We start from the raw sequence: 115,343 nt of genomic DNA, 5'->3' as shown, positions 1-115,343 counted from the left end.
AGGCGGTCATGAAGAATTTCTACCTCGCGCTGTGGACTATGACAAACATGGAAAGTCACGCTGGTGTCGTTTAGTTCAAGCCGTCGTTTATTGTCGCTACGCGAATACTCTTCAAGCGTAACGCCCGCCACGGCATGACTTTCAAGTTCCAGAATATCCGATTGAATATTATGCAAAAGATTGTCAGGTGTTATATCGACAAACGCATCCAGCTCCTGACTATTTTCCAGTTCTGAAAGCAGATAAATGTAATCGCGCCCCAGTTTGCCCCACGAGGCCAGCATCGGGTTGCCCACATCCTGTTCACCATCGCTGTTAAACACCCCTTCGGCTTTCTGACTATCGCGAAACAGCGGCAGATGGCGTTCTTCAAAGCTGTGCCGACGCTGACGCGCCATCAGCTTCGCCAGCCAGGCGGGATCTTTTATATCTCCCCAGTAGTAGCGACAAGGGTTGGTAAACAGCAGATGAATATCAATGTGCTTGCCCAGCGCCTGCAATGCCTGCAAATAAACCGGCGGCAGCGCTGAAATGCCGCAAATAAAGACGCGAGAAGGCAGTCCCTGCGGGCACTCGGACGCACTTTCCAGAGTCTGAATAAATCGTTGGTATAAATTGGCGCGATGCCAGCGCGGCTGGCCCAATTCCTCGGTGTGTTCCACCAGCGCTTTCCACAACGGCGCCTGCCAGGCCTGAGATTCGCCGAGTCCCTCAACCAGTCGCCCGGCTTCCCACTGGGTCAACCACTCAGGTCGATAGACTAAATACTGGTCGAAGAGGTCAGCCGCGCGCGAGGAAAGCTGAAACAGCTTACGTTTATCGGTGTCGTCCGTCAGATAGTGGCGCAGCAATGCGAAGTCATCGCCATCCAGCAATTGCGGCAACAGCGTCATCAACTTCCAGCTCATGCTCTGTTTGCTGAACGCGCTCTCTTTCGGGATATCCGGCAGCACGCGCACAAACATATCCCAGATAAAACTCGCGGGCAGCGGAAAATCGATGTTGGCGGCAATACTAAACTTCTGTGCAAGGGTCATTTGTAGCCACTGCGCCATACCGGTACTTTGAACCAGGATCATCTCAGGTTCAAAGGGGTCGTCCAGCCGCTCGCGCTCAACGATAAATTCCATTAACGCTTCCAGCACATCCAGACGATTGGAGTGGTAGACCCTTAACATAGCGACTCCTGACTACTGACGATTCGGGCAATGCAGACGCGTCATCTGACCCTGCCTGCCCAAGGGTGAAGAAATTTTAACGTTGATGCTGACACATCCCGCGCTCATTGTCTGCATTCGGTTAACCTGCCAGTTCAAAGGCGATGAAAACTGATACAGCTGGGTTTGCAGCCAGGCGTGACGCCAGAGTTGCTGATACTGGTTTCTGATGATAAAGCTGTTCATCAGCGCCCGCTGGTATCCTGACAGCGCGGTCACAATCATGATCATCAGCACCATTGCCAGCATCACTTCCGGCAGGCTAAAGCCACGCTGTCTGTTCAGGGAATCTGACATAGTGCCTGCTCCTTTAGCGGACAAAAATCGCTCCAGCCGTGCGCCGAGTATTCGATATTGCCATCAATAATCGCCCCCTGCCGCCATAACGATACCCCTTCATAATGGACTATAAGCAGCACGAAATTATTAGTAAGCAGTCGCAGACAAACCGCGGCATCCTGCGTGGTATAACGCCGACACTGTGCGGCGAGTTGTAAGCGCCAGGGCTGCATACGCCCCCATTCCATCGCGGATTGCACCACCGCCTGGCGCTGCAGAGCCTGACTTTGCGTGACCACTCGCGAAGCAAAACGGGACTCCTGCCTGCTAACGCCTTGCAGCAGAAGGCTACCGAGCACTAATAGCAACAAGACCATCGCTAAAGATGAAACGCCCCGCTCACGGTTCACAGGTTGAATCCTGTCACGCTGTAGACTGCTTCAATAACCTTTTGTGGTTCGACATTGTTCACTCCGCGCAAACGCAGCGTAAGGAGCGGGGAATATCCGCTGATATTCAGACGTTCGACCTGAAATGCCTCAATCTGTATCGTGGCTGGATCGGTCATTTTCTCCCACCCTTTTCCATTGCAGTCCGTTGCTCCCCGCAGGGTCTCCAGTACCTTGTCCTGTAAACGAAATCCAATCGTATCGGCCTCTTTCGCGGGACTGCTCTCCCAAATGCCGTTGCTATTGGCATCCCAGCGCGCAATGACACAGTCACCCTTAGCCGATATCACCAGCCCTTCTCCGACACAGTTTCCGCGGCAATACCCTGCCCGCTGAAGATGCTTCGCCACGGTGTATACCCGCTGCCATATTTCATCTTCCAGCGCTAACTGGCGCGTGTTGCGCAGGATCTCTCGCTGCAGCGCGGGTAAAAATCGCGCTGAGCTAAGCAATAAAACGCTGCTAATCGCCATAGCAATCAGCACCTCCAGGAGTGAAAAGCCCCGTTCATTTACTGACATAACCTGGCCTCATCTTTCTCGCAAAGCCTGATTCGCCCCCAGCCAGACACCACCACGCGCCATTCCCCTGTCGTATTTTTCAGGCGAATATGTCCAGCCCATGCCGTATTGCGCAGACCAAAAAAGGCCAGTGAAGGCGTTATCTCTGCCATTTCGACATCGTCCCAGGGCGGTGTAAAAACCAAGGGCGAAACGGGTAGACACGTGGTTTGCACAGCAGCAGAGCTGACAAAACACCAGGATGTGCCATCCCGAATCACGCTGATGACGTGATCGCGGTTACGCCAGTTAGCATCTTCACGCAGTTGCAGCAGGTAATCTCGCACCTGAATGGCGGTTTGCCATAGCCGCTGTTGCTGCTGCCAGCGCTGCCAACCATACAGCCCCGAGGCGCCAAGCGCCGCGACGATCAGCATCGCAATCAGGGTTTCGAGAAGCGTGTAGCCGTGTTGTTTTTTCATGTCGCCAGTATGGCGTGAGGAAAATGAATAACGAGCGGGAAATTCGGTTTCTACGGCGAGCTACGAGGAATATTTGTCGCGTTGCAGGTCGTTGCAATATTTCAGGAACCCACGCCGAAGAACGCGATTTGAGACAAAAAAAACCGACGCACACGGGCGTCGGTTGTGACAGCATGAGGCCGGTTAGATAGCCACTGGCGCTTTAATACCAGGATGCGGATCGTAGCCTTCAATTTCGAAATCTTCGAAGCGATAGTCAAAGATAGATTCAGGCTTACGTTTGATGACCAGCTTCGGCAGCGCGCGCGGTTCGCGGCTAAGCTGCAGATGCGTTTGATCCATATGATTGCTGTACAGGTGCGTGTCGCCACCGGTCCAGACAAAATCACCCACTTCCAGATCGCACTGCTGCGCCATCATGTGTACCAGCAAGGCGTAGCTGGCAATGTTAAACGGCAAACCGAGGAACACATCGCACGAACGCTGATACAGCTGGCAGGAGAGCTTGCCATCCGCCACGTAAAACTGGAAGAACGCGTGGCACGGCGCCAGCGCCATTTTATCCAGCTCACCGACGTTCCATGCAGAAACGATAATTCGGCGAGAGTCCGGGTCATTTTTGAGCTGGTTTAACACCGTGGTGATCTGGTCAATATGGCGACCATCTGGCGTAGGCCACGCACGCCACTGTTTGCCATAAACCGGCCCCAGATTACCGTTTTCATCCGCCCATTCGTCCCAGATTGAGACGTTGTTTTCATGCAGGTAGGCAACGTTGGTGTCGCCCTGCAAAAACCACAGCAGTTCATGAATGATCGAGCGTAAATGGCAGCGTTTAGTCGTAACCAGCGGGAACCCTTCCTGCAGATTAAAACGCATCTGATGACCAAAAATGGAAAGCGTTCCGGTTCCGGTACGGTCGTTTTTCTGTGTGCCTTCATCCAGCACTTTTTGCATCAGTTCTAAATACTGTTTCATGGTTCCTCAGGAAACGTGTTGCTGTGGGCTGCGGCGGTACGCCCAAACCATCATAATAATGCCTGCGACAATCATCGGGATTGATAGGATCTGTCCCATGCTAATGTACTGTACCCAGGTGCCGGTAAACTGTGCATCCGGCTGGCGGAAGAATTCAACGATAATACGAAACGCGCCATAACCAATCAGGAACAGACCGGATACCGAGCCCATCGGGCGCGGTTTACGAATGTAAAGATTAAGAATGATAAACAGCACAACGCCTTCCAGAGCCATCTCATAAAGCTGTGAGGCGTGGCGCGGCAGCGAGCCGTAGGTATCAAAAATTGACTGCCATTGCGGGTTAGTTTGCAGCAGTAAAATATCTTCGGTACGGGAGCCCGGGAACAGCATGGTGTACTTGAAGTTCGGATCAACGCGTCCCCACAGCTCACCGTTGATAAAGTTGCCCAGACGCCCTGCGCCCAGACCAAACGGAATCAGCGGGGCAATGAAATCAGAAACCTGGAAGAACGAACGCTTGGTGCGTTTGGCGAAGATAATCATCACCAGGATCACACCAATCAGCCCACCGTGGAAGGACATCCCGCCGTCCCAAACGCGGAACAGATACAGCGGGTTATCGAGGAATAACGGGAAGTTATAGAACAGTACGTAACCAATACGCCCTCCAAGGAAAACCCCGAGGAAGCCCGCATACAGTAGATTTTCTACTTCATTTTTGGTCCAGCCACTGCCCGGACGATTAGCACGGCGCGTCGCCAGCCACATCGCAAAAATAAACCCCACCAAATACATTAAGCCGTACCAGTGAAGCGCGACGGGTCCGATTGAGAAAATGACCGGATCGAAATCCGGAAAATGCAGATAGCTACTGGTCATCTGTCACCACAAGTTCTTGTTATTTCGCTGAAGTCAGACAGCAATTGATAAGCGCGCCTGCATAATGCAGGCGCTCCAAAGGTGCGAATGATAGCACATGGGGATCGCAGCGGATGCCGATTACAGTTAAAAGATATGTATACCTACTGTTACCAGCCCCCGATTCACAATCCCCCGCGAATCAGTCCCCCCATGCCACGGCGTTCCATAAAAGCCGCCACCTGATGGCGTACTTCTGTCGCCATCTGCGCTTCCAGGCTGCGTTGCGCCAGCGTTTGCGCCTCATCAAAATCGATATGGCGCAGCAGATATTTAACGCGAGCCACGGAACGACCGTTCATCGACAAATGGCGAAAACCCAGGCCGATCAGAATGGCCACGCACATCGGGTCGCCCGCCATTTCACCGCACAATCGCAAATCGATACCGCTTCTTTCGGCTTCCTGCGCAATCATCGCCAGCACACGTAACATACCCGGATGCAGGCTGTCATAAATGCTGGCCACCCGCGTATTGTTACGATCGACAGCCAGAATGTACTGGGTGAGATCGTTGGTTCCGACCGAGATAAAGTCTATCCGGTTTATCAGGTGCGGCAGCATAAACACCATCGACGGAACTTCCAGCATGATGCCAATGCGCGGTTTTGGGATCGCGTAGCCGATCATCTCTTCCACTTCGCGTCCGGCGCGTTCAATCAAACGTCGCGCTTCGTCCACTTCATCAATGCTGGTGACCATCGGCAGCAAAATGCTCAGGTTGCCGGTTGCCGCGTTGGCACGCAGCATGGCCCGAACCTGGATCAAAAAGATCTCCGGCTGATCGAGCGTTATGCGAATGCCACGCCAGCCAAGGCACGGGTTCTCTTCACTGATCGGCATGTAGGGCAGTTGTTTATCGGCGCCGACATCCAGCGTACGTAGGGTCACCGGCTTGTCGTTAAACATTTGCAGCATGCCCTGATACTGCGCAACCTGTTCTTCTTCCGAAGGAAAACCGCTTTGCAGCATGAACGGGATTTCGGTGCGATACAGGCCAATGCCGTCGATCCGGCTCCCCAGCTTCTCTTCATGCTCCGGGCTGAGGCCCGCATTGAGCATCACCTTCACACGCTCGCCGCTTTTCAACTGTGCTGGCTGGTTGACGTCATCTTCCGCCAGGCGGCTCAGCTCAATTTCTTCACTGATAAGACGCTGGTATTCCTGGATCAATACCGGTTCTGGATCGACCAGCAGTTCACCGCGATAACCGTCCACTACCAGCGTACGGCGGTGTAACACCGATGGCTGGATATCGGCCCCCATGACGGTAGGGATACCCAGCGCACGAACCATAATAGCCGCATGAGAGTTGGCCGCGCCGTCCCGGACAACCACACCGACTAAGCGGTCCTGAGGAAGTTCCGCCAGCGTGGTGGCGGAAAGCTCATCCGCCACCAGCACAAAGCGCTCCGGCCAGGTATTCGGCCCCTGGATCGAGTCGTCAAGATGGAACAGTAGACGCTGGCCCAGCGCGCGTAAATCTCCGGCCCGCTCTTTGAGGTAGTTATCACTCAGCGCGGCAAACTGTTCGGCAAACTTTTCAATGATCGTTTTAACGGCCCACTCGGCCACCGAACCATTATCCACTTCCGCAAACAGCTCACGGCGCAGACGAGTATCGGAAAGCAAGTGTGAATAGAGATCAAAAATCGCCGCCGTTTCTTTTTGCGCCCCAGCGGTAAAGCGTTTGCTGTAGCGGCGGAATTCATTCGCCGCCTCTTCCAGCGCACCGGTGAGTCGCTCGCGCTCAAGCACCGGATCCAGCGTTGAAGCCTGATAGACCTGCTCCATCAGCGGCAGCGTCGCATCCTGCCAGCCTTCGGCTATTGCCACACCAGGGGCGGCGGGCAATGCGCGGATGCGCGTTTGCCGGTATTGGCCGAACAGCGCGTTAAGCTGCGACTGCGAAAGAATCGCCGCCATTTGCGTAGCGAGCGTGACGAGGAAAGACTCTTCACTTTCATCGTACTGGCGCAATTCGCGCTGCTGGACCACCAGCACACCTAACAGCTGACGGCGCTGAATAATCGGTACGCCTAAGAACGCACGAAAGCGCTCTTCTTTTACCGAAGGGATGTATTTAAAGCTGGGATGTTTTTGCGCATCGGCGAGGTTGATAGGTTCCGCCAGCCTGCCAACCAGGCCAACGATACCTTCATCAAACGCGAGTGCGACAGTACGACCACGCGGTTTCTTCAGTCCCCGGGTCGCCATGAGGTAATAACAACGTCGATCGTGATCGGCCAAGTAAACCGAACAGACCTCTGTATCCATCGCAAGACAGATGTCGGTAACCAGAATATTCAGCGCTTCATTCAGACGCGGAGCACTGGCCACCTTTTCGACTATTTCGCGCAGGCGGGTGAGCATAATTTGCGTAGCTTAACCTCTTTTACGTCTGTACGCAGGTGCGCTTTGCGGCTTAGGAGTGCTCTCCTGAAGCGCCATGACAACACTTGCGAATTCTTTCATCACCCTGCGATAGACATCGCGTTTAAATGACACCACCTGTCGAACCGGATACCAGTAACTCACCCAGCGCCAGCCGTCGAACTCAGGTGTACTGCTGGTTTGCATATTGATTTCAGCATCGCTGCTAACCAATTGCAGAAGAAACCATTTTTGTTTCTGGCCGATACAAACCGGCTTCGTGTCCCAACGCACCAAACGTTTCGGTAACTTGTAACGCAACCAGTTACGAGTAGAAGCAAGGATCCGTACATCTTTACGACTGAGACCCACTTCTTCAAAGAGTTCCCGGTACATCGCCTGCTCTGCTGTCTCTCCTGCATTTATCCCACCTTGCGGGAATTGCCAGGAGTGCTGACCAAATCGCCGGGCCCACATGACCTGCCCCTGGCGGTTACAAATTACTATCCCTACATTCGGGCGGTAGCCATCGTCATCAATCACCGGACTACCTCAATATAAACCTTATATACAAACGATTGTTTCACACTCCAGAGAGGCGGTAAACCACTCTGTTAAGGGCGCGATACTCTAATAACAATTGAATAACTCACAGCTAAGGGCGGAGTTATAAACAGAAGAAGGGCAAGCAAGGCGATTTTATTCACCTTTTCTGTGGATATAGTTGTGAAGAAGTACGGAATTACTATGGGAAAACCCAGAACAGTCCGAATAAGACATTCGTCACATATCAAAAATAGTCTTCTATATTCATAAAGTTAAAACCGTTCAGCGCAAATAAACCCATAGAAACGTGACGTATATCACGCACACGATCTTCAGGCTGATGAAAGATCGACCAGCGTTGGTTTTATCCACAGATTATGCCAATAAGTTAGGCACAATTTGTGTGAAAATTCGATTTTCGTCGCACGTCAAGGCTGTAAATTGAAACAGTAGTGGGGGTTTTTCACAGTTATCCCATCTTTCTGTGGATAACATGGTGTAAGATCCTGTTCATTGTCAGTGACCAGAATTGGAAAACCCGCTTCGCTGTTGCGCAACTCTGCGTATGTGAATCTAAAAACCAATATAAATCATAGAATTGAATAAAGCATGTGGAAAAAGATAAACTCTGTCCACACGGTATAAAATCTTTGCTCATTTTTTCACCTAAGGGTTAACCCGATGTCAGAACTCCATCCGCTGCTTTCTCCCCCTGAATCTGAAGCCCAGTTGTTGAGCCAGGCACAGCTGCTTTCGGGCTACGCGCTGGGAGAGTTGGCGGCAATGGCGGGACTCGTCGCCCCCAAGGATCTCAAGCGCGATAAAGGCTGGATTGGCGTGCTACTGGAAATCTGGCTCGGCGCCAGTGCGGGCAGCAAACCGGAGCAGGATTTTGCGGCGCTGGGCGTGGAGCTGAAAACAATCCCAGTGGATAGCCTTGGCAGACCGCTGGAAACCACCTTTGTGTGCGTGGCACCGTTAACCGGCAATACCGGCGTTACCTGGGAAACCAGCCATGTGCGGCACAAACTTAAACGCGTTCTGTGGATCCCGGTAGAAGGCGAACGCAGCATCCCGCTGGCTGAGCGCCGCGTCGGCTCTCCCCTGCTGTGGAGCCCGAATGAAGAAGAAGACCGGCAATTGCGTCTGGACTGGGAAGAGTTGATGGACATGATAGTGTTAGGCCACGTCGAACGCATCACTGCCCGCCATGGGGAAGTGCTACAGCTGCGTCCTAAAGCCGCCAACGCCCGAGCGCTTACCGAGGCCATTGGCGCCCATGGCGAACCCATCCTGACCCTACCACGCGGTTTTTACTTGAAAAAGAACTTCACGCGCGCATTGCTTGAGCGACATTTCTTGTTCCAGGCGCAATAGGCACCGTCCGGTCTTTCACCCGCCGCGTTACGGGCCTATAATTACCGCTTCTTTTTTTTGGCAGGACTTTGTTCGATGTTATTTGCATGGATAACCGATCCTAACGCCTGGCTTGCGCTCGGTACGCTGACGCTGCTGGAGATCGTTCTTGGGATCGACAATATTATTTTCCTCTCTCTGGTTGTAGCCAAACTCCCGACAGCGCAACGCAATCATGCCCGACGTATTGGGCTTGCGGCGGCGATGATCATGCGTCTGGCACTGCTGGCCTCTATCGCCTGGGTAACGCGTCTGACAAACCCGCTATTCGAAGTGTTTGGCGAGGCAATATCAGCGCGCGACCTGATCCTTCTACTGGGGGGATTGTTCCTGATCTGGAAAGCCAGTAAGGAGATCCACGAATCCATTGAAGGTGAGGAAGAGGGGCTGAAAACCCGCGTTTCCTCTTTTCTGGGCGCGATTGTGCAGATCATGTTGTTAGACATTATCTTCAGCCTGGATTCCGTGATTACTGCGGTAGGCTTGTCCGATCATCTGTTTATCATGATGGCGGCAGTGGTGATTGCCGTGGGTGTGATGATGTTTGCTGCACGCCCGATTGGCGATTTTGTCGATCGCCATCCTTCGGTAAAAATGCTGGCGCTCTCGTTCCTGATTCTGGTCGGTTTCACGCTAATTCTGGAAAGTTTCGACGTCCACGTTCCGAAAGGATATATCTATTTCGCCATGTTCTTCTCTATTGCGGTAGAGACCCTGAACCTGTGGCGTAATAAAAAAAATCCGCTCTGATGAAATCCATCGCTCCCCGCACGGGGAGCGAATGCGCGCCACACCTACCTCTTCTCACAGTTTAAGATTTTACTGCTTTCGCCATGCACAACTTCGCGTTATTACTAAACTATTGTCAGATGCAGGCCATGTGAGGATAAGCAGATGAAAAAATGGGCAGTTTTGATTTCCACCGTAGGACTGGCTTTTGCCGTTTCCGGATGCAGCAGTGATTATGTAATGGCGACAAAAGATGGTCGAATGATCCTGACCGATGGAAAACCAGAAATTGACGATGATACCGGTCTGGTGAGCTATCACGACCAGCAAGGCAATGCGATGCAGATTAATCGCGATGATGTGTCTCAAATCATTGAACGCTGATGGTTGAGGTCAGCAGCGCGCTGGCCTTAACAATTTTACTTCCCTTTTTCTCTTCCCTCAGCCATTTTTATAATCCTTATGTCGTGATTATAAAAAGGAAACGGCTATGCAATATCACCGTATACCCCACAGCTCGCTTGAAGTCAGTACACTGGGGCTGGGCACAATGACGTTTGGTGAACAAAACAGCGAAGCCGACGCACATGCACAGCTCGATTATGCCGTAGAACAAGGCATAAATTTGATCGACGTTGCCGAGATGTATCCGGTACCGCCGCGTCCTGAAACCCAGGGTCTCACCGAAACCTACGTAGGTAACTGGCTCGCCAAACACGGCAGCCGTGAAAAGCTAATCGTTGCTTCTAAGGTCAGTGGACCTTCACGTAACAACGACAGCGGTATTCGACCGAATCAGGCGCTGGACCGTAAAAATATCCGTGAAGCGCTGCACGACAGCCTGAAAAGACTGCAAACCGATTACCTGGATCTGTATCAGGTTCACTGGCCGCAGCGCCCGACCAACTGCTTTGGTAAGTTAGGCTACAGCTGGACGGACTCTGCGCCGGTCGTTTCGCTGCTGGATACGCTGGACGCGCTGGCAGAGTTTCAGCGCGCGGGGAAAATTCGCTACATCGGCGTGTCCAATGAAACCGCGTTTGGCGTGATGCGCTACCTGCACCTGGCGGACAAACACGATCTGCCGCGCATCGCCACCATCCAGAACCCCTACAGCCTGCTGAATCGCAGCTTTGAGGTTGGACTAGCGGAAGTGAGCCAGTATGAAGGCGTTGAACTGCTGGCCTACTCTTGCCTTGGCTTCGGTACATTAACCGGTAAATACCTGAACGGCGCGAAGCCTGCCGGTGCACGCAATACGCTGTTTAGCCGTTTCACACGTTACAGCGGCGAGCAAACGCAAAAAGCCGTTGCGGCCTATGTGGATATCGCGAAACGCCATAATCTGGATCCTGCGCAAATGGCGTTGGCATTCGTGCGTCGTCAGCCGTTTGTCGCCAGCACCCTGCTGGGAGCCACGACGATGGAGCAGCTAAAAACCAACGTTGAAAGCCTGCATCTGGAGTTGAGCGAAGAAGTACTGGCAGAGATTGAAGCGGTGCATCAGGTGTATACCTATCCTGCACCGTGACGGTTAGTGCCTGATGGCGCTACGCTTATCAGACCTACAAATTGCTGCTCTCTGTAGGCCGGATAAGGCGACGCTGCCATCCGGCACATTCATTGTTCACTCATCTCGTACCAGGCTGGCGGCGCTGCCAAATCCACAGCGCCGCAATCGCCAGCGCAAACAGCGCGCCGAATCCAATACCAATCGCTACCGCCGGGATCCCCACCAGCACTGCCAGTGAGTAAATCCCAAGCATCAGCAGCATCGCGCTGTTTTCGCCCAGGTTTTGCACCGCGATCGCATTACCCGCACCGACGCTTTTCTTGCCCCGCTCCTGCAGCAACGCATTCAGCGGTACCACAAAGAAGCCACCTGACACGCCGATAAGCATCAGCAACGCGTAAGCCGGAAGCAGCGCATGCTGAAGTGAGAAAATCAGCACCACGACGCCAATCAGGATCCCCGCAGGCATACAGCGCGACACGGTTTCCAGCGTCACCAGCTTCGCTGCCGCCCCCGCGCCTACGACAATCCCAATCGCTACCATAGCATTGAGGTAGGTCGGCGTAGCGTTATCGGTGATGCCGAGCGCCACCGGAACCCACAGCACCAGCAGAAAACGCAGCGTGACGCCCGCGCCCCAAAAAAGGCTGGTTCCGACCAACGAAAAACGTGTTTCACCGTTGCGCCACAGCGAAGAAGCGGCGCAGAAGAAACTGCGCGTCATTTTCCCCAGATGCCAGGATTGGCCAGGACGAGCCGCGGCCAGTTTCGGGATGTACAGGTTAGCCACCACGGCGCCAGCATAGGCCAGCGCACAGGCAGAAAGCGCAGCAATCACATGCCAGTCGGCCAGAACGCCACCGGCGACAGAACCGAGCAAAATCGCGGCGATAGTGGAGGCTTCCATCAGGCCGTTGGCTTTCACCAGTTTGTCACCGGTGGTCAATTCACCGAGAATGCCATACTTGGCCGGTGAGTACGCGGCCGCGCCAATCCCCACCAGCGTATACCCGAGAAACGGATTAATGCCGAAGCAAATACTCGCCGCGCCCAGCAGTTTCAGGGCGTTCGCGAACATCATCACTCTGCCTTTGGCAAAGCTATCCGCCACCTGTCCAACAAATGGCGCAAACAGGATGTAAGCGCCCACAAACACCATTTGCAGGATTGGCTGGCTCCAGTCCGGATAAAATTGTTCCTTCAGCAGCGCCAGCGTGGCGAACAGCAGCGCGTTATCGCCAAACGCCGACAGAAACTGCGCGGCGATGACGGACATCATCCCTTTGGACCAGATTGAAGTGTTAGTGTGCGCTGACTCAATCATGTTGTTTTTCCGGCTCATCGACCCAACTTTTCAGCGTAACAAAATCCGGCTTACCGCTGCCGAGTAATGGGAGTTGCTTCAGGTGGCGAATATCACGCGGTACGGCAAGTTCAGGCACGCCATGCGCTCGCGCATACTGCTGTAGTTTTTCACGTGTGAGTTCGCTGTCGGTAGTGAACAGCACCAGCGCCTCACCTTTGCTGGCATCGCTCTTGATCGCCGTGGCGTGCATTTTGTCTGCAGATACCGCCAATGCCAGTTGCTCAACCATTTCCAGCGAGACCATCTCTCCGGCAATTTTAGCAAAACGCTTGGCGCGCCCCTGGATCTGTACAAAGCCGTTTTCATCAAAGCGGACGATGTCTCCGGTGTCATACCAGCCGCGCTCAATCTCACCCTGCGCATTTTCTGCCGTCGGCACTTCCAGCACGCCAGGTTTTTCGACGCGCAAATAGCCGCTCATAATATTCGGGCCTTTCAGTTGTAAACGCCCACCGTCCTCAATACCCGGAACAGCCAGCAGTCGGGCATCCATGCCAGGCAAGATGCGCCCTACCGTTCCTGATTTTGCCGCCATCGGCACATTGATCGACACAACCGGCGCACATTCCGTCACGCCATAGCCTTCAAGGACACGCAGGCCAAATTTCTCCTGCCATAGCTGCTTTGTGCTGTCTTGCAGTTTTTCTGCGCCTGCCACCACATAGCGCAGGCGGTGGAAATCGTACGGATGCGCGAAACGCGCATAGTTACCGAGGAACGTTGAAGTACCAAACAACACGGTGCAGTTCCGGTCGTATACCAGCTCCGGCACAATGCGGTAATGAAGCGGGCTGGGATAAAGAAACACTTCCGCACCGGTCAGTAGCGGCGTGAATAATCCCACCGTCAGGCCAAAGGAGTGGAACAGCGGCAGTGCCGACATAAAGCGGTCATCGGCGGTGAAATCGGCAATTGTTTTAATCTGCTCAACGTTCGCCAGAATACTCTTGTGGCTGTGGACCACGCCTTTCGGATGGCCTTCCGAACCAGACGTAAAGAGGATCACAGCAGCCTCTTCCGGCTGCTGTTTCACCTGCGCCAGATGCGGTGCCAGCAGATGTGAGAAAATCCACAGCTTATCGCTCAACGTCACATCGGCTTTTAAATCTTCCAGATAAACCCAGCGTACCTGGGTGAGCTGTTCCGGTAGATGCCAGAGTTTGCCTTTATCGAGAAACTGTCGGGAAGTGAAGATCGTTTTGATTTCAGACGCAGTAATGGCGCTGGTTAACCCTTTCACGCCCGCCGTGTAGTTCATCATGGCCGGAATGCGTCGACGCGCAATGGCTCCAAAAATGACCGCCGCGCTGATCCCCGCATTTGGCAGCATCAGGCCGATTTTTTCACCTTCGGCGCTGTATTTTTCCAGAATACGGGCCACAAAGAGCGTCTTAGTCAGCAGCTTGCGGTAGCTGTCCGGCGTAAAGTTAACATCTTCAATGCAGTTTTTGCCCGCGCCAAAACGGTATTTTGCCGCCAGCAGCGACTCGTATAGCGTTTCACGCGGGCGTACCGCCATGCGAGCTTCCATCATAATTTGATGTAGCATTTCACCGGCGATTTTGCGGCGATCGCGAGCTCGCGGGGCTTCCGGCATTGGCATTTGAGTCGGCGGTAGAATGTGCAGTTGGATACGCGGGAAGAATCGCTGTTTAACCAGACCTTTCAGGCGGCTGAAGTGGGAAAGCTCTGCCCCCTCAATGCGGACAGGAACGACCGTCGCTCCCGACTTGGCGGCGACAAACCCGGCACCGTCATATATTTTCATCAACGAACCGGTGGTCGAAATGCGTCCTTCGGGAAAAATCACCACCGGACGGCCCTGCTCGACCAGACGGACCAGATGCTTAATCGACATCGGTTTGGTTGGGTCTAACGGCACAAAGTCAATCAGCGGGGTTAGCCAGCGCATATACCATTGCTGGCTGATCGAGGTGTAAACGGCGAAGACGGGACGAATCGGTAAAAATAGCGCCAGTAGGATGCCGTCTATAAATGAGACATGGTTGGGAGTGATTAGAACGCGTTCTCCCTGTAGCGCGCTGACATTGCCCGTGACGCGAACGCGGAAAAGCACGCGAAACAGATTACGAAAAAAGCCAAATAGCATCTCAACTCCCTGTGCCATTAATTATAGAAACATTAATGGTGGGAGAGTATACGAGTTGGGGAATGGGCGCGACAGGTAAACAGGTAAATACAGTCCGAAAAAAAACCTGCGCATCCGCGCAGGTCGGTGCAAGAGACAGGTACGAAGTGCGTACCGAATAATCTCACCAATCAATACCTCTGGGATCTTGATTGTGGTCGTCAGCAGCCAGATACGCCAGTACGAAAACGCAAAGGAATGAACCCAAATGCAACGAGTTGTGTAAATTATCGGTTACTGTTACAGATAGGCTGAAGGCAAAAAAAAACCTGCGCATCTGCGCAGGCTGGTGTAATTCTAGTGATCAACCCTAAAGTTGATTTCACCTATCAATACCTCTGGGATCCCAACTTTAGCAATCCGCTCAGTTCTCCCACCAGCGAACAATCGCAACAGCACATCGCAAAGTGTAAGCAAAAATTAGCATTTTCTATTTTCTGTCTTATCTTCGCTCGCGCGCGCTCACATTTGCGAGGTCCTGACGGGCAATCTGCTTGAACAGCCAGCCATTTTCCGTAACACTGACGGAATGTAAGCGTTTACCCACAACAGGTACTATCATGGCGACCATAAAGGATGTAGCCCGACTAGCTGGTGTATCAGTCGCCACCGTTTCTCGAGTGATCAATGATTCCCCCAAAGCCAGCGAAGCATCGCGTCTGGCCGTAACGAGTGCAATGGAATCACTCAGCTACCACCCCAATGCGAATGCGCGTGCACTGGCGCAACAATCCACAGAAACCATCGGACTGGTCGTTGGTGATGTGTCCGATCCATTCTTCGGGGCAATGGTTAAAGCTGTCGAGCAGGTGGCCTATAACACCGGGAATTTTTTGCTGATTGGCAACGGCTACCATAATGAACAGAAGGAACGTCAGGCGATTGAACAGCTCATTCGCCACCGCTGCGCGGCCCTTGTTGTCCATGCCAAAATCATCCCGGATGCGGATTTGGCTTCATTAATGAAGCAAATCCCCGGCATGGTATTGATTAACCGAATTCTGCCGGGATTCGAACAACGCTGCGTTGCCCTCGATGACCGTTTCGGCGCATGGCTCGCTACCCGACACCTTATTCAACAGGGCCATACGCGCATTGGCTACCTGTGTTCCAATCACAGTATTTCTGATGCGGAAGATCGTCTGCAAGGCTATTACGACGCGCTGGCGGAGAGCAATATACCGGTAAGCGATCGACTGGTGACGTTCGGCGAACCGGATGAAAGCGGCGGTGAACAGGCCATGACCGAGTTACTTGGTCGTGGCAAAAACTTCACTGCGGTAGCCTGCTACAACGACTCAATGGCGGCTGGCGCCATGGGCGTATTGAATGATAACGGCATTGATGTGCCGGGAGAAATCTCGCTGATTGGCTTTGATGATGTGCTGATTTCCCGCTATGTGCGCCCACGTCTGACCACGGTACGCTATCCCATCGTGACGATGGCAACCCAGGCCGCTGAACTGGCGCTCGCGTTGGCGGAGAAGCGACCCGCACCTGAAATTACCCACGTCTTTAACCCAACTCTGGTGCGTCGCCATTCCGTTTCGGCGCTGACAGAGCCGGGGAACTCATCGTCAAACGATTAACCAGGATTGCGTCATGACTACGATGTTGGACGTTTCACGACACGCAGGCGTCTCAAAAGCGACCGTTTCGCGCGTACTAAATGGAACGGGTCAGGTAAAAGAGAGCACGCGCCAGAAAGTGTTCAAGGCCATGCAGGCACTCGATTATCGGCCCAACTTTTTAGCGCGCTCTTTAGCGAATCGCACCAGCAACAGCATTGGCCTGGTGGTTTCCACATTTGATGGATTCTACTTTGGCCGCCTGCTGCAACAGGCCTCGCGCCAGACGGAGTCTCACGGCAAGCAGTTGATCGTCACCGATGGTCACGACACGCCGGAGCGTGAGCAGGAAGCCGTGCAAATGCTGGCCGACAGGCAGTGCGACGCCATTATTCTCTATACCCGCTATATGAGTGAAACGGCGATTATGTCGCTGATGAACAGCATTGCGATGCCCTTGCTGGTCATCAACCGTGATGTCAGTCAGGCCCGCGATCGCGCGATTTTCTTTGAGCAGGAAGACGCGGCGTATCAGGCGGTCAATTATCTGATCTCGCAGGGGCACAGCGATATTGCTTGTATCACCGTGCCAGGCCATACGCCTACCGGTAAATCCCGCCTGATGGGGTATCGTAAGGCTCTGGAAAAAAACGGTATTCCCTGGGATCCTGATAAGGTTAAATACGGCGACTCCACGATGACGCGAGGCTATGAAGCCTGTCGAGAACTGCTGGAGGAAGGGGTGAAATTCAGCGCCCTGTTCGCCTGTAACGATGACATGGCATTAGGTGCATCAAAAGCGTTACATCAGGCCGGACTGAGGATCCCGACGGACGTCTCGCTGTTTGGTTTTGATGATGCGCCCAGCGCCAAATGGCTGGAACCGGGGTTATCTACCGTTTATCTGCCGATTGATACCATGATAACCACGGCAATTGACCAGGCTATACGTCTGGCCAACGGTGAGAGCGTGGAGCCGATCCCTCCGTTTACCGGCAAACTGGTATTACGTGACTCAGTAACGCTCGGACCGTACTTTAAGTAATATGAAAAAGAGCCAGATGGCGACGCAAGCACCTTATCCGGCCAGCTTTACTCAGATTAATTCCAGCGCTAACAGCTCATCAATGGTCTGGCGACGACGAATCAGTCGCGCCACGCCGTTATCAAACAAGACCTCCGGCAGCAGCGGGCGGCTATTGTAGTTTGACGACATTGACGCTCCGTACGCCCCGGTATCATGCAAAACCAGATAATCACCCGGCGCCACCGCAGGCAACAGACGGGTTTCCACATTTCCGCCTTCCTGCTGGGTAAACACGTCGCCTGATTCGCACAGCGGTCCGGCCACCACGGTCTCTCGTTGAGGAGTTTGTTGCAGAGAACGACCATCCCCCGCCAGCGCGGAGATATGGTGATAGCTACCGTACATGGCCGGGCGCATCAGATCGTTGAAGCCCGCATCGATCAGCACAAAGTGACGGCTGCCCATCTCTTTTACGCTGCGCACCTGCGCCACTAACACGCCGGCTTCCGCGACCAGGAAACGCCCTGGTTCGATCTCCAGTTTGACGGCATGACCCAGATGACGCGCAATACTATCGCGCGCGGCGTTCCACAATCCAAAATAGTGATCGGTGTCGATCGCCTCTTCACCTTCGCGATACGGGATTGATAAACCGCCGCCTGCGGAGATCGCTTCCAGATCCTGACCAAATTCCACCACCTGACGCACCATCGCGCCGCACACCTGCTCCAGATGCGCGTAGTCCACGCCAGAGCCGATATGCATATGAATACCCACCAACTTCAGCTTATAGCGCTGAATTACCTCCAGCGCCGCCGGAAGATCGCTGTACCAGATGCCGTGCTTGCTGTTCTCTCCCCCGGTATTGGTTTTCTGACTGTGTCCATGCCCAAAGCCAGGGTTTACGCGGAGCCAGACGCGATGGCCCGGCGAGAGCTGGCCCAGTTGTTCCAGCATATCGACCGACCCGGCATTTACCGGAATGCTCAATTCATGCACCCGGGCGAGCGTCGCTTCATCAATCATATCGGCGGTAAAGACAATCTCATCTTTGCCCGGTACAAAACCTGCCGCCAGCGCGCGTTCAATTTCGCCAAGCGAGACGGAATCGACCTTCACGCCCTGCTCGCGCATCAGGCGCAAAATATGAATATTCGAACATGCCTTCTGGGCAAAACGCACCACGTCAAACTGACTCAGTTTGGCAATCTGCGCGCGAATAATCTGCGCATCATAGACCCACACCGGGCAGCCGAATTCGGCAGGCAGGCGCAACAGGTTGTCGGCGGTCAGGTCAGTGTCTGTGTTGTTGAGTGGGCGTGGCATGGCGTGCTCCGGTATTGGCTTTTTTATGATTACGCCACAGCTCAAAAAGAATAAAAAATATCGTTTTATCGTGAGTCTATGCAAAAATGATATGGATTAGCTCATTCGAGGATTGCTTATGCCCGCGGTTAACCTGCGTCACATTGAAATTTTTCACGCCATCATGACCGCAGGCAATCTGACGGAAGCCGCGCGCATGTTACATACCTCGCAGCCCACCGTCAGTCGGGAACTGGCCCGATTCGAAAAAGTCCTGGGATTAACGCTGTTTGAACGCACGCGTGGCCGACTGCATCCAACCGTGCAAGGCTTACGTCTGTTTGAAGAGGTACAACGTTCGTGGTACGGCCTGGACAGAATTGTGAGCGCCGCCGAAAGCCTGCGCGAATTTCGTCAAGGTGAATTGTCGATTGTTTGCCTGCCGGTATTTTCGCAGTCCTTTTTACCGCCGCTGCTGCAGCCATTTCTTGCGCGCTATCCGCAGGTCAACATTCAGATCGTGCCGCAGGAGTCACCACTGTTGGAAGAGTGGCTGTCGGCGCAGCGCCACGATCTGGGGTTAACGGAAACGCTGCATACGCCAGCCGGAACGAAACGCACCGAATTGCTGGCGCTGGATGAAGTGTGTGTACTGCCGCAGGGGCATCCGCTGACCGAGAAAGCGGTATTAACGCCGCAGGATTTTCAGGGAGAGAACTATATCAGCCTGTCGCGGACCGACAGTTACCGTCAGCTACTGGACACCCTGTTTAACGAACATCAGGTGAAGCGCCGCATGGTGATTGAAACCCACAGCGCCGCTTCAATTTGTGCAATGGTGCGGGCGGGCGTGGGGATCTCGGTGGTAAACCCACTGACCGCGCTGGATTATGCCAGCAGCGGAGTGGTTATCCGCCGCTTCAGCATTTCGGTACCCTTTACGGTCAGCCTGATCCACCCACTTCATCGCCCTGCCTCGGCGCTGGTCGATGCTTTTACGGCGCATCTGCAAGCCCATCTCCCGAGACTTATCGATCCGCTGGAGGCTATTTTGTATCCACAGACGAAAGCATAAACGCCACCGCATCTTGCGCATGGATTGCCGCGGTGTCGAAAACCGGTAATGGACTTAGCTCGGCTGGAACCAGCAGACCAATCTCGGTACAGCCAAAGATAACCCCTTGAGCGCCCTGTTTAGCCAACTGATCAATTACGCTCAGGTAGTAGTCGCGGGAAGCGTTGCTGAACTCACCGAGGCACAGCTCGTCGAAAATAATCTGGTTTATTTTCTGACGATCATCAGCTTCAGGAATAAGCGTGCTAATACCAAATTCAGTCTGTAGGCGCCCGCGGTAAAAATCCTGCTCCATGGTGTAGCGCGTACCCAGTAGCGCCACGTTGCTCAGATGCTGTTTTTGTATGGCCCGACCCGTCGCATCGGCAATATGCAGGAACGGCACGTCACAGGCGGTTTCAATCGCCTCAGCAACTTTGTGCATGGTGTTGGTACACAGCACAATCCCCTCCGCTCCGGCTTGCTGAAGCCCTGCGGCGGCCTGCGCGAGGATCTCCCCAGCCCGCTGCCAGTCACCGCCAGACTGACAGGCTTCAATCTCGTGAAAATCTACGCTGTGCAACAGAATCTGTGCCGAGTGCAGGCCACCCAGACGCTGTTTTACCCCTTCATTAATGAGTCGATAATAAGGAATGGTGGATTCCCAGCTCATTCCGCCTAACAGACCGATCGTTTTCATCATTTCCCCTGATTTGTTGTTATCTCTCCAGTGAACCAAAGATGTGATCAACTTTCCACATCTGTTGGCGTGCATTTCTTTTTTTAATTTTCTGATATAGGTTTAATGAAACATTGTTTTAATTACAGGAATACCGGATGTTTATTTTTCATAAAGAGACCACCCTTGAAGATCTGGGCAATGGCGTTACCCGACGCATTCTTGCTCACGACGGTAAAATGATGGCGGTTGAGGTGAACTTCGAGCAAGGCGCGATTGGCCCGATGCACAATCATCCGCATGAGCAGCTGACTTACGTTTTGTCTGGGGAGTTTGAATTTACCATCGGCGAAGAAAAGCATGTCGTTAGGGCAGGCGATACCCTATATAAACAACCCAACATTATGCATGGCTGCGTCTGTTTAAAACCGGGAACGCTACTCGATACCTTTACGCCCATGCGCGAAGATTTTCTGCCTGCGTAATTTTATCTGTTCGTAATCTGCCTGGCGGCATAATGTTGTTCCAGAGGGAATGAATATGTCGCCTCCGGTGTATTGCTACATTCACCTTATGTTTAACTGACAAAACCTGCCAAAGGGCAGGGTTTGTCAGTTCTGGAAAGCAGATTAACGCGCCAGCCAGCCGCCGTCTACCGCAACGGTATAGCCGTTGATATAGTCAGATGCGCTGGATGCCAGGAACACAATCGGCCCCATCAGGTCACTCGGCAGACCCCAACGACCCGCCGGGATACGATCGAGAATTTCTGCGCTACGCTGCTCATCAGCGCGCAGCTGTTGAGTATTGTTCGTCGCCATGTAACCCGGCGCAATTGCGTTGACGTTGATGTTATGTTTGGCCCACTCGTTCGCCATCAGGCGGGTGACGCCCATTACGCCGCTTTTAGACGCGGTGTAAGACGGCACGCGGATCCCGCCCTGGAAAGAAAGCATAGAAGCGATGTTGATAATTTTGCCGCCGTTACCCTGAGCGATAAAGTGCTTCGCCGCAGCCTGAGACATAAAGAACACGCTCTTAATGTTCAGGTTCATCACGTCGTCCCAGTCTTTTTCGCTGAAGTCGATCGCATCGTCACGACGGATTAGACCTGCGTTGTTGACCAGAATATCGATATGACCGAATTCTGCCACTGCGCGCTCCAGCAGCGCCGGAATGCCGTCAATTTGACGCAGGTCGGCGGTCAGACTTAAAAAACGGCGCCCCAGCGCGGTCACGCGTTCGATAGTTTCCGTCGGTTCAACGATGTTGATCCCCACGATATCGCAGCCCGCTTCAGCCAAACCCAACGCCATACCCTGACCCAGGCCAGTGTCACAACCGGTCACAACGGCGACCTTACCTTCAAGAGAGAACGCATTCAAAATCATTGTAAATCCTTAATTTTTTATAATGCCCGCCGCAGCAGGCACGGCTATCGCCCGCAACTAGCGCAGATCTTTGACCGCTACATGGTCCATATCATCAAAGACCTGGTTTTCGCCGACCATGCCCCAAATGAACGTATAAGCTTTTGTGCCAACGCCGGAGTGAATTGACCAGCTCGGCGAAATCACCGCCTGCTCGTTGTGCATCACAATATGACGCGTTTCCTGAGGCTGCCCCATCATGTGGAAGACGCAGGTATCTTCTTCCATATTGAAATAGAAATAGACTTCCATACGACGTTCATGGGTATGACACGGCATGGTGTTCCACAGGTTACCCGGTGCCAGTTCGGTCAGACCCATGCTCAACTGGCAGGTTTCCAGCACATCCGGCACAAAATATTTGTTGATGGTACGACGGTTACTGGTGAGGTCATCGCCCAGCGTCACTGGCGCAACGTCTGCTGGCGTGACTTTTTTGGTTGGATAAGTCGTGTGGGCCGGCGCACAGTTATAGTAAAACTTCGCTGGTTTCGCCGTATCGATGCTGGCGAATACCACTTCTTTGGCCCCTTTCCCGACGTACAGCGCGTCACGATGACCAATTTCATAGCACTGGCCGTCAACGGTAATCGTGCCCGGGCCACCGATGTTAATCACACCCAGCTCACGACGTTCGAGGAAGTAGGTTACGCCCAGCTGTTTGCCGACTTCGCCACCCACAGAGACGGTTTTGGCCATTGGCATAATGCCGCCAACAATGATGCGGTCAATGTGGCTGTAGACCATGGTGTATTCATCTGCGACAAACACTTCTTCGACCAAAAACTCATTACGCAGCTCCTGAGTGTCCAGGGTTTTCGCATGCGCACTATGGATGCTTTGTCTTACGTCCACATTTACCTCCAGTGATAAATTGACCGTGAATGCTTAAACGAATAGCAAAACGCTGTTCCGTTTTATCTTATGCGCTCATGATATCCCTCCCGGAATGGGTTTTCAATTACAAATAAAACAACGTTTCACTTTTTCTGCATCTTATTATCAAAAGTGTAATTGCGATCACGCTAGCGCATATAAATCGCGGGAACGGTTTCAATAAAATTATTTAAAACAATTAGATAGATAAAAATAAACAAGAGTAGTTCATGAGGGGTAGGGATAAGACATTGAAAATACAGCCAGCCTCACATGCCGTTCACACACCTTTTCTAACAAAGTGCGCTGTTAATCACATGAAATGAAACGCCGTTTTGATACGTTGGCAGAGTTTAGAGTGTATGTTTCTGTAACTGGCCTTGCCCTCCTGTTGGAGGGCTTTTTTATAGATGCAGGGGATATACAGCGGGAAAGGCGTTTAAGCAGAGAAAACTACGGGTGGTTAATCTCGTTCGATAGCGAGCGCCACGCCCTGACCACCGCCTATACATAACGTTGCCAGGCCCTTGTGCGCCCGACGCTTCACCATTTCATGCACCAGTGAAACCAGAATACGGCAGCCAGATGCGCCAATCGGATGACCGAGCGCAATGGCTCCGCCGTTCACATTCACCCGCCGTTCATCCCACTCCAGCATTTTTCCAACGGACAATGCCTGTGCGGCAAAGGCTTCGTTGGCCTCGATAAGATCAACATCAGCCAGTTGCCAGCCCACACGCTCAAGGCAACGGCGCGTCGCGTACACCGGCGCAATTCCCATGAGGGCGGGATCGACCCCGACGCTGGCAAAGGCGCGGATGCGGGCCAGCACCGGCAAATTCAGCTCCAGGGCCTTGGCCTCGCTCATCATCATCACCGCAGCGGCGCCATCATTGATGGATGACGCGTTGCCCGCGGTTACTGAACCGAGCCTGTCGAAGGTCGGATCCAGACGCGCCAGCCCTTCTGCGCTGGCATCGGTGCGCGGCTGTTCGTCGGTATCCACCACGAACGATTGCCCATTACGCTGCGTTACCACCGGCACGATTTCATCTTTAAAGCGCCCGGCGTCAATTGCCATCCGCGCCTTGTGCTGCGAATGCAGTGCGTAGGCATCCTGCAGTTCACGGCTGATGCCATATTCCCGCGCCAGATTTTCCGCGGTAACGCCCATATGGTAATCGTTGAAAGCGTCCCACAGGCCGTCATGCACCAGGCTGTCGACCAGTTGACTGTTGCCCAACTGTGCGCCGGTACGGCTATCAGTAAGGACATGCGGCGCACGGCTCATATTCTCTTGTCCGCCCGCAATCACAATGTCGGCTTCGCCGCACTGGATAGCCTGGGTCGCCAGATGCAGCGCTTTCAGACCCGAGCCGCAGACATCGTTAATGGTGATGGCGGAGACGGTATTGGGTAGCCCACCATTGATGGCGGACTGACGCGCCGGGTTTTGCCCGGCACCTGCGGTAAGCACCTGTCCGAGGATCACTTCATCCACAGCGTGAACGTCCACGCCCGTGCGCTCCAGTAACGCCCTGACTACCATGCTACCTAATTCAACGGCAGAGTGGCGCGCCAGCGTCCCCTGGAAGCAGCCGATCGGTGTCCGTAACGCCCCGACTATCACAACCTCTTTCATCACCACCTCAGCGCAAAATAACACCGCAATAGTAGATGATTGTTAAAAAGAGTTATCAAGGTTGTTTAAAAACGGTGATTTTTATCACAAAGGAAATTCGTATCATTTATTGGTCATCTGAACGCCACTCTGCTGTAAATGGTCGCGCAGCCAACTTCCCGCCACGCCAGGCGGTGATTTCTTATTCCACAGCAGATCGATAGAAATAGCCTTTGGCCAGCCGGGCAGCATCAATTGGACCAGCGGTTTTTCTGCCGCAAACTCCTCCACCAGCGCACAAGGGAGCGCGCACCAGCCGAATCCCTGCACCGCCATACTCAGCAGCAACAAATAGTTAGGCGCCGACCAGACGGGGCCGCGCGCCACGTTAGTGCCGCTCTCCAGATAGGTATTCAGCCGCAGCTCTCGCCAGGTATGTAGCTGTTCCCACTGCAGTTTTTCTTGAGTCGCCAGTGGATGCGATGCCGCAACGTATAATCCCATCCAGGTTTGCATCGGCAGACGCGTGACGCCCATGTCGGTCGGGTAATCCTCCCGCGCTTCGATCAACCCAACCTGAGCACGTCCTTTTTGCAGCAGATCGATAACGTCTTCATCTTCGCCAATCAGACATTCAAACTCGGTATGGGGAAACTTGTGGTCAAACTGCACCATCAATTCTTCCAGCACATCCGGATGCAGCGTGTCAGACAAAACGAAGGTCAGACGCGCTTCCGTTTCACCCGACAGCGAAATCGCTGCCTCATCAAGACGTTCGCTGGCCGTCAAAATTGCCTGCACATAGCCCAGCACCCGCTTACCTTCTTCGGTTAGCGTCGGCTGACGTGATGAGCGGTCAAACAGCGCAAAACCGAGATCGGCTTCCAGATGCGCAATGGCCGTGCTGATGGTGGACTGACTTTTACGCAGCCGCCGGGCCGCAGCAGAAAATGAGCCGCAGGAAACGGTCTCCACAAATGCCGTTAACGCTTCAGGGGAGTAACGCATGAACTATCTACTTTATCGATGGATACTATCTTTTAGATATCACATAAAACGATAAAATTGCCACCATTCCGTTATCCGGGCATCAAAGAAGGTTTTAGATTATGCAACACGATACAGTCCAACGCCGCTCGTTACTGGAGCGAATTTTTCATGCCGTCTGCTTTGAAGGCATTGCCACCGCGATCCTCGCACCAACCACCGCATGGTTGATGCAGCGCTCGGTGCTGGAAATGGGCGGACTGACCATCCTTCTCGCCACCACGGCGATGATCTGGAATATCATTTATAACGCCCTGTTTGACCGACTGTGGCCGTCGCACCTGGTAAAACGTACGGCTAAAGTGCGGGCATTCCACGCCTTAGGCTTCGAGAGCGGTTTTATTGTCATCGGGGTGAGCATCGTGGCGTATGTGCTGAACGTCAGCCTGCTCCAGGCATTCACACTGGAAATAGGTTTCTTCCTGTTCTTCCTGCCATACACCATGTTCTATAACTGGGCTTATGACACTTTACGCGAGCGCGTTATGAAGCGTCGCCAGCAGCGCGTTACTGCCTGATAATTCAAACAATAGCCGGAATCTTCTCGGTTCCGGCTTTTGATCCATTCACTCGCCCGCTTGTTGACACCTCCCCCAGCCCCTGCCATTTGTGGTAAATTGCGCTTCTTTTTGTTTATTTTATAGTTGATACGTTCAAATAATGTCGAAATTTTGGTCAAAAGAAGAGACTCTCTGGAGCTTCGCACTATATGGGACTGCCGTCGGCGCAGGAACCCTCTTCCTCCCCATACAGCTGGGTTCTGCAGGCGCGGTGGTACTGTTTATCACCGCACTCGTCGCCTGGCCTTTAACCTACTGGCCGCACAAGGCGCTGTGCCAGTTTATCCTGTCCTCAAAAACCTCGGCAGGTGAAGGGATCACTGGTGCAGTTACGCACTACTACGGCAAAAAGATAGGCAGCCTGATCACGACCCTCTATTTTATTGCCTTCTTTGTGGTGGTGCTGATCTACGCCGTGGCGATAACCAATTCACTCACTGAACAACTGGCAAAACATATCGCCATCGATCTGCGTGTTCGCATTCTGGTCAGTCTTGGCGTGGTGCTGGTGCTGAACCTGATTTTTCTGATGGGCCGACAAGCAACCATTCGGGTAATGGGCTTTCTGGTGTTCCCGCTCATCGCGTACTTTTTGTTCCTTTCGCTCTACCTGACCGGAAGCTGGCAGCCAACGCTACTCACCGGCCAGATGTCTTTCGATCAGCACACGCTTCATCAGGTTTGGATATCTATTCCCGTGATGGTTTTCGCTTTTAGCCATACGCCAATTATCTCGACGTTCGCCATCGACCGACGTGAGAAATATGGCGAGCAGGCCATGGGTAAATGCAAAAAAATCATGAAGGTAGCCTACATCATCATCTGCCTGAGCGTGCTGTTTTTCGTCTTCAGCTGTTTGCTTTCGATTCCGACAAACTATATCGAGGACGCGAAAAATGAAGGGGTGACCATTCTGTCAGCGCTATCGATGATGCCAAATGCACCAGCATGGCTGTCGATTTCTGGGATCATTGTCGCCGTCGTGGCGATGTCAAAATCGTTCCTCGGCACCTACTTTGGCGTGATTGAAGGGGCAACCGAGGTGGTAAAAACATCGTTGCATCAGGTGGGAGTGAAGAAAAGCCGGGCCTTTAACCGCGCCCTGTCCATTATGCTGGTTTCGACCATTACGTTTATCATTTGCTGCATTAACCCTAATGCAATTTCAATGATTTACGCGATTAGCGGGCCGCTGATTGCCATGATTCTGTTTATCATGCCGACATTATCTACCTATCTGATCCCGGCGCTAAAGCCGTACCGTTCAGTGGGTAATCTGATCACCCTGATTGTCGGTCTGCTGTGCGTATCTGTGATGTTTTTTGGCTAGAACGTGTTTTTAACGGCTCATTCATCAGTATGGGGATGAGCCGTTAAACTGACTTATTTGATGTACGAATCGAGTACCTTCAAAACCACATCCAAATCTTCTTCGCGCTTAATTTCATCGCCCTGATGCACAATGTGCTCGGTCAGATGACCTTTAATCACCTCGCGCATTAACCCGTTTACCGCACCGCGGATCGCCGCTATTTGCTGCAATACCGCCGCGCATTCATGCGGTTCATCCAGCATGGTTTTCAACGCCGCTACCTGCCCCTGAATCTTACTGGCTCGGGCTTTCAGCTTTTGTTTGTCGCGGATCGTATGTGACATAGCAATACCTTTTCAACGTCTGGCTGGAGCGACAATACCATCGTCATTCTACTGGGGGGTAGTATTTAATACTGGGGGGGAGTAGAATCTGGCAAAATTAAACAACTAAGAATCATTCTCATGGGTGAGTTTTCTACGCTTCTTCAGCAAGGCAACGCCTGGTTTTTCATTCCCAGCGCGATTCTATTAGGAGTGTTACACGGTCTGGAACCGGGGCATTCCAAGACGATGATGGCGGCCTTTATTATTGCCATTAAGGGGACCATCAAACAGGCGGTGATGCTGGGGCTGGCGGCAACGCTGTCGCATACCGCAGTGGTATGGCTGATTGCGCTCGGCGGGATGTATATCAGCAAAGCGTTTACTGCCCAGGCCGTTGAGCCGTGGCTGCAGTTTGTCTCGGCGATTATTATTCTCGGGACCGCATTCTGGATGTTCTGGCGAACCTGGCAGGGAGAACAGAACTGGCTGACCCAGACGCATCATGACCACGATCATGAGCATCACCATGATCATGATGACCATCACCACCATCATAACCACGGTGAAGCTCACCACCATCATCACGAACATGACCACGACCACGATCATAACCATGCTGCGTTAGCAGGGCTGAGCGAGGGTTCGAAAGCGTATCAGGATGCCCACGAGCGGGCACATGCTACCGATATTCAGCGCCGCTTTGCAGGCAAAGAGGTCACCAACGGCCAAATATTATTGTTTGGTCTGACCGGCGGGTTGATCCCCTGCCCTGCTGCCATTACGGTACTGCTGATTTGCATCCAGCTCAAAGCCTTCACGCTGGGTGCCACTATGGTGCTGTGCTTCAGCCTCGGGCTGGCGCTAACGCTGGTAACGGTGGGCGTGGGAGCGGCAATCAGCGTGCAGCAGGCGGCCAAACGCTGGAGCGGATTTAACACACTGGCACGCAAAGCCCCCTATTTTTCCAGCGCGCTCATCGCGATGGTCGGCTTATATATGGGGATTCACGGCTATATGGGGATCGTCGGTTAACGAGCAGAGAGCGCAGCAGCGATTGCCGCTGCGCATCAAACCAGGCTAGCTTGCGACGTTCCCCCACACCAGTTGGCCTTTATGGAAGGTCGCGGTGCGTGGGGAGATTCGCGCGACCGCTTCCGCTGAGCAGGAGGCATCCACCAGTACAAAGCTGGCTTCATCCTGCGCCTTCGGCCAGACGCGCTCACCTTTATCGTTAAGCGGCAGCACATCGCCGGTGGCGAGGAACAGCGCCCGCGACAGGTTGAGTTCATTGGGACGAATATAGAGCTGCGCGTACAGATTCGCCTTCTCCAGCATGTCTCCAAGCCCGTACGGCGACCAGTGGTCAATCACACTGTCAGTCCCGGTAATCACTTCCACGCCTTTGTCACGCAGCTGCTTGAGCGGCATATGCAAGGTTCCGATCGGCACCGTCGAGGCAATGGTAATCTGCTGCGCCGCCATGCGGCTCGCCAGCGCATCCACCTGCTGTTCGTTCAGCGTTGCCAACGCAAATGCGTGGCTGATGGTCAGTTTGCCCTTCAACTGCGGCGTTTTCTCCACCGTTTCCACCATGTAATTCACCGCCGCAACGCCCGCCGGGCTGGTTTCATGCAGATGGATATCCACGCCTTTATCGTAATCCAGCGCAATCTGGAACATGGTGTCGAGGGATTTTTCCATCGCCCCGTCCACGCTGGTTGGGTCCAGACCGCCGACGTAATGCGCCCCCGCCTGCATTGCTTCACGCATCAACGGTTCAGACTTCGATAACAGCAGGCCATGCTGCGGAAACGCCACGATTTCACAGGCAAAACCCGGCTGGCGACGCGCCAGCACCGCCTGCAGATTTTCCAGGTTTTTCAGCCCGGAAACCGGTTCGATATTGCAGTGGCTGCGGGCGATCGAGGTGCCTTTTGATTGCAGCAGATCGATGAGCTTTTCCGCGCGCTCCTGCGTGTAAGGCTGGAGTTCAGGCAGCAGCTTTTGCTCAAGGCGGATCATATCCTGAATGGTGGTGCCAGCCGGGCGATTCAGCGAACGCCAGGGACCGCCGTAAAAGGTTTTATCCAGATGGATGTGCATGTCGCGCATGGCGGGCAGCATCAGCTTTCCACCCGCATCGTAGTGCGGCAGCGTCGCATCCGGATGCTGCTTATTCTCACGCAGGGCAACAATTTTCCCGTCCTGAATTTCAACGGTTTGCAGCGCGGTACGGGTATGCACCACCACCGAGTTTTCGTAATCAAACCCCGCTTCCAGCAGGACGTTATCCAGGTAATAGTGCTTATCGTTAATCGTCATTGTGCTCTTCGCCCCGCAGGTGTTCCCGACAGGATTAGCAGCATACGCGACCGGAGCCACTGCGCCAAACAGCGCGGCAGCGGTCACCATTTTTCCGCTCTGACTTAAAAATTCACGGCGGCTGTTACTTTCCTTCATTCACATTTCCTCTCAGGAATGGACAATATGGGTGCCCGTTTCGCCGCGCAGTGCGGCCGGCAGGCATTCCGGCGTGGTGATGATCACTCGCTTACCGCCACGCGCCAAGAACGCCAGACTGGCAACGATTTTGGGTAACATGCTCCCCGGCGGGAAATGTCCCTCCTGCATGTAACGGGTCATCGTTGCGACATCCACCTTATCCAGCGCCTGCTGGTTGGGTTTGCCAAAATGAATACAGACCTGCTCGACGCCGGTGGTGATCACCAGAATGTCAGCGCGGATCTCCTGCGCCAGCAGAGCCGTGGAGAGATCTTTATCAATCACCGCATCCACGCTCTGATAATCCCCCTGATCGCTACGCACCACCGGGATCCCACCGCCACCCGCGCCAATCACCACAAAACCTTGCTGGGTCAGCGTTTTGATCGCCTCCGCCTCGACAATACGCTTCGGTTCCGGAGAGGCGACGACCCGGCGGTAGCCGCGTCCCGAATCTTCAACAAAGCGCCAGCCCGGATTGACCCGCTGCAGTTCATCGCGCTGCGCTTCGCTAAAGAACGCGCCGATAGGCTTGGTCGGGTTAGCGAAGCCCGGATCGTTTTTGTCGACCTCCACCTGCGTGACCACCGTAACCGCCTTCTGCTCACCGCGCCGCGCCAGGCGGTTGTTCAGCGCCTGTTGGATCAGATAGCCGATCCCGCCCTGCGTATCGGCGACGCAGTTTGCCAGCGGGGTGAGCGGCAACCCTTCACGCTCATGCGCGATTTCCGCACGCCGTAGATCCAGCCCCACCTGCGGCCCGTTTCCGTGCGTCAGCACAATGTTGTAGTCCGATGCCAACATCTCCAGCACCGTGTCCGCCACCGCTTTCACCGCTTCAGCCTGGTGCTCAATCGACTGGCTGGCGTTATCTTTGATAATGCTGTTGCCGCCAATGGCAACGACCACAAGTTCTTTCATAGTGTTATCTTCCGCTTACAGGCGATTCAGGTCGTTTTCGTCGGTTCCTGCTCAGGCGCAGTCACCGCTTCACGGCTATCAAGAACATGCTTGAGGACAAACATGCCGCTCATCATCAGGTAGGCCACAACAAACATCATCGAACTGCCTTCTGCAAAGCCAACCGCCGGAGAGTGGATCACACCAAACAGCGATAACAGCGCGCCAAAAGCTGCGGCAATCGCCCCACGCAGCGGCTTATTCATAATGGCGAAGATAGCGACGCAGCCCCACAGCATACTGGCCAGCGGCGCACCGCTTCCCAGATGCACCAGCCCATCGTAATAGACACCTTTGCTGTGCAGCAGGTCGCTGCCCAGTTTCCCCGCGGATGTTCCGGCGGCGCCCATCACGCTGTTGACGATGGTCAACGCCCAGTTAGCGATCCACGGGAACAAGCAGATAAAGATAACGGGAACCTCGACTTTGGGCGTCTCTCGCACCACCTGGTTGGCGGTCACCACGCCGATAAACACCAGAATCGGCACTATCGCAGTCATCGGAATAATCGCGAGCATAAACGCCCCCAGCCCAAACAGCGGTACCAGGAACATGGTGATGCCTGAAGCGAGGGTATAACCGATGCTGGCCCCCATCGCTTTCCAGCCCGCATGCCCAACATATACGGTCACCGGGAATGGGTTGCCCAGCATGCAGCCGAGCATGGAGGCAAAACCGTTCGCCATCATGACCTTACGGGTGTTGTACTCATCACCCGCCGCATGCGCACTTTCAATGTTCTCAAGGTCAAAAATGTAGTTCGCCAGACCCAGAGGAACCGCAGAAGCCAGGTACGGCAGCGCGTGCGGCAAACCCTGCAGGAAGCTGTCGACATGGATTTCCGGCGGGTTGAAGCCAAAGGAAGACATCGAAGATTTAATGGCTTCCGGGCTTTGCAAACCGGAGATCCACGCCAACGCTGTACCGGCAATCAGCAGCAGCAAACCGGTGGGGATGCGGGCAAAAATCGGCTTCTTACCGAACCAGTTAATGAAGATTAACAACAAGACGATGAAAGAGACGGTCGGCGCTTCGAATGCCTGCAGCATCGGGTTCATCGCCAGCAGCAACAGTCCCAGACCGGACAGACAAGAAAGTAATATCGTACGCGGGATCATCTTGCGGATGGTCTCGCCCAGGAAGGAGCCGCCGACCAGGATCAACGCTTCGACAAAGCACCACACCAGGGCTATCTGGATAGCAAAGTTGGCATCTTTGGTTTGCTGATATACCGGCATTAGCACCAGGAAGGTCACGGTAAAAATTGACGGTGCGCTCGGCCCGGATGGCAGCGCCGTCACGTCTTTACGCCCGGTGTGCTTTGCCATCTGCAGGCCAAACCAGGCGTAGCAGACGCTGGCCACCAGCACCGCCAGACCAAAGGCAGGCGCAATGCGACCATAGACAATTTCGGTAGGGATCCCGACGACAAAAATGAGCAGCCCCATCATTGTCAGCAGGTTAGTCAGGTTGTTGGTCATCAGCCCAAAGTAAGCAGCCCAGTCACCACGTTTCCATTCTAGTTTTATGCTGTTCATGGAATATCCTTAACAGGTTAAGCATCGTTTGCGATCCCGGGGATCGCCCAGCCCTGCAGGTAAGCAACGTTTTTGCTTCGCTACTGTGGGGCTAACAGCGTTAGCCCCGATTGTTGTTATTGGCAGTAGCGGTCGCGCCAGTTGAGGATCGCCTTTTCAAAACAGGCGAACGGCGGATGGACTATTCCGGCGCCGATCATGCCGATCCCCGCATCTTTGTGCGCAATTGCGGTGTTAATCACCGGCAGAATGCCGGTGCTACCCACGCGCGTAATGTCGATAGCGGTCGGTACGCCCATAAAACCAAGTAACGGAATAGTAACGTTGGGGTTTTCGCCGAGAGTGATTTCATGCATCTGGCGAGAGAAATCGACCGCCTCTTCAACCGTACCGCCCACCAGCGCCACGATGGCCGGTGCCGTGGCCATGGCAAAACCGCCGATGCCGTAGGTTTCGGTAATTGCGCTATCACCGATATCACGTCCGGAATCTTCGGGCTTATAGCCCGCAAACATCGGGCCAATCACCTGCTGCGCCGGACCGGTAAACCACTGACCCGGTAAGCCGCTGATGCGCAGACCGAATTCAACGCCGTTACGCGCCATCGTCGTGACTACGGTGCTGTATTCGATCCCGTGTGCGGCGTCCATTGCGGCTTTACACATCGCCATCCAGGTCGGTCCGGAGAAGTAATCGCTGCTGAGGACGAACTCGAATACCTCACGCTGCTGCTCAACCGGATAGCCGGTCTGAATAATCCACGGCGTCAGTGCCTGTATCAGTAGCGCCGTCCCGGCATTGTTGCGGTTATGACACTCATCGCCCATGTGCAGCGCCTGCGCCAGCATCAGGCGCAGATCGATTTCGCCCGCCAGCTTCATGGCGTCGCGCAGCATCGGTCCCATCACATCGCGCATCCAGTTCAGGCGATCGATAACGCTCTGATCGTTCGCGCCCATGCGCAGGATCTTCGCCATCTGCTCGCTCATATTGGTATATGCGCGGTTGCCGTAGGTTTTGTTCTCGACGATGTGCATAAACATCGACGCCGACGTCACACCCGCCATCGAACCGACACAGTCATGCTCGTGGCACGGTGAGAAGATGATTTCACCCGAGGCGGCCAGGTCGGCGGCTTCATCCAGATCTTTCGCCAGTCCTTCAAACACCAAAGCCCCGGTGACCGCGCCCTTCATTGCGCCGCACATTTTTTCCCAGCAGATGGGCGGTCCGGCGTGCAGGATGGTGTTGCGGGTCATGCCCGGCACGACGTTGATCGCCTGGTCATAGCCAATCAGCACCGGATGCGACTGGATAATGCGTTCCAGCGCCTGCTGGTTAGCGGCAGCGATTTTGTCAGCCAGCGGCGAATCGGCAATTTCGTCCAGTGCGGCCACGACCTGCATGTTGCCCTGGCCCGGCGGCGTCCAGTCGAGCTGGGTCACGGGAACATTCTGCTTTTTCAGGTCATCGCTGAACATCGCGATGCCGACGTTAATCACGTTCAGCGGCTGGTTAAACAGTGTCTGGCTCATCAGGCTTCCTCCCCTTTACAGATAAATTCACGTGCCAGCAATCCGGTATTGGTGCTACTGCTCGCCCAGATCACGCCTGCATCGGTCAGCATCTGGCACTGTTTTTCCAGCGACGGCGTATCGAGATCGGTTCCCAGCACGTAGCCGAGGATCTCAAGCGGACGCCCCTCTGCGGCGGCGATCGCTTTGGCTTCGACGATCGCCTCGATCATCACGCCAACCGGATCTTCATGTGATCCATATCCAAGAACGAAGTCCATAACGATCACGCCGACTTCAGGATCGCGTGCTTCCTGCAACAGACGACTAATGCGGTTGGTTGGATCGATCATCGGGTGCGGTTTACCGTTGGTAAAATCGTCATCTCCGAAATCAAGGAAGGTATGTCCCACGCTGCGGTTGAGATCTGTCAGGCGAAAAGCCGGATCCGGATGAATGTTGCTGTAAACTTCCGCATGTTTTTCCATAGCAGCAAACATCGCCTCATCGCACAGCGTGCCGCCACAGAACAAGCCGCGAATGTACTTTTGCTGCGGGGTCAGGCGGGCGCGGACCTCTTCAATCAGCGGCCAGTTGAGCGGATGCAGATCCAGACTCTCTTTTTTCACGCCAGTCAGCAGTACCGCTTTCAGCGCCGCCTCTTTAGTGCCGCGTGCAAACAGCAGACCGTTTTCATCCGCAGGCGCGGCTTCACGTCCGAGGAAACACACCACGACGGGCTTATGGCAGGCACGCGCACGTTCCAGCACTTTGCGCGCCACTGTTGGCGCAGGAGGTTTGGAGATAAGCGCGATGATCTCGGTTTGCGGATCGGCCTCCAGCATACCAATCGCGTCAAGCATCATCAGGCCGCCAATCTTTTCGCTCAGATCGCGTCCACCGGTGCCAATCAGTTGGGAAATCCCGCCGCCAAACTCGTGAATGCGTACGCTCAGCTCCTGGCTACCGGTACCGGAGGCGCCAACAATTCCGATGTTGCCGCGACGCACCGCATTGCCAAAACACAGCGCCGCGCCGTTAATAATGGCGGTTCCGCAATCGGGCCCCATCATCAGCAGCCCTTTTTCATGCGCCAGCTGCTTGAGCGCCAGTTCGTCTTCAAGAGAGACGTTGTCAGAGAACAGCATCACGTTGAGGTTATTTTGCAGCGCCTGACGCGCTTCACGCGCGGCAAACAGACCATTGACCGAGATCACCGCCAGGTTGCTGTCAGGAACATGCTTCTTCGCACTGGCAAGCGTGGCATAGCGCGCTTCATGCTGCCCCCCCTGCTCTTTATGCGTAAACAAATCTTCAATCGCCACCAGCGTCTGATCGTTCGCCGCCTCGCTGGCGCCTTTAATGACAATCATCAGGTCGCCACTTTTCGCCTCTTCAAGTTCAGGCGTGAGCAGACCGAGATTCTTCAGTACGCCCTTATTCATTTCTGTCGCCATAGCCACGAACGCCTGCTCAACGCCATCGAGCTTATTTGCGCGTGTGGAGATAGACATCAGTGAGACAGAATCAAAATACGTGTTCTTTTTAACAACTATCCTGATCGACATAATTCCCTCCGGACCTGTGGCTCAGGGCGCAGGCATCCGCCATGCCATACAGCATGTCGCAGCCAGAACTTGAGCCGATATTTTTAATGTCAGTAATATATTGCGTAGAAACGGGTTGTTGTTCAGTAATAATATGGTTCAGCAGCCGTCCGACGCTTTCCCGATAACGTTGATGAAAGGCTTCCTCTAGCGTTATTTTGCTGAGTAGCGTGGTATTATTTCCGGCACATTGTAAGGCTGCTAAAAATTCATCACGATATTTCCCCAGCGGATGTCCAGGAATAAATAAAATAGTGCTTAAACCCACTAAATAATCATCAGATGAAGGCGTCAAACCAATCCCCAGACCAATTAAATGGCTGACCGCTGTAGAGATATTTTCTCCTGTATGCAACGCCGCCAGTAATGTTTGTCGGCGACTCAGTAATTGGCGGGTGATTTCCAGATAAAACGGGTTATCCCCCTGGTACAGAAATAATGTGTCAGCGCTTCTTAGCTGTTGGCGGATAACCTCTTCCCAGCGCAGCCAGCGGATTGCAGCAAGGCTTATTGCATCAGGCCTCCACTGTGGTATGCGCCACGGCAGACAACCGGAAGTTTCTATCCATTTATCGTTGCCAACGGCTATCCCCGATTCGGTAAAACTGACTCTCTCACCGGGGTGAAACAGCTCTTCACAATGCGTCAGCGCCAGCCGACAGCTGTTAGGCGCGTTATCACAACCTTCACTCAGTAACGTCAGCAACCGCTGCTGTTCAGGTATCAACAGGTTTACCGCGCGGGAAAAAACCTGTTCAACCCGTCCCGTTCCCCGGAAAGCGAGAAACGCGCCGTCTGCGGTTAGCGCCCGTACGCATCGCCGTGATGGCGTAGCGATAGTGGCGCTCCTCTGTCAGGCTCCGGCCGCAATCAGCAGCTCGGCAATTTCGTGGTATCCTTTCTCCCGCGCCAGCTCCAGCGGGGTTTTACCGTATTTATCCGTCATGTGCGGGTTTGCGCCATGGTCGAGCAGCAGCTTGACGATTTCCTGCTGTTTCGCACCGCCGTCATTAAGCACGATGGCTTCCAGTAACGGCGTCCAGCCGACAAAGTTGGTATGATTAACATTGATATCGGTACGCAGCAGCAGTTCGCGCACGATCTCTACATGACCTTTTTCGCTGGCTGGCGTAATACCGACGCCGCCAAAACGGCTCAGGCAATTAAGATCGGGGTTGGCCGGTAATACGGTACGCAACAGCGTTAAATCGTTAGTCAGACAGCTAATCAGGAATGGATTAAAACAGGTTTGATCCTGTTTATTAATATCAGCACCGGCGGCAATCAATAAAGAAACACAGTCATAATGTTTATTCAGGCTGGCAATAATTATGGCAGTGCGCCCCTGGCGGTTAGTGGCATTAATATCCACATTTTTTGCCAGGCAGGATTTTAATCCATCGGCATCACCCTGCTCTGCCGCCAGCAGAAATTCAGTAATGAGTTCTTTCTCTGACATAATCGCTCTCCTGCAGTTTTTTAGACTTTTTAAATATCCGATAAGCTGAGAATAGCAACAGAGTGCAGAGAATAATATCCGCTTAAATTTCATTCATCGTAAGCGTGTCGATTATTGAATCAAATTTAACAATGAGAACAAAACGTGCTGTAGTGCAATCTTTTCCTTATGACAGAGCCGCTTTTAGCCATTAATCAGTTGTCAGGAAAATCAGGCGTGATGCTACACGGATAGCGGCCTGCAATTAATATACAGAAGTGTGATTGCCTTCAAATCAATTGTAAAACTAGTGTTAAATTCTGTTCAAAACTGATTGCTCTGCATAAGGATTACAAATACATTCAACAATCATCGCGTCGCGGATGTGCGTTTGTCGCCGGAGGGGAGGAAGATGAATTCAATTTTTACCGAGGAAAACCTGCTGGCATTTACGATGGCAGCCCGCTACAGCAGCTTCAGCAAGGCGGCTGAGGAACTTGGCTTAACCACATCAGCAATTAGTTACACCATTAAGCGCATGGAGCTGGGGCTCGACGTGGTGCTGTTTACCCGCAGTACCCGCAGCATTGAGCTGACTGAGTCCGGACGCTATCTGTTTCGCAAGGCGACCGACCTGCTCAACGATTTCCACGCCATCAAGCGCAGTATTGATACCATTGCTCAGGGCATTGAAGCCCGGGTACGCATCTGTATTAATCAACTGTTGTATACCCCTCAACATACGGCACGACTGCTGCAGGTACTCAAGAAACAGTTTCCAACCTGCCAGATAACCGTCACCACCGAGGTGTATAACGGCGTCTGGGATTCGATCATTAACAACCTCGCCAACATCGCTATCGGCGCGCCGGATACGTTACTGGACGGCGGGGGGATTGATTACACCGAGATCGGCGCGATCCGTTGGTCGTTTGCGATCGCCCCGGATCATCCGCTGGCTTTTATGCCTGAACCCATTTCTGAGAGCCAGCTGCGCCTGTACCCGAACATCATGGTGGAAGACACCGCGCACACCATCAACAAGAAGGTCGGCTGGCTGTTACACGGACAGGAGTCGATTCTGGTTCCTGATTTTAATACCAAATGCCAGTGCCAGATCCTGGGTGAGGGCATCGGTTTTCTGCCGGACTATATGGTGCGCGAGGCGATGGAAAAGTCGTTGCTGGTCACGCGGCAGATCCACAACCCGCGTCAGGATTCAAGGATGCTGCTGGCGACCCAGCATTCGGCCACCGGTCGTGTAACCCAGTGGATTAAAAAAGAGTTTGGCCCACAAGGGGTATTGACGGGAATTTATCAAGATTTGCTGCATCGGGAGTGATGCGCCGGACGGCGGTCATGCCTTCCGGCGCACGTAAGATTATCAGGCGCGAATATCGTCGTACTCGCGGGTTTTATCAAACTCATGTTTGGCAAACGGGCACAGCGGAATAACTTTGCGGTTTTCGGCGCGCATTTTCTCCACCACCTTCGCCACCAGCAGTTTACCGACCCCCTGGCCTTTCAGACTGGGGTCGACATCGGTATGTTCAATGATGCTCAGATGCTCACCCGTCGGCACGAAGACAATCTCGGCAACCTGATTGCCTTCGGCATCGTTAACATAAAATTTGTTGTGGCCTGCAAGAATTTCCATGGTCCCCTCACTCATTTCTGGCGATATTTCAGCGCACCGCTCGGACAGGTATCAATCACTTTAATGACCGTCGCGACATCCACTTCATCCGGAATGATCCACGGTTTACGCTTCAGGTTAAAAAGCGCTGCGCTTCCCCGCACGCAGTTGCCCGAATGTTGACATATCGCCGTATTGAAGTAGACGTCAATCTTCTCACCGGTATAGGCCCGGTAACCGGCATCCAGTAGTTCCTTATCCACGACATTGCCTCGCATTTTTTTATTGTCTGGGTCTAATCATAGACCTCTGCGAGCTGAAGGAAGCAGCTGAAAGTAGAAATATCACTCAGGCCTTTTCTGCCACGACGGCTGCGGCTCTGGCGGAAAATACTCCAGCATCGCAGGCGTCGGCGGCGGTAGACGGTTATCGGCGATATCCCTGTCCACATCGATATGACTGATTTCACCACTTTCATGATGGTGAACCGTCAGCACCCGCGCTTTGTTCAGTTCTGTCACCAGTTCCCGGGTAATACGTAAACTTTCCGCCAGCTCATGATCTTCCAGTCCGGGCCTGCGACTGCGACGTTCCACCCGAAAACGAAACTGGTTGTACTTCGCCCAACCAATCAGCACCAGTCCGTTGACCAGCGCGACAAGGATGTAAAACGTGACCGTATCCAGCGTGGTGAAAAAGGGTCGCACGCCTATATAAGGTGAGTGCGCCAGAGCGGTGATCAGCCCTTTATAGATCAAATATAAAAAACCAACCCAGGCAAAAAGCGTTAACAGCACGTCAATGATGCGCGGCAGCAAACGCTGCTCCGTAAAGATCAGCGGCTGGCTCATGATTCGATCCTCCCTATTCCACGATCGGGACTCACCCAACGCGCCCTGCCGCGTTTGCGTTTGAGCATTACTTTCGGGAAAGCGACCAGCGTGGTGAACAGGCTTAGCATCCAGTACACCACCGGGAACCAGATAATCCAGAACAACGACGCGCCAATGCCTTTTTCATAGCGCCGCTCAATCATCAGACTCACCGCAAACTGCAGCAAGCACACCACGCCGAGGATTAGCCCAGTAAAGGCCGGCGGGAACAGATGTTGTACATACAGCGAGTCCGGCATCGGGATCATCAGCCCTAACAGGAACAGCACGATACTGATCGCATAGGCAAACGCCCAGGTGGTAGAAAAACAGAACTCAAAAAACAGCGGCCACATACGGCGATATTCCCATGACCACAGGCGGCGCATGTTCACGATAAACACCTCCGCGCCGCCTTGCGCCCAGCGCAGTCGCTGCTTCCATAGCCCTCTTAACGTTTCAGGCATCAGGATCCAGCACAGTGCGCGCGGCTCAAAGAATATCGACCAGTGGCGCAATTGCAGCTTCCAACTGATATCGATGTCTTCGGTGATCATGTCCGGGCTCCAGTAACCGACCTCGGCCAGCGCGCGACGACGAAACGCAGCAACCACGCCGGAAACGGTAAAGATCTGCCCATAAACTCGCTGAGTGCGCTTAATCAAGCCGATAATGGAAGAAAACTCCCCGACCTGCACCCGACCGATTAAGGTGGAGCGGGTTCGAATACGTGGGTTCCCGGTCACCGCACCGACGCGCGGGAACTGGATAAGCGGCGCCACAATATAGGCAACGGCATCACGGTCCAGTAACGCATCGCCATCAATACACACCAGGTAATCACTGCGCGCCGCTGCTGCCCCGGTCTTGAGCGCCAGCGCTTTGCCCTGGTTTTCAGCCAGATGAATCACCCGCAGACTGGGGTATTCCACCGCCAGTTGTTCCAGCACGTCGAGGGTGTCATCCGTTGAACCATCGTTGATGGCAATCACTTCAATATTTTTATATCGCTGCGCCAGCGCGGCCTCAATGGTTTCACGCGCATTGATCCCTTCGTTAAAACAGGGGATCAGAATGGAAACCAGCGGATTCCCCTCCAGCGTCGGTGGCGGTGTGTCATCTCCCCATTTCCAGTGACGCTCACGGTAGAACCAGAAATAGACCCCGCCGCTTATCCACAAAGCAGACATAAACAAGGGCCAGAAGAAGACGAAGTTCAACATCACTTCACCTGTAAAGATGACAGCCACGCCAAACGGCAGGCTGAACATCAGGCAAAGTATCAGGAAAGCAATTATGCGATCGGTCATTTTTGCGGGTACCAGTATGAGGAGAACGTCGAGCGAATCTCTGACATCTCAGGTTTGTCGCTGATGAAATCATCCGGGTAATAGCCGTAGTTTCCTGCACCGCTTAATTTCAGCTGGCGCATCCATTCGGCTATTTTTTTTCCGCTGATTTCAGCCTCGTCCCCGGATTTACGCCAGTCTCGTGCCTGTAGTTCAAACACGGTTTTGTCCAGCGCGCCGGGCGTTTGTGCAACGGCATTCACTAATCTGTCGAGCCAGGCGTTGGCATCATTAGCCGGGATCTGCTCCATGAAAGGCATCGCCATTGGTGCCGTCCAGTCATAGGTATTGAGGAAATCATTCAGGTTCTGCGCAAACCAGGCTTCACTCTCCGGCTCCAGTACCGGCATCGCGTAAATATTGCGCGCCGTTTGCACCTGCGGACCGCGAATATTACGCACCGCCTGGGTCAGTTGTTTGGTGAAGTCGATCAGCACCTTACTTTTCAGTCGCGTCCAGCGCTCGAACGCCTGGGGATTGCTACGGATTTGCTCAATGCTTCCGGGAAGCCCTGCGGCGCGGTAGGCAGCCAATGCCTCCGGTGACGCGTCTTCAAAGTCCGTCAGGAAAGCATCGTCATGGAACAAAATCCCTTTGAAGCTGGCGTGTTTGGCCAGGTCTTCATAGATTTCAGTGATGCGCTGACGCGCTTCGCTGCTCCAGGGGGACAGACGGACATAGTTCTCGCGGTTGATCGCTGTACGTCCCGTTTTCGGATCCCAGGCGGTTACGCGTGGGATGGAAGCGTCGAGATCGAAAGCCAGAACCGGCATCCAGGCATACACCGTCACCCCTGCCCGCGTTTGTAACTGCCAGGAGATATAGTTAAAGAGGTCGGCACGCATCGGCAACCAGCGGTTAGGGAAATAGAGCTCGCGAATATTTCCGTCGCCCTGCGGATCGGCGTAGGCCTGCAGGAAGACATGAGAAATACGCATGTCATAAACGCGCTGGATAAGTTTGTCGATGTTTCGCTTCTGCTGAGCAGGGTCCTTGTCATACACGTAATCCAGATCGACATGCATCACGCGCATCGTCTGCGGTTCACGTACCTGAGCGACCTGGCTGGCAAAGCGCTTAAGAGAGGGGTTATCAGAGATTAGCACGCGCGGGATGTCATCAAGAAACGCGGCATTCGCCAACCCTTCGTTGAGCGTGAAGGCCATCTTATAGCCATGCTCTTTAGCCAGGTTTAACGTTGTGCCATTGGCCGCACCGTAAGGCCAGACCCACGCGCGCGGTGATTTCCCGGTCACCGATTTGATCTTGTTGGTGATGAGAGAGATATCCGCGTTTATACGGCGCGTGTACTGTTCATCCGTTTCGTAAGTGCCGGTTTTCTTATCATACAGGCGGTTCGCCACCGCCGGTTCTTTACTTCCCTGCGGGTTGGCTTGTGCACCGAAATGCGAATTCCAGGTGTGCGCACCGACTTCCACCAACGGTGATTTGCCCATCTCTTCGACCATTTTCCAGGTGGCGAATTTATCTCGCGCCGTCATTAAGCCACCAAAATCGACTTTTTTGTTGGCGGGAGCATCAACCCAACTCCCCACCGGCGCCCAGAGCGCAGGCCAGTTATAGGCTTTCAGCAGCGGCCAGACGCGGGTATAAAAACTGCTATATCCGTCATCAAAGGTGAGTAATACCGCTTTTTCCGGCAACACGATTTTACCGTCATGGGCGTCCAGGATTTGCTGCACGCTGATCGGGTTATAGCCATTATCACGCAGCCAGGCCATTTGGTCGCTCAACGCGCTGGTCCGCACAGAAAGATAGCGCTGGTCGGCGGCACCATCCTCGACATCGTGGTAGCCGAGCACCAGGAAGCTATTTTTCGGCCACGGATGATCCGCCGTCAGCGGCGTTCTCTCTGCGGGAGGAACGTAGCGAGGCGTTGTATTGTGCGCGCTACTGCACGCGGTAATCATCAACCAGCCAGCGATTAATGCGCTAAGCCACAGGCATCTTTTCAGCATGAACAATCCTTAAAACCTGACATTTAAATCGAAAGCGAGGGAGATATTCCGCTCACGTTTACCGTCGTAGGGGCGTTTATCCCAAATCAGCATCACCCCGCCATCTACGACGTTGTTCCATTTGAGCCGTTGTCCGTATCCCACCTGAACGATGGCACCAGCGTCCTGGCCTTGCTGCCAATAGCCACCTACGCCAGCCAGACCTTGCTGCGTCCACACGGTGTCATAATGGCGGTAAAGAACCTGCTCCGCGCTCAGACCAGGTACCACGGAAAAATCACTCTTCGGGTTGTAATACGGCACATTCTCTTTGGTGTTGGTGCTCCCGCCGATGCCCGGGGTAAAGTCCAGGGTGAAGCGCGGCGTTGTCCACATGCGCTCTTTTCCGCTGAGTCCGTATTCGATGCGATCGTTACCATCTGAGAAATGTGATGCGGCAAACGACAGTTGATATTCACGTCGTTCGTTTTGATACCAGCGAACAAACATATCGCCGCCGTTGGCATACACGCCGCTACGCAGCGCGCGCAGTGGCGTATTACGCGACAAGCGCTCGGCCGAACCGCCTACGCGCCAGTTGTCATTGAAGTCATGCCAGCCGGAAAGACGACCGCCAATTTTCTGACCATCGCCATAATTTCGGCCAGAGACTTCCATTTCTGCCCAGTAGTCGCGGGAAGTCCATTCCGCCCCTGCCGCCAGATCGCGGCTGATGCCTTTACCTTCCTCAAATTCGCCAGTAGCAAAGTTGAATCCAGTAAACAATCGCCAGTTGTCGTTAATTGGCGGACTGTAAATGGCAGTATTGATGTTGAAGTCATTCTTACCGCTGACCGGGCTATCGGACGAGATCCCTTGTGTGCCGCTAATGCGCACTTCCGACATTTTGTGGACATCACGAATACGCGCGAGGCGTAGCGTCGCTTCATCATCCGGGCTACGAGCAATGACATCATCCGTCAGTTCATCGGCCTGCCTCCATTCCTGGAGATCCAACGCAACATAAGCCTGCTGACGTTCCAGTTCCAGGTTACTTGGCTCAATCACTTCCGCCAGCTTCAGCTCTTTCTCCGCCGCATGCGGCAAGCCACGCGCTTCAAGAACGGAGGCATAAGATATGCGCAGCCCCTGGTTACCTGAACCTGTTCGCGCCAGATGCTCTGCGAGCTTTTCAGCCTCAGGTAGTTCATTGGCAGCAATATAATATTGCGTCAGCATCGACTGTCCGAGCAGCCAGTTATCGTTAGGCTGTGGCGTTGGCGAACCATAGATGCGTCGCAGGTACGGACTCTCTTTGATTAAGTTTTCGGCCTGTTTTTTAGCGGCATCAAAGTTTTCATTATCGATATGCGCGTAGAACAGATCCTGTTGATCCTCAGGACCAAGCGGCGTAACGGGAATCGGTCCATTCGGGTAGTAGATGCTCATCAGCATCGCTTCGGTTTTTTCTGGCTGGCGTTCGCTTAACCATGCCGATGCTACCCAGCGTTTTGCGTAGTTTGGCACTTCGCCGCTCGCAGAAAGCGATTCGTATTCCTTAATCACTTCAGACGTTCGCTTACGAACCAGCAAAGCCCCCATGCGGTCAATTCTCGCCCGACGGACATCATTCTGCGCGGATGGCTCATCCTTCCAGGCAGCCAGCAACTGGTCATAGCGGGCCAGCGCTTTATCCGCCACGATAAACCGCTCTTCTTCATTACGTGCAGACGTATAGGAGGAGCGTACCATTTCGGCGGCCGCATCAAGCTCAAGGCGGCGCTTCACAGGATCTGCCGTAGGCACTACCTCCGCCATATTTAAGGCGGGTCCGGAAACACGGTTTGCTGACAGAGCAGACAGCAGCGTAGATTTTGCATTTTTGTTGCCAGGATCAACGTCATCCGCCTGGCTGGCAACCAACAGCGCGTCCCAGTTTTTTCCCTGAGAATGATATACGTAGGCAAGTAGCGCATCGGAGTCAGCACCCGGATGTGCCTGTGCCCATTTATTCGCTTCAGTAAGGGCTTGCTGATTGTAGCGAGCATCTGCCAACGTCATTATCCAGCCGGTGCGTACGTCAACGTTGTCAGGCTCTTCCTGTAAAACGCTTTCCCATACCGCCAATGAATCATTCCAGTTTTTCTGGTTACGGTACGCACGTGCAGCGGCGACTTTGCCGCGCGCAGGCACATCCATCTGCCCACGATAGCGCTGCCAGATTTCAATAGTGGCTTTATCGTTGTTATCAACCCAACTGGAAACTTGCAGCCAGTCGGCAACCTGATTTGGCGTTAGCGCGCTTTGCTTTCCCTGATCCTCTAGATAACGCAATAACGGTGCACTATTACCACCCCGCGCTTCAATAACCAAAGCGTCATAATCTGATGTCGCTGCAGAGATTTGCATAGGGAAAAGAACGCTTGCCGTAAATAAACAGCTTAAAGACTTAAAACGTTTAATGAAGTTGGCATGTCGACGCATACTTAACATATCTGCCCTTATAACTTACATCAGAGTAAAAATAAGCGTTTTCAATATATTACAGTCAGTTACTTACGATACCCGACCATGTAAGATGCAATGCCGCTTATTTTGCAATAGGGTTATGAAGCAATTAATTCTTTCGTCTTATTGACTACCCGCGCCTCGCCCTCTAATCGTGGGAAAGCAGGCGTAAACTCGAAAATTTTATCACTCAGCGTAGTTCGTGGCTATGCGATACGAAAACTCTTAGACAAAAAAGTATTTTAGACTAAATAATCCTAATACTCTTGGGATTGAATTCTGGATTTAGATTAAGTTTGCATGACGAAACCTTGTGACGATGATAACTATTGCTGGTTGGCATAGCTACACCGCGCAACTGTTTGCATGATAACTATTGTGTGCGGATAGAGAAAGTTCTGATAATAATGCCCCTGATAACAACAAAGATAACAATGTAAATAATATAACCTAATTTTAAGTTTCGAACAGGGTCGATAAAATGAAATTAAAGGTACAGTCATAAGCAGAACTAAGTACAGTAAAAAAAACAGTAAAAACCCAATAAAATCAAATGACTTCTTGACCTATCCTAGAAATCTACCAAAATTGGTATTTTGGTATCCGCCATAATACGTGCGCGAAGAATTGTGCATTGCTCAACTCGCTAAAGTATTTACCAACCTTGCGTATTATTGACAGTATCAACCACACCCCGTTTACCCTTACAATTTGAAAGCTTATTTACATTGAAAATAATTTATATACCCTAAATAATTCGAGTTACATGAAGGCGGCAAGTGAGTAAATCCCCAGGAGTTTAGCGAACTATGTGACTGAAGTGAGCTAGCGTAGCCAAGGTACATGCAGCTTAAAGAATGACGGGTATAGACACATAATTTTTTGCACTTACCTTCCCTCCAGCCTTTGAGGTAATTTGGACAAAGATGCCAATGGGAGCTGGTCAATGAAAATCGTTAACGCTGAAAAAAAACACATCCCCGCCATACGCGATATCTACGCCCATCATGTTAATCACGGTACCGGCAGCTTTGAAACTGACCCGCCGGATACCCGCGAGATGCAGGATCGTCTGGAAAAAATCCGCAGTCTGGGACTGCCATGGGTTGTCGCATTGCAAGAAGATAAGGTCATCGGGTATTGCTATCTCACCCGTTACCGCGAGCGTTATGCCTATCGCTATACCCTCGAAGATTCGATTTATATTGACCCGACGGCACAGCGTCAGGGGGTGGGAAAAGCGTTGCTACGCCATGTAATTGAGTGGGCTGAAACGCAGGGTTATCGGCAGTTGATCGCTATCGTCGGCGACAGCAATAATCAGGGATCGCTGAAAGTCCATCAGCAGGCCGGATTTACGAAAATAGGTACGCTGACGAACATTGGATTCAAGCATGGGCTCTGGCTTGATACGGTATTAATGCAACGCAGCCTGGGTACAGGTAACAGTACGCTACCAGCGGATTTCGATGCCGCTATTTAACATTGCTAAGGGATGACTTCAGGATACTGTCTTCTGGTAACCCTCAGACAAACAGAACCACAATCAGGTATAACGTAGCTATTATATAATTCTACGTTTTTCAGCTCGTTAGAACGAAAAAAGCACCCGAACGTTAATGAACGGATGCTTTCTAAATAGAATAACTCAGTTTTACTTAGCGGGCGGCCCCGCCTGGTGCGCCAAAGGCATCACGGGGCAAACGTCTTTTCAGCCCGAAGATGTTTCATCCCTGCGCGTGATATTTCGCCAAATCCCCCCCGACAGTCTCAGATTTTCAGGCCCGCTATTCAGGATTTGGGTTACACATTTCAGGTAATTGTCTTTCCAGCGCTCAATAAAAGAAGACTGGCTTTCGAACCTCTGCGGATCGACCATTTTCTCCAAAACAAAATGGATGCGCCCGTCTCGCCACACCGGAACACCAAATACGGTGGGTAAGTGCATTTTCCAGGCAAGTCGAGAGCAAAAGGTGGAGTAGGTAATCTGCTGGCCGAAAAAGTCGATAGTCGGCGCGCTCAAATTCAGCGCGCCGTCGATCGCTACAACAAGCGACTGCCCACTATGTAAGGTCTGTATGCAGGCCCTGACCACGTCCGCTTCGCTTTTGTCACTAACCGAAATCAACCGCTCACCGTAGCCCCCTTTGAGCACGCCAGGCGTGGAAGCCACCCATTTACTGTTCATTTCCAGCAAGGAGAGGATCATCGGCCCGGCATACATTGCGCCCATATGAGCCGATACAACAATGCAACCACGCTTATCGAGCTGCAGCCGTTGGAAAAACTGCTCGACATGCGATATATCGGCCAACCGATACATCGGTTCGTCGGCCTGCTCTCCACGGCATTCAAGCCAGTCGAGGAGATAATTATCGGCAAGATACCCCCACTTCGCCCGGCGTTCCCATTCATCGCGCTCGATACCGGACTGTCTGCCGGCAACTTCCCATGCCCAGTCAAGGCGCTCAGGCGGTAGATTAACGGCAGATATTTGCCCATCAAGCGCCAGCAGCCCCTCTTCGAATGACTGAGGCAGATGGCTTGCTCTGGCCTGAATATAGTGCTCAAAGACGCTTTCCGCTTCGCTTGTTTTCCCCGCCTGTAACAACGCCGCCGCGGCATAACGGTTCCATTTACTGGTCGCCCCTTTTTCCCTTGCCAGTTGTACAAACTCATCGCTGGCAGCAGCGTATTGCCCAACCTGGCGCAGTGCTCGGGCATACATGGCTCTGACATAAGGAAGATCAGGATGAGTCGCGAGCGACTGCTGCAGTAACGGAATGGCTTTCTCATTCTGACCCGTTCTGATTAAGGCATCGGCATACAGGGTCACGATCCGTAAATTATCAGGGTTAAATTGCAGGGCATGACGCCAATGCTCAGCGGCCTGAAGTTTCGCTTCCCGGCTGCGACCGGATTGATAGTAGGCAAGCCCCAGGCTACGACGCAGCGCCGCACCATCCAACCCACGGGCTAATGCGGACTCCCCAGTCTGAATGGCTTCCTGATATTTACCGACAGCGCACAGCGTATCAACCGCCAGCCCCGCCGACTCCTGGCTTTCTAACACGAAGAAAGGGAGCAATGCGCGGGCCAGATCATGATCTTCTGGTAGGCGGCTTTTATTTAAGAAACGGAGGCAGGTCTCAATCATATCTCCCCGCGGGGGAACTTCCTGCGCCTGTGTTCTGGCCAACGAGATTGCCTGTAACTCTTTATCCACCAGCGTCAGGCTGCGCAGATGGAGGGCAAAAATTTTGCTATTGCCCGAAAAAGCGAGCCATGCCCGCTCGGCTAAGTCAGCAACAGTCGCATATTGTTTACTCTTAAGCAGCACGCTTGCGACCAGCAGGACATCCTCCGGCTGGCACATATTCACCGCCAGCAGTTTGTTAACCACCTGTAGTACAGCGTCCCGATGATGTGATGCCAGCGGCGAAATAACCCAGCGTCGCAATAAATCACGGCTATTCTTTGCCGTCAGCACACGGTCGGACAACAAAGTCAGCGCGGCATCTGTTTCATCTTTACGCAAACACGCGATAGCGAAGAGAAGAATGTTTTGCTCATTTCCAGCACTATCTCGTACTTTTTCGGGATGCTGACCGAAATAGTGACATAGCCCCTCCCAATCCTCTTGTTTGAGCAGGGTGGTTGGCGATATTTTTTTACATGTAGAGTGCAAGTTCATCGTATTTCCTTACTCCGCCTTATTCACGCATCCGCCTGATGGTTATCAGGAGAGAAGTCACCAGGTACGCGATGCCCAGCAACACGAAGAACAGTAACCACTTTGTTCCATCGGCATAGCGAGTGGTGTCAGACACCACCATCGGTTGAGAAATGATCAGCAAATACCGTCTCTCACGTAGCGCTTGAAGCTTCCCTTGCTGTAAGGTCTGCAAGGCAGATTCCCAGCGTGTTTTGGCGATCTCACTCTGCAGGCGAAGATCTTCAAACAGGGACAGACTTTCTGAAGAACCTTGCGACCCTAACTTATTTGACAGGCGGTTACGTTGTTCGCCGATCTGCTTTTCCAGGACCTTGATTTTGGCCGACAGGCGAGGAATAAGGGGGTTCTGATCCAAACCATTAGCCATTAATTGCGCGTATTCCGCTTTCGCCTCCGCCAACTGCGTTTCAAAGCCAGCAATTAATTGATAAATCGCGGTCACGGTTTCCTGCGGTTCAATATCTTTCTGTATATGCTGTATTTTTAGCAATTCAAGCCGAGCGGCCCCCAGATTTTCCTGGGCCGATTTAACATCGTTTTCCAGCCATAAAATCCGTTCCTGCTGCATCCGCGCTGAAACGGTATTAACGTGCTGTTCAGCAAAAGCCAGAATGCGCTGGGCAAAAAACTCAGCCTGTTTCGCACTCCGCGCCTTGACGTTTAAACGCAGCATGCCCTGTTGAATATCGACAGCAACCGAGACTTTCGATAAATAGTAACGATAAGGATCATCATTAATACCCAGCGGCGCGTGGTAGCGGGAAAATAATGCGATATCGTCTTGCGCGAAATAAGATAAAAAACCGAGCTCTTTTTCCATCCGCTCCATCATTTCTTTCGAAAGTATAAACTCGCGAACCTGAAAGCCCTCCGACATCTCATTGCCTGCACCAAAGAAAGCTGTTCCAGAAAAATTATCCTGGCTGGCATCAGTTTGCACAATAAAGGTAGCATCCGCGCTATAAAAACGCGAAGTTAATAGCCACGACATAAGCATAATAACCAGCAGCGGCAAAGCAATATAAAGAAAGAGCCGACGTAGCGATTGTTTGGCTTGCTGAACACGTCGCTCTTTAATAACCAATGACGCTCTACGGACGGAATCAGCATCCGTCGCGGACCACCCGGCGTCTGGGCGATGATGACTTTTCGCATCGGCCGTTTTTTCCGTCTGGCGAAGGGCGCGTTCATTCTCTTTTTGTTGTAGTCGCGAGGCTCGGCTTTCTTCTGCTACCTTCGCCCTTTCCTCTTTCCATTTTTTAATACGTTCTGAATTTTCCACACTCTATCCGTATATTTTCTAATTATATATCAAAGGAATAATCATCAGTTTGAATCGTCGCCTGATTTGACTGATATTGTTCAAAAAGCGCAGATGCTTGTGCTAAATCTTCACACATCGTAATTTTTCCATGCAGCAGTACGCCAAACGCATGACAGTGTTCTTTAATAAGCCGAGGGTTGCGCGTTAGCACAATCAACCCTTTCTGTTGCAGCTCATAAGCTAGTGCCGCCTGCATACGCAACTGTGTGGCATTATCCCCGGTGTACAGCTTGTCATCGGCAATATAAAGGCGGCAGGGAAGCAGTAAATTAATGGCAAATGCCAGATGCGCTTTCATCGTGACAGAATATTCACTCACCCTGTCGGTATAGCGCTGTTCAAGCTGGGTCAATTGATAGCAGAAATGTGAAAATTCATCGCCATCCAGGCCATAAAGACTGGCCATCATGCGCGCATTCTCTTCGCCGGTTAACCCCGGCAGAACAAAAGCATTTGCCCCCAGTGGGAGCGCATCACCCCGTAGCCCAATAAAATCCCCTTCATCAGGAGCATCTATACCGCACAGCAATCGGGTTAGCGTCGTTTTGCCTGAACCAGGGGCCGCCAGAATACCGATATGCTCATGGTAATCCATGACAAAATCTGTTTTATCAAGGACCACCCGCGGGCCCTTATCAGACTCAAAATAGCGTGTACAACCTAATAAACCGAACACGAACGCGTCTCTCCTGAAGCTAAAGTCAGTGATTTTCAGTGTCACAAATCAGGTGAAAAATGATGCCCGCGAGGAATAACGTTGCGGAAAATGCCAGAGGGTAAAGAGGTTCAAGGTACAAGGAGTTATACCCCTCAAACATTCCTTCTCTGACTATCTCATTAGCATGAAGTAGAGGGTTCCAGCTGAATATGCTTAATAATGAATAGGGCAATTCATTCGCCGTATAAAAGACAGCTGAAATCAAAAACATCGGTCTTAGCACTACAGGAACGGCTTTGTAGACCAGCGGAAACCGTTCAGACAGTGCGTCACAAAAGTAACCAAACGATAATCCCAGAAGCCATGCGATAACCATCCCTTCAAAAATCAGGATCGGTTTCTGGGCTTCCCAACGGGAAAAGATAAGAAAGTTAATTAATGAAACAATAATATAAATGATAACCGCATTAACAAATTCGACTGCGGCAAGAGCAAAAATCACATGTCTTTTCTTAACCTGCGAGACAACCGCCAACGATGTAAAGAATGAACGGGTGCGCATGGTTGCGGTAATGGTATAACGAAATAACAGATACGGTAATATACCTGCAATAACAAAGCTGATATCGTCAGTGAATATTGGCACGATGCGATTTAAATATTGAAAAGAAATAACGGTAATGGTTATCCATACCAATGGTACGGCCAGCACCATCATATAGTTTAGCAAATTACCGTTATAGCGTGTTTTGATATCGCGTGACATTAACAAAATGATTAACTCACAGACGGTAATGAGTTTCATAAAATAATAAGTATTATTTTTCAAAATATTCATATGGCGACGTTAGAAAGAATTAGAGCCGCGGATCAAAAAGCTATCGAATGCGGCTTTCACCTTAGCGAAATCAGTCAAAGAGGCGTTCGAGATATAGATAACATCGCCATCTTCCACCCGCATGGCCTGTGCTAAAAACACCGAGTCAGGTTGGCTCATATCGACATGATAGATATTCAGCTTACGCATCTGCTGTTTCGCCTGTTCCGCTTCGTCATGCTTATACAGAAAAACCGCCTGCGGATCGGCAAGATTGTCGTTTAATCCTTTCGCCAGCGCCAAAGCATCCACTACGCTGGAATGACGCTGAACCAGAGCATGTTTCCCCTGAACACCCGCCGCGCCGAGCACATTAACATACTCGGTCACTTGACGCAGAGTGATACGGTCATCCGGCTGTAAGACAATATCCAACCCGGGATACTGATAAATATCTGACAGTCGCGCATTGAAATAATGCTGCTGGCGCGTCACGTGAACTTCCATCATCTCTGCGCTGGTATTTTCTACTGCCGCCGCCGTTGCCAAAAAATGACTAAGACGATTCATACTCTGTTCGAGAGGGTAGCGACCCGTTTTCCCGCTGCCCTCGACCGTCACCATGGCTCCGGTGCGGGCGGTAAGCGTCACCAGCACCTGAGGATTCAGGACAACGCGCGAAAGTCGCTTTCTGATCTCTTCAGCCAGTTGTGTCACATCCAGCCCGGTAACCGGAATGATCCCGGCATAAGGCACCTGAACGATATTACCGTCAGTCACAAGAATATTTTCAAAATCCGCCCGGTCGCCGCTCGCGTTATTGGATAAATACCCCGCCCCGCCCGAGGATAAAATAGTGATATGCAGCACATCGCCTTTAGCCAAAGAGGTCCAGTGCCAATTATTTTGGGCAAAGACCGGATCGACAATAGTTTTCGGCACAGTATCGGCATCACTCAGTTTTAATGTCGGTGTGACTTCAACCAGATGATAATGAGGATCGTCCTGATTAATCAGGCTGGATTTAAATACCGCCCTGGGAATAGTGCATCCCGAAAGCAGAAAAAAAGTCGTTAATAATATAATAATTTTTTTCATAACTTATTTTATAAATGAAATAGCTGAAAAAATGCTGCCCATTAATTAACGAGGCTGAGAGGCAATGGTTTGTACAAACGTTCCCACCATATGTTCCACGGTGAAGCGTTCTTGTAAAAATGACTGCGTCTGTTGGCAAATACCGGTTCTGCTGCGCCATAAATTGACCAACTGTTCTGCATAGCGGCAAGCCTGGTCAAGATTGACCGTCTGTGCATCATCAAGAATGAAACCCGAAACACCCTCAATAAAGCATTCTGCCGATCCACCTGCAGGGGTTGAAATCACCGGCACCCCGACCATTTGTGCTTCAATGAGCACATTGGGTAGCCCTTCATAACGCGAAAACAAAATGAATACGTCCATTTTTTGCAGCCAATACCCCACGTCACGCGAGACGCCAACGAATAGTATTCTCTCCAGAATCCCCAACTGTTCGGCGCGTTTCTGCGCTTCAGCGCGCAAATCACCATCGCCTACCAGCACAAAGCGTGTGGCGGGGTGGTGCTGTAAATAGCGTGCTGCAAAATCAATCCATGCAAAAGGGTTCTTATCGCCTACAAAGCGGAAAACGCCACCAATAGTCGTGTCCGCATCCTGTGTTTTTTGCGTAAACTGCTGCCAGATTTTATGTGGCACCTCAGAAGAGGGTTCGGTAGATGGCGGTAAGACGCCGTTATATACAACCTGGAAGTGCTTCGCCTCCAACTTTAGCCAGTCGGCATAATGGCGGGTCACACAATGGTTGTTACTCATAAAATCAACGCCAGGCACGACCGCCAGCGCCTGGTAGAGAGGCTCATATTCCGGCTTGAACAGACGCTTTCTCACCACCGGCGGTAAGCCACGTAATCCCAGCTGAATTCTGGGCACGCCAGCAATCAGCGCTGCAAGCGCAATCATCAGACAAGCGCCATCCTGCCAAACGGAGAGATAATCCAGCTTGCGCTCGCATAAGTGGGGGACCAGATGCTTGATACCGTAGTTACACACCGGCGGCAGATGAGAGAGCAATAAGCGCAACTCCGGAGATTCTATTGTCGCATCGTCAAAGAAGTTTCCGGTAATCTTCGCGATTTCAAGCACCTCGACCTGTTCTTCCAGCACTTCTTTCAGGAAAAAGTCTTGCCTGAGTTCCGGTGCCAGGGAGCGAATAATGAGCTCTACCGGCTCTTCTACTTTCAGGCCGCCAATTTTCCCCTGTTGCCGATATTTTCTGGCGATCTCAATAGCCAGCCTGGAAATCTGACGCTCTGCACCGCCGCTACCTAGCGAGCCTGTACAGAGCGCAAGGCGACCAAAAGATCCGACGGGAAGCTGCCGCGGCTGACGATTTCGATAGAACAAGATGGCATGCTTCATTGCAATAATACGGGTGTTGGTTCCCACAGGGATCGCTTCCCCTTCAAGGCGTTCAAGCAAATCGCAGATCTTATTTATTTTGCCTAAATAATTGTTATATTTTTTCTGCACGCCGGTGCTAACCTTTTTAAGAATTAGCTGCGCATCTTTGGCTAGCCCCGTATTATATAAACGACGCGCATACTCATAACGCGCTTCATCATTGTTTTGTGCAATCAGCGTTTCGTAGAGAGCGTATGCACGCGCCGTTTCATTGAAATCATGAAGAAATTCTGCTTTTTTTAGCATCGCTAATGAAGTTAAAGCCTCAGCCGGTAATTCGCTGTCAATTAACGCAACAGCTTGCGCAAGCTTCTTCTCTTGTTTCAATGTTAAAAGCGTTTTCCCTAGCGCAGCTAACTTTTCTTCCTGCGTAATCATTACGACTTCCCTGATGTATTTTTTTGTAATGCGGTTATGCAGGTCGAGATCTGCCTTGTCACCGGCTCCGTTGGTCCATTCACTTTCTCCAGTCGCTGCCAATACTGCAAAGCCTGGGTGTAGTCGCGTAAATGCATTGCGTTTAATGCGGCATATTTCAAGGCATAGGCATTTTCACTATCAAAAACGAGTAATTTTTTCGCATAATCTAGATGTTCATAAGACGCGATAGTGCTACCGCCATCCTTCAGTGACTCATTAAATAATCTGATAATTTGCTTATATTCACGCATCAGGCGAGAAACATCAGGATCAATTCGTTTCAGGCTAATCAATACAGACAATGCTTCATCCAGACGCCCTTCAGTTTTCTTCTGGCGTACATATTTAAGGGCTCTGGTTGCAACATTGCGACACTCTTTCTCAAACAGCTCGTTCATCGAGGCATTCTGGAATGATGGAGAAATGCTCATGACGTTAGCAATCAAATCAATGAGGAACGGAATGTCGTTAATATGACGTATACTGCGTAACATAATCGACTGCAGGCTGGTAATATTCGAATTACGAATCAAGGTCATATGGGCTAACGTGCACGCGTCTTTCCAGGCACCAAGATTCACCAGCGTTCTTGCACAATATACGGTGCTAACGGGATCGAACTCCAGAAGTGGCCACACTATTTTCGCCCCTGCCAGGATATTTTCATAATCCTCACGCTCATACATTTCTCTTAATTTCTCGCGCCATGCCATTTTAACTTCATTATTAAAGCGAGAAATACGTGCATGGGGATAAACCATAAATGCAGAGTAGCTGTAGACCAGCGAAGTACTCAGTGAGACAAAATCATCAACCGAATGTAGCGACAGCGCAGTATTGTTCCATGCCTCAAAAACGTCGTGGAGTTTATCTTTATACGAGGTGCTAAGCGCCTGATGATAGCTCATATTCTTGATACAGAAAGCTGTGCGGATAACGAGACCGGTATCATGAATCGTCGACAATACCGTCAGCGCAAATTCTGACTCATGGCGGAGTAGCTGCTCGAGCGCATGCATGAAAATCAATTCATCACTGAATTTGATTGCCAAAGATAACGCTGTTTCCATAAACGCATCATTTAGGCGCTGCGATTGAATGCCGGCATGGAAAGCTTCGGAGAATGCGTTGCCATCATTGAAATATTGCGTGCTGCTCAGGAAATTAACCCATCCGCTTTGGGTTTCAGGATTCAATAACAGTACACGTTTCCAGTATTGATATGACTTATCAAACAGCTTTAAAGCATCGGCTGAGCCGGCGGCAACGGTAAGGACTTCTTCATCTTCAATTTCATTGGAAAGCATCATCTCGGCCGTCGATAAGGCTTCCCGCCAACGCGCTAATCCATGCAGAGACCTCAGCCGACAACGTAATGTACTGTCCGTCGTACCGATAATTTTCTCAACATCACTAATATCCTGATAAGCCTGTTCATAATAACCTAAACGGCTGAAGATTACGGACCGAAGTTGGATTAGAACAGGCTCTTGCTGCTGATTTCTTAATGCGGCAAAAAGTTGCTGTGATGCAGTAATAATGTCGCCATCGGCAAGCAGCTTAGTGATCGATAGGGTAATCTCACGTATTTGGTCCTGTTTCTCTTGTCGCCCCTCATCAAGATGATGATTAGTATTATTGATCACTCCCTTAAAAATAGCCGCAACGATCGCATCACCAAACATGTCGGTATAATGAGTAAGATCGTCGCCATTTTTTTCCAGGGCTCTTTTCTGTCCCCACTTTTCCATCAAATTTGTCGGATTAACGCAGGGAATATCCATCCTGGTGGCGATGGTCTCGACATTTTTAATCAACCGACTGCGGGACTGAATGACGGTTCCAGCACGAGTCACGGCATCAACATGGGTCATAAACATAACGCGATCGCGACCAAGCAGCTGAACGATTTCCATCATATCCTGTTCGATAGCATGCTCATCCATCTGCTCGACATTGATATTGCTTAATAAGGCACGATCGTCTTCCGACATTCCGGCAAAACAGGGATCGTCTTTGAGATAGGCCAGCAGTTTGTGTTGATTTCCTTGCGTGGCCAGCGACCAGTACACACGCGCCCGCTCTGTTTGGCTAAAAAACTCATAGAAATGACGAGTTAAATAATTTATTTGTAAGCAGAACCCATAGGCCATAATCTTCTTCTGACTTGAAATCTCAACGATATAGAAATCAGAACGACTATGAATGTCGGTGTTTGAATAATTTACGGCAGGTCTAAAAATAAAAGGCCGGACCTTTTCAGGAATATCTATCAAGCCTAAAATAAAACGAACCTGCTGTAATGCCTCGCTGCTTGTATGCGTAAAACCATATATTCTTTTAAAATTAGCCTTGAAATTAAAATAAGGCTGAGCTCGTTTTACCGGACTCACAATACGGCAACTACCAATGGCTGTAAGCGTAAACATCCCTGACGATTTCATTAAATTCATCCACGTGAAAGGAAAGTGAGTAGTTTTACTCAGGAATACAAAGCAGTCTTTTTATCGATATACCATTTTAGAGTCTGCTTAAGTCCTTCTTTGATATCAAACTCAGGCTCATATGAAAGAAATGTTTTTATTCTGGTAATATCTGCCTGACTATGCTTAACGTCACCGTCACGAAAATCTTTATAAATTGGTTCAGCACTAATTTGTTCGTCCCGCCATAAATTCAACCCATCGCGGATGAGATAATAAAGCTCATTTAGCGAAGTTCTGTCTCCAACAGCCACATTATAGATTTTATTTTTTGAGGCTAAATCATTAGTCGTTGCTGATAATAAATTGGCCTGAATCACATTTTCTATATAGCAAAAATCCCGGCTTGTTGAACCATCGCCATTGATATAAATTGGTTCATCTTTAAGAAGCGATAGTATCCAGCGAGGAATGACTGCAGAGTATGCTCCGTTAGGGTTTTGGCGGCGGCCAAATACATTAAAGTAGCGCAGGCCAATAGCGTTAAAATCATAGCTGCGAGCAAACACCTCGGCGTACAATTCATTGACGTATTTTGTAACCGCATACGGGCTTAATGGCCGGCCGATCCGGTCCTCAATTTTAGGTAAATCGGGATGGTCACCATAAGTACTACTGCTTGCGGCATAGGTGAAACCAGATACATGTGCATCTCTCGCCGCCGTCAACATATTTAAAAAACCATCAATGTTAGCGCTATTTGTCGTGATAGGATCCTGCAAGGAACGTGGTACGCTTCCCAGAGCGGCCTGATGTAAAACGTAATCGACATTCTCACAAACAGCCTGACAATCGGCAAACGACCGGATATCCCCATGAACAAAGGTAAACCGCGACCATTGTTCTTCACTGACAGCGGCACGCACATCCTCTAAATTATGTTGATAGCCAGTTGAAAAGTTATCCAACCCAATTACTGTTTGATTTAAATAGAGTAGTTCTTCTAATAATCCAGAGCCGATAAAACCTGCTACGCCAGTAATAAGCCAACGTTTTGGTTCAAGAACGAGTTGTATTTTTAATTCATCATAGGCTGTCATGATTATAACCTCACATCTGACTGCTCAGGCGAAAGGATATACTTCAAATCATAAAGCACATGTTTATCTTTTCCAAAGCCACGAATATCAGTACTCCCCATCTTCTTAAACTGCTCATGGCCAACGGCAACAATAATGGCATCATAAGAAGCCGCCTTGATTTCCGATACAGGTATAATCCCGTATTCCTCTTCGACTTCCTCAGCATCCACCCAAGGGTCAAAAATATCAACATTACAGCTGTAATTGCCCAACTCTTTTACAACATCGATAATGCGGGTATTCCTGATATCCGGGCAGTTTTCTTTAAAGGTGAACCCCAGAATCAGAACGTTAGAACCCTCAACATTAATCCCTTTTTTGATCATGGCTTTGATCAACTGTCCCGAAACATAGTTACCCATATTATCGTTCAGTCGACGACCCGCGAGGATAATTTCCGGATAGTAACCGATGCCCTGAGATTTATGAGTCAGATAATAGGGATCGACGCCAATGCAGTGACCACCAACCAGTCCAGGACGGAATGGCAGGAAGTTCCATTTACTTCCCGCTGCTCGCAGTACGGCTTCAGTGTCAATCTCTAATCGGTTAAAGATAATCGCCAATTCATTTACCAGCGCGATATTGAGATCGCGTTGGGTATTTTCAATCACCTTTGCCGCTTCCGCGATCTTAATGCTTTCCGTTTTGTACGTTCCTGCCGTGATGATCTGTCGATAGATCTCATCAACCAGACAGGCCGTTTCTGCAGTTGAACCTGAGGTAATTTTCTTGATAGTTGTCAGACGATATTTTTTATCGCCGGGATTGATGCGCTCTGGGCTATATCCGACAAAGAAGTCTTTGTTAAATGTCATCGCTGACATACGCTCAAGGATCGGCACGCATTCTTCTTCAGTACACCCTGGATATACCGTAGATTCATACACCACGATATCCCCCGGTCTCAGTACTTTGCCAACAGTTTCACTTGCCATAATCAAAGGGGTGAGATCTGGTTGCTTATAATCGTTGATCGGCGTCGGGACGGTAATGATGTAAAAATTGCATTCTCTGATTTCATCAATTGATGAGGTAAACGTCAGATGGCGAGCATCACGTAGCTCTTCTTCTGTGGTTTCGAGATTGACATCGATCCCTTCTTTTAGCTCGAGTATACGTTTATGATTAACATCAAAACCAACCACCTGGCGAATTTTCCCAAATTCAGCAGCCAATGGTAAGCCAACATACCCGAGTCCAATAATGGCAATTTTTACATCATCTTTGCTGATCATTACTGATAAGTCCCTTATTTAATAATTATTAACTTTAAATAAATCCCAGATGTTTTCTGGAACGCTACCGCCCCTGACGTTCTTAGCCAGCGTATCTATTCTTATCGAAATCACGACAGTTTCTAGTCTAAGCAAGGCTAGAAATTTTATATTTCCTAATTTTAGTTAAATGAAGGTCGTATGCAGTATCCGTTCTAAAACAACAATTAAAGATCGGATCTTTAATTGTAATTCTTTATGAGAAAACGCATAGTTTTTTATTCTGGCAATAGAAGATATCGAGGGTCTCGCACGCCAAATTTAAGGGCGATCTCTTTTCTCCAACGATACAATGTTGACGGCGAGTTCATAAATCTATCCTGAAGCTCCTCCATACCGCTTTCGGTTAAGAAGTACTTCATCTTCATGATATCTTTGTTGCTAATCTTAAAGTTACATTCCCTTCGCCCTGCCGTTATCTTGTCACCATTTCGTCGATATAGGCTTATTTTCTTAATCATCTCCGACACAGGTGTTGAGGTATCGAAAACAGCAATAACATTTTTGATATTATCCAGCCAAAAAAGAGCCAAAGGCATCAACCGTGAGCTGGAAATGATGATTATAATTTTATTGATATCTTTATTCCGTGAGAAAAAAACCAAGGTGCTACGTAAGCTATATTGATTAAGATTCACGAATAAATAATTTCTTTCGTTTGTAATCAGTGACATTTCATCAATAACACTAGCGGCACCACCCCCAAAGTAAATATCATTAGGTGGCCAGAAATGTTGATACTTCATGAAGCCTCCATAACCTCAAAAAACTCTATTTCATCCATGGAAAGGTAAGTGCGTACTTTTAAGCACACCGACCCTCTAAAAAATACCTAACAATCGAGTAATTAATTTTATTAATATTGCTAAATACATGAGATGAACTTTTACACAACAAGGATGTGATATCAACCCCTCGGCATTCATAGCTAAAAACTATCAATTATTCATTCTTAGATTTGAATTACTAATGGATATCGGCATTTTAATGCGATTATTGGTTGTATTATTAGTACCACCTGTGAAATCGCACTTTCATCTTTTATTCAAAATGAGAAAATTCTCAAAACACAAGGAAACATTTTCTTACAAATTACCAGCATACATACTGGGGTTAAAGGTAGCCTGACTGAATTGTCACCCATGTCTCTACCTTTAAATTCTTAGCTATACCGTGTGAGATTTTAATCAGTACAACTGAAGTCTATCTAACTATATTTGCTATATTTTTCAACAACAATGACAGAATATACACAAGGCTAACGAACCCCCGGCATAGCAAGCATTCAAAATGGTACAAAGTACTAAAGTAATTCGTATATTTTTGTGTATCTACATAATTTCGTGACCGGATAATGAGAACAAAACTAGTCACTTTAAGAAATTATTACTAATGATAAAACTCCTGAAGATATTTTTAACAAAATAGATGTCCACCATGTTTATCCAGGTAAAATCCTACCAAGTCTAAACCATTTAAAACCTGTTACTACCGATTAGAGAAAATTGACCTACGAAAAGGCCACATTACTTATTTATGAAGGATAACTAATCTTATATCGTGTTCAAAAAAGATAACTATGGAATTATAATCTAACAATTAACTACTTGACCTGTATTAGCGTTGATATATTTTCAGACAGACAATCAAACATACTCCTTAAAATTTCTTAAATAAATTCAATTGATTGATAGTTGATTTTTTGTACCACGGGGGAAATGCGATATTTAAGACACCAGTATCGCGAATTGTAAGGATTAACCAGCATATACAAAGCTCTACTATCCGAGAGCGTCAAAGATTTCTCTTTGGCCCCTGTGGATAGTTAGTTTCATATGAGGTATCTCCCGCCAGGGGGGCCTATCGTCTCCCACAATCGCTTTAGCCTGCATAGTCGTGCATTGAGTCTGTCTGACCGTTAAACAAAGAAACACATTGAGATTACGAAGGATAATTGAATCAGGAGAGTCAGTGAGAAGTAAGTCGTGGAGCGGGCGAAGGGAATCGAACCCTCGTATAGAGCTTGGGAAGCTCTCGTTCTACCATTGAACTACGCCCGCATTGGAGTGCGTAAGGGATTATAAACCTTACGCTCTTCTTGGCAAGGGACTAACTGACTGACTGGCGATTAATTCACCGTCAGCATTTTGGCTTACTGCCCTGCGGTGGCAAATAACGCAGCGGATCGATAGCCGTCGCCCGATAGCGGATCTGGAAATGCAGCCGCACCGTGGTCGCATCCGAGCTGCCCATCGTCGCGATCTTCTGCCCGGCTTTCACGTTTTGACCGTTGTTCACCAACATGGTGTCATTATGCGCATACGCAGTGATGTAGTCCTCACTGTGCTTAATCATAATGAGATTACCGTAGCCCCGTAGCTGATTACCGACATAAACCACCTTCCCGGCTCCGGCGGCATAAATCGGCGTACCGCGCGCAGCTGAGATATCAATGCCTTTATTGCCGCCGTCCGCGGTTGAATAAGGCAGAATCACTTTACCGCTGGCAGGCCACTGCCAGCAGCGCTGTCCTACCGGTGGCCAGGAGGACTGCGGTACGGACGAAGATGGTCTGACCGCCGCCGTTTTGGTTGAGGATTTCGTAGTTGTTTTGCCAGAGCCTGAACTGGTTTTCGCGCCGCCGCTGACCTTCAGCTTTTGCCCCACTTCAATGGTATAGGGCGGTGAAATATTATTCAGGCGTGCAAGCTCTTTTACGCTGGTCCCGGTGGCGCGCGAAATACGGTATAGCGTATCTCCCCGCTTCACGGTATACACGGAGCCGGAATAACTTCCTGTATCAGACGACTTGCTCCCGGAACAGCCTGCTAACAGCAGACCGACACACAGCAGCATCGCGATACTCAGGCCATTTTTCTTCAGGCGTCCTGCACTCAAAACAATACCTCGCAACATTTTCAGACGCTTTATCATAGCAGCCAGAAACCGGATGCCAAATCATATCGCGCAACGAAGCGTCGACTCTGGCATTTCACACCCTCTGTTAATCATTCTGACTTAATAGAGCATATAATGTGAATGCTTAAGATTGATGGTGGACGCTATGCGACAGGAACATGTCATTTTATTGAATGAGCAGGGCCAGCCCTGTGGAACACTGGAAAAGTATGCGGCGCATACCGCCACAACCCCCCTGCACTCTGCTTTCTCATGCTGGATATTTAACGAGCAGGGTCAACTGCTGGTCACCCGCCGTTCGCTGCACAAAAAAGCCTGGCCAGGCGTCTGGACCAACTCTGTCTGCGGTCACCCGCAGTTGGGTGAAACCACCGAAGCCGCTATTATCCGCCGGGCTTGCTTCGAGCTGGGTGCAGACATCGACTCGCTCAGCCCCGTGTATACTGATTTTCGTTATTGCGCCACGGATCCGAGTGGAATAGTGGAAAACGAAGTATGCCCGGTTTATGCCGCACATATCGTCAGCGAGCTACAGCTAAACCCAGATGAAGTGATGGATTCCCAGTGGAGCAATCTTGAGGATGTATTGAGCGGGATTGACGCGACGCCGTGGGCTTTTAGCCCGTGGATGGTAATGCAGGTTTCAGACGTTAAGGCGCGAGAGTTACTGCGCAAGTTTGCCAACGGGAATTGATTGCCTGACGGGGCTACGCCCATCAGGCCTACATAACGCATCGTAGGCCTGATAAGGCATCAGCCGCCATCCGGCATTTCACATCTTACTTAACCGGGCGCATTGCCGGGAACAGGATTACGTCGCGGATAGTATGGCTGTTTGTGAACAGCATAACCATACGGTCGATACCAATGCCCAGGCCCGCAGTCGGCGGCAGACCGTGTTCCAGAGCGGTAACATAGTCTTCGTCGTAGAACATCGCTTCGTCGTCACCTGCATCTTTGGCGTTAACCTGATCCTGGAAACGCTGCGCCTGATCTTCTGCATCGTTCAGCTCGCTGAAGCCGTTACCGATTTCACGTCCGCCAATGAAGAATTCGAAGCGATCGGTGATTTCCGGATTTTCATCATTACGACGCGCCAGCGGAGAAACTTCTGCCGGGTACTCGGTAATGAAGGTCGGTTGAATCAGGTGCGCTTCTGCAACTTCTTCAAAGATTTCGGTCACGATACGGCCCAGACCCCAGCTCTTCTCAACTTTGATGCCGATAGATTCCGCAATCGCTTTTGCAGAATCGAAGTTATCCAGATCGGCCATGTTGGTTTCCGGACGGTATTTCTGAATCGCTTCGCGCATCGTCAGTTTTTCGAACGGCTTACCAAAGTCAAAGACTTCTTCGCCGTAAGGCACTTCAGTCGTTCCCAGAACGTTCTGCGCCAGCGTACGGAACAGCGATTCGGTCAGTTCGATCAGATCTTTGTAGTCCGCATAAGCCATGTAGAGTTCCATCATGGTGAACTCTGGATTATGGCGAACAGAGATGCCTTCGTTACGGAAGTTACGGTTAATTTCGAATACGCGTTCGAAGCCGCCAACCACCAGGCGCTTGAGGTACAGTTCCGGCGCGATACGCAGGTACATGTCCAGATCCAGCGCGTTATGATGGGTGATAAACGGACGCGCTGCCGCCCCGCCAGGGATCACCTGCATCATCGGGGTTTCTACTTCCATAAAGCCACGACCAACCATGAACTGGCGGATACCAGCCATAATCTGTGAACGCACTTTAAAGGTATTACGGGATTCATCGTTAGAGATGAGGTCCAGGTAGCGTTGACGATAGCGCGCTTCCTGATCCTGCAGACCGTGGAATTTATCCGGCAATGGACGCAACGCTTTCGTCAGCAGACGCAGCTCGGTGCAGTGGATAGACAGCTCACCGGTCTTGGTCTTGAACAACTTACCTTTCGCGCCGAGGATATCGCCCAGATCCCATTTTTTGAACTGCTCGTTGTAGACGCCTTCCGGCAGATCGTCGCGAGCAACGTACAGCTGAATACGGCCGCCAACATCCTGCAGCGTAACGAATGATGCTTTACCCATAATACGGCGGGTCATCATACGGCCAGCAACGGAAACCTCAATGTTCAGCGCTTCCAGCTCTTCGTTTTCTTTCGCGTCGAAGTCAGCATGCAGTTGGTCTGAGGTATGATCGCGACGGAAATCGTTCGGGAAGGGGATCCCCTGCTCGCGCAGGCTCGCCAGCTTCTCACGGCGCGTTTTCAGTTCATTGTTAAGGTCGGCTACCGCGTCAGCGCCCTGTACGTGTTGTTCAGACATGTTGGTTCCTCATAACCCTGCTTTCAAACTTGCTTCGATAAATTGATCCAGGCTGCCATCCAGCACCGCCTGCGTGTTGCGGGTTTCAACCCCAGTACGCAGATCTTTGATGCGGGAGTCATCAAGGACATAAGAACGAATCTGGCTACCCCAGCCGATATCTGATTTAGTATCTTCCATCGCCTGTTTCTCGGCATTCTTCTTCTGCATTTCCAGTTCATAAAGCTTCGCTTTCATCTGCTTCATGGCCTGGTCTTTGTTCTTGTGCTGGGAACGGTCGTTCTGACACTGCGTCACAATCCCGGTCGGGATGTGGGTGATACGCACCGCAGATTCGGTACGGTTAACGTGCTGACCGCCCGCACCAGAAGCGCGATAAACGTCAATACGCAGGTCCGCCGGGTTGATATCGATATCAATATCATCGTCAACTTCCGGGTAGACAAACGCAGAGCTGAACGACGTATGGCGACGACCGCCGGAGTCGAACGGGCTTTTACGCACCAGGCGATGTACACCGGTTTCAGTACGCAACCAACCGTAAGCATATTCGCCAGCAATTCTGATGGTCACGGATTTAATACCCGCCACTTCACCTTCAGATTCTTCAATAATTTCAGTCTTAAAGCCGCGCGCTTCAGCCCAACGCAGGTACATACGCATCAGCATGCTTGCCCAGTCCTGTGCTTCCGTACCGCCTGAGCCAGCCTGAATATCGAGATAGCAATCTGCGCTATCATATTCACCGGAGAACATACGACGGAATTCCAGCTGGGCCAGCTTATCTTCCAGCGTATCAAGTTCTGCTACGGCTTCGTTAAAGGTTTCTTCGTCGTCGGCTTCTACAGCCAGTTCCAGCAGGCCGGAGACATCTTCCAGGCCCTGGCTCATCTGATCGAGCGTATCGACGATGGCCTCAAGGGAGGAACGCTCTTTACCCAGCGCCTGCGCGCGTTCGGGTTCGTTCCATACGTCCGGCTGTTCCAGCTCGGCGTTTACTTCTTCCAGACGCTCTTTCTTGGCATCATAGTCAAAGATACCCCCTAAGAACGTTAGAGCGCTCCGTGAGGTCCTGAATGCGGTTATTTACCGGATTAATTTCAAACATTGTCTGATTTCTTTTATTGGACTAGTCAAAATGCGGTTATAAGAGCGGGATTGTAACTAATCCACACCCTTTTTTATAGCGAATATACACATCATCCTTCAAGCTGCCTCTTTGTTGGCTGCGCGATTTCTCCCCAGTCACGTACTACTCGTACGCTCATGGAGACTCATCCACTTGCCGCCTCGATGCAGCTTGAATGATTTTGTGTAAAGTGACGCTAAAGTGGCCAGATATTATCGATTATAATCTGCAGGCTGCGGTTGCCGCGAAACTCATTAATATCCAGTTTGTAGGCAAGCTGAACTTCGCGAACACCGTTATCCGGCCAGCAGGTGGTATCAACGTTGAACGCAATACCGTCCAGCAACGGTCCACCACCGACGGGCTCCACCATCACCTTCAGATGACGCTCACCGACCAGACGCTGCTGGAGCAGACGGAAATGCCCGTCAAACAGCGGTTCCGGGAACATTTGTCCCCACGGTCCGGCATCACGCAGCATTTGCGCGACCTCCATGGTCATCTCCGCCGCGCTCAGAGCACCGTCTGACACCACTTCGCCCTGCAGCAAGGCGGGGTCCAGCCACTCGGTTACCAGTTCACCGAAACGCTGCTGGAAACGCTCAAACTGCGCCTCTTCCAGCGACAAACCCGCCGCCATAGCGTGACCGCCAAACTTGAGGATCATACCTGGATGAAGAGTGTCCAGGCGCTCCAGCGCATCGCGCATGTGCAGCCCCTGAATCGAGCGCCCGGAGCCTTTCAGCGTACCGTCACCGGCCGGGGCAAACGCAATTACCGGACGGTGAAAGCGCTCTTTAATACGCGATGCCAGAATCCCCACCACTCCTTGATGCCACTCGGGATGATACATCGCCAGACCGCCCGGTAGCGTATCGCTACTGCGCTCCAGCTTTTCACACAGAGTCAGCGCTTCCGCCTGCATCCCCTGCTCGATCTCTTTGCGCGTCTGGTTGAGTGCGTCCAGCTCATTAGCCAGCACGCGTGCTTCACCAATGTTGTCGCACAGCAACAGCGCCACACCAACGGACATATCGTCCAGACGCCCCGCTGCATTCAGCCGTGGCCCGAGGGCAAAACCTAAATCACTGGCAGCCAATTTGAGTGGGTCGCGATTGGAAATCTCCAGCAGCGCTTTTATACCAGGGCGGCACTTTCCGGCACGAATACGGCTTAAGCCTTGCCACGTCAGAATGCGGTTATTGGCATCCAGCGGGACCACGTCGGCCACCGTACCAAGCGCAACCAGATCGAGCAAATCCGCCAGGTTCGGCGGCGCAATTCCTCGTTCATCAAACCAGCCTTTGTCACGCAGGAAGGTGCGCAGCGCCAGCATCAGATAGAAGGCCACGCCAACGCCAGCCAGCGATTTAGACGGGAATTCACAATCGTGCAGGTTAGGATTGATGATCGCTTCAGCGCCCGGCAGCGTGTCCCCTGGCAGATGGTGATCGGTCACAACGACCGGGATCCCCAGCGTTCTGGCATGTTCAACACCCGCGTGGGACGAGATGCCGTTGTCGACGGTGACAATCAGTTGAGCGCCACGGGCATGGGCCTGATCAACGACTTCCGGGCTTAAGCCATAACCATCTTCAAAACGATTAGGCACCAGGTAGTCCACGTTACTGCAGCCCAACGCGCGCATCGCCAGAATGCTGAGCGCGGTGCTGGTCGCGCCATCGGCGTCAAAATCGCCGACCACGATGATTCGGGTTCCTTCGCGAAAAGCGTTATAGAGGATTTCAACCGCTTTTTCGACACCGTTCAAATGCTGCCACGGCAGCATGCCTTTCACACTACGCTCAAGCTCCTGCGCGCTGCGCACGCCGCGGCTGGCGTATAAACGGCGCAGCAATGGCGGCAAGTCGGCAGGTAGCTCGGCGGTCTCGTCGGCTTCACGCCGACGAAGTTGTATCTGTTGTTTCACGCGAATTATTTACCGCTGGTTTGTTTTGCATGTGCGTCGAGGAATTCTTTCATCTCTTTCGGGCCCTGATAGCCTGGCACTACATAGCCATTGCTCAGCACAATCGCCGGCGTACCGCTGACGCCAAACTGTACGCCCAGCGCGTAGTGGTTAGCGATGTCCACATTACAGGTCGCAGGCTTCACATCTTTGCCAGCCATGGCGTCGTCAAAGGCTTTGTTTTTGTCCTTCGCACACCAGATAGATTTCATATCCTGCTCGGCCTGGCTTTCCAGTCCCTGACGAGGGAAGGCCAGATAGCGTACGGTAATCCCTAACGCATTGTAGTCTTTCATCTCTTCATGCAGCTTGTGGCAGTAGCCACAGGTGATGTCGGTGAAAACGGTAATGACGTGTTTTTCCTGCGGCGCTTTGTAGACGATCATCTCGTTTTCCAGCGCGTTCAAATGCTTCATCAGCAGTTGGTTGGTGACGTTTACCGGGCTTGCACCGCTCACGTCATACATCGGTCCCTGAATAATATGTTTACCGTCTTCGGTAACGTACAGCACGCCGCTATTGGTCAGTACAGTTTTCATGCCCGCAACCGGAGCAGACTGAATCTCGGTACTCTGAACACCCAGCTTCGCTAATGACTGGCGAATCGCCGCATCGTCTGCATGTACCATGCCGGAAAACGCCGTCGCCAGCAGGGTGAACATCATAAAACGTTTTTTCATAACCTATCCTTTCCTGTCAGCACTCACGCTCGCGGGTGATGCTGTTGATGTAGTTGCCGCAAGCGCTCCGTTGCGACATGAGTATAAATCTGCGTTGTCGAGAGGTCGCTATGCCCCAGTAGCATCTGCACCACGCGCAGATCAGCGCCATGGTTGAGCAGATGCGTGGCAAACGCATGCCGCAGGACGTGCGGGGACAGCTTTTCGCTGTCGATTCCAGCCAACACAGCATAGTGTTTGATACGATGCCAGAAGGTTTGACGAGTCATCTGTTGCGCCCGCTGGCTGGGAAACAGCACATCTATTGATACACCGTTGAGCAACCACGGACGCCCATGCTCCAGGTACGTTTCCAGCCAGTACACCGCCTCCTCACCTAACGGGACAAGGCGCTCTTTATTACCTTTACCGATCACCCGAACCACGCCCTGACGCAGGCTGACGTCACTCATCGTCAGCCCCACCAGTTCAGACACGCGCAGGCCTGTGGCATACAATACTTCCAGCATGGCTTTGTCGCGAAGTTCCAGCGGTTGTTCTATCAGCGGCGCCTGCAGAAGTCGTTCGACCTGTGCTTCGCTGAGATCTTTGGGCAGACGCTGCGGAAGTTTAGGTGATGCAAGCGAGGCACTGGGGTCATCTTCGCGATATTTTTCACGGTACAGATGCTGAAAAAAACGCCGCATTGCACTGAGCAAGCGTGCGGAACTGGTGGCTTTATATCCCCCATCCATCCGCTCAGCCAGCAATGCTTGCAGGTCATCACTCTGCGCGGTCGCAAGCGAGGCGCCGCGGTGATGTAGCCATTCGACAAGCATGGTCAGATCGCGACGATACGCACTTAGCGTGTTTTCCGCCAGATTTCGTTCCAGCCACAGGGCATCAAGAAACTGCTCGATGCGCGCCAGATCCTGTTCCACTCGCGCCCCTTATTTCACTCTCATTTTTGATGCATTATGCCTCATTGTGCCGAGAATGCGGCGATTCTGTTACACTACCCGCAACGCTACAGCAGAATTGAGATGTTTACGTCATGAACATGGGTCTTTTTTACGGTTCCAGCACCTGCTATACCGAAATGGCAGCAGAAAAAATCCGCGATATCCTGGGTCCCGAACTGGTGACACTGCACAACCTCAAAGATGATTCCCCGACCTTAATGGAGCAGTATGACGTGCTCATTTTAGGCATTCCAACCTGGGATTTCGGTGAAATCCAAGAGGACTGGGAAGCGGTCTGGGAGCAACTGGACGACCTCAACCTGGAAGGCAAAATTATTGCGCTTTACGGTATGGGCGATCAGTTGGGATACGGTGAATGGTTCCTGGATGCGCTGGGTATGCTGCACGATAAACTGGTCACCAAAGGCGTAAAATTTGTTGGTTACTGGCCAACCGAAGGGTATGAATTTACCAGCGATAAGCCCGTCATTGCCGATGGACAGCTGTTTGTTGGCCTGGCGCTGGATGAAACAAACCAGTACGATCTCAGCGATGAACGCATTCAGGCCTGGTGCGAGCAAATCCTTGGTGAAATGGCCGAACACTGGTCCTGATAACCATTTTGCCGGATGTAGGCGTAAACGCCATATCCGGCCTACATGCCGCACCGAACCGTAGACCTTAACGCTGCACGCCATCAGGCATTCATCAGCATTATCCCTGCTTCGCCTGTTGCAGTATTAACCGCCGCAAATCCCGCCACTCCGCGTCATCCATACTGTCTGCCGCCAGCCACAAATGCTGACGTTTTCCGGCATCGGAACGTAAACGCAGCATCATGCCTGTTTTGACCATCCAGGGTGCGCTAGCAATAGTCCACTCTTGCCCTTGCCAGCGCAGACGACCGTCCATCAACAGCCGAATCTCGCCCTGACAGGCATTGATTCGGCGCTGGCTACGGACGCTATCGAACACCACCAGAGAGAGCAGAACCAGCCATAATGGGGTGTAGCTCAATGGCCAGGGCATCAATAAAATAAATACCGCGACCAGCCCATGAATGAGCAGCGAAAGCCATTGCGCGCGCCATGAAACGCGTAAATCAGATTGCCACTGGACCACGTTCCCGATTCCGTGTCTGGATAAGTCGCACCATCTGCTCTAGCTGAGCATCAGCCGGTTTCCCATGATTCATCAACCAGTTAAATAAGTCTGGATCATCACATTCTAGCAGACGGATAAAGATACGTTTTTCTTCATCACTTAAGCTGTCATATTCATGTTCGAAAAACGGCATGATCGAGATGTCCAGCTCACGCATACCGCGACGGCATGCCCAATGAATACGTGCTTTGTTGTTAATATCCATGTTCTTCTTCCTGTCTCGCGAAAACGAAGTATCCCGCTATTGTAACGTGTTTTTCCCTCATATTTACGGGAATATCAGTAAACGGAAGCGTGCTCGCTAAATAAAACCACATTAAGTCAAAGGATTCAGCATTTTTGGATGTCTCCTCGCAAAGCTTAATATATGGCACAAATAGCCTGTTTAAACCGCTTGCAATGGGCCATAGCTCTTTTACCATTAGTCATTATCACTGCGTTAAGCAAATCAGGACATTAATTATGGCTTTTATATCTTTTCCTCCTCGCCAGCCTTTCGCGTCAACGCGCTTGCCTCTGACGCTAATGACGCTCGATGAATGGGCGCTCGCCACCATCACCGGTGTCGACAGTGAGAAGTATATTCAGGGTCAGGTCACAGCGGATGTCAGCCAGATGACCGAGCATCAGCACGTGTTGGCAGCACATTGTGACGCCAAAGGTAAAATGTGGAGCAACCTGCGTCTGTTCCGCCAGGGTGACGGTTTTGCATGGCTTGAGCGCCGTAGTCTGCGCGATGCGCAGCTCACCGAACTGAAAAAATATGCGGTCTTCTCGAAAGTGGCGATTGCCCCGGACGACGAGCGCGTACTGCTGGGCGTCGCGGGATTCCAGGCGCGCGCAGCGCTGGCCAATATCTTTAGCGAATTACCAAACAGCGATAAGCAGGTCATTACTGAAGGTTCTTCCACCATATTGTGGTTCGAACATCCCGCTGAGCGTTTCCTGCTGATCGTTGATATTGCAACGGCGGAAACCCTGGTAGAGAAGCTGCGCGGTGAAGCGGAGTTAAATAACAGCCAACAGTGGCTGGCGCTGGATATCGAAGCAGGTATTCCGGTGATTGATACTGCCAACAGCGCACAGTTTATTCCGCAAGCCACCAATCTGCAGGCTCTGGGCGGGATCAGCTTTAAAAAAGGCTGCTATACCGGTCAGGAAATGGTTGCTCGCGCAAAATTCCGCGGAGCCAACAAACGTGCCATGTGGACGCTGGCAGGTGCGGCCAGTCGGGTACCGGAAGCAGGTGAAGACCTGGAGCTGAAAATGGGTGAGAACTGGCGTCGTACCGGCACCGTACTCGCCGCAGTGCAACTGGCGGATGGACAGGTACTGGTGCAGGTTGTGATGAATAACGACATGGAAGCCGACAGCGTGTTCCGCGTTCGTGACGACGCGAAAACGCTGCATATCGTACCGCTGCCGTATTCGCTGGAAGAGTAAATCGCCGGGTGGTGACTTTATCTTACCGGGTCGCGCGTTTTAAAGACCCGGTAAGCTCAGCACTGCTGGGTAATGATAATTACGCCTGCCCCACGTACAGGTAGATCGCCAGGAAATGGCAAACGCTGCCACCCAGCACAAAGCCGTGCCAGATCGCATGGTTGTATGGAATGCGCTTACAGACGTAGAAAATAACGCCCAGCGAATACACCACACCACCAACTGCCAGCAACGTCACACCACCCACCGCCAGCTTAACCGCCAGTTGATACACCACAATCAGCGATAGCCAGCCCATCGCCAGGTAGGTTACCAGCGACAGGACCTTAAACCGGTGCGCAATGGTCAGTTTGAATAAAATACCGAGCAGCGCCAGGCTCCAGATAACAATCATCAGTCCACGTGCCAGCGGCGAATCCAGCCCCACCAGCAGAAATGGCGTGTAGGTCCCGGCAATCAGCAGATAAATCGCGCAGTGGTCGAACTTTTTCAGCCAGACTTTCGCTCTTTGATGGGGGATCGCGTGATATAAAGTTGAGGCGAGGAACAGCAGGATCATGCTGCCGCCATACAGGCTATAGCTGGTTATCGCCATGGCGCTGGCGTTGGTATCCACTGCCTGAACCAGCAACAATACCAGTCCGACAATCCCAAACACCAGCCCGATACCGTGACTGATGCTATTGGCTATTTCCTCTGCCAGCGAATATCCCTGCGCAATTAATGGCTTCTGAACCATATTTTACTCCCGAGAAACGAACACTATCGTGATTGCTCCTCTAGCGTAACTGAGAATGGTTCCAGTGAACACCTGTTAGCTAAAATATTTGCCAACTAAATAACAATCCATAAAAATCATGATGTTATATTTTAATATTCAGCTAACATGCGTACCTTTAGAATCAAAGGCATTTAAAATCAATCACATAAAATTGTGTTTGATCCGGGTAAATCTCGGCAATCACGTGTTTAAGTTCTTCTAGCGTCATGTTTTCCTGGCGAGCATGTTTCTCCGTCAGCGTATCCAGCGTGACGGTTGAGGTGCCAACAACCTCAATCGTGCAGAAGTACCCCTCATCTTCGAAGCGCCCAACCCGTAGAATGTCACCGGCTTTGAAGTGTGATTCGGACTCGTCACGAATCGTAATGGTTTTACGTCCGGCCAGAATGTCATCCTGGAAACGCTGAAAAAAAGTGATGTCATTTGGCTGCATGTTATTATTCCCTGTAGATGAAGTCTGATGAGTGAGTTTTGCCATTGTGAGTATGTTCTCCCACGCTGCCATCGCCAGTCTCAACAATCTTGAGATGCTGGTCTACAACTATGTCATCAAAAACCGTGACAAAGTCATGTACATGACCATTCGCGAACTGGCTGATGCCGTGGGCGTTTCCACCACCACCGTACTGCGCTTTTGCCGCAAGCTTAAGTGTGAAGGTTACTCAGAATTTCGCGTACGCTTCAAATTATATTTAGAGCAGAATGAACCGCAACAGGCTAATTTCGGTGCCAGCGAAATTATCAGCTTCTTTAAAGGCGTCAATAACGACGAGTTCGACAAACTACTCGATCAGGCTGTTGATATTATATTATCTTCCGAGCGTATTATATTCGTCGGAGCGGGAACATCCGGAGCTCTGGCAAAATATGGCGCTCGTTTTTTCTCAAACGTCGGAAAATTCAGTAACCACATCGATGACCCTTATTTCCCGGTAACTAATGATATGGCCAGAAACGCGCTGGCGATCGTGCTTTCCGTTTCTGGAGAAACCGAAGAGATCCTACGCTTTGCCAGCCAGTTCAGTCTGCATAACTGTAAGGTTCTGTCGGTCACCAGCCATGAACATTCGCGCCTCGCGAAACTTGCCGACTTTAATCTCTCCTGGCACGTTCCACAGACACGCATTGCCGGGGTATACGATATAACCACGCAGATCCCCGTTATTTATATTCTGGAATCACTCGGTCGCAAGCTGGCGAAAAGAATAGCGTAAAAAAACAATATGTTTTTTTGATGTAACAAATCACATTAACGCTATTTTGTTATATCGTGACATTTATCTTTCCTTTGTTAGACTCAAAATCAGATTGTATTAATTTGAGACTGAGCGCAGATGAAAAAACTTACCTTACCAAACGATTTTTTATGGGGCGGCGCGGTTGCGGCGCATCAGGTTGAAGGCGGCTGGAATAAAGGTGGCAAAGGGCCCAGCATTTGCGACGTACTGACCGGGGGGGCACACGGCGTTCCGCGAGAAATCACTCAGGACGTCGTGCCAGGTAAGTACTACCCCAACCACGAAGCCGTCGATTTTTACGGTCATTACAAAGAAGACATTAAGCTGTTTGCCGAGATGGGCTTCAAATGCTTCCGTACGTCAATTGCCTGGACCCGTATCTTCCCCAAAGGGGACGAAACCCAGCCAAACGAAGAAGGGCTAAAATTCTACGACGACATGTTTGATGAACTGCTGAAGTACAATATCGAACCGGTCATCACCCTTTCCCACTTCGAAATGCCGCTACACCTGGTTCAACAGTACGGTAGCTGGACCAATCGCAAAGTCGTTGATTTCTTTGTCCGTTTTGCTGAAGTGGTCTTTGAGCGCTACAAGCACAAGGTCAAATACTGGATGACCTTCAACGAAATCAACAACCAGCGTAACTGGCGTGCACCGCTGTTTGGCTATTGCTGCTCCGGCGTGGTGTATACCGAGCATGAAAACCCGGAAGAGACTATGTACCAGGTGCTGCACCACCAGTTCGTGGCCAGCGCTCTGGCGGTGAAAGCCGCACGTCGCATCAACCCTGAAATGAAAGTCGGCTGCATGCTGGCAATGGTCCCGCTATACCCGTACTCCTGTAAGCCTGAAGATGTGATGTTCGCGCAGGAATCGATGCGTGAACGCTATGTATTCACCGACGTTCAACTGCGCGGCTACTATCCATCTTATGTACTGAACGAGTGGGAGCGCCGCGAATTCAATATTCGAATGGAAGCTGGCGATGAACAAATCCTGCGTGAAGGTACCTGCGACTATCTCGGGTTTAGTTACTACATGACCAACGCGGTAAAAGCGGAAGGCGGTAGCGGCGATGCCATTTCCGGTTTTGAGGGCAGCGTGCCGAACCCGCACGTCAAAGCATCCGACTGGGGCTGGCAGATTGATCCGGTCGGCCTGCGTTACGCCTTATGCGAACTGTACGAGCGTTATCAGAAGCCATTGTTTATCGTTGAAAACGGATTTGGCGCTTACGACAAAGTGGAAGAAGACGGCAGCATCCACGATGACTACCGCATCGACTATCTGCGCGCCCACGTCGAAGAGATGATGAAAGCGGTAACGTATGACGGCGTAGATCTGATGGGCTACACGCCGTGGGGCTGCATCGACTGCGTCTCGTTCACCACCGGCCAGTACAGCAAACGCTACGGTTTTATCTACGTGAACAAACACGACGACGGCACCGGCGATATGTCGCGCTCGCGTAAGAAAAGTTTTGAGTGGTATAAAGCGGTGATTGCCAGCAACGGCGAGAATCTGTAATTTTTTGCCGGATGGCGCTGCGCTTATCCGGTTTACGGGAACTGAACCTGTAGACCAGAGCAGACATTTACGCCGCCATCCGGCAAGCAACGTATTACTTCCCGCCGGCCAGCTCCAAAAAACTGCCCGTGACGTAAGACGCCTTCTCACTCAGCAGCCAGGTTATCGCCTGCGCGACCTCTTCCGGTTGTCCGCCGCGCTGCATAGGCAACATGGATTTCACGCGATCGACCCTTCCCGGCTCACCGCCTGACGCATGCATTTCCGTGTAGATAAGACCGGGTCGCACGCAGTTCACGCGTATCCCCTGCGCCGCAACCTCCAGCGCGAGGCCGGTGGTGAGCGTGTCCACCGCACCTTTTGAGGCTGCATAATCAACATATTCGAACGGGGCACCAAGCCGTGACGCCGCCGAAGAGACATTCACAATCGCCCCGCCCTGACCGCCGTGCTTAAACGACATGCGCTTTACCGCTTCCCGACAACACAGAAAATAGCCGGTAACATTCGTCGCTAGGACGCGATTAATACGCTCAGCGGTTAGGCTTTCCACCGTGCTCTGTTCAAACAAAATCCCGGCATTGTTCACCAGAGCAGTCAGCGGCTCGCCCTCGCGGTCAATGGACTCAAACATCGCCCCGACCTGGCTTTCATCGCTGATATCTGCCCGCAGAGCAAACGCCTTTCCTCCCGCAGCGGCGATATTGTTCACCACCTCCGTTGCCGCACGAATATTGTGATGAAAGTTAACGGCGACCGTGTAACCCTCTAGCGCTAACTGCAGCGCGGTTGCCCGGCCAATACCGCGACTGCCCCCCGTAACCAGTGCTATAGCCATCACTATTCTCCCCAAAAATAAAGGCGCCGAAGCGCCTTTAAAAGATAGCTGAATCAGTCGATTACTGATAATCGCTCAACGGCACGCAGGAGCAGAACAGGTTACGGTCACCGTAAACGTCATCAAGGCGTTTCACGGTCGGCCAGTATTTGTTCGCTACGCCCGCCGGGAAGACGGCGATTTCGCGGCTGTAACCGTGATTCCACTCCGCGACCAGCTCATTTTGCGTGTGCGGGGAGTTAACCAGCGGGTTATCTGTAAGCGACCATTCACCGGCTTTCACGCGATCGATCTCTGCGCGGATTGCCAGCATCGCATTGATAAAGCGATCCAGTTCCACTTTGCTTTCCGATTCAGTCGGTTCCACCATCAGCGTACCCGCTACCGGGAACGACATGGTCGGCGCATGGAAACCGTAATCGATCAGACGCTTGGCAATATCCAGTTCGCTGATGCCGGTCTCTTCTTTCAGTGGGCGAATGTCGAGAATACATTCATGTGCCACGCGACCATCGCGACCGGTATACAGCACCGGATAGGCATCTTTCAGACGGCTGGCAATGTAGTTAGCGTTCAGGATCGCCACCTGGCTTGCCTGCTTCAGACCTTCTGCGCCCATCATACGGATGTACATCCAGCTGATCGGCAGAATGGATGCGCTACCGAACGGTGCCGCAGAAACCGCGCCCTGACGGGTGAGCATCCCTTCAATCTGTACTACGCTATGACCCGGCACGAACGGCGCCAGATGCGATTTAACACCGATTGGTCCCATACCTGGGCCACCGCCGCCGTGCGGAATGCAGAATGTTTTATGCAGGTTAAGGTGAGAGACATCGGCACCGATAAAGCCCGGTGTGGTGATCCCAACCTGAGCATTCATGTTCGCGCCATCAAGATAAACCTGGCCGCCAAACTGGTGCACAACGTCGCACACTTCACGGATCGTTTCTTCATACACGCCATGAGTAGAGGGATAGGTCACCATGATGCAGGAGAGGTTTTCACCCGCCTGCGCCGCTTTTTCACGCAGATCGCCAAGATCGATGTTGCCGTTCTTATCACAGGCGACAACCACTACCTGCATACCCGCCATCTGTGCGGAGGCCGGGTTGGTACCGTGGGCAGAGGCCGGGATCAGACAGATATCGCGATGGCCTTCGTTACGGCTTTCGTGATAATGGCGAATCGCCAGCAGACCCGCATACTCGCCCTGCGCGCCGGAGTTCGGCTGCATGCAGACTGCGTCATAACCGGTCAGTTTTACCAGCCATTCGGAAAGCTGGCCGATCATCTGGTGATAACCTTCTGCCTGCTCTGGCGGGCAGAACGGATGCAGTTCAGCGAATTCCGGCCAAGTGATAGGGATCATCTCGGCGGCAGCGTTCAGCTTCATGGTGCAAGATCCCAGCGGGATCATTGCCTGGTTCAGGGCCAGATCTTTGCGCTCCAGCGAGTGCATATAACGCATCATCTCGGTTTCGCTGTGATAGCGATTAAACACCGGATGGCTGAGGATCGCATCATCACGCAGCATGCTGTCCTGAATGGAACGGCTGTCGAGCGCCACGTCTTTGTCCAGCGTATCGATGTTCAGACCGTGGCTGTCTCCCAGCAGAACATTGAACAACTGCACCACGTTTTCACGGGTGGTGGTTTCATCGAGCGTAATACCTACCGCGTTATGGATATCGCTACGCAGGTTGATTTCTGCCGCTTCAGCACGCGCCAGTACCGCAGCCTTATCGGCCACTTCAACACACAAAGTGTCAAAGTAGTGCGCATGACGCAGCTTCAATCCTTTCTGTTGCAGACCGGCTGCCAGAATATCGGTCAAACGATGGATGCGATTAGCGATACGTTTCAGGCCAACCGGGCCATGATAAACGGCATACAGGCTGGCGATGTTGGCCAGCAGAACCTGCGAGGTACAAATGTTGGAGTTCGCTTTCTCGCGGCGGATATGCTGTTCGCGAGTCTGCATCGCCATGCGCAGGGCGGTATTACCCGCTGCATCTTTGGAGGCGCCGATAATACGGCCTGGCATGGAGCGTTTGAATTCGTCTTTAGCGGCAAAGAATGCCGCGTGCGGGCCGCCGTAGCCCATCGGTACGCCGAAGCGTTGCGCAGAGCCGAAAACGATATCCGCGCCCTGTTTGCCCGGTGCAGTCAGCAGCACCAGCGCCATAAAGTCGGCAGCGACGCTGACCACTATTTTACGGGATTTCAGCTCAGCCATCAGGGCGCTGTAGTCGTGCACTTCACCGGTGGTGCCAACCTGCTGCAACAGCACGCCGAACACATCCTGATGATCCAATGCTTTTGCCGCGTCATCAACAATGACGTCAAAACCAAAAGTTTGCGCACGAGTACGCACTACGTCCAGCGTTTGCGGATGAACATCAGCCGCCACAAAGAAACGGTTGGCGTTTTTCAGTTTGCTGACGCGTTTGGCCATCGCCATGGCTTCAGCTGCAGCAGTAGCTTCATCCAGAAGAGAAGCGGAAGCCATGTCCAGGCCGGTCAGATCCAGCGTCACCTGCTGGAAGTTCAGCAGTGCTTCCAGACGGCCCTGGGAGACTTCCGGTTGATACGGGGTGTAGGCGGTGTACCAACCCGGGTTTTCCAGCATGTTACGCAGGATAACCGGTGGCAGCTGCACGGCGGTGTAGCCCATGCCAATGTAGGACGTGAAGCGCTTGTTACGCCCGGCGATGGCTTTTAATTCAGCCAGCGCAGCGTATTCGGTCGCCGCCTCGCCCACCTGTGGCGGGGTTGCGAGCTGAATGTCTTTCGGCACAATCTGGCCGATCAGCGCGTTTAACGACTCGGCGCCAACCGCATTCAGCATCTCTTGCTGCTGCGCGGCGTCCGGTCCGATGTGGCGTTCAATGAAAGCGCCGCTATTTTCAAGCTGGCTTAACGTCTGTGTCATGGGCGATGGTTCCTGAAACGTGCAGTGAATCGTAGGTGTCTCTACTTACCTGAATACGCAAAAAATTCGCGTTGCAGGAAGGCGGCGACGCAGCACATCCCCAGGAACTTACATCAGTAAGTAACTGAGGTGTGCAAGAAAGCCAACACACCTGCAACGTGAAGAATGAAGCGTATTTATTCGTCTTCTAACAAAGCTTCATATGCAGTCGCATCCAGCAGCGATTCAATTTCGCTTTCATCGCTGGCTTTGATTTTGAAGATCCAGCCCCCTGCATACGGCTCGCTGTTGACCAGTTCCGGGGAGTCGCTGAGCGCGTCGTTAACCGCAACAATCTCACCGCCTACTGGCGCATAAATATCGGATGCCGCTTTTACGGATTCCGCAACGGCGCAGTCATCGCCCGCGCTGACGGTTGCGCCAACTTCGGGCAGGTCAACGAAAACCATGTCACCTAACAGCTCCTGAGCATGTTCGGTGATCCCAACGGTGTAAGAGCCGTCAGCTTCTTTGCGCAGCCATTCGTGTTCTTTGCTGTATTTCAGTTCTGCAGGTACGTTGCTCATCAATCAATCTCCAAAAAAGGATGAATTACGCGACGGCTTTGCCGTTACGCACAAAAACAGGTTTAGTCACTTTTACCGGCATTTCGCGGTTACGGATCTGTACGATCGCATTCTCACCAATACCCGCAGGGACACGCGCCAGCGCGATGCTGTAACCCAGGGTTGGGGAGAATGTCCCGCTGGTGATAATGCCTTCCTGCTGATTGCCGGAAGCATCGGTGAAACGCACCGGCAGTTCATTACGTAGTACGCCTTTCTCGGTCATCACCAGTCCGACCAACTGTTCGTGGCCTTTTTCACGCTGCATTTCCAGCGCTTCCCGACCGATAAAGTCGCGGTCAGTCGGTTCCCACGCAATGGTCCAGCCCATGTTGGCCGCCAGCGGGGAAATGCCTTCGTCCATCTCCTGACCGTACAGGTTCATGCCGGCTTCCAGACGCAGCGTATCGCGCGCGCCAAGACCGCAAGGTTTGACACCTGCTTGTACCAGCGCACGCCAGAAGTCTGCCGCCTTTTCACTCGGCATGGCAATTTCATAGCCTGCTTCGCCGGTATAACCGGTGGTTGCGATAAACAAATCACCCGCCTGAACGCCGAAGAACGGCTTCATGCCTTCTACCGCCTGGCGCTGCTCGTCAGTAAACAATGTGGCTGCTTTTTCCTGCGCGTTTGGCCCCTGCACCGCAATCAGCGACAGATCGTCTCGAACGGTGATGTCGATGGCGTAAGGTTCAGCGTGTTGGGTAATCCAGGAGAGGTCTTTTTCGCGGGTGGCGGAGTTTACAACGAGGCGGAAGAAATCTTCAGTGAAGTAGTAGACAATCAGGTCATCTATCACGCCGCCCGAAGCGTTGAGCATACCGGAGTAGAGGGCTTTACCCGTCTTCGTTAGCTTCGCGACGTCGTTTGCCAGCAGATAACGCAAGAACTCCCGGGTGCGGCTACCGCGCAGGTCGACGATGGTCATATGTGACACATCAAACATTCCGGCATCGGTGCGAACAGCATGGTGTTCATCAAGCTGAGAACCGTAATGCAGTGGCATCATCCAGCCATGGAAATCCACCATGCGCGCGCCACATAGCGTGTGTTGTTCGTACAAAGGAGTCTGTTGAGCCATCTTTTCCTCGTTGAATAAGCGGGGCTACCAACTCTTTCGCGGTGAAATTTTCGCCACGAAACCCAGCACCGCAGCCGCTCCAGGGGCCACGACGCAAACGTTCTCTTTGTCCTGAACTTACCACCGAAACAGACGCTAAACCATAAGGCAAAATTAACCATCACATTAGCTTATGGCCAAAAACAGCAAAATCACCGGCAGAACAAAACCCCATCCATACGGCAAATAATCAGAATAAAAAATAAATACAAGCTGGAATTAACAGCACCAACCAACATTAAATGTGGAAAAATTGTCAAAAATGGCGTTATGAAAAAAACGTAATATTAAAAAAACTAATGCGAAAAAAGGCGTGGAATTAGATTATTTCAAATGAGAGAAGCACCCCGGCGCGCAGGCCGGGAGTGGAAAGTGTGACGGGTCTCAAACTCTTAAGATTGTCCTTACGGACGCTAGCGTAACCACTCAGGAAGATCGTTCAGTCCCATCGCCTGGCGGATGAGCTGTGGTTTTACGCCTGGCAGGGTATCGGCCAGTTTCAGACCAATATCACGCAGCAGTTTTTTCGCCGGATTCTCGCCTGCAAACAGTTCACGAAAGCCCTGCATACCGGCCAGCATCATCGCTGCGCTGTGCTTACGGCTGCGCTCGTAGCGGCGCAAATAGAGATACTGACCAATATCTTTGCCCTGACGCTGGAGCCGCTTCAGCTCATCGATCAGCTCCGCCGCATCCATAAATCCAAGGTTAACCCCCTGACCCGCCAGCGGGTGGATGGTATGCGCCGCATCCCCCACCAGCGCCAGACGATGAGCAGCGAACTGACGGGCATAGCGTCCCGTCAGCGGAAACGCCTGACGCTCGCTTTCAAGGCTGCACAGCCCCAGGCGATTATCAAAAGCGATATTCAGCGCCTGATTAAACTCGTCAACGCTTGCCTGCTGCATGCGTTCTGCTTCCTGCGGCGAAAGCGACCAGACGATAGAGCACAGGTGCGGGTCACTGAGCGGCAGGAACGCCAGGATCCCCTCACCGTGAAACGCCTGCCGCGCAACCGCGCCGTGAGCTTCCTGCGTACGGATAGTCGCCACCAGCGCATGATGACGGTAATCCCAGAAAGTGAGCGGAATATCCGCTTTGTTGCGCAGCCAGGAGTTAGCGCCATCGGCGCCGACCACCAGGCGAGCTGTCAGCATTGCGCCATCTTTCAGGGACAGAAATGCCTCATTCTCACCCCAGGCTACCTGCTGTAACTCAGCGGGCGCCATCAGCGTAATATCCGCTGAACGCTGCGCTTTTTGCCAGAGTGCGTAATGGATCTCTGAGTTTTCAACGATGTGGCCTAAATGGCTGTAACCCATGCTCTGGTCATCAAACGCAATACGCCCAAAGCTGTCTTTGTCCCAGACTTCCATGCCGTGGTAGCAACAAGCGCGACGGGCAACAATGTCGGACCAGACGCCCAGTCGGCTAAGCAGTTTTTCACTGGCGGCATTAATGGCCGATACGCGAAGCTGAGGAGGTGCATCCGCCGCCAAAGGCTGCGGAACATGTTGTTCTAACACCGCAACGCGCAACCCGCTGCCCTGCAAGCCGCAGGCAACCGCCAGTCCCACCATGCCGCCACCAACAATTGCTACATCAACACTTTGCACTGTTTGCTCCTGAAAATAGGACAATCAAAAACCGTAGGCCGGATAAGGCAAAGCCGCCATCCGACATTACTTCCGCGACATTGCCTGATGGCGCTGCGCTAATCAGGCCTGCTTTTTTAATTCGGCCTACAGGTTATATCTATCGCGCAACCCAACCGAGGGTCCGCTCCGCCAACGCATCGCGCGCAGGCGTGAATAATTCCATCGCCATCAGCCCGACATTACGCCCAACGACCAGCGGGGCCCAGCGATTGGCAAACAAATACACCAAATTGTTGGTCACACCAATCGTCGTTTCGCGATCGCGTTCGCGGCGCTGCTGATAGTGTGCCAGCACCGCATAATCACCGATATCTTCCACGCAATTTTGCGCCTGCGTCAACGTCTCAGCCAGGCTCATCACGTCGCGCAGACCAAGGTTGAAACCTTGTCCGGCAATGGGATGCAGCGTCTGTGCTGCGTTCCCCACCAGCACAGTACGATGGGTAATGGCTTTTTGCGCCGAGGTTAATGAAAGCGGATAAGCGTTGCGTTTACCGGCCCGGGTAATACGCCCCAACCGCCAGCCAAACGCAGTTTGCAGTTCGCGGCAAAATTGTTCGTCGGACCAGGCCATAATCTCATCCCGCCGCTCCAGCGGATGGCACCATACCAGCGAGCAGCGACCATCAGACATCGGTAGCATTGCCAGAGGACCATATTGCGTAAAACGTTCAAACGCTCGCCCGTCATGCGCAACGGAGGTCGTGACGTTGGCAATCACCGCCAGTTGTTCATAGGGTTGTTGCTGCCAGTCAACGCCGCAGGCGGTAGCCAGTGCGGAGCGCGTGCCATCGGCGGCCACCAACAGGCGACCATTGATCATCTCGCCATTTTCCAGCGTTACCTCAACGCGTTCCTGCGTGCGTGACACGCTGGCTACACGGTCGGGGCAGTGCAGCGTGATGCCCGGCGCTTTACGCAGCAGCGCAAACAAACGTAGCCCGACATCGTGCAGTTCCACCACCTGACCCAGCGCCGGAATACGGTATTCCTGCGCATCCAGCGTCACAAATCCGGCATGGCCGCGATCGCTGACGTGAACCGTTTTGATCGCCGTTGCGCAATCGGCAATCGCCTGCCATACGCCAATTCGCGCCAGCTGTTGGCAGGTCCCTGCCGCCAGCGCGATCGCCCGGGCGTCAAACCCTGGATGGCGGTCAGTTTCAGGTTCGCTCGCTTCTATCAGGTGGACAGGCAAAGTCCCGTGGCTGAGCTGAGAAATGGCCAGCGCCAGCGTCGCACCGACCATACCACCACCAACGATAATCACGCTCATTGCAGCCGCGCCGCAGCCATTAAGGCTTCAATGTCATCCGCTTTCTTCACCACGCTGGCGGTCAGGTTCTCATTGCCGTCCTCGGTGATGAGGATGTCATCTTCAATACGAATGCCGATACCACGATAAGCAGGCGGCACATCGGCGTCCGGCGCGATATACAGCCCCGGTTCGACAGTGAGCACCATTCCTGGCTCGAGAGTACGTGAGCGGTCCTGACCATAAACGCCAACGTCGTGCACATCCAGTCCCAGCCAATGGCTAAGACCATGCATAAAGAATGGGCGATGCGCATTTTCGGTAATCAGTTGGTCGATCTCGCCGTGCAAAATGCCAAGCTTCACCAGACCCGTAATCATGATGCGCACCACTTCGCCGGTGACTTCCTGGATGGACGTCCCCGGGCGATACAGGCGCAGACTGGTCTCTAATGACTCCAGTACGATGTCGTAGATTTCACGCTGTGCAGGGGAAAATTTGCCGTTTACCGGGAAGGTACGCGTAATGTCGCCCGCATAACCTTTGTATTCACACCCGGCGTCAATCAACACCAGATCGCCATCGCGCATTTCACTTTCATTTTCGGTGTAATGGAGAATACAGCCGTTTTCGCCGCTGCCGACAATCGTGTTATAGGATGGGTAACGCGCGCCATGGCGAGTAAACTCGTGGTGAATCTCCCCTTCCAACTGGTATTCAAACATTCCCGGACGGCATTTTTCCATCGCGCGGGTATGCGCCAGCGCACTGATCTCTCCGGCACGGCGCATGACCGCAATTTCTTCTGGTGATTTGAACAGGCGCATTTCATGGACCATTGGACGCCAGTCGATGATCGCGGCGGGTGCGTGCAGATTTTGTCTGGAGCCTTTACGCAGTTTATCCAACGCCGTGCACACAATCTCGTCTGCCCAGGCATATTCGCCCTGTGCGTGGTACACCGCGTCCAGGCCATTGAGCAACAGGTGCAGTTGTTGGTTGATTTCACTGAAGGCCAGTGCCCGGTCAACGCCGAGTTTTGCCGGTGCGGCATCCTGGCCCAGACGGCGGCCAAACCAGATCTCCGCCGTCAGATCGCGAACCCGATTAAACAAAACGCTGTGGTTATGAGTGTCATCACTTTTAATCAGCACCAGCACGGCTTCCGGTTCGTTAAAACCGGTGAAGTACCAGAAATCACTGCTTTGGCGGTACGGGTATTCACTGTCCGCGCTGCGCGTCGCTTCAGTCGCGGCAAAAATCAGCGCGGCGCTGCCGGGCTGCATTTGTGCCAGTAAAGCCTGGCGACGACGCTGGAATTCTTGCTGAGATATCTCGCTCATCACACTCTCCTTTGCGTTTCGTTCTTAGTGCAGAGTCGGTTTACGGACTTCCGGCGCGGTCGGCTGCTGACGCGTAAACGTGTCATGACACAGCAAGGCGGCTACGCGCACGTATTCGATAATCTCTTCGAGCGACATTTCCAGCTCTTCCTGATCTTCGTCTTCGTCATATCCCAACTGAGCGATATTGCGCAGGTCGTCAATCGCTTCACCGGTTTCACCGGTCACTTTGTCGAGCTTTGGCTGCGTAACGCCAAGGCCCAGCAAAAAGTGGTTTACCCACCCCGCCAGCGCATCGGCACGATCAAACACGCTAACGTCGTCGCCTTCAGGCAGATAAAGCTGAAAAAGGAAACCGTCGTCCTCGAGGGCATCGCTGGTGGCAGAGTGCATTTTCATCAGTGCCTGAGCCAGCTCGTGACCGAAGGCCAAACCTTCGTTCGTCAGGTCGTGCAGCAGCGGCTGCCATGAGCTGTCGTTGTTGCCGCCGCAAATCATCCCGCTGATCAAGCCGTGCATTTCGGCCGGGGTTAATCCAGCCCCTTGTTGGTTCAAAAACTGGCTAACGTCGTTGTAGCCAGGCATTTCGTTCTGTATAGACATAAGCATTCGTCATCAAAGGGAGGAATATTCATGGTATGCTACCACTTTGGGCCCTGGTGGACCAGAAAAGGGCTTGTATCTTGATACCAGGGTAGCTATAGTGTCGCCCCTTCGCGGACCCAAGGTCTGGAGACGAAGGCAGCGCAGTCAATCAGCAGGAAGGTGGCATGTCTGCACAACCCGTCGATATCCAAATATTTGGCCGTTCACTGCGAGTGAATTGCCCGCCTGAACAAAGGGATGCGTTGAATCAGGCTGCGGACGATCTCAATCAGCGATTGCAAGATCTGAAAGTTCGCACTAGAGTCACAAATACTGAGCAGTTGGTTTTCATCGCCGCGTTGAACATCAGCTATGAATTAACTCAGGAAAAAGCGAAGACGCGTGAGTACGCGGCGAGCATGGAACAACGTATTCGGATGCTACAACAGACCATCGAACAGGCGTTGCTTGATCAGGGTCGCATAACCGAAAAAACGGGCCAAAACTTTGAATAACACTTTTCGGTTTACTGTGGTAGAGTGACCGTGAAGACAAAATTTCTCTGAGATGTTTGCAAGCGGGCCAGTCCCCTGAGCCGATATTTCATACCACAAGAATGTGGCGCTCCATGGTTGGTGAGCATGCTCGGCCCGTCCGAGAAGCCTTAAAACTGTGACGACGCATTCACCTTGAACCAAGGGTTCAAGGGTTACAGCCTGCGGCGGCATCTCGGAGATTCCCTTCTACCTGGCAACAGCCATGACACTACTTTCTGAACTCCCTTTATCCCGGCAAGAAATTCGTCAACTGATTCGACAGCGTCGTCGCGCGCTGACCTCTGAACAGCAACGACAATACGGTCAGCAAGCCGCGACCCGAATGCTCAGTTTTCCCCCTGTTGTACTCGCGCATACTGTGGCGGTATTTCTCTCGTTCGATGGCGAACTCGATACCCAGCCGCTGATAGATCAACTGTGGCGAGCGGGCAAGCGCGTTTACCTTCCGGTTCTTCATCCCTTCAGTCCCGGTAATTTACTGTTCCTGCACTATCATCCGCGCAGCGACCTGGTGACCAATCGCTTAAAGATCCAGGAACCACGGCTTGATGTACGTGACGTATTGCCGCTGTCAAAGCTGGACGTACTGATTACGCCGTTAGTGGCATTTGATGAGGACGGGCAACGCCTGGGCATGGGCGGTGGATTTTACGACCGCACGCTACAAAACTGGCAGCAGCATAAGATCCAACCCGTGGGCTACGCGCATGACTGCCAGTTAGTAGAAAAATTGCCGGTTGAAGAGTGGGATATCCCGCTGCCAGCGGTGGTGACGCCGTCCAAAATCTGGGAGTGGTAGCCGTTTTTTGCCGATTGACAGCGCCGTTTTTTTGACCTAAATTCCTCGGTGAAGGGTGAGGGAGGCGAACCTCCCTCCTGCGTACTCTCTGTTAATATGCTGGGCAAGCGATGATTAACAGGATCAGCAGCATGATGACGTATCTCATCATCGTCCCTTTCCTTTTTAGAGCCCCTGCTTCGGTAGGGGCTTTCCCGTTTCAGCGCTATGCTGCGCCCCTATCGTAAATTCCTTTTATTGCTGTACAACACGCAACGCTGCCTTTAGTTGCCAACTGCGGCAAAGCTCGAAAAACAGAATGTATGCGTTACAGAAAGAGATTTTGAGGCAGGGAAATCAGAGGAAAGATGGGCAGGTCAACCGCCTGCCCATGTAGAGGAAATCAGTACAGCAGACGAGCGCGAATGGTTCCCGGAAGGGCTTTCATCGCCAGCAGCGCTTTCTCCGCCACATCTTCATCCGCTTCAATATCGATAACCACATAACCTACCTGCGCGGAAGTTTGCAGATACTGCGCGGCAATGTTGACGCCCTGCTCGGCAAAAATCTGGTTCAGTGCCGTCAGTACGCCCGGACGGTTTTCGTGAATGTGCATCAGACGACGACCACCGTGCAGCGGCAGCGAAACTTCCGGGAAGTTTACCGCAGACAGCGTAGACCCGTTGTCGGAATACTTGGTCAGTTTCCCAGCTACTTCCAGACCGATGTTTTCCTGCGCTTCCAGCGTTGAACCACCAATGTGCGGCGTCAGGATCACGTTATCGAAATCACACAGCGGCGAAGTGAAAGGATCGCTGTTAGTTGCCGGCTCGGTTGGGAATACGTCGATTGCAGCCCCCGCCAGATGTTTAGTCGCTAATGCGTCGCACAACGCAGGAATATCAACAACCGTACCGCGTGCGGCGTTAATCAGCAGCGCCCCCGGCTTCATCAGCGAAATCTCACGCGCGCCCATCAGGTTTTTGGTGGAGGCATTTTCCGGCACGTGCAGACTCACCACGTCGCTCATATTGAGCAGGTCGGAAAGATGCTGTACCTGCGTGGCATTGCCAAGCGGGAGTTTATTTTCAATATCATAGAAAAAGACATGCATCCCGAGCGATTCCGCCAGAATGCCCAACTGAGTACCAATGTGGCCGTAGCCGATGATCCCCAGTTTTTTACCACGCGCTTCAAAAGAGCCGGTAGCCAGTTTATTCCACACGCCGCGGTGCGCTTTGGCGTTCGCTTCGGGTACGCCACGTAGCAGTAGCAGCAGTTCGCCAATCACCAGCTCAGCAACGGAACGTGTGTTAGAGAATGGTGCGTTAAACACAGGGATCCCGCGCTTTGCCGCTGCACTTAGATCAACCTGGTTGGTGCCAATGCAGAAGCAGCCAATCGCGACCAGTTTCTCTGCGGCGTCAATCACATCTTCAGTCAGATGGGTACGGGATCGCAGGCCAATGAAGTGGGCATCACGGATGGACTCTTTCAGTTGTTCAGTGTCCAGAGCACCTTTGTGAAACTCGATGTTGGTATAACCTGCTGCACGAAGGCTTTCGAGTGCTTTTTGGTGCACGCCTTCAACCAGCAGAAATTTAATCTTATCTTTCTCCAGTGATACCTTTGCCATTTCCCCGACCCTGTCTTTTTTGTTCAAACTGATGTGTTGTGTGTGGGATTTTCATCCGTCTCTTCAACATATCAAAAAATAATATTGCGGCAATATGAACGTTTGCGTCGCCGTGCTGAAGAAATGTCATTCAACGGGAAATGTCAGAGGAAAATACTGGCGATAACTTTTTCTTTGGAGAGATCGGCAGGACAATATTATAAACGTGACACAAGTCACCAAATTTGCCCTGCCAAAATTTTTTTAACGGGAGAAGACGCTCCCGTCAGATCATTTTACGATAGTTTTCACGCCGTCAGGCGTACCGATCAGCGCGACATCCGCGCCACGGTTGGCAAACAGGCCGACGGTTACCACACCTGGAATCGCATTGATGGCATTTTCCAGCGCGATGGCGTCGAGGATCTCCAGACCGTGCACATCGAGGATCACGTTGCCGTTGTCCGTCACGACGCCCTGACGGTATTCAGGACGACCGCCCAGCTTCACCAACTGGCGAGCCACAGCGCTGCGCGCCATTGGGATCACTTCGACCGGCAGCGGGAAGTTGCCGAGAATATCGACTTCTTTAGACGCATCCGCGATGCAAATAAATTTCTTCGCCACGGAAGCAATGATTTTTTCACGGGTCAACGCTGCGCCGCCGCCCTTGATCATCTGCATGTGACCGTTGATTTCATCCGCACCGTCAACGTATACGCCGAGGCTATCCACTTCGTTAAGATCGAACACGTGGATGCCAAGGCTTTTGAGTTTTTCAGTCGATGCGTCCGAACTGGATACCGCACCTTCAATCTGACCTTTCATTGTGCCCAGCGCATCAATAAAGTGTGCGGCTGTTGAACCTGTACCTACGCCCACAATGGTGCCGGGCTGTACATACTGAAGTGCCGCCCATCCTACTGCTTTTTTCAGTTCATCCTGCGTCATGATCGTTTCGCCTGTGGTGTGAATATGGTGGGAAAATTCACGCGCATTATAGAACATTGTGCAGAAAAATGTCCCCACACCCGCTCGCAAGCGGCGGATTTCGTCTTTACCCAATCAAAAATTGTGTCATAGTGCAGAACAAGCAAAAATTTCAGGAGTGCGTCAAAGCAATGAAACGTCCGGACTACAGAACACTACAAGCACTGGATGCGGTTATTCGTGAACGAGGATTTGAGCGCGCGGCGCAAAAGCTGTGCATCACGCAATCCGCGGTTTCACAGCGCATAAAACAGCTTGAGAATATGTTCGGACAACCGCTGCTGGTGCGTACCGTACCGCCGCGCCCAACGGAACAGGGACAGAAACTACTGGCGCTTCTGCGCCAGGTTGAACTGCTGGAAGACGAGTGGCTGGGCGATGAACAAACCGGCTCGACGCCGCTTCTGCTTTCGCTGGCGGTGAACGCCGACAGTCTGGCGACCTGGTTACTTCCGGCGCTGGCCCCGGTACTGGCTAATTCACCGATTCGACTGAACCTGCAGGTTGAAGATGAAACCCGAACCCAGGAACGTCTGCGTCGTGGTGAAGTAGTCGGTGCGGTGAGTATTCAACATCAGGCGCTGCCAAGCTGTCTGGTGGATAAACTGGGCGCGCTGGACTACCTGTTTGTTGGCTCTAAACCTTTCGCCGAGCGTTATTTCCCAAACGGCGTCACCCGTTCCGCCCTGCTGAAAGCCCCGGCGGTCGCGTTTGACCATCTTGATGATATGCACCAGGCGTTCTTGCAACAAAACTTCGACCTGCCGCCGGGCAGCGTACCGTGCCATATCGTTAACTCGTCTGAAGCCTTCGTCCAGTTGGCCCGTCAGGGAACAACCTGTTGCATGATCCCACACTTACAGATTGAGAAAGAGCTGGAAAGCGGTGAGCTTATCGACTTAACGCCAGGCCTGTTCCAGCGTCGGATGCTGTACTGGCACCGCTTTGCACCAGAAAGCCGCATGATGCGCAACGTCACCGACGCGCTGCTGGCCTATGGCCACAACGTACTGCGTCAGGATTAATTCCTCGAACAGAGGCCGGATAGCGGCGTAAAGCCTCATCCGGCCTGCAAGCCTTGCCCCTCATTTCATGCTATTCCCGCCACGTCTTTGAAATACATCACAAAATAAAACACGCCACACGGCAAAAAACGACGTCCTGTTGGCTATTTTTTGCTGGCGACAAGCCAAATGAAAAAGCACACCGTATTCGCAAAGATTCAACTTATTGCGTAATACGGAGCAAAAAATGGCAAACGTGCAGGAGTGGCAAACACTCGCCAATAAAGAACTCAGTCGACGGGAAAAAACCGTTGAGTCGCTGGAAAGACAAACGGCGGAAGGGATTGCCATCAAGCCGCTGTACACCGAAGCGGATCTCGATAATCTGGAGGTGACGGGCACCCTGCCCGGTCAGCCGCCTTACGTGCGTGGCCCGCGCGCCACTATGTATACCGCGCAGCCGTGGACGATTCGCCAATACGCCGGTTTCTCTACCGCCAAAGAGTCCAACGCCTTTTACCGCCGTAACCTCGCCGCTGGGCAAAAAGGGCTTTCCGTCGCCTTTGACCTTGCCACTCATCGTGGCTATGACTCAGACAACCCGCGCGTAGCGGGCGACGTCGGCAAAGCCGGCGTGGCGATCGATACCGTCGAAGATATGAAGGTGCTGTTCGACCAGATCCCGCTGGATAAGATGTCGGTATCGATGACCATGAACGGCGCAGTGCTGCCGGTACTGGCGTTTTATATCGTCGCGGCGCAGGAGCAAGGCGTGACGCCGGAACAGCTCACCGGGACCATTCAGAACGATATTCTGAAAGAGTACTTGTGCCGGAACACCTACATTTATCCGCCAAAACCCTCCATGCGCATTATCGCCGACATCATCGCCTGGTGCTCAGGCAACATGCCGCGCTTTAACACCATCAGCATCAGCGGCTATCACATGGGTGAAGCCGGGGCAAACTGCGTACAGCAGGTGGCGTTTACGCTGGCAGACGGTATTGAATACATCAAGGCCGCGCTTTCCGCCGGACTGAAAATTGATGACTTCGCCCCGCGCCTGTCATTCTTCTTCGGCATCGGCATGGATCTGTTTATGAACGTCGCCATGCTGCGCGCTGCACGGTATCTGTGGAGCGAAGCGGTCAGCAGTTTTGGCGCGACCAACCCGAAATCTCTCGCTCTGCGTACCCACTGCCAGACCTCAGGCTGGAGCCTGACCGAGCAGGACCCGTACAACAACGTGGTACGAACCACCATTGAAGCGCTCGGCGCTACGCTTGGCGGCACCCAGTCTCTGCATACCAACGCTTTTGATGAAGCGCTCGGTCTGCCCACCGATTTCTCCGCCCGTATTGCGCGTAATACGCAGATCATCATTCAGGAAGAATCAGAGATCTGCCGCACCGTCGATCCGCTGGCCGGATCGTATTACGTCGAATCACTCACCGATCAAATCGTGAAGCAGGCGCGCACGATCATCAAGCAGATTGATGAGGCAGGCGGCATGGCGAAGGCGATTGAAGCCGGGCTTCCTAAACGGATGATCGAAGAAGCGTCCGCGCGCGAACAGTCGCTGATCGACCAGGGTAAGCGCGTTATCGTCGGGGTGAACAAATACAAGCTGGATAAAGAAGACGACACGTCGGTGCTGGAGATCGACAACGTGAAGGTGCGCAACGAGCAGATTGCCTCACTGCAGCATATCCGCGCCACCCGCGACAATGATGCGGTTAAAGCCGCGCTATCCGCGCTGACCCACGCCGCGCAGCAGAATGAAAATCTGCTGGCCGCCGCCGTCAACGCCGCCCGCGTTCGCGCCACGCTCGGTGAAATCTCCGATGCGCTCGAGGCCGCCTTTGACCGTTATCTGGTTCCCAGCCAGTGCGTTACCGGGGTGATTGCACAAAGCTATCACCAGTCCGACAAATCCGCCGATGAGTTCGATGCCATTGTTGCGCAAACCGAACAGTTCCTCACAGAAAATGGCCGCCGCCCGCGTATTCTGATCGCCAAGATGGGTCAGGACGGACACGATCGCGGCGCAAAAGTGATCGCCAGCGCCTACTCCGATCTCGGCTTCGATGTCGATCTCAGCCCGATGTTCTCCACACCGGAGGAAATTGCCCGTCTGGCGGTAGAAAACGATGTGCATGTCATTGGCGCATCATCGCTGGCGGCGGGTCATAAGACATTGATCCCTGAGCTGGTCACCGCGCTCAAAGGCTGGGGACGCGAAGACATTTGCGTCGTCGCCGGCGGGGTTATTCCGCCACAGGATTACGCTTTTCTACACGAACATGGCGTGGCAGCCATTTATGGCCCCGGCACGCCGATGCTCGACAGCGTCCGCGATGTGTTAACCCGTATCAGTCAGCATCATGATTAACGCCGCCACGCTTGAGGATACCGTCCGCCGCTTGCGACTCGGTGAACGGGCTACGCTCGCCCAGGCGATGACGCTGGTCGAAAGCAATCACCCGCGCCACCAGCCGCTGAGTACGCAATTGCTGGACGCGATTATGCCGTTCACCGGTAACGCCCTGCGTCTGGGGATCACCGGCACGCCGGGCGCGGGTAAAAGCACCTTTCTGGAAGCATTCGGCATGCTGTTAATTCTCCGCGGGTTACGGGTAGCGGTGATCGCCGTCGATCCCAGCAGCCCGGTCAGCGGCGGCAGCATTCTGGGTGATAAAACCCGCATGACGGAACTGGCTCGCGCAGAATCTGCGTTTATACGTCCGGTTCCTTCCTGCGGTCATTTAGGCGGCGCCAGCCAGCGCGCCCGCGAATTAATGCTGCTGTGCGAGGCGGCTGGCTTCAACGTGGTGATTGTGGAAACCGTCGGCGTTGGGCAGTCGGAAACCGAAGTCGCAGGCATGGTGGATTGCTTTCTCTCACTGCAAATCGCCGGCGGTGGCGACGATTTGCAGGGCATCAAAAAAGGCCTGATGGAGATGGCGGATCTGGTCGTCATCAACAAGGACGACGGTGATAACCGTACCAGCGTTGCCATCGCCCGCCATATGTACGAATCCGCCTTGCATATTCTGCGCCGCAAATATGACGAGTGGCAGCCGCAGGTTCTGACCTGTAGCGCCCTGGAAAAACGCGGCATTGAGGAGGTTTGGCAGGCGATAACCGACTTTAAAACGTGCCTTACCGCCAGCGGTCGACTGGAAAAAGTCCACCAGCAGCAGGCGGTGGAATGGCTACACAAGCAGGCTGAAGAAGAAGCCTTGCATCTGCTGTTTGCCCGGGCTGATTTCGACCAGTATTTCCAGCAGACGCTGCTGGCCGTCAAAAACAATGATCTTTCGCCGCGCACCGGCCTGCGGCACATCAGCGAATTTATCCAGCATCATTACTTTCAATAAAGAGAACATTATGTCTTATCAATACGTCAACGTGGTCATCATCCAGAAAGTCGCGGTCATTGAGTTCAATTACGGCCGCAAGCTCAATGCCCTGAGCAAAGTGTTTATTGACGATCTGATGCAGGCGCTGAGCGACCTCAATCGTCCGGACATTCGCTGCATCATTCTGCGCGCCCCGAGCGGGGCCAAAGTGTTCTCTGCCGGGCATGATATTCATGAGCTCCCCACCGGACGTCGCGATCCGCTCTCTTATGACGATCCGCTGCGTCAGATAACTCGTATGATCCAAAAATATCCGAAGCCGGTGATCTCCATGGTTGAAGGCAGCGTCTGGGGCGGCGCGTTTGAGATGATCATGAGTTCCGATCTGATCATCGCAGCCAGTACGTCTACCTTCTCCATGACCCCGGTCAACCTCGGCGTGCCCTATAACCTGGTGGGCATCCACAACCTGACCCGCGACGCTGGCTTTCACATCGTTAAGGAGCTGATTTTTACCGCCTCGCCCATCACCGCTCAACGCGCTATGGCGGTCGGGATCCTCAACCATGTCGTTCCAACCGAGGAACTGGAAGATTTCACCCTGCAAATTGCGCATCACATCTCGGAAAAAGCGCCGCTGGCAATCGCCGTCATCAAAGAAGAACTGCGCGTGTTGGGCGAAGCACACACCATGAACTCTGACGAATTCGAGCGCATTCAGGGCATGCGCCGCGCGGTGTATGACAGCGAGGATTATCAGGAAGGGATGAACGCGTTTATGGAAAAACGTAAACCTAATTTTGTTGGCCATTAATCACGTCCGACGAAGGAGACGGCCATGAAACGGATGAGCGCCGAACAGGCGGCAGAAATTATCCAGCACGATGATATGGTGGCGTTCAGCGGCTTTACCCCCGCGGGTTCGCCAAAAGCGTTACCCACCGCAATTGCCCAACGCGCCTGCGAACGGCATCAGGACGGGCAGCCTTTTCAGATCCGCCTGCTGACCGGGGCATCAATTGGCGCCGCCGCTGATGATGCATTATCCGCGGCGGATGCCGTTTCCTGGCGTGCGCCTTATCAAACCTCATCTGGCCTGCGCGAGAAAATTAACCAGGGCCAGGTGAGGTTTGTCGATCTCCATTTGAGCGAAGTCGCGCAGATGGTTAATTACGGCTTTTTTGGCGAAATCGATGTTGCCGTCATTGAAGCTTCCGCCATTGCGCCGGATGGCCGGATTTGGCTTTCCAGCGGTATTGGCAATGCACCCACCTGGCTGCTGCGGGCGAAAAAGGTGATTATCGAGTTGAATCATTACCATAATCCGCGCGTGGCTGAGTTTGCCGACATCGTAATACCCGGCGCACCGCCGCGGCGTAACAGCGTACCCATATTTCATACCATGGATCGCGTGGGCAGTCAGTGCGTGCAGATAGACCCCAGGAAAGTGGTCGCGGTGGTGGATACCGAGCTGCCCGATGCCGGGAATGTGTCGGATAAAACCAATCCGGTCAGCCAACAAATTGCCGATAACGTCGTCACTTTCCTACTGGCAGAAATGGCGCACAAACGCATTCCAGCAGAGTTTCTGCCCTTACAAAGCGGCGTGGGCAATATCAACAACGCGGTAATGGCGCGACTGGGGGAGAATCCGGATATTCCGCCCTTTATGATGTATTCAGAGGTGTTACAGGAATCGGTGGTGCATCTGCTGGAAACGGGCAAGATCACCGGTGCCAGCGCCTCCAGCCTGACCATCTCAGCCCCGTCGCTACAGAAGATTTACGACAACATGGACTTCTTCACCAGCCGAATTGTGCTGCGCCCGCAGGAGATCTCCAATAACCCGGAAATCATCCGTCGGCTGGGGGTCATTGCGCTCAACGTTGGGCTTGAGTTTGATATCTACGGCCATGCCAATTCCACGCACGTTGCGGGCGTGAACCTGATGAACGGGATCGGCGGCAGCGGGGATTTCGAGCGCAACGCCTACCTGTCTATCTTTATGGCGCCGTCGATTGCCAAAGGCGGGAAAATCTCAACCATCGTACCGATGTGCAGCCATGTCGACCACAGCGAACATAGCGTTAAAGTGATCGTGACCGAACAAGGGATTGCCGATCTGCGTGGGTTATCTCCGATGCAGCGGGCGCACACGATTATCGATAACTGTGCGCATCCCCTTTACCGGGACTACCTGCACCGCTATCTGGAAAAAGCGCCCGGCGGGCATATCCATCACGATCTCAGCCATGCGTTCGATCTGCATCGCAACCTTCTCGAGACAGGATCGATGCTCGGTTAACTTGCCGTACCGTCACGATCTTCAGCAATATGCTGGAGCATGGTGCCGGTATAGCGATGATTTTTCAGCGAATAGAGAAACTCCTGCATATACATGGGGCTGCCGGGCGCGTCGAAATACTTTAGCGTCGACGGATTCACCAGCCGCCAGGCAAAATGAGGGATCACCGTCAAAAACTGCCCGCGCTCCACCGCGCTAATCTTGGCCATAAAGCTGTACGGACGGTAGATAATCGTCGGATTGATCCCGCAGGGCCGCATGTAAGCATCCAGCATCGCCTCAAAGTTGGCGCGATTCTGGAAACGCATTTGCAGCCAGGGTAGCTCGCGCAACAGATCCTGCGGCTGTTTCTCTTCGTAGCGCCGGGAAACGAGAAACCCCAGACGTAGCGGAGACAGTTCGCTGATCGCCAGATTTTCCAACTCCTGTACGCGGGGAGAAACGTGCTGCGGCGAGATAATGAAATCCAGTTTGCGGTCGAACAGATTATCAATCACCCCATTCTCGCTGAATTCAACGGCCTGGGCCGTCACGCCGTCATATTTATCGCCAAGGCTAATCAACTGGTCAAAAATAATCGTTGGATAAGTATTATCGATACCGATGACGATTTCCCGCGAGCGACAAGAGGCGTTATGGATTTCGTTATCAATGGCAGAGAGGCGCTGATAGACGGGAAACAGCTTCTGATACAGCTCCTGTCCGGCTTTATTCAGGCTGATGTTGTTATCTTTACGGGTAAACAGCGTATAGCCGATTTGATCTTCCAGTGCAGCAATGCTTTTACCGAAAGGCGATGCGGTCATATGTATTTTTTCTGCCGCTCTGGCGATGTTATTAGTTTGCGCCAGCAGAATGAAATTACGCATCTTTTTCGAGATAAAAATATCCATAGCGTCCCCTTAAAAATCGCTATGGCCTATCCTCATTACCACGAAAAAAAAGACTGAATGTGAGGTCTCATTTTTACAGTTGCTCACAGAAAAAACCGGCTGGAATATTTTGTCGGCCTGATGAGACGCGTAAGCATCGCCATCAGGCTAAAATCTTGCCGGATGGCGACTTACGCCTTATCAAGACTACTTATTGGTTACTGTTGGCTCAATCTGGAAGACGACATCAACCTGATCGTCAAACTGAATAACCGGCTGTTCGTAGGTTTCCTGAGCGGAGGTTGCAGGCGCTGCATCTGCTTTCATCATCCGTACCATCGGGCTCGGTTGATAATTGGAAACGTGGTAACGCACACTGTAAACGGGACCCAGTTTGCTATTAAAGCCCGCGGCCAGCTGTTCAGCCTGATGAACAGCATCATCAATCGCCGCTTTACGCGCTTTGTCTTTGTAAGCATCCGGCTGGGCAACGCCCAGCGATACCGAACGAATCTCATTCAGACCGGCCTTCAGCGCGCCATCAAGCAGAGCGTTGAGTTTGTCCAACTGACGCAGCGTGACTTCAACGGTGCGCACTGCACGATAACCTTTGAGGATGCTTTTGCCGTTCTGGTAGTCGTAGTCCGGCTGCGTACGCAAGTTTGCAGCGCTAATGTCTTTCTTCACTATCTGGTTCTGTTCAAGGAAAGACAGATATTGCGCCACGCGCTCATCGGCCTGCTTCTTCGCGGAAGCCGCATCCTTTGCAGCAACGTTCACTTCAATCGCCAGGGTGGCGATGTCTGGTGTTGCATCTACGCTTGCCGTTCCGGAAGTCACGATGTGCGGTCCATTTGGCAACTCATTTGCCTGTACCGATAGTGCGCTGAATCCGACTAATGCCGCCAGGGCCATTATTTTGAACTTCACGGTCGTTCCTCCATGTTTCATTAATTACCCCAAAACTCAGGGCACATGCAGGCAAGCTTAGCCGATCTCGCTGCGTTGTCCATCAGACAACACTTAGTTGAACAGCGCTTGAACGTGCGCAACACCTTCTTTTGCCAGCTGAAAAGCGATAAACCACATCACTAATCCTACCAGCGTATTGATGATGCGCTGTGCTTTTGCAGTTCGCAGACGCGGTGCCAGCCAGGCCGCCAGCAATGCCAGACCGAAGAACCACAGGAACGAAGCGCTGACGGTTCCCAGTGCAAACCAGCGTTTAGGCTCAACGTCCAGTTGTCCCCCCAGACTCCCGAGCACCACAAAGGTATCCAGGTAAACATGTGGGTTGAGCCATGTCACCGCCAGCATAGTGGCGATAATTTTCCAGCGCCCCTGCTTCATCACTTCGGCGCTGGCCAGTTCCAGATTACTGCTCATCGCCGTTTTTAGCGCACCGAATCCGTACCAGAGTAAAAATGCGACCCCGCCCCAGGTGACCAGCGCCATCAGCCATGGCGACTGCATCAGCAAGGCGCTACCGCCGAAGATACCCGCGCAAATCAGCACTAAATCACTGATAGCGCAGAGTAAAGCAATCATGATGTGATACTGACGACGGATCCCCTGATTCATCACGAAGGCATTTTGTGGACCAAGCGGAAGTATCATGGCTGCACCAAGCGCAAGCCCTTGAAAATAGTAGGATAACATGTAAAACATCTCACATAATTGTCTTGTGGGCAGACTATACTGCGCGGGATTCATTAGAGGAAATGGATAATATTAATCAGTAATTAGCATTATTAATAATACCGCGCACACTCCCCTCCAGATTCAGTCTCTGACAATAGCGATTGTGCGTTACCCGAGGTATGCTGAAAGATAAATCTGTCTATACCAAAGGAATGGGTATGAAGCATAACGCGAACATTTTTCTCTTCTGTGCCTCGCTGATAGTTACCAGTTTGTGGCCCACTGTCGCCAGCGCAGACAGAACGCTGCGCTATACCGATCACGAGCCATATGGCAACATGCGTACCCGGCTCATAAAAGAGACTTTTTTTCGCGCGATCGAACAAGAGTCGCTTGGACGTTTGAAAATCGACGCTCACTGGAACGGCGAGCTGTCCACCAGCTATGACGCCTTAAAAACGATCGGCCAGGGCAGCGTGGCGGATATGGGGATCGTGGTCCCTGAGTACACGCCCGAACAACTGCCGCGACACCAGATTTTTAAGAGCTTTCCCCTCGGACCGGGTCGTGGTGAAGCGCAGGTTAACGCCTTTCAGCGGATTTTCCGCGAGTATCGCCAGTTTGGTCGCGAGCTGGAAAACAACAATCTGGTGAATCTTCAGTTTTTCCTCGGCTATCCGGTTGGATTTTTTACGACCAGGCCGAACGTCGATTTGGCACAGCTGAATGCAAGCCAATGGCGGACCGCCAGCTTTTGGCATCAATCATTTTTACGCAACGCGGGCGGCGTGCCGGTCAGCATGCCATGGAATGAAAAAATTACCGATGCGCTTCAGACCGGACAGCTTGACGGCCTGATGGTTAACCTCGACAGCGGAGATGATATCCATGCCCAGCGGGCGGCCCCCTATATTCAGCTCTCCCCTTCGCTCTGGCTCGGACACGTTTATCTTCTGGTGATGAATAAAGACGTCTGGGATAGCCTGGACGTGAAAGATCGCGCAGCCATCAATCGGGCCGCCGCCATGACGCAAAAGCGTATTGGCGCAGTGCAGGACGCAAGCCTGACCGCAATGGCGCAAAAGATGGCAAAAGAGGGCGCACACGTTCACTACCTGACCAACAGCGAGCTGAATGCGTGGCAAGCCGCTACCGGGTATCAGCACGTTCAGGCCGAATGGATTGCCCAACAGGAAAGTAAAGGAATAAACGATGTTGGCGAGCTGATGCAGGGTGTCAGCGCAATTCTTAACAAGACGAGATAAATCAATGCCCGCCTCTCTCTGGCGGGCGTTTTTAGCTGAAGTTACTCGGTCGCGTTCTCTTTCACGCGTTTAAAGTTCACATCCATCTGCGGGTACGGGAAGCTGATACCGTTGGCGTCAAACTCGCGCTTAATACGCTCCAGTACATCCCAGTAGACGCTTTGCAGATCGCTGCTGTTACTCCAGACACGTACGACGAAATTAATCGAGGAAGCGCCCAACTCATTCAGGCGTACCGTCATTTCACGGTCTTTTAGGATGCGATCTTCAGACTGGATGATATCAGTGAGGATTTTTTTCACCTGATCGATATCGGAGTCGTAGGCCACGCCGATAATAAATTCGTTACGACGGACCGGCTCGCGAGAGAAGTTAATGATGTTCCCGGCAATGATTTTACCGTTTGGGATCACCACAATCTTACCGTCTACGGTACGCATAGTTGTGGAGAAAATCTGCACGTTAAGCACGGTTCCCGCAACGCCGCCAAGGTCTACATATTCACCCGCGCGGAACGGACGGAACATCACCAGAAGCACGCCTGCGGCGAGGTTGGACAGCGACCCTTGCAGCGCCAGACCGACAGCCAAACCCGCGGCACCGAGAACGGCGATCACGGAGGCAGTTTGCACCCCAACGCGACCCAGCGCGGCAATCAGCGTGAAAGCGATAATACCGTAGCGCACCAGTGCAGAAAGAAAGTCGGCAACGGTGGCATCAATTTTACGCGCCAGCATCAGGCGGTTAACGGTGTTTGATACGATACGCGCCACGATCATACCGATAATGACAATCGCGATGGCCGCAACGATGTTGACGGCATAGCTCAACAGTAGCTCCTGATTGCGGACCAGCCAGGTGCCCGCACCGTTTATGCTGTCGACAACATTCAAATCTTCCATTCAATAGTCCTTGAGCATGTCAAAAAAATTACGAGATCAATCTCACGAAAACACCCTATTAAAGGTAAACAAAAAAGACCGAATCTGCCATTTTTTCAACATGATCCCTTAAAAAACCGCCGTAAACTCAGTTCTCCGCCGGTCGGTCGACCATCCGCAGGAACCCGCTCACCAGAGAATCTTTTTGCTTAAAAATGTCCGCAATTTCACTGACCACCTTTCCGCTGCCCGCATTCTTCCAGGCAATCGAGAGCGGCGATGGCTGGCGCGGATTAATCACCTCACGGGCAACCAGTGCCCCGGATTCAACATAAGGACGACACATCCGCTCGGGTAAAAAACCGACGCCAAGCCCGCTTAAATGACAGGCCAGCTTAGTGCTGAGATCCGGCACTTTGATCTCCTTTTGTCCGCTAAGCAGCCAGGCGACGCGGCGCGTAAGCGTACGCGAGGTATCTTCAATATTGATAGCCGGATAGCGGCGCAGCATATCGTCTGACAGTACCGGCACTGGATGGCTGGCCAGCGGGTGATTTTGCGCTACCACAAACCGCCAACTGATATCTCCCAGCGGCAACAGAGAGATATTATTGGAGAGCGATTCCGATCCGGTGACGCCAATCGCCAATTGGAAATCGTCATACAGTAGCGAATCCCACACGCCCATATAGACCTGTCGGGAAATTTGAAATCGGGTGAAGGGAAATTGTTGGTGCAGCCAGGTCAGTAAATCTGCCGTGGTCTGCGGCTGGTACAGCAGATTGTTGATAACGATGTTCACCTGCCGTTCAACGCCCGCGTTGATCTGCTGAAGCTCGTCCGGCATTGCATCCAGCCAGTTAAGCCACTGTCGACAATGCTCAAGCAGATGTTGTCCGGCTAGCGTCAGACTGACGGAGCGGGTTGTACGTAAAAAGAGCTGCGTCCCCACCTGCTCTTCCAGCGTTTTAATGCGATAGCTAATCGCCGCGGGCGTTTTATGCAGGGAGCTGGCCGCGCGGGAAAAACTCTCCGTCTGTGCAACCCGAATAAAAGTGCGTATTGTTTCCTGATCGAGCATGCGTTCCCCTTGAGTCGACCACCTGTAACCACCGTTGCGCTATCGCGATTCCCAGCAATATGTCCGCCCCCGAGGAGTGCCCGACAGCAAGCAGGCGTCTGATTGCAGAATGCGGATCGCGTCCGGACTGTAAACCACGTATCACCTTCTGTAGCGGCGTTGAAAATTCGCCCACTCTGGCGCTGTTCAGATAGCTACAGCTTACTGACGTGGTGAGCGGCACAAGTTGCTCCGTCGGGGGTAAAAAATAGCGCAATTTGGCAGAAAGCCCCGCAGCATACAGCACAGCCAGCATCCCCGTCAGCATATCATCGCCGCTGGGCGTCAGTCCTGGGCCGTATCCGATCAGCCAGCGCCAGTCAGGCGTCACGCCACGATGCCAGCACTCAAGTTGCTCAATGATTTCAGGGTAGTGCAACATCGTATTGAGTGGCTGATTCAGCGCTCCGGAAAGACCACTGTGTTGAGTGCAAAAAGAGAGATCGACAGGGGCAAGTACGGCAGGATCCAGCGACATCCGGAGTGTGCGACGCGAGCAAAGCGCTATACCCTGTCCCCGCAGGATGCTCCCCTGTTTGATAAGTCGTTCAATATGCGCCACGCGGGAAAACTGTGTGGTGCTCAGCAGCATGCCCGTCGGTCCCATCCCCTTTCCGTAGCGAAACAGCGTCAACAGCTCGCCGTCAGGACGGCAAAAATTAATCGCCTGCGAGAAGCGGCTGTGCAACCTCCATTCGCCATCGGGAAGTCGATAAAAACCCGCGCTGGCTAATGCCTTAATCGTCACCATCGATACACTCCAGGACACTGGATGGCAGGGAGAGCGCCCGAGCCGGCCTACGGAATGAACTCATTCGCAGGCCGGATAAAACGCAACTGCGTCGCCTTCCGGCAACGTTGTTATGCCGTGATGTGATGCAGTTCCGCCAGCGCTTCAAGCGCTTTTTCAAAACAGAGCAGCGGTGCGCGAACGGTGCCCGCCCCCACCTGGCCGATCCCCGCATCCTTGTGAGCAATACCGGTGTTAATCAGCGGCGTAATCCCCGTTTCCACGACGCGACGGATATCCAGCCCCAGACATGCCCCTTTGAAATCCCATGACGGGATCTGGAACAGCGGATTGTTGGCAAGATAGATCTCCGCCATCTCTTCCGATGTCTCCAGCGCAGCCCCCATGCCACCCGCGCCAACGAAGCGCGTTACGCCCGGTGCGGCGATCATCGCAGCACCGCCAATCCCCAGCGTTTCCGTGATGGCACTGTCGCCGATATCCGGATTGGCATCAGTCTGGCTATAGCCGGTAGAGAACAGCCCCTGCGGCGTGTTCACCGGCGCGGTAAACCAACGATCGCCTGTGCCGCTCACGCGAATACCGAAATCACGGCCGTTACGCGTCATGGCGGTCACCACAGAACCTGCTTTAATTTCCGCCGACGCATCCATAACGGCTTTACTGTAGGCCATTGCCAGGTTAAGGAAGAACTGGTCGGTGACGCTCAGGAATTGCAACACCTCAATGATTTCCGCCTTCGGACGCCCCAGTCCGGCAATCACCGGAGAAAGCGTGCGTAGCAGCAGAGAAGAGGCCGCAATATTACGTTGGTGGAACTCATCGCCCATCGTGATAGCCTGCGCCATCAGTGCCGTCAGATCGACGCCGTTTTCCATCGGCGAGAGCGCTTCCTGCAATACCGGCGCCAGCGTATCGCGCATCCAGCGCAGACGTTTCTGCACGTCATCGCCGTAAGCGCCAAAGCGCATCACTTTGCCGATCCCCTCATTGAGGTTGCAGCAGGCCTGATTACCGTGGACGACATCACGCACGACCAGCACCGGCATATTAGCGGACGTAATACCGCCCATCGGACCTACCGCGCCAACGTGGTGGCAAGGAATAAACTCGATCTCTCCCTGCTCCAGCATCCGCAGGGCATCTTCCTCCGTGACCGCCCAGCCTTCAAACAGCGATGCGCCAATACAGGCTCCGCGCATTGGGCCAGTCATCTCTCCCCAGGCGATCGGCGGACCAGCGTGCAGTAATTTGCGTCCAGAAGATAATTCGGCCACCGCTTCTTTTGCAGGACGCACGGCAACCCAGTGGGGGCGTGCAGCTTTAATTCGTTCGATAATGGCTTCGTTGGCCTGTGCAATAGATGAATACATATCCGTACCTCTGAACTTAATGTAACTGTTTGAGTAAGCTGGCAAGACGGGCGTTGCCACCGGCAACAGGCGCCCACTGATAATGCACAACCGGCGTACCGCTGCTTTGCAGATCCAGCGCGAAGCTGCGCAATCCGGCGTTGATAACCTGTACGCCCGCAAGAAGCGCGCTATGCGTCTGTGGAATATTGTGATTCTGGTGATGCGTCAGGCTAACGGCGAGCAGTACCGCCTCTTCGAGGGTTTCTACCACGGCAACCCCGGCTTCACGGAGTTTCTCTTCCTGCTCGCTGCGGCCCTGCGGATCGCCCTCGGTTCCGGTCAGAGTAGCAATCACCACCAGCGGCGCAGTGCGTTTGGCGCGCACTTGATCTACCGCCTCAACAACCGCCCCCGCTGGATCGGCGCAGGCGCCATAGCCCAGTACGACATCCAGCAGCAGTACCCCGACATCCGGAAACGCGGCCAGTTTTTCGATTTCAATGCTGCGGGTGGTTGGGTCAATCATCGGATGCGGTCTGCCCAGGGTGTAGCTGTCGTCCCCGAGGTCGACAATACGATGACCACCGGCGTCCAGCATCACGCCCTGGTCGTGGCTTTCACTCACGGGAACCCCCAGCCCCGCTGAGAGCAGCATGGCGGCTTCCGCGGCCAGCGTCCCCCCGGCATACAGGCCGTAAATCCCTTTGCCTGCCACTTCCGGCTGAGCCCGTCTCTGCTGCGCCACGCGCATCAGCAGCACCGCCAGCCGCGCGGCATCAGAAAGTGAATTCGCCAGCCAGACGTTTCCTTCGCGACGCTGCTCCGGCTTGCTGCCCAGAAACAGCGCGACAACCGGTTTCCCCACCTTTTGCATCGCAGCAATAATGCGGGTTCGCACCTGCGGAGACGGCGGCTTGGAGACAAAAGCCATTACCCGCGTGGCATCATCCGCAGCCAGCATCTCCAGCGCGGTCAATGCGCTGATACCGCCCACGTCAGCGCTCAGGTCACGTCCCCCCAGGCCAATCGCATGGCTAATGCCCTGCTGATGCAGCGCAATCTGCGAGGTAATTTCCTGAATACCGGTGCCTGACGCGCCAATCACGCCAATCCCGCCTTCAGGCAGGACGTTGGCAAAAGCTAACGGGCTTCCGGCAATCATCGCCGTTCCGCAGTCTGGCCCCATGACGATCAGCCCGCGCTCGCGTGCCATGGTTTTCAGCTCAACTTCCTGCTCCAGCGATACGTTATCGGAAAACAACATGACGTTTTTATTGGCCTGCAACCCCTCTCTGGCAACAGATGCGGCATATTCTCCGGCGACGGAGACCAGCAGAAGATTGGCCTGAGGTAATTTCTGGCACGCGCTTTCGAAGCGGCGAGCTTTCACCAGTTGATGTGAACTCCCCGACGCGTTGGCGATCGCGCTTAGCTCTTTCTCCAGTTGCTCACGAATCAAATCCAGGATCTCAGGCTGCTCACCTTCGGTTCTGACCGCCACACAAATATCATTTGGCGTGGCATCGGCAAAGTCGTCGTGCCAGAACCCTGTGGAATCCAGCATCGATTTATTGGCTGGTGTTCCCATCATGACCGAAACCTGATCAACTTCCGGGCGCTCACTGAGTTTTCGGGAAATGATCATCAGGCTGACGGAATCCTGAAAACTTCCCTTTTTAATAAAGGCGTAAATCATTACCGCTACCTCTTTATGTGCGTTGTTCTTTTAAAAACAGCATTGCGAATAAACCAATAGCCAGCAGTACGGCTGAAACATAGAAACTGGAAGCCAGGCTTCCGGTCATATCACGCGCAGCCCCGGCAATAATCGGTGCCAGAATGGATGAACTCATGCCGATAAAATTAAATAAGCCAAATGCGGTGCTGTAATTATTTTCATCCACGCTATCGGCTACCAGGGCAACCAGTACCGGATCCAGCGCCAGTTTACCCACCAGACCATAGACACACAGCGCAGTGATAACACCTGTCATATTCGGCATCCAAATAATTGACAACATGCTGATAATCGCGACCGGCACCAGGAACATAATTAAAGGTTTACGCTTGCCTAATTTGTCAGACAGGCTGGAGAATAGCAGCGCCCCAGGAATGGAAATCCAGGCCACCAGCGAAGAGATAAATCCGGTTTCGCTGCCCGCGATACCCCGTTCATTTTGCAGATAATAAGGAAGCCAGGTCAGGATAACGAAGAAACCGAACAGGCTACAGAACACCATAATATAGGTGATAATTAAATTACGGTTTTTCAGCAGATCGCTGAATTTACCCTTTTTAACCGGCGCGCCATCGGCGTCGGCAGTACGTTTCTTCTCTTTCACAAATAGCCAGATAGCCACCCCAACCAGCACGGATGGAACCGCCATCGCATAGAATGGCATCCGCCATGAATATCCCTGATCGTATACCAGCCAGCTTGAGGTCATCAGCCCCAGCGCAATACCAAAAGCCATACCGCTGTTGATGATTGCGCTGCCAAGAGAGCGGTACTTCTTCGGGATCTGCTCAGAGGAAAGACCGTATTGCGGACCATAATAGGTTCCTTCACCCGCCCCCGTCACCACGCGGGCAAACAGCAGGGTGTACCAACTTTTTGCCCAGCCGGTTACCGCGGTGAAAACACCAAAAAGAATAAACCCCGGAACCAGCACCTTTTTCTTACCAATTTTGTCACCCAGAATTCCGGCAGGTACCTGAAGTAATGCGTAAGAAAAATAGAACACAGAATTAAGAATACCCAATTGTGTGCCGCTTAAGCCAAATTCTTTTTCTAATTCGCCCATCACCGGATTGAGCACCGTGCGGTCGGCATACATAAAAATCCATCCCAGCCAGAACAGAAAAACGGTGACCCACCAGGCCGGTATTCCTCTTTTCTTTGTGGCCTCAGCCACTTCATATGAACCAGACATAATTAATCTCCCGGTAATCATTACCGCTGAATACCTCATGTTATCTGACAGGATACGTGAGGTTTGATGTTTTAACTGCGTCTACCATATCGGGGTAAAAATTCATTTCATTTGAACAAAATCACACAAAATCCATTGTTATAAATTTCTGGGAACTGGCCGCAACATTATTAAAAAAAGTCTAATAATCACTTTCAAAGCAATTTAAATAAAGAGACAGAAAACATCATTAATTATCGAGATATTTTTACAGGTATTTGAGTTGTCGACCTTATCACATAATAAAAGCGATAAAACGCTATGTTGACCACGAGATATTTTTCACAATGAGGTCATTAATGAAAAAGAAGATTGTCATTGCGCTTGGCGGCAATGCCTTATTACAGCGCGGAGAAATTTTGAGTGCAGAAAACCAGCAGCGTAGTATTCAGGTATTTGCCGAAATGGCATCCGAATTAGCCCGTGATTATCAACTGGTCATTGTTCATGGCAACGGTCCTCAGGTTGGTCTGCTGGCGCTACAGAACGCTGCTTACAAAGAGTCCCCGGCCTGGCCGCTGGACATTCTGGTTGCGGAAAGTCAGGGGATGATCGGTTTTGCCATTGCCCAGGCGCTGGCGTCATCCACGGGTAACGCGCCCGTGACGACGCTGATGACCCGCGTTGAGGTCGATCCGCAGGATGACGCTTTCTCAACACCCGGTAAATATATCGGCCCCGTCTACCAGCCGGATCAACAGACAGATCTGGAAGAACGCTATGGCTGGCAGATGAAAGCGGATGGGCAATATATTCGCCGCGTGGTTCCCTCCCCGACACCGCTAAAAATTCTCGACAGTGATGCCATCTGCACGTTGATGGATGCGGGGCACATGGTGATTTGCTGTGGCGGTGGCGGTATTCCGGTCATTGCGCAAGGCGATGGCTATCAGGGAACCGAAGCCGTCATTGATAAGGATTTGACCGCTGCCGTGCTGGCGCAATCCATTAACGCTGACCACCTGCTGATCCTGACGGACGCCGATGCCGTGTATGAAAACTGGGGAACCCCCCAGGCGCGTGCGCTACGACATGTCACACCAGAAGAGCTGGCGCCGTTTGCCGCGCCTGACGGTGCAATGGGCCCGAAAGCGGCGGCGGTGATACAGTTTGTCAAACAGACCGGAAACGCAGCATTTATCGGCGCCCTGAAGGATGCGCCGCAGGTCCTGGCGGGTGAAAAAGGAACCTGCGTTATGCAGTAAAAAAAATGGCTTCCCAAAGGAAGCCATTTTTACTGTCCGCAGACGGAATTACAGAACGTCAACCGCGTTCAGTTCTTTGAAAGCCTGTTCCAGACGGGTGATCATAGTTGCCTGACCAGCACGCAGCCATACGCGCGGATCGTAGTATTTCTTGTTCGGCTGATCTTCGCCTTTCGGGTTGCCCAACTGACCCTGCAGGTAAGCTTCGTTTGCTTTGTAGTAGTTCAGAACGCCTTCCCAGGTAGCCCATTGGGTATCGGTGTCGATGTTCATTTTCACTACGCCGTAGCTTACGGAATCTTTGATTTCCTGAGCAGTAGAACCGGAACCGCCGTGGAAGACGAAGTTCAGGCTGTTATGCGGCAGGTTATGTTTCTTAGAAACATAGTCCTGAGAGTCGCGCAGGATGGTCGGGGTCAGAACTACGTTACCCGGCTTGTAAACGCCGTGTACGTTACCGAAGGACGCTGCGATGGTGAAACGCGGGCTGATTTTGCTCAGCTCGGTGTATGCGTAGTCAACGTCTTCCGGTTGGGTGTACAGTGCAGAAGCGTCCATGTGGCTGTTGTCCACGCCGTCTTCTTCACCACCGGTGCAACCCAGTTCGATTTCCAGAGTCATGCCCATTTTGGACATGCGCGCCAGGTATTTGGAGCAGATTTCGATGTTCTCTTCCAGAGACTCTTCAGACAGGTCGATCATGTGAGAAGAGAACAGCGGTTTGCCTGTTGCTGCGAAGTGTTTTTCACCCGCGTCCAGCAGACCGTCGATCCACGGCAGCAGTTTCTTCGCGCAGTGGTCAGTGTGCAGGATAACCGGAACACCATAGTGTTCAGCCATCTGGTGAACGTGATGCGCACCAGAGATAGCACCCAGGATTGCAGCGCCCTGAGGAACGTCAGACTTCACGCCTTTACCCGCGATGAAAGAAGCACCACCGTTGGAGAACTGGACGATTACCGGCGCTTTAACTTTTGCAGCGGTTTCCAGAACGGCGTTGATGGAGTCGGTACCAACGCAGTTAACAGCTGGCAGAGCAAAGTTGTTTTCTTTAGCTACCTGGAAAACTTTCTGTACGTCATCACCAGTGATTACGCCTGGTTTTACGAAATCAAAAATTTTAGACATGTTGCGAGTCCTGTATCTTCGGCCTTGGAAAGGGGGCGCGCTCGACAGCGCGCTAATAATTGGGCAGGTTTCCCTGCCCATCAATGTCTTACTTTTTAGCACGCTCTTCGAGCATGGCTACTGCTGGCAGTACTTTGCCTTCCACGAATTCGAGGAATGCGCCGCCGCCAGTAGAGATGTAGGAGATTTTGTCAGCAATGCCGAACAGGTCGATTGCTGCCAGGGTGTCACCGCCGCCTGCGATAGAGAATGCTTCGCTGTCTGCGATAGCATTAGCAACGATTTCAGTACCTTTGCGGAAGTTCGGGAATTCGAACACGCCAACCGGGCCGTTCCACAGAATGGTTTTCGCATTCTTCAGAATGTCAGCCAGCTGCTGTGCAGAAGCGTCGCCGATATCCAGGATCTGCTCGTCTTCTTTTACATCGCTAACGGATTTAAGCGTAGCCGGTGCAGTTTCAGAGAATTCAGTCGCTACGCGAACGTCAGTCGGGACCGGGATATCGCAAGTCGTCAACAGACGCTTAGCTTCATCAACCAGGTCAGCTTCGTACAGGGATTTGCCGACGTTGTGGCCTTGAGCAGCAACGAAGGTGTTCGCGATACCACCACCAACGATCAGCTGGTCAGCGATTTTTGACAGAGAGTCCAGAACGGTCAGTTTGGTAGAAACTTTAGAACCACCAACGATAGCCACCATCGGACGAGCAGGTTCTTTCAGCGCTTTACCCAGCGCATCCAGCTCAGCAGCCAGCAGCGGACCAGCGCAAGCTACGTCGGCGAATTTACCGATACCGTGGGTAGAAGCCTGCGCACGGTGAGCAGTACCGAAAGCGTCCATTACGAATACGTCGCACAGCGCAGCGTATTTTTTGGACAGTGCTTCGTCGTCTTTCTTCTCGCCTTTGTTGAAGCGAACGTTTTCCAGAACAACCAGTTCACCGGCAGCGACTTCAACGCCGTCCAGGTAATCTTTTACCAGGCGAACCGGAGCAGACAGTTTGTCTTTCAGGTAGTTAACAACCGGCAGCAGAGAGAATTCTTCGTTGTACTCGCCTTCGGTAGGACGACCCAGGTGGGAAGTTACCATCACTTTAGCACCCTGTTTCAGGGCCAGTTCGATGGTCGGCAGGGAAGCACGGATACGCGCATCGCTGGTTACTTTCCCTTCTTTAACTGGTACGTTCAGGTCCGCACGGATAAAAACGCGTTTACCAGCCAGATCCAGATCGGTCATCTTAATTACAGACATGGTGAATCCTCTCGTTGATTCATAAAGTTTTGTCGACGCTCAAGCGTCGAGCCTGAAACCAATAGCAGCCATCGCTAACGTTGTGTCGAGCATACGGTTAGCAAAGCCCCATTCATTATCACACCAGACCAGCGTTTTGATCAGGTGAGCGCCACTCACGCGCGTTTGCGTACCATCAACGATGGCGCTGTGCGGGTCGTGGTTAAAATCTACAGAGACCAACGGTAATTCCGTATAGTCAACTATACCATGAAATGCACCTTGTGCTGCTTTTTGCAGCAACTGGTTGACTTCACTGGCTTTTACTGGTTTTTTCACCGTCACGCTTAAGTCGATCGCCGTCACATTTATGGTCGGTACACGCACCGCAATCGCTTCAAAACGATCGTTAAACTGCGGGAAAATTCGCGTGATGCCCGCCGCCAGTTTGGTATCAACCGGAATAATAGACTGGCTGGCCGCTCGCGTGCGACGCAGGTCAGGATGATAGGCATCAATAACCTGCTGATCGTGCATCGCGGAGTGGATCGTGGTGACGGTACCAGACTCAATGCCGTAAGCATCATCCAGCAATTTAATGACGGGTATTATGCAATTCGTGGTGCAGGAGGCGTTGGAAACGATCCGGTGTTCAGCGCGCAGCTGATCCTGATTAACGCCATACACAACGGTTGCGTCGATGTCGTGACTACCAGGATGTGAAAAGAGCACTTTTTTTGCACCTGCGGCAATATGCGCCTCGCCGTGTTCGCGGTTGCCGAAGACCCCCGTACAATCCAGCACAACGTCGACACTCAGTTCGCGCCAGGGAAGCGCATCGAGCGTTCGCTCATGCAGAATGCGGATCGCGTCATCGCCAACGATGAGCTGGTCACGTTCCTGACGAACATCCCAGGCAAAACGTCCATGGCTGGTGTCATATTTCAACAAATGCGCCATGCCTGCAGCATCCGCCAGTTCGTTGATTGCCACCACGGTGATTTCCGCCCGACGCCCGGATTCATACAAAGCACGAACCACGTTGCGTCCGATGCGACCGAAACCATTAATCGCTACGCGTACGGTCATAGGTCTCCTGCAAGGATTTCTCAGAAACGATGTGGCAGACAGAGTAATGCAGCAAATCGCTCAGGGAAACCTTACCTGTCGCAAACTGCGACTAATTGGTTAATTGTCGAACATTTAATCGACTGAAACGCTTCAGCTAGAATAAGCGAAACGCGGAATAAAAGGAATGATTGTCCAGCCAAAGAAAACAGTTATCTGACGTACATCACATTTTTCCCGCTGAGACCGGGGGAAATTATTCCAGTAAGCCGTAATAATCATTACGGCTTAACAGGAATAATTGGCCTTCACGCAATCCGATATTCACCAGATTCCAGCATCTCCAGCGTCAGGTCACCAGGCAGACTCGCTTCCAGTACCCGACGAACATTCGGTCCGTCGGTACGCTCATAAAACGCCTCAGCGTCAGCTTGTGATAGTCCGCCCGCCAGTTTACGGCCTACCAGTCGTGTACGGAGCGCGTTGGCAGGTGCACGAATAAACAGCGAGTAATCACAAAACTCAGCTAACGCCCGCCACCTTTCATCATCGCGTAATAACCAGTTTCCTTCCACAATCACAATCGGCGCGGTCACTGTTATAGCCGCTTCTACCGGATCGTGTTTTTGCCGGTCGTACTGAGGCCAGGTGCCCTCCCCTTCCCTTATCAAACGTAGATTCTGTGCAAGCTTATCCACATCAAAGGTTTCCGGCGCACCTTTGTATGCTCGCAGGTTATGAGCATCCAGCCAGGTGTTGTAGTGATGGAAGCCATCCATCGGCAGCGTCTGGATCTCCGGCAGGCCAGGATCCTGACGGGAGAGATATTCCCAGAAGGTGGTCAGCGTCGATTTACCCGTACCAGGCGGTGCGCTGAGAAAAACGATCGTTCGTCGCTGCGGGTGAGTGGCGTGTATTTTTGCCAGCTGTTGTAATAACGGTTTGTGTACGTTCTCTATCTCATCATCACGGTAATGTGCTTCAACCTGTAGCCCATTCACCGTTAGTTTGATTTTCACGGCGTTAATTCCTTTAAAATCGCCGTCACTGCCAGCGTCATTGCCGTCTTGACCATTGCGCTAAAGCGCACTTCGGACCACGCAGCAAAGTCGGCAAATTTCATCGACTCCAGCGCACCGTAGAGCGTTGCGTTGCGGGTGATACTGTTCACGTTGCTGACAAAATCCCAAGTAATGTCATCGGCAAAACCGGGGATATTATCCTGCTCGTTCAGGTACTGATAAAACTGAGAGAAATGGGTGATGTCGGCATAAAGCCATTTATCCATTTTTCCCAACGCATAAATCAGACGTAACGCAACGTCGATATCGTCAAGCGGTCCACTCTGGGCGAGTAACGGCTTCACTGCATATTCCACGATCTCTTCATCGTTATTAACGAACAGCGACGGTAGAAAGCGCTTAATGCCCAGGAGCAAAATGTTATGTGCCGTCGTCATAAACGAGAGTAAATTATTTTGAGCATCCAGTTGCTCAAGCACATCGTCTTCTGTCAGCGTCGTCATTCGTTTCTCGATAAATCACCATGAATGCAGAGAGTCTATTATATTACACGTTCGATCCGCGCCGCCGATCAGTAAAGTTTGCGTGCGCACACCATTCGCAACCTGTTGGATCCCTTTCACAAGATCGCCGCCCGTGACCCCTGTCGCGCTGAAGAGGATCTTATTTCCCCCTACCAGTTCGTCCAGCGCGTAGATCCGGTTGATCTCAACGCCCATTTCCGCGCAGCGCTGATGTTCCTGTGCCGCAATCAGACGATTATCTGCGTTATTTCCTTTCGCTTCGCAAAAATCAATCAGTTCAGCCTGCATATCGCCCCCTAGCGCTTTAACCGCACAGGCTGAAATAACCCCTTCGGGCGCGCCGCCAATGGTATACATCAGATCATAAGGATTCTCCTGCATACAGGCCAGCACGCTGGCGGCCACGTCGCCGTCGGGTAGAGCAAAGACCTTGACGCCAAGCCGTGTCGCCTCGGCAATCGCTGGTTGAAGGCGCGGTTTATCCAGCGTCACCATCCGCAGTCGCTCCAGCGGTTTACCCAACGCCTCTGCCACATTACGCAGATTATCTGCCAACGGCAGCGCCAGATTAATCGCCCCTTTCGCAAACCGATTAACAACCAGTTTTTTCATGTACATATCAGGGGCGTGTAACAAACTACCGCGAGGGGCAAACGCCATGACGGCCAGCGCATTGCTTTGCCCCATCGCCACCATTCGGGTTCCTTCGATAGGATCAACGGCGATATCTACCTCAGGTCCGGTGCCGGTTCCCACTTCCTCACCAATCCACAGCATCGGGGCTTGATCAATCTCCCCTTCGCCAATAACGATGCGTCCGCGAATGGCAATACTGTTCAATGCTTCCCGCATTGCCGTCACAGCCAGACCATCAATCTTGTTTTTATCGCCGCACCCGGTTTGCGGCCAGGCTGCCAGTGCAGCCTGCTCCGTGATACGAAATAGCGGCCATGCCAGCGACATCATATCGCCGCCTCCCCTATATCAACGCCAAAGTGTGCCAAAAGGTATTTTTCTGCCTTTTCATTCCAGATACCGTGCGTCTCCTCCACCAGTAGCGCCAGTTCTTTGAATAATGGGTCAGTTTTCCCTTTCTCGGCAAAATCAGCAATGGCGGTTAGTGGCATGGTAACGCCGTTATATATCAGCTTCTTACCGCCGGGGATCGCCGGTAAATTCAAAACAGTTTCCGGAACTGCATCAAGGCCGCCAATGTGCGTCACCATAAAAGACGGTTGCAGTTGGCCGATTGCACTGAGCGCAATGGCCTCTTTCATATCATCCGTTGAACCACCGGATGTCCCGACAACGTGAGTGCTGTTGTAGTGCACGTTATAAAAATTAAACGGCACTTTGAAGTTACT

At 52.3% G+C, this 115,343-nt stretch carries 104 protein-coding genes, 1 tRNA gene and 1 other RNA gene (2 of these 106 cut by a window edge); 28 read left to right on the top strand and 78 right to left on the bottom strand.

The window, feature by feature from the left end:
- The 9 genes from recC to rppH form a co-directional block, all read right to left on the bottom strand.
- Window positions 1-1,178 carry the start of an exodeoxyribonuclease V subunit gamma gene (gene recC / locus O6D90_RS04510; RefSeq protein ID WP_016157373.1) on the bottom strand. It extends 2,191 nt beyond the left edge of the window, so 1,178 of the gene's 3,369 nt are visible here — the first part of the coding sequence; it begins with the start codon at window positions 1,176-1,178; its stop codon lies off the left edge, out of view.
- Between the two features lie 12 nt (window positions 1,179-1,190).
- Complete coding sequence (locus O6D90_RS04505) at window positions 1,191-1,514, bottom strand: prepilin-type N-terminal cleavage/methylation domain-containing protein (protein ID WP_016157374.1); 324 nt, start codon at window positions 1,512-1,514, stop codon at window positions 1,191-1,193.
- Window positions 1,499-1,906, bottom strand: coding sequence for a DUF2509 family protein (locus tag O6D90_RS04500; RefSeq protein ID WP_016157375.1), 408 nt, complete (start codon window positions 1,904-1,906; stop codon window positions 1,499-1,501). Before O6D90_RS04500 ends, O6D90_RS04505 begins: the two co-directional genes overlap by 16 nt.
- A complete protein-coding gene (locus O6D90_RS04495; protein WP_016157376.1) occupies window positions 1,903-2,466 on the bottom strand; it encodes a prepilin peptidase-dependent protein in 564 nt (187 codons plus the stop codon). The genes O6D90_RS04500 and O6D90_RS04495 overlap by 4 nt, the downstream gene beginning before the upstream one ends.
- Window positions 2,457-2,927 (bottom strand): prepilin peptidase-dependent protein, encoded by a 471-nt coding sequence (locus tag O6D90_RS04490; protein ID WP_016157377.1) that lies wholly within the window; start codon window positions 2,925-2,927, stop codon window positions 2,457-2,459. Before O6D90_RS04490 ends, O6D90_RS04495 begins: the two co-directional genes overlap by 10 nt.
- A 183-nt stretch (window positions 2,928-3,110) precedes the next feature.
- Window positions 3,111-3,905, bottom strand: a complete 795-nt coding sequence (gene thyA, locus O6D90_RS04485) for a thymidylate synthase (RefSeq protein ID WP_003033990.1) — start codon at window positions 3,903-3,905, stop codon at window positions 3,111-3,113.
- 6 nt (window positions 3,906-3,911) lie between these two features.
- Window positions 3,912-4,787 (bottom strand): prolipoprotein diacylglyceryl transferase, encoded by an 876-nt coding sequence (lgt, locus tag O6D90_RS04480; protein ID WP_016157378.1) that lies wholly within the window; start codon window positions 4,785-4,787, stop codon window positions 3,912-3,914.
- 164 nt (window positions 4,788-4,951) lie between these two features.
- Complete coding sequence (gene ptsP, locus O6D90_RS04475; protein ID WP_016157379.1) at window positions 4,952-7,198, bottom strand: phosphoenolpyruvate--protein phosphotransferase; 2,247 nt, start codon at window positions 7,196-7,198, stop codon at window positions 4,952-4,954.
- A gap of 12 nt (window positions 7,199-7,210) precedes the next feature.
- Window positions 7,211-7,741 carry an RNA pyrophosphohydrolase gene (gene rppH, locus O6D90_RS04470; protein WP_003825602.1) on the bottom strand — a complete coding sequence of 177 codons (531 nt, stop codon included), beginning with the start codon at window positions 7,739-7,741 and terminating at the stop codon, window positions 7,211-7,213.
- A gap of 684 nt (window positions 7,742-8,425) precedes the next feature.
- Here rppH and mutH point away from each other — a divergent pair.
- The 4 genes from mutH to O6D90_RS04450 all read left to right on the top strand — a co-directional run bounded on the left by mutH (window position 8,426) and on the right by O6D90_RS04450 (window position 11,420).
- Window positions 8,426-9,121: a DNA mismatch repair endonuclease MutH gene (gene mutH, locus O6D90_RS04465; protein ID WP_016157380.1), complete on the top strand. Its 696-nt coding sequence runs from the start codon at window positions 8,426-8,428 to the stop codon at window positions 9,119-9,121.
- A gap of 75 nt (window positions 9,122-9,196) precedes the next feature.
- A complete protein-coding gene (locus O6D90_RS04460; protein ID WP_016154277.1) occupies window positions 9,197-9,910 on the top strand; it encodes a TerC family protein in 714 nt (237 codons plus the stop codon).
- 144 nt (window positions 9,911-10,054) lie between these two features.
- The gene (gene ygdR / locus O6D90_RS04455) at window positions 10,055-10,273 is read left to right on the top strand and encodes a lipoprotein YgdR (protein ID WP_016157381.1); all 219 of its coding nucleotides are present in this window, start codon (window positions 10,055-10,057) and stop codon (window positions 10,271-10,273) included.
- Between the two features lie 106 nt (window positions 10,274-10,379).
- Window positions 10,380-11,420, top strand: a complete 1,041-nt coding sequence (locus O6D90_RS04450) for an NADP(H)-dependent aldo-keto reductase (protein WP_016154278.1) — start codon at window positions 10,380-10,382, stop codon at window positions 11,418-11,420.
- A gap of 100 nt (window positions 11,421-11,520) precedes the next feature.
- Here O6D90_RS04450 and lplT read toward each other — a convergent pair whose 3' ends face one another.
- Both lplT and aas read right to left on the bottom strand, forming a co-directional pair.
- Window positions 11,521-12,726, bottom strand: coding sequence for a lysophospholipid transporter LplT (lplT, locus tag O6D90_RS04445; protein WP_016154279.1), 1,206 nt, complete (start codon window positions 12,724-12,726; stop codon window positions 11,521-11,523).
- Window positions 12,719-14,878, bottom strand: a complete 2,160-nt coding sequence (aas, locus tag O6D90_RS04440; protein ID WP_016154280.1) for a bifunctional acyl-ACP--phospholipid O-acyltransferase/long-chain-fatty-acid--ACP ligase — start codon at window positions 14,876-14,878, stop codon at window positions 12,719-12,721. Before aas ends, lplT begins: the two co-directional genes overlap by 8 nt.
- Window positions 14,879-15,477: 599 nt before the next feature.
- Here aas and galR point away from each other — a divergent pair.
- Both galR and O6D90_RS04430 read left to right on the top strand, forming a co-directional pair.
- On the top strand, window positions 15,478-16,506 hold the full coding sequence (gene galR, locus O6D90_RS04435; protein WP_016157382.1) for an HTH-type transcriptional regulator GalR: 1,029 nt from the start codon (window positions 15,478-15,480) through the stop codon (window positions 16,504-16,506).
- 13 nt (window positions 16,507-16,519) lie between these two features.
- Complete coding sequence (locus O6D90_RS04430) at window positions 16,520-17,530, top strand: LacI family DNA-binding transcriptional regulator (RefSeq protein ID WP_016157383.1); 1,011 nt, start codon at window positions 16,520-16,522, stop codon at window positions 17,528-17,530.
- 51 nt (window positions 17,531-17,581) lie between these two features.
- On the opposite strand, the gene lysA is transcribed toward O6D90_RS04430, so the two are convergent.
- Window positions 17,582-18,838, bottom strand: a complete 1,257-nt coding sequence (lysA, locus tag O6D90_RS04425; protein ID WP_016157384.1) for a diaminopimelate decarboxylase — start codon at window positions 18,836-18,838, stop codon at window positions 17,582-17,584.
- Window positions 18,839-18,956: 118 nt separating this feature from the next.
- Here lysA and O6D90_RS04420 point away from each other — a divergent pair, with 118 nt between their 5' ends.
- Window positions 18,957-19,892: a LysR family transcriptional regulator gene (locus tag O6D90_RS04420; protein WP_016157385.1), complete on the top strand. Its 936-nt coding sequence runs from the start codon at window positions 18,957-18,959 to the stop codon at window positions 19,890-19,892.
- Here the strand turns inward: O6D90_RS04420 and O6D90_RS04415 are convergent.
- Window positions 19,864-20,571: an aspartate/glutamate racemase gene (locus O6D90_RS04415; protein WP_016157386.1), complete on the bottom strand. Its 708-nt coding sequence runs from the start codon at window positions 20,569-20,571 to the stop codon at window positions 19,864-19,866. The genes O6D90_RS04420 and O6D90_RS04415 overlap by 29 nt on opposite strands.
- A 137-nt stretch (window positions 20,572-20,708) precedes the next feature.
- Between O6D90_RS04415 and O6D90_RS04410 the strand changes: the two genes are divergently transcribed.
- On the top strand, window positions 20,709-21,035 hold the full coding sequence (locus O6D90_RS04410; RefSeq protein WP_016154285.1) for a cupin domain-containing protein: 327 nt from the start codon (window positions 20,709-20,711) through the stop codon (window positions 21,033-21,035).
- A 144-nt stretch (window positions 21,036-21,179) separates the two neighbouring features.
- Here the strand turns inward: O6D90_RS04410 and kduD are convergent, their stop codons facing one another.
- From kduD to O6D90_RS04390, 4 genes are all read right to left on the bottom strand, one after another.
- Entirely contained in the window at window positions 21,180-21,941 is a 762-nt protein-coding gene (gene kduD, locus O6D90_RS04405; protein WP_016154286.1) for a 2-dehydro-3-deoxy-D-gluconate 5-dehydrogenase KduD, read from the bottom strand.
- 57 nt (window positions 21,942-21,998) lie between these two features.
- Window positions 21,999-22,835, bottom strand: a complete 837-nt coding sequence (gene kduI, locus O6D90_RS04400; protein WP_016157387.1) for a 5-dehydro-4-deoxy-D-glucuronate isomerase — start codon at window positions 22,833-22,835, stop codon at window positions 21,999-22,001.
- A 484-nt stretch (window positions 22,836-23,319) separates the two neighbouring features.
- A complete protein-coding gene (locus O6D90_RS04395; RefSeq protein WP_016157388.1) occupies window positions 23,320-24,498 on the bottom strand; it encodes an acetyl-CoA C-acetyltransferase in 1,179 nt (392 codons plus the stop codon).
- Between the two features lie 102 nt (window positions 24,499-24,600).
- A complete protein-coding gene (locus tag O6D90_RS04390; protein ID WP_016154289.1) occupies window positions 24,601-25,485 on the bottom strand; it encodes a LysR family transcriptional regulator in 885 nt (294 codons plus the stop codon).
- A gap of 101 nt (window positions 25,486-25,586) precedes the next feature.
- Here O6D90_RS04390 and O6D90_RS04385 point away from each other — a divergent pair, with 101 nt between their 5' ends.
- Together O6D90_RS04385 and O6D90_RS04380 are read left to right on the top strand one after the other, a co-directional pair.
- Entirely contained in the window at window positions 25,587-26,042 is a 456-nt protein-coding gene (locus O6D90_RS04385; RefSeq protein WP_016154290.1) for a multidrug/biocide efflux PACE transporter, read from the top strand.
- A gap of 142 nt (window positions 26,043-26,184) precedes the next feature.
- Entirely contained in the window at window positions 26,185-27,414 is a 1,230-nt protein-coding gene (locus O6D90_RS04380) for an amino acid permease (protein WP_016157389.1), read from the top strand.
- Window positions 27,415-27,467: 53 nt separating this feature from the next.
- Here O6D90_RS04380 and rcnR read toward each other — a convergent pair whose 3' ends face one another.
- A complete protein-coding gene (rcnR, locus tag O6D90_RS04375; RefSeq protein WP_016154292.1) occupies window positions 27,468-27,740 on the bottom strand; it encodes a Ni(II)/Co(II)-binding transcriptional repressor RcnR in 273 nt (90 codons plus the stop codon).
- A 120-nt stretch (window positions 27,741-27,860) separates the two neighbouring features.
- On the opposite strand from rcnR, the gene O6D90_RS04370 reads away from it, so the two are divergent.
- The gene (locus O6D90_RS04370; RefSeq protein ID WP_016157390.1) at window positions 27,861-28,754 is read left to right on the top strand and encodes a nickel/cobalt efflux protein RcnA; all 894 of its coding nucleotides are present in this window, start codon (window positions 27,861-27,863) and stop codon (window positions 28,752-28,754) included.
- 45 nt (window positions 28,755-28,799) lie between these two features.
- Here O6D90_RS04370 and O6D90_RS04365 read toward each other — a convergent pair whose 3' ends face one another.
- The 7 genes from O6D90_RS04365 to O6D90_RS04335 all read right to left on the bottom strand — a co-directional run bounded on the left by O6D90_RS04365 (window position 28,800) and on the right by O6D90_RS04335 (window position 37,302).
- Entirely contained in the window at window positions 28,800-30,182 is a 1,383-nt protein-coding gene (locus O6D90_RS04365; protein WP_016157391.1) for an amidohydrolase family protein, read from the bottom strand.
- A gap of 12 nt (window positions 30,183-30,194) precedes the next feature.
- Window positions 30,195-31,145, bottom strand: coding sequence for a carbamate kinase family protein (locus O6D90_RS04360; RefSeq protein WP_016154295.1), 951 nt, complete (start codon window positions 31,143-31,145; stop codon window positions 30,195-30,197).
- A 26-nt stretch (window positions 31,146-31,171) separates the two neighbouring features.
- Window positions 31,172-32,722, bottom strand: coding sequence for a xanthine permease (locus tag O6D90_RS04355; RefSeq protein WP_271143254.1), 1,551 nt, complete (start codon window positions 32,720-32,722; stop codon window positions 31,172-31,174).
- Between the two features lie 116 nt (window positions 32,723-32,838).
- On the bottom strand, window positions 32,839-34,257 hold the full coding sequence (locus tag O6D90_RS04350; RefSeq protein WP_016157392.1) for a DUF1116 domain-containing protein: 1,419 nt from the start codon (window positions 34,255-34,257) through the stop codon (window positions 32,839-32,841).
- Window positions 34,257-35,804: an acyl-CoA synthetase FdrA gene (gene fdrA / locus O6D90_RS04345; RefSeq protein ID WP_016157393.1), complete on the bottom strand. Its 1,548-nt coding sequence runs from the start codon at window positions 35,802-35,804 to the stop codon at window positions 34,257-34,259. The genes O6D90_RS04350 and fdrA overlap by 1 nt, the downstream gene beginning before the upstream one ends.
- On the bottom strand, window positions 35,782-36,570 hold the full coding sequence (locus tag O6D90_RS04340) for a DUF2877 domain-containing protein (RefSeq protein WP_016157394.1): 789 nt from the start codon (window positions 36,568-36,570) through the stop codon (window positions 35,782-35,784). Before O6D90_RS04340 ends, fdrA begins: the two co-directional genes overlap by 23 nt.
- A gap of 126 nt (window positions 36,571-36,696) precedes the next feature.
- Entirely contained in the window at window positions 36,697-37,302 is a 606-nt protein-coding gene (locus O6D90_RS04335) for an ankyrin repeat domain-containing protein (RefSeq protein ID WP_016157395.1), read from the bottom strand.
- Between the two features lie 391 nt (window positions 37,303-37,693).
- On the opposite strand from O6D90_RS04335, the gene O6D90_RS04330 reads away from it, so the two are divergent.
- On the top strand, window positions 37,694-38,623 hold the full coding sequence (locus O6D90_RS04330; RefSeq protein WP_016154301.1) for a LysR substrate-binding domain-containing protein: 930 nt from the start codon (window positions 37,694-37,696) through the stop codon (window positions 38,621-38,623).
- Window positions 38,624-38,665: 42 nt separating this feature from the next.
- On the opposite strand, the gene O6D90_RS04325 is transcribed toward O6D90_RS04330, so the two are convergent.
- From O6D90_RS04325 to pgaA, 6 genes are all read right to left on the bottom strand, one after another.
- Complete coding sequence (locus tag O6D90_RS04325) at window positions 38,666-38,938, bottom strand: GNAT family N-acetyltransferase (protein WP_016157396.1); 273 nt, start codon at window positions 38,936-38,938, stop codon at window positions 38,666-38,668.
- 11 nt (window positions 38,939-38,949) lie between these two features.
- On the bottom strand, window positions 38,950-39,180 hold the full coding sequence (yjdI, locus tag O6D90_RS04320; protein WP_016154303.1) for a 4Fe-4S mono-cluster protein YjdI: 231 nt from the start codon (window positions 39,178-39,180) through the stop codon (window positions 38,950-38,952).
- Window positions 39,181-39,261: 81 nt separating this feature from the next.
- Complete coding sequence (gene pgaD, locus O6D90_RS04315; RefSeq protein ID WP_016157397.1) at window positions 39,262-39,768, bottom strand: poly-beta-1,6-N-acetyl-D-glucosamine biosynthesis protein PgaD; 507 nt, start codon at window positions 39,766-39,768, stop codon at window positions 39,262-39,264.
- Window positions 39,765-41,099 carry a poly-beta-1,6-N-acetyl-D-glucosamine synthase gene (gene pgaC / locus O6D90_RS04310; protein ID WP_016157398.1) on the bottom strand — a complete coding sequence of 445 codons (1,335 nt, stop codon included), beginning with the start codon at window positions 41,097-41,099 and terminating at the stop codon, window positions 39,765-39,767. Before pgaC ends, pgaD begins: the two co-directional genes overlap by 4 nt.
- Window positions 41,096-43,117, bottom strand: coding sequence for a poly-beta-1,6-N-acetyl-D-glucosamine N-deacetylase PgaB (gene pgaB / locus O6D90_RS04305; RefSeq protein ID WP_218731563.1), 2,022 nt, complete (start codon window positions 43,115-43,117; stop codon window positions 41,096-41,098). Before pgaB ends, pgaC begins: the two co-directional genes overlap by 4 nt.
- 9 nt (window positions 43,118-43,126) lie before the next feature.
- The gene (pgaA, locus tag O6D90_RS04300; RefSeq protein WP_016154307.1) at window positions 43,127-45,589 is read right to left on the bottom strand and encodes a poly-beta-1,6 N-acetyl-D-glucosamine export porin PgaA; all 2,463 of its coding nucleotides are present in this window, start codon (window positions 45,587-45,589) and stop codon (window positions 43,127-43,129) included.
- Window positions 45,590-46,550: 961 nt separating this feature from the next.
- Here pgaA and O6D90_RS04295 point away from each other — a divergent pair.
- On the top strand, window positions 46,551-47,087 hold the full coding sequence (locus tag O6D90_RS04295) for a GNAT family N-acetyltransferase (RefSeq protein WP_016157400.1): 537 nt from the start codon (window positions 46,551-46,553) through the stop codon (window positions 47,085-47,087).
- A gap of 228 nt (window positions 47,088-47,315) precedes the next feature.
- Here the strand turns inward: O6D90_RS04295 and vexE are convergent, their stop codons facing one another.
- The 12 genes from vexE to actS form a co-directional block, all read right to left on the bottom strand.
- Entirely contained in the window at window positions 47,316-49,298 is a 1,983-nt protein-coding gene (vexE, locus tag O6D90_RS04290) for a Vi polysaccharide transport protein VexE (protein WP_016157401.1), read from the bottom strand.
- 19 nt (window positions 49,299-49,317) lie between these two features.
- Window positions 49,318-50,622, bottom strand: coding sequence for a Vi polysaccharide ABC transporter inner membrane protein VexD (gene vexD / locus O6D90_RS04285; protein WP_016157402.1), 1,305 nt, complete (start codon window positions 50,620-50,622; stop codon window positions 49,318-49,320).
- Between the two features lie 22 nt (window positions 50,623-50,644).
- Complete coding sequence (gene vexC, locus O6D90_RS04280; RefSeq protein ID WP_016157403.1) at window positions 50,645-51,340, bottom strand: Vi polysaccharide ABC transporter ATP-binding protein VexC; 696 nt, start codon at window positions 51,338-51,340, stop codon at window positions 50,645-50,647.
- Window positions 51,341-51,365: 25 nt separating this feature from the next.
- Window positions 51,366-52,160, bottom strand: coding sequence for a Vi polysaccharide ABC transporter inner membrane protein VexB (gene vexB, locus O6D90_RS04275; protein WP_016157404.1), 795 nt, complete (start codon window positions 52,158-52,160; stop codon window positions 51,366-51,368).
- 9 nt (window positions 52,161-52,169) lie between these two features.
- A complete protein-coding gene (gene vexA / locus O6D90_RS04270; protein ID WP_016157405.1) occupies window positions 52,170-53,237 on the bottom strand; it encodes a Vi polysaccharide ABC transporter protein VexA in 1,068 nt (355 codons plus the stop codon).
- A gap of 45 nt (window positions 53,238-53,282) precedes the next feature.
- Window positions 53,283-55,019 carry a Vi polysaccharide biosynthesis glycosyltransferase TviE gene (gene tviE / locus O6D90_RS04265; protein ID WP_016157406.1) on the bottom strand — a complete coding sequence of 579 codons (1,737 nt, stop codon included), beginning with the start codon at window positions 55,017-55,019 and terminating at the stop codon, window positions 53,283-53,285.
- Window positions 55,019-57,514: a Vi polysaccharide biosynthesis protein TviD gene (gene tviD, locus O6D90_RS04260; RefSeq protein ID WP_085951077.1), complete on the bottom strand. Its 2,496-nt coding sequence runs from the start codon at window positions 57,512-57,514 to the stop codon at window positions 55,019-55,021. The genes tviE and tviD overlap by 1 nt, the downstream gene beginning before the upstream one ends.
- A gap of 29 nt (window positions 57,515-57,543) precedes the next feature.
- Window positions 57,544-58,584 (bottom strand): Vi polysaccharide biosynthesis UDP-N-acetylglucosaminuronic acid C-4 epimerase TviC, encoded by a 1,041-nt coding sequence (gene tviC, locus O6D90_RS04255; protein WP_016157408.1) that lies wholly within the window; start codon window positions 58,582-58,584, stop codon window positions 57,544-57,546.
- A gap of 2 nt (window positions 58,585-58,586) precedes the next feature.
- Window positions 58,587-59,864, bottom strand: a complete 1,278-nt coding sequence (gene tviB, locus O6D90_RS04250; protein WP_016157409.1) for a Vi polysaccharide biosynthesis UDP-N-acetylglucosamine C-6 dehydrogenase TviB — start codon at window positions 59,862-59,864, stop codon at window positions 58,587-58,589.
- A 257-nt stretch (window positions 59,865-60,121) separates the two neighbouring features.
- Entirely contained in the window at window positions 60,122-60,649 is a 528-nt protein-coding gene (locus tag O6D90_RS04245) for a hypothetical protein (RefSeq protein ID WP_016157410.1), read from the bottom strand.
- A gap of 1,240 nt (window positions 60,650-61,889) precedes the next feature.
- A tRNA-Gly gene (locus O6D90_RS04240) sits at window positions 61,890-61,963 on the bottom strand.
- Between the two features lie 79 nt (window positions 61,964-62,042).
- Window positions 62,043-62,801, bottom strand: coding sequence for an amidase activator ActS (actS, locus tag O6D90_RS04235; protein WP_016157411.1), 759 nt, complete (start codon window positions 62,799-62,801; stop codon window positions 62,043-62,045).
- Between the two features lie 166 nt (window positions 62,802-62,967).
- On the opposite strand from actS, the gene idi reads away from it, so the two are divergent.
- On the top strand, window positions 62,968-63,516 hold the full coding sequence (gene idi / locus O6D90_RS04230; protein ID WP_016157412.1) for an isopentenyl-diphosphate Delta-isomerase: 549 nt from the start codon (window positions 62,968-62,970) through the stop codon (window positions 63,514-63,516).
- An 85-nt stretch (window positions 63,517-63,601) separates the two neighbouring features.
- Here idi and lysS read toward each other — a convergent pair whose 3' ends face one another.
- The 5 genes from lysS to xerD form a co-directional block, all read right to left on the bottom strand.
- Window positions 63,602-65,119: a lysine--tRNA ligase gene (gene lysS, locus O6D90_RS04225; protein WP_005123357.1), complete on the bottom strand. Its 1,518-nt coding sequence runs from the start codon at window positions 65,117-65,119 to the stop codon at window positions 63,602-63,604.
- A gap of 9 nt (window positions 65,120-65,128) precedes the next feature.
- A protein-coding gene (prfB, locus tag O6D90_RS04220) for a peptide chain release factor 2 (protein WP_100250065.1) occupies window positions 65,129-66,227 on the bottom strand; the annotation gives its coding sequence in 2 pieces (ribosomal slippage) (window positions 65,129-66,151 and window positions 66,153-66,227; 1,098 coding nt in all).
- Window positions 66,228-66,444: 217 nt separating this feature from the next.
- Window positions 66,445-68,178: a single-stranded-DNA-specific exonuclease RecJ gene (gene recJ, locus O6D90_RS04215; protein WP_016157413.1), complete on the bottom strand. Its 1,734-nt coding sequence runs from the start codon at window positions 68,176-68,178 to the stop codon at window positions 66,445-66,447.
- 5 nt (window positions 68,179-68,183) lie between these two features.
- Window positions 68,184-68,897, bottom strand: a complete 714-nt coding sequence (gene dsbC, locus O6D90_RS04210) for a bifunctional protein-disulfide isomerase/oxidoreductase DsbC (RefSeq protein WP_016154345.1) — start codon at window positions 68,895-68,897, stop codon at window positions 68,184-68,186.
- A 23-nt stretch (window positions 68,898-68,920) separates the two neighbouring features.
- Window positions 68,921-69,817, bottom strand: coding sequence for a site-specific tyrosine recombinase XerD (gene xerD / locus O6D90_RS04205; protein WP_016154346.1), 897 nt, complete (start codon window positions 69,815-69,817; stop codon window positions 68,921-68,923).
- 113 nt (window positions 69,818-69,930) lie between these two features.
- On the opposite strand from xerD, the gene fldB reads away from it, so the two are divergent.
- Window positions 69,931-70,452 (top strand): flavodoxin FldB, encoded by a 522-nt coding sequence (gene fldB, locus O6D90_RS04200; RefSeq protein ID WP_016157414.1) that lies wholly within the window; start codon window positions 69,931-69,933, stop codon window positions 70,450-70,452.
- A gap of 100 nt (window positions 70,453-70,552) precedes the next feature.
- Here the strand turns inward: fldB and O6D90_RS04195 are convergent, their stop codons facing one another.
- Entirely contained in the window at window positions 70,553-70,960 is a 408-nt protein-coding gene (locus tag O6D90_RS04195; protein ID WP_016154348.1) for a protein YgfX, read from the bottom strand.
- Window positions 70,941-71,207, bottom strand: a complete 267-nt coding sequence (gene sdhE, locus O6D90_RS04190) for an FAD assembly factor SdhE (RefSeq protein WP_016154349.1) — start codon at window positions 71,205-71,207, stop codon at window positions 70,941-70,943. The genes O6D90_RS04195 and sdhE overlap by 20 nt, the downstream gene beginning before the upstream one ends.
- 257 nt (window positions 71,208-71,464) lie before the next feature.
- Between sdhE and ygfZ the strand changes: the two genes are divergently transcribed.
- A complete protein-coding gene (gene ygfZ / locus O6D90_RS04185; RefSeq protein ID WP_016157415.1) occupies window positions 71,465-72,445 on the top strand; it encodes a tRNA-modifying protein YgfZ in 981 nt (326 codons plus the stop codon).
- Window positions 72,446-72,524: 79 nt separating this feature from the next.
- Here the strand turns inward: ygfZ and trhA are convergent, their stop codons facing one another.
- On the bottom strand, window positions 72,525-73,184 hold the full coding sequence (gene trhA, locus O6D90_RS04180; protein WP_016154351.1) for a PAQR family membrane homeostasis protein TrhA: 660 nt from the start codon (window positions 73,182-73,184) through the stop codon (window positions 72,525-72,527).
- Window positions 73,185-73,347: 163 nt separating this feature from the next.
- A complete protein-coding gene (gene yqfB, locus O6D90_RS04175; protein ID WP_016154352.1) occupies window positions 73,348-73,659 on the bottom strand; it encodes a N(4)-acetylcytidine aminohydrolase in 312 nt (103 codons plus the stop codon).
- Window positions 73,660-73,711: 52 nt separating this feature from the next.
- On the opposite strand from yqfB, the gene O6D90_RS04170 reads away from it, so the two are divergent.
- Both O6D90_RS04170 and bglA read left to right on the top strand, forming a co-directional pair.
- Window positions 73,712-74,440 (top strand): MurR/RpiR family transcriptional regulator, encoded by a 729-nt coding sequence (locus tag O6D90_RS04170; protein ID WP_003838265.1) that lies wholly within the window; start codon window positions 73,712-73,714, stop codon window positions 74,438-74,440.
- 120 nt (window positions 74,441-74,560) lie between these two features.
- Window positions 74,561-75,994: a 6-phospho-beta-glucosidase BglA gene (gene bglA / locus O6D90_RS04165; protein ID WP_016154353.1), complete on the top strand. Its 1,434-nt coding sequence runs from the start codon at window positions 74,561-74,563 to the stop codon at window positions 75,992-75,994.
- 94 nt (window positions 75,995-76,088) lie between these two features.
- Here bglA and O6D90_RS04160 read toward each other — a convergent pair whose 3' ends face one another.
- The 8 genes from O6D90_RS04160 to O6D90_RS04125 all read right to left on the bottom strand — a co-directional run bounded on the left by O6D90_RS04160 (window position 76,089) and on the right by O6D90_RS04125 (window position 86,351).
- The gene (locus tag O6D90_RS04160) at window positions 76,089-76,832 is read right to left on the bottom strand and encodes an SDR family oxidoreductase (RefSeq protein WP_016154354.1); all 744 of its coding nucleotides are present in this window, start codon (window positions 76,830-76,832) and stop codon (window positions 76,089-76,091) included.
- A gap of 61 nt (window positions 76,833-76,893) precedes the next feature.
- Entirely contained in the window at window positions 76,894-79,767 is a 2,874-nt protein-coding gene (gcvP, locus tag O6D90_RS04155) for an aminomethyl-transferring glycine dehydrogenase (protein WP_016157416.1), read from the bottom strand.
- A gap of 176 nt (window positions 79,768-79,943) precedes the next feature.
- A complete protein-coding gene (gene gcvH / locus O6D90_RS04150; protein WP_003026965.1) occupies window positions 79,944-80,333 on the bottom strand; it encodes a glycine cleavage system protein GcvH in 390 nt (129 codons plus the stop codon).
- A 25-nt stretch (window positions 80,334-80,358) separates the two neighbouring features.
- Window positions 80,359-81,453 carry a glycine cleavage system aminomethyltransferase GcvT gene (gcvT, locus tag O6D90_RS04145; protein WP_016157417.1) on the bottom strand — a complete coding sequence of 365 codons (1,095 nt, stop codon included), beginning with the start codon at window positions 81,451-81,453 and terminating at the stop codon, window positions 80,359-80,361.
- A 452-nt stretch (window positions 81,454-81,905) separates the two neighbouring features.
- Complete coding sequence (ubiI, locus tag O6D90_RS04140) at window positions 81,906-83,108, bottom strand: FAD-dependent 2-octaprenylphenol hydroxylase (RefSeq protein WP_016154357.1); 1,203 nt, start codon at window positions 83,106-83,108, stop codon at window positions 81,906-81,908.
- Between the two features lie 139 nt (window positions 83,109-83,247).
- The gene (gene ubiH / locus O6D90_RS04135) at window positions 83,248-84,426 is read right to left on the bottom strand and encodes a 2-octaprenyl-6-methoxyphenyl hydroxylase (protein WP_016157418.1); all 1,179 of its coding nucleotides are present in this window, start codon (window positions 84,424-84,426) and stop codon (window positions 83,248-83,250) included.
- Window positions 84,423-85,748 carry a Xaa-Pro aminopeptidase gene (gene pepP / locus O6D90_RS04130; protein ID WP_016157419.1) on the bottom strand — a complete coding sequence of 442 codons (1,326 nt, stop codon included), beginning with the start codon at window positions 85,746-85,748 and terminating at the stop codon, window positions 84,423-84,425. Before pepP ends, ubiH begins: the two co-directional genes overlap by 4 nt.
- A gap of 24 nt (window positions 85,749-85,772) precedes the next feature.
- Window positions 85,773-86,351, bottom strand: coding sequence for a YecA family protein (locus tag O6D90_RS04125; protein ID WP_016157420.1), 579 nt, complete (start codon window positions 86,349-86,351; stop codon window positions 85,773-85,775).
- Window positions 86,352-86,518: 167 nt separating this feature from the next.
- On the opposite strand from O6D90_RS04125, the gene zapA reads away from it, so the two are divergent.
- From zapA to O6D90_RS04110, 3 genes are all read left to right on the top strand, one after another.
- Complete coding sequence (zapA, locus tag O6D90_RS04120; RefSeq protein WP_003026980.1) at window positions 86,519-86,848, top strand: cell division protein ZapA; 330 nt, start codon at window positions 86,519-86,521, stop codon at window positions 86,846-86,848.
- Window positions 86,849-86,889: 41 nt separating this feature from the next.
- Window positions 86,890-87,073: non-coding RNA, 6S RNA (gene ssrS / locus O6D90_RS04115), on the top strand.
- 19 nt (window positions 87,074-87,092) lie between these two features.
- A complete protein-coding gene (locus tag O6D90_RS04110; protein ID WP_016154362.1) occupies window positions 87,093-87,689 on the top strand; it encodes a 5-formyltetrahydrofolate cyclo-ligase in 597 nt (198 codons plus the stop codon).
- A 382-nt stretch (window positions 87,690-88,071) separates the two neighbouring features.
- Here O6D90_RS04110 and serA read toward each other — a convergent pair whose 3' ends face one another.
- Both serA and rpiA read right to left on the bottom strand, forming a co-directional pair.
- Complete coding sequence (gene serA, locus O6D90_RS04105; protein ID WP_016154363.1) at window positions 88,072-89,304, bottom strand: phosphoglycerate dehydrogenase; 1,233 nt, start codon at window positions 89,302-89,304, stop codon at window positions 88,072-88,074.
- Window positions 89,305-89,574: 270 nt separating this feature from the next.
- Window positions 89,575-90,234, bottom strand: a complete 660-nt coding sequence (rpiA, locus tag O6D90_RS04100; RefSeq protein WP_016154364.1) for a ribose-5-phosphate isomerase RpiA — start codon at window positions 90,232-90,234, stop codon at window positions 89,575-89,577.
- 170 nt (window positions 90,235-90,404) lie between these two features.
- On the opposite strand from rpiA, the gene argP reads away from it, so the two are divergent.
- From argP to O6D90_RS04075, 5 genes are all read left to right on the top strand, one after another.
- Entirely contained in the window at window positions 90,405-91,298 is an 894-nt protein-coding gene (gene argP / locus O6D90_RS04095) for a DNA-binding transcriptional regulator ArgP (protein ID WP_003825477.1), read from the top strand.
- 226 nt (window positions 91,299-91,524) lie between these two features.
- Window positions 91,525-93,669 (top strand): methylmalonyl-CoA mutase, encoded by a 2,145-nt coding sequence (scpA, locus tag O6D90_RS04090; protein WP_271143253.1) that lies wholly within the window; start codon window positions 91,525-91,527, stop codon window positions 93,667-93,669.
- On the top strand, window positions 93,662-94,657 hold the full coding sequence (meaB, locus tag O6D90_RS04085; RefSeq protein ID WP_016157422.1) for a methylmalonyl Co-A mutase-associated GTPase MeaB: 996 nt from the start codon (window positions 93,662-93,664) through the stop codon (window positions 94,655-94,657). Before scpA ends, meaB begins: the two co-directional genes overlap by 8 nt.
- A gap of 10 nt (window positions 94,658-94,667) precedes the next feature.
- On the top strand, window positions 94,668-95,453 hold the full coding sequence (gene scpB, locus O6D90_RS04080) for a methylmalonyl-CoA decarboxylase (RefSeq protein WP_016157423.1): 786 nt from the start codon (window positions 94,668-94,670) through the stop codon (window positions 95,451-95,453).
- A 24-nt stretch (window positions 95,454-95,477) separates the two neighbouring features.
- On the top strand, window positions 95,478-96,944 hold the full coding sequence (locus O6D90_RS04075; RefSeq protein WP_016157424.1) for an acetyl-CoA hydrolase/transferase family protein: 1,467 nt from the start codon (window positions 95,478-95,480) through the stop codon (window positions 96,942-96,944).
- Here the strand turns inward: O6D90_RS04075 and srsR are convergent.
- From srsR to argO, 3 genes are all read right to left on the bottom strand, one after another.
- A complete protein-coding gene (gene srsR, locus O6D90_RS04070; RefSeq protein ID WP_016154369.1) occupies window positions 96,941-97,837 on the bottom strand; it encodes a LysR family transcriptional regulator SrsR in 897 nt (298 codons plus the stop codon). The genes O6D90_RS04075 and srsR overlap by 4 nt on opposite strands.
- Before the next feature lie 186 nt (window positions 97,838-98,023).
- Window positions 98,024-98,746 carry an oxidative stress defense protein gene (locus tag O6D90_RS04065; protein ID WP_016157425.1) on the bottom strand — a complete coding sequence of 241 codons (723 nt, stop codon included), beginning with the start codon at window positions 98,744-98,746 and terminating at the stop codon, window positions 98,024-98,026.
- 93 nt (window positions 98,747-98,839) lie between these two features.
- Entirely contained in the window at window positions 98,840-99,475 is a 636-nt protein-coding gene (argO, locus tag O6D90_RS04060) for an arginine exporter ArgO (protein WP_016157426.1), read from the bottom strand.
- Between the two features lie 200 nt (window positions 99,476-99,675).
- Here argO and dctP point away from each other — a divergent pair, with 200 nt between their 5' ends.
- Complete coding sequence (gene dctP, locus O6D90_RS04055; RefSeq protein WP_016157427.1) at window positions 99,676-100,722, top strand: TRAP transporter substrate-binding protein DctP; 1,047 nt, start codon at window positions 99,676-99,678, stop codon at window positions 100,720-100,722.
- A 41-nt stretch (window positions 100,723-100,763) separates the two neighbouring features.
- On the opposite strand, the gene O6D90_RS04050 is transcribed toward dctP, so the two are convergent.
- The 6 genes from O6D90_RS04050 to O6D90_RS04025 all read right to left on the bottom strand — a co-directional run bounded on the left by O6D90_RS04050 (window position 100,764) and on the right by O6D90_RS04025 (window position 107,762).
- Window positions 100,764-101,624 carry a small-conductance mechanosensitive channel MscS gene (locus tag O6D90_RS04050; RefSeq protein WP_016154372.1) on the bottom strand — a complete coding sequence of 287 codons (861 nt, stop codon included), beginning with the start codon at window positions 101,622-101,624 and terminating at the stop codon, window positions 100,764-100,766.
- 127 nt (window positions 101,625-101,751) lie between these two features.
- Window positions 101,752-102,684: an HTH-type transcriptional activator AllS gene (allS, locus tag O6D90_RS04045; RefSeq protein WP_032931810.1), complete on the bottom strand. Its 933-nt coding sequence runs from the start codon at window positions 102,682-102,684 to the stop codon at window positions 101,752-101,754.
- Window positions 102,602-103,474 (bottom strand): DUF2877 domain-containing protein, encoded by an 873-nt coding sequence (locus O6D90_RS04040; protein WP_016154374.1) that lies wholly within the window; start codon window positions 103,472-103,474, stop codon window positions 102,602-102,604. The genes allS and O6D90_RS04040 overlap by 83 nt, the downstream gene beginning before the upstream one ends.
- Window positions 103,475-103,584: 110 nt before the next feature.
- The gene (locus tag O6D90_RS04035; protein WP_271143252.1) at window positions 103,585-104,847 is read right to left on the bottom strand and encodes a DUF1116 domain-containing protein; all 1,263 of its coding nucleotides are present in this window, start codon (window positions 104,845-104,847) and stop codon (window positions 103,585-103,587) included.
- A 16-nt stretch (window positions 104,848-104,863) separates the two neighbouring features.
- Window positions 104,864-106,525 (bottom strand): acyl-CoA synthetase FdrA, encoded by a 1,662-nt coding sequence (locus tag O6D90_RS04030; protein WP_016157429.1) that lies wholly within the window; start codon window positions 106,523-106,525, stop codon window positions 104,864-104,866.
- A 13-nt stretch (window positions 106,526-106,538) separates the two neighbouring features.
- The gene (locus O6D90_RS04025; protein WP_016157430.1) at window positions 106,539-107,762 is read right to left on the bottom strand and encodes an MFS transporter; all 1,224 of its coding nucleotides are present in this window, start codon (window positions 107,760-107,762) and stop codon (window positions 106,539-106,541) included.
- A gap of 338 nt (window positions 107,763-108,100) precedes the next feature.
- Here O6D90_RS04025 and O6D90_RS04020 point away from each other — a divergent pair, with 338 nt between their 5' ends.
- On the top strand, window positions 108,101-109,006 hold the full coding sequence (locus O6D90_RS04020; protein WP_016157431.1) for a carbamate kinase: 906 nt from the start codon (window positions 108,101-108,103) through the stop codon (window positions 109,004-109,006).
- 48 nt (window positions 109,007-109,054) lie between these two features.
- On the opposite strand, the gene fbaA is transcribed toward O6D90_RS04020, so the two are convergent.
- From fbaA to O6D90_RS03985, 7 genes are all read right to left on the bottom strand, one after another.
- Window positions 109,055-110,134 carry a class II fructose-bisphosphate aldolase gene (fbaA, locus tag O6D90_RS04015; protein ID WP_003027029.1) on the bottom strand — a complete coding sequence of 360 codons (1,080 nt, stop codon included), beginning with the start codon at window positions 110,132-110,134 and terminating at the stop codon, window positions 109,055-109,057.
- An 88-nt stretch (window positions 110,135-110,222) separates the two neighbouring features.
- The gene (pgk, locus tag O6D90_RS04010; protein WP_003027032.1) at window positions 110,223-111,386 is read right to left on the bottom strand and encodes a phosphoglycerate kinase; all 1,164 of its coding nucleotides are present in this window, start codon (window positions 111,384-111,386) and stop codon (window positions 110,223-110,225) included.
- A gap of 39 nt (window positions 111,387-111,425) precedes the next feature.
- Window positions 111,426-112,454: an erythrose-4-phosphate dehydrogenase gene (gene epd / locus O6D90_RS04005; protein WP_016154379.1), complete on the bottom strand. Its 1,029-nt coding sequence runs from the start codon at window positions 112,452-112,454 to the stop codon at window positions 111,426-111,428.
- Window positions 112,455-112,741: 287 nt separating this feature from the next.
- Window positions 112,742-113,452 carry a nucleoside/nucleotide kinase family protein gene (locus O6D90_RS04000; RefSeq protein ID WP_016157432.1) on the bottom strand — a complete coding sequence of 237 codons (711 nt, stop codon included), beginning with the start codon at window positions 113,450-113,452 and terminating at the stop codon, window positions 112,742-112,744.
- The gene (locus tag O6D90_RS03995) at window positions 113,449-113,958 is read right to left on the bottom strand and encodes an MltR family transcriptional regulator (RefSeq protein WP_016157433.1); all 510 of its coding nucleotides are present in this window, start codon (window positions 113,956-113,958) and stop codon (window positions 113,449-113,451) included. Before O6D90_RS03995 ends, O6D90_RS04000 begins: the two co-directional genes overlap by 4 nt.
- A gap of 15 nt (window positions 113,959-113,973) precedes the next feature.
- Window positions 113,974-114,945, bottom strand: coding sequence for a class II fructose-bisphosphatase (gene glpX, locus O6D90_RS03990; RefSeq protein WP_016154382.1), 972 nt, complete (start codon window positions 114,943-114,945; stop codon window positions 113,974-113,976).
- Window positions 114,942-115,343 carry the end of a zinc-binding dehydrogenase gene (locus O6D90_RS03985; protein WP_016157434.1) on the bottom strand. The gene runs 876 nt beyond the window's last position, so the window shows 402 of its 1,278 coding nt (coding positions 877-1,278); the start codon falls outside the window, past its right edge — the gene reads right to left on this strand; it ends in the stop codon at window positions 114,942-114,944. The genes glpX and O6D90_RS03985 overlap by 4 nt, the downstream gene beginning before the upstream one ends.

Origin of the sequence: Citrobacter sp. 21OH12SH02A-Citro (assembly GCF_027919895.1) — a bacterium.
Taxonomy (GTDB): domain Bacteria; phylum Pseudomonadota; class Gammaproteobacteria; order Enterobacterales; family Enterobacteriaceae; genus Citrobacter; species Citrobacter braakii.
This window is presented reverse-complemented; position numbering and strand designations above follow the sequence as displayed.

Excerpts from the sequence above, each read along its gene's own strand:
- O6D90_RS04505 (WP_016157374.1), bottom strand. The coding sequence starts at position 1,514 with ATGTCAGATTCCCTGAACAGACAGCGTGGCTTTAGCCTGCCGGAAGTG.
- O6D90_RS04495 (WP_016157376.1), bottom strand. The coding sequence starts at position 2,466 with ATGTCAGTAAATGAACGGGGCTTTTCACTCCTGGAGGTGCTGATTGCT.
- O6D90_RS04490 (WP_016157377.1), bottom strand. The coding sequence starts at position 2,927 with ATGAAAAAACAACACGGCTACACGCTTCTCGAAACCCTGATTGCGATG.
- thyA (WP_003033990.1), bottom strand. The coding sequence starts at position 3,905 with ATGAAACAGTATTTAGAACTGATGCAAAAAGTGCTGGATGAAGGCACA.
- lgt (WP_016157378.1), bottom strand. The coding sequence starts at position 4,787 with ATGACCAGTAGCTATCTGCATTTTCCGGATTTCGATCCGGTCATTTTC.
- ptsP (WP_016157379.1), bottom strand. The coding sequence starts at position 7,198 with ATGCTCACCCGCCTGCGCGAAATAGTCGAAAAGGTGGCCAGTGCTCCG.
- mutH (WP_016157380.1), top strand. The coding sequence starts at position 8,426 with ATGTCAGAACTCCATCCGCTGCTTTCTCCCCCTGAATCTGAAGCCCAG.
- O6D90_RS04460 (WP_016154277.1), top strand. The coding sequence starts at position 9,197 with ATGTTATTTGCATGGATAACCGATCCTAACGCCTGGCTTGCGCTCGGT.
- ygdR (WP_016157381.1), top strand. The coding sequence starts at position 10,055 with ATGAAAAAATGGGCAGTTTTGATTTCCACCGTAGGACTGGCTTTTGCC.
- O6D90_RS04450 (WP_016154278.1), top strand. The coding sequence starts at position 10,380 with ATGCAATATCACCGTATACCCCACAGCTCGCTTGAAGTCAGTACACTG.
- lplT (WP_016154279.1), bottom strand. The coding sequence starts at position 12,726 with ATGATTGAGTCAGCGCACACTAACACTTCAATCTGGTCCAAAGGGATG.
- aas (WP_016154280.1), bottom strand. The coding sequence starts at position 14,878 with ATGCTATTTGGCTTTTTTCGTAATCTGTTTCGCGTGCTTTTCCGCGTT.
- galR (WP_016157382.1), top strand. The coding sequence starts at position 15,478 with ATGGCGACCATAAAGGATGTAGCCCGACTAGCTGGTGTATCAGTCGCC.
- O6D90_RS04430 (WP_016157383.1), top strand. The coding sequence starts at position 16,520 with ATGACTACGATGTTGGACGTTTCACGACACGCAGGCGTCTCAAAAGCG.
- lysA (WP_016157384.1), bottom strand. The coding sequence starts at position 18,838 with ATGCCACGCCCACTCAACAACACAGACACTGACCTGACCGCCGACAAC.
- O6D90_RS04420 (WP_016157385.1), top strand. The coding sequence starts at position 18,957 with ATGCCCGCGGTTAACCTGCGTCACATTGAAATTTTTCACGCCATCATG.
- O6D90_RS04415 (WP_016157386.1), bottom strand. The coding sequence starts at position 20,571 with ATGAAAACGATCGGTCTGTTAGGCGGAATGAGCTGGGAATCCACCATT.
- O6D90_RS04410 (WP_016154285.1), top strand. The coding sequence starts at position 20,709 with ATGTTTATTTTTCATAAAGAGACCACCCTTGAAGATCTGGGCAATGGC.
- kduD (WP_016154286.1), bottom strand. The coding sequence starts at position 21,941 with ATGATTTTGAATGCGTTCTCTCTTGAAGGTAAGGTCGCCGTTGTGACC.
- O6D90_RS04395 (WP_016157388.1), bottom strand. The coding sequence starts at position 24,498 with ATGAAAGAGGTTGTGATAGTCGGGGCGTTACGGACACCGATCGGCTGC.
- O6D90_RS04390 (WP_016154289.1), bottom strand. The coding sequence starts at position 25,485 with ATGCGTTACTCCCCTGAAGCGTTAACGGCATTTGTGGAGACCGTTTCC.
- O6D90_RS04385 (WP_016154290.1), top strand. The coding sequence starts at position 25,587 with ATGCAACACGATACAGTCCAACGCCGCTCGTTACTGGAGCGAATTTTT.
- O6D90_RS04380 (WP_016157389.1), top strand. The coding sequence starts at position 26,185 with ATGTCGAAATTTTGGTCAAAAGAAGAGACTCTCTGGAGCTTCGCACTA.
- rcnR (WP_016154292.1), bottom strand. The coding sequence starts at position 27,740 with ATGTCACATACGATCCGCGACAAACAAAAGCTGAAAGCCCGAGCCAGT.
- O6D90_RS04370 (WP_016157390.1), top strand. The coding sequence starts at position 27,861 with ATGGGTGAGTTTTCTACGCTTCTTCAGCAAGGCAACGCCTGGTTTTTC.
- O6D90_RS04365 (WP_016157391.1), bottom strand. The coding sequence starts at position 30,182 with ATGAAGGAAAGTAACAGCCGCCGTGAATTTTTAAGTCAGAGCGGAAAA.
- O6D90_RS04360 (WP_016154295.1), bottom strand. The coding sequence starts at position 31,145 with ATGAAAGAACTTGTGGTCGTTGCCATTGGCGGCAACAGCATTATCAAA.
- O6D90_RS04355 (WP_271143254.1), bottom strand. The coding sequence starts at position 32,722 with ATGAACAGCATAAAACTAGAATGGAAACGTGGTGACTGGGCTGCTTAC.
- O6D90_RS04350 (WP_016157392.1), bottom strand. The coding sequence starts at position 34,257 with ATGAGCCAGACACTGTTTAACCAGCCGCTGAACGTGATTAACGTCGGC.
- fdrA (WP_016157393.1), bottom strand. The coding sequence starts at position 35,804 with ATGTCGATCAGGATAGTTGTTAAAAAGAACACGTATTTTGATTCTGTC.
- O6D90_RS04335 (WP_016157395.1), bottom strand. The coding sequence starts at position 37,302 with ATGTCAGAGAAAGAACTCATTACTGAATTTCTGCTGGCGGCAGAGCAG.
- O6D90_RS04330 (WP_016154301.1), top strand. The coding sequence starts at position 37,694 with ATGAATTCAATTTTTACCGAGGAAAACCTGCTGGCATTTACGATGGCA.
- O6D90_RS04325 (WP_016157396.1), bottom strand. The coding sequence starts at position 38,938 with ATGGAAATTCTTGCAGGCCACAACAAATTTTATGTTAACGATGCCGAA.
- pgaD (WP_016157397.1), bottom strand. The coding sequence starts at position 39,768 with ATGAGCCAGCCGCTGATCTTTACGGAGCAGCGTTTGCTGCCGCGCATC.
- pgaC (WP_016157398.1), bottom strand. The coding sequence starts at position 41,099 with ATGACCGATCGCATAATTGCTTTCCTGATACTTTGCCTGATGTTCAGC.
- pgaB (WP_218731563.1), bottom strand. The coding sequence starts at position 43,117 with ATGCTGAAAAGATGCCTGTGGCTTAGCGCATTAATCGCTGGCTGGTTG.
- pgaA (WP_016154307.1), bottom strand. The coding sequence starts at position 45,589 with ATGTTAAGTATGCGTCGACATGCCAACTTCATTAAACGTTTTAAGTCT.
- O6D90_RS04295 (WP_016157400.1), top strand. The coding sequence starts at position 46,551 with ATGAAAATCGTTAACGCTGAAAAAAAACACATCCCCGCCATACGCGAT.
- vexE (WP_016157401.1), bottom strand. The coding sequence starts at position 49,298 with ATGAACTTGCACTCTACATGTAAAAAAATATCGCCAACCACCCTGCTC.
- vexB (WP_016157404.1), bottom strand. The coding sequence starts at position 52,160 with ATGAATATTTTGAAAAATAATACTTATTATTTTATGAAACTCATTACC.
- vexA (WP_016157405.1), bottom strand. The coding sequence starts at position 53,237 with ATGAAAAAAATTATTATATTATTAACGACTTTTTTTCTGCTTTCGGGA.
- tviE (WP_016157406.1), bottom strand. The coding sequence starts at position 55,019 with ATGATTACGCAGGAAGAAAAGTTAGCTGCGCTAGGGAAAACGCTTTTA.
- tviD (WP_085951077.1), bottom strand. The coding sequence starts at position 57,514 with ATGAATTTAATGAAATCGTCAGGGATGTTTACGCTTACAGCCATTGGT.
- tviC (WP_016157408.1), bottom strand. The coding sequence starts at position 58,584 with ATGACAGCCTATGATGAATTAAAAATACAACTCGTTCTTGAACCAAAA.
- tviB (WP_016157409.1), bottom strand. The coding sequence starts at position 59,864 with ATGATCAGCAAAGATGATGTAAAAATTGCCATTATTGGACTCGGGTAT.
- O6D90_RS04245 (WP_016157410.1), bottom strand. The coding sequence starts at position 60,649 with ATGAAGTATCAACATTTCTGGCCACCTAATGATATTTACTTTGGGGGT.
- idi (WP_016157412.1), top strand. The coding sequence starts at position 62,968 with ATGCGACAGGAACATGTCATTTTATTGAATGAGCAGGGCCAGCCCTGT.
- lysS (WP_005123357.1), bottom strand. The coding sequence starts at position 65,119 with ATGTCTGAACAACACGTACAGGGCGCTGACGCGGTAGCCGACCTTAAC.
- dsbC (WP_016154345.1), bottom strand. The coding sequence starts at position 68,897 with ATGAAAAAACGTTTTATGATGTTCACCCTGCTGGCGACGGCGTTTTCC.
- fldB (WP_016157414.1), top strand. The coding sequence starts at position 69,931 with ATGAACATGGGTCTTTTTTACGGTTCCAGCACCTGCTATACCGAAATG.
- sdhE (WP_016154349.1), bottom strand. The coding sequence starts at position 71,207 with ATGGATATTAACAACAAAGCACGTATTCATTGGGCATGCCGTCGCGGT.
- ygfZ (WP_016157415.1), top strand. The coding sequence starts at position 71,465 with ATGGCTTTTATATCTTTTCCTCCTCGCCAGCCTTTCGCGTCAACGCGC.
- trhA (WP_016154351.1), bottom strand. The coding sequence starts at position 73,184 with ATGGTTCAGAAGCCATTAATTGCGCAGGGATATTCGCTGGCAGAGGAA.
- yqfB (WP_016154352.1), bottom strand. The coding sequence starts at position 73,659 with ATGCAGCCAAATGACATCACTTTTTTTCAGCGTTTCCAGGATGACATT.
- O6D90_RS04170 (WP_003838265.1), top strand. The coding sequence starts at position 73,712 with ATGTTCTCCCACGCTGCCATCGCCAGTCTCAACAATCTTGAGATGCTG.
- bglA (WP_016154353.1), top strand. The coding sequence starts at position 74,561 with ATGAAAAAACTTACCTTACCAAACGATTTTTTATGGGGCGGCGCGGTT.
- O6D90_RS04160 (WP_016154354.1), bottom strand. The coding sequence starts at position 76,832 with ATGGCTATAGCACTGGTTACGGGGGGCAGTCGCGGTATTGGCCGGGCA.
- gcvP (WP_016157416.1), bottom strand. The coding sequence starts at position 79,767 with ATGACACAGACGTTAAGCCAGCTTGAAAATAGCGGCGCTTTCATTGAA.
- gcvH (WP_003026965.1), bottom strand. The coding sequence starts at position 80,333 with ATGAGCAACGTACCTGCAGAACTGAAATACAGCAAAGAACACGAATGG.
- gcvT (WP_016157417.1), bottom strand. The coding sequence starts at position 81,453 with ATGGCTCAACAGACTCCTTTGTACGAACAACACACGCTATGTGGCGCG.
- ubiH (WP_016157418.1), bottom strand. The coding sequence starts at position 84,426 with ATGAGCGTGATTATCGTTGGTGGTGGTATGGTCGGTGCGACGCTGGCG.
- pepP (WP_016157419.1), bottom strand. The coding sequence starts at position 85,748 with ATGAGCGAGATATCTCAGCAAGAATTCCAGCGTCGTCGCCAGGCTTTA.
- O6D90_RS04125 (WP_016157420.1), bottom strand. The coding sequence starts at position 86,351 with ATGTCTATACAGAACGAAATGCCTGGCTACAACGACGTTAGCCAGTTT.
- zapA (WP_003026980.1), top strand. The coding sequence starts at position 86,519 with ATGTCTGCACAACCCGTCGATATCCAAATATTTGGCCGTTCACTGCGA.
- O6D90_RS04110 (WP_016154362.1), top strand. The coding sequence starts at position 87,093 with ATGACACTACTTTCTGAACTCCCTTTATCCCGGCAAGAAATTCGTCAA.
- serA (WP_016154363.1), bottom strand. The coding sequence starts at position 89,304 with ATGGCAAAGGTATCACTGGAGAAAGATAAGATTAAATTTCTGCTGGTT.
- rpiA (WP_016154364.1), bottom strand. The coding sequence starts at position 90,234 with ATGACGCAGGATGAACTGAAAAAAGCAGTAGGATGGGCGGCACTTCAG.
- argP (WP_003825477.1), top strand. The coding sequence starts at position 90,405 with ATGAAACGTCCGGACTACAGAACACTACAAGCACTGGATGCGGTTATT.
- scpA (WP_271143253.1), top strand. The coding sequence starts at position 91,525 with ATGGCAAACGTGCAGGAGTGGCAAACACTCGCCAATAAAGAACTCAGT.
- meaB (WP_016157422.1), top strand. The coding sequence starts at position 93,662 with ATGATTAACGCCGCCACGCTTGAGGATACCGTCCGCCGCTTGCGACTC.
- scpB (WP_016157423.1), top strand. The coding sequence starts at position 94,668 with ATGTCTTATCAATACGTCAACGTGGTCATCATCCAGAAAGTCGCGGTC.
- O6D90_RS04075 (WP_016157424.1), top strand. The coding sequence starts at position 95,478 with ATGAAACGGATGAGCGCCGAACAGGCGGCAGAAATTATCCAGCACGAT.
- srsR (WP_016154369.1), bottom strand. The coding sequence starts at position 97,837 with ATGGATATTTTTATCTCGAAAAAGATGCGTAATTTCATTCTGCTGGCG.
- argO (WP_016157426.1), bottom strand. The coding sequence starts at position 99,475 with ATGTTATCCTACTATTTTCAAGGGCTTGCGCTTGGTGCAGCCATGATA.
- dctP (WP_016157427.1), top strand. The coding sequence starts at position 99,676 with ATGAAGCATAACGCGAACATTTTTCTCTTCTGTGCCTCGCTGATAGTT.
- O6D90_RS04050 (WP_016154372.1), bottom strand. The coding sequence starts at position 101,624 with ATGGAAGATTTGAATGTTGTCGACAGCATAAACGGTGCGGGCACCTGG.
- allS (WP_032931810.1), bottom strand. The coding sequence starts at position 102,684 with ATGCTCGATCAGGAAACAATACGCACTTTTATTCGGGTTGCACAGACG.
- O6D90_RS04040 (WP_016154374.1), bottom strand. The coding sequence starts at position 103,474 with ATGGTGACGATTAAGGCATTAGCCAGCGCGGGTTTTTATCGACTTCCC.
- O6D90_RS04035 (WP_271143252.1), bottom strand. The coding sequence starts at position 104,847 with ATGTATTCATCTATTGCACAGGCCAACGAAGCCATTATCGAACGAATT.
- O6D90_RS04030 (WP_016157429.1), bottom strand. The coding sequence starts at position 106,525 with ATGATTTACGCCTTTATTAAAAAGGGAAGTTTTCAGGATTCCGTCAGC.
- O6D90_RS04025 (WP_016157430.1), bottom strand. The coding sequence starts at position 107,762 with ATGTCTGGTTCATATGAAGTGGCTGAGGCCACAAAGAAAAGAGGAATA.
- O6D90_RS04020 (WP_016157431.1), top strand. The coding sequence starts at position 108,101 with ATGAAAAAGAAGATTGTCATTGCGCTTGGCGGCAATGCCTTATTACAG.
- fbaA (WP_003027029.1), bottom strand. The coding sequence starts at position 110,134 with ATGTCTAAAATTTTTGATTTCGTAAAACCAGGCGTAATCACTGGTGAT.
- pgk (WP_003027032.1), bottom strand. The coding sequence starts at position 111,386 with ATGTCTGTAATTAAGATGACCGATCTGGATCTGGCTGGTAAACGCGTT.
- epd (WP_016154379.1), bottom strand. The coding sequence starts at position 112,454 with ATGACCGTACGCGTAGCGATTAATGGTTTCGGTCGCATCGGACGCAAC.
- O6D90_RS03995 (WP_016157433.1), bottom strand. The coding sequence starts at position 113,958 with ATGACGACGCTGACAGAAGACGATGTGCTTGAGCAACTGGATGCTCAA.
- glpX (WP_016154382.1), bottom strand. The coding sequence starts at position 114,945 with ATGATGTCGCTGGCATGGCCGCTATTTCGTATCACGGAGCAGGCTGCA.